Annotated in this window: 108 protein-coding genes, 5 tRNA genes and 1 riboswitch (1 of these 114 only partly in view); of the genes, 79 read left to right on the top strand and 34 right to left on the bottom strand. The window is 67.6% G+C overall.

Annotation, left to right across the window (positions count from 1 at the left end):
* On the bottom strand, positions 1 to 2,005 hold the 5' portion of the coding sequence (gene glgX, locus D6T64_RS21040; RefSeq protein WP_119976639.1) for a glycogen debranching protein GlgX. 44 nt of this gene lie to the left of the window's left edge; the window shows 2,005 of its 2,049 coding nt (coding positions 1-2,005); it begins with the start codon at positions 2,003 to 2,005; its stop codon lies beyond the left edge, outside the window.
* 118 nt (positions 2,006 to 2,123) lie between these two features.
* Here glgX (D6T64_RS21040) and D6T64_RS21035 point away from each other — a divergent pair, with 118 nt between their 5' ends.
* From D6T64_RS21035 to D6T64_RS20970, 14 genes are all read left to right on the top strand, one after another.
* Positions 2,124 to 3,311 carry a cysteine desulfurase family protein gene (locus tag D6T64_RS21035; RefSeq protein ID WP_119976638.1) on the top strand — a complete coding sequence of 396 codons (1,188 nt, stop codon included), beginning with the start codon at positions 2,124 to 2,126 and terminating at the stop codon, positions 3,309 to 3,311.
* A gap of 46 nt (positions 3,312 to 3,357) precedes the next feature.
* Positions 3,358 to 4,560, top strand: coding sequence for a tRNA 2-thiouridine(34) synthase MnmA (gene mnmA, locus D6T64_RS21030; RefSeq protein ID WP_233551478.1), 1,203 nt, complete (start codon positions 3,358 to 3,360; stop codon positions 4,558 to 4,560).
* A complete protein-coding gene (ligA, locus tag D6T64_RS21025; protein WP_119976636.1) occupies positions 4,553 to 6,958 on the top strand; it encodes an NAD-dependent DNA ligase LigA in 2,406 nt (801 codons plus the stop codon). The genes mnmA and ligA overlap by 8 nt, the downstream gene beginning before the upstream one ends.
* 834 nt (positions 6,959 to 7,792) lie before the next feature.
* Entirely contained in the window at positions 7,793 to 8,089 is a 297-nt protein-coding gene (gene gatC, locus D6T64_RS21020; protein ID WP_119976635.1) for an Asp-tRNA(Asn)/Glu-tRNA(Gln) amidotransferase subunit GatC, read from the top strand.
* Positions 8,090 to 8,091: 2 nt separating this feature from the next.
* Complete coding sequence (gene gatA, locus D6T64_RS21015) at positions 8,092 to 9,630, top strand: Asp-tRNA(Asn)/Glu-tRNA(Gln) amidotransferase subunit GatA (RefSeq protein ID WP_119976634.1); 1,539 nt, start codon at positions 8,092 to 8,094, stop codon at positions 9,628 to 9,630.
* Entirely contained in the window at positions 9,630 to 11,150 is a 1,521-nt protein-coding gene (gene gatB / locus D6T64_RS21010; RefSeq protein ID WP_119976633.1) for an Asp-tRNA(Asn)/Glu-tRNA(Gln) amidotransferase subunit GatB, read from the top strand. Before gatA ends, gatB begins: the two co-directional genes overlap by 1 nt.
* Before the next feature lie 9 nt (positions 11,151 to 11,159).
* Entirely contained in the window at positions 11,160 to 11,513 is a 354-nt protein-coding gene (locus D6T64_RS21005; protein WP_119976632.1) for a hypothetical protein, read from the top strand.
* On the top strand, positions 11,510 to 12,610 hold the full coding sequence (locus D6T64_RS21000) for a VIT1/CCC1 transporter family protein (protein ID WP_199719253.1): 1,101 nt from the start codon (positions 11,510 to 11,512) through the stop codon (positions 12,608 to 12,610). Before D6T64_RS21005 ends, D6T64_RS21000 begins: the two co-directional genes overlap by 4 nt.
* A gap of 41 nt (positions 12,611 to 12,651) precedes the next feature.
* Complete coding sequence (gene dinB / locus D6T64_RS20995; RefSeq protein ID WP_119976631.1) at positions 12,652 to 13,902, top strand: DNA polymerase IV; 1,251 nt, start codon at positions 12,652 to 12,654, stop codon at positions 13,900 to 13,902.
* Between the two features lie 9 nt (positions 13,903 to 13,911).
* Positions 13,912 to 14,241 carry a hypothetical protein gene (locus tag D6T64_RS20990; protein ID WP_119976630.1) on the top strand — a complete coding sequence of 110 codons (330 nt, stop codon included), beginning with the start codon at positions 13,912 to 13,914 and terminating at the stop codon, positions 14,239 to 14,241.
* Between the two features lie 86 nt (positions 14,242 to 14,327).
* Positions 14,328 to 14,437, top strand: a riboswitch (TPP riboswitch).
* A 32-nt stretch (positions 14,438 to 14,469) separates the two neighbouring features.
* Entirely contained in the window at positions 14,470 to 15,114 is a 645-nt protein-coding gene (locus tag D6T64_RS20985) for an ECF transporter S component (protein ID WP_119976629.1), read from the top strand.
* A 10-nt stretch (positions 15,115 to 15,124) separates the two neighbouring features.
* Entirely contained in the window at positions 15,125 to 16,663 is a 1,539-nt protein-coding gene (locus D6T64_RS20980; RefSeq protein WP_119976628.1) for an ABC transporter ATP-binding protein, read from the top strand.
* Positions 16,660 to 17,457 (top strand): energy-coupling factor transporter transmembrane component T family protein, encoded by a 798-nt coding sequence (locus D6T64_RS20975; protein WP_119976627.1) that lies wholly within the window; start codon positions 16,660 to 16,662, stop codon positions 17,455 to 17,457. The genes D6T64_RS20980 and D6T64_RS20975 overlap by 4 nt, the downstream gene beginning before the upstream one ends.
* A 73-nt stretch (positions 17,458 to 17,530) precedes the next feature.
* Complete coding sequence (locus D6T64_RS20970; RefSeq protein ID WP_233551477.1) at positions 17,531 to 18,079, top strand: AAA family ATPase; 549 nt, start codon at positions 17,531 to 17,533, stop codon at positions 18,077 to 18,079.
* On the opposite strand, the gene D6T64_RS20965 is transcribed toward D6T64_RS20970, so the two are convergent.
* Positions 18,076 to 19,383: a D-alanyl-D-alanine carboxypeptidase family protein gene (locus tag D6T64_RS20965; RefSeq protein WP_119976626.1), complete on the bottom strand. Its 1,308-nt coding sequence runs from the start codon at positions 19,381 to 19,383 to the stop codon at positions 18,076 to 18,078. The two genes, D6T64_RS20970 and D6T64_RS20965, sit on opposite strands and share 4 nt — an antisense overlap.
* 24 nt (positions 19,384 to 19,407) lie before the next feature.
* On the bottom strand, positions 19,408 to 19,758 hold the full coding sequence (locus D6T64_RS20960; RefSeq protein ID WP_119976625.1) for a metallopeptidase family protein: 351 nt from the start codon (positions 19,756 to 19,758) through the stop codon (positions 19,408 to 19,410).
* Positions 19,759 to 19,933: 175 nt separating this feature from the next.
* Here D6T64_RS20960 and D6T64_RS20955 point away from each other — a divergent pair, with 175 nt between their 5' ends.
* Positions 19,934 to 20,620: a hypothetical protein gene (locus D6T64_RS20955; protein ID WP_119976624.1), complete on the top strand. Its 687-nt coding sequence runs from the start codon at positions 19,934 to 19,936 to the stop codon at positions 20,618 to 20,620.
* A 142-nt stretch (positions 20,621 to 20,762) separates the two neighbouring features.
* On the opposite strand, the gene D6T64_RS20950 is transcribed toward D6T64_RS20955, so the two are convergent.
* Both D6T64_RS20950 and orn read right to left on the bottom strand, forming a co-directional pair.
* A tRNA-His gene (locus D6T64_RS20950) sits at positions 20,763 to 20,838 on the bottom strand.
* 46 nt (positions 20,839 to 20,884) lie between these two features.
* On the bottom strand, positions 20,885 to 21,505 hold the full coding sequence (orn, locus tag D6T64_RS20945; protein WP_119976623.1) for an oligoribonuclease: 621 nt from the start codon (positions 21,503 to 21,505) through the stop codon (positions 20,885 to 20,887).
* A 79-nt stretch (positions 21,506 to 21,584) separates the two neighbouring features.
* Between orn and D6T64_RS20940 the strand changes: the two genes are divergently transcribed.
* From D6T64_RS20940 to nadE, 3 genes are all read left to right on the top strand, one after another.
* Positions 21,585 to 21,845 (top strand): thioredoxin family protein, encoded by a 261-nt coding sequence (locus D6T64_RS20940; protein WP_119976622.1) that lies wholly within the window; start codon positions 21,585 to 21,587, stop codon positions 21,843 to 21,845.
* A gap of 64 nt (positions 21,846 to 21,909) precedes the next feature.
* Positions 21,910 to 21,985: transfer RNA gene (locus tag D6T64_RS20935), tRNA-Arg, on the top strand.
* 21 nt (positions 21,986 to 22,006) lie between these two features.
* Positions 22,007 to 22,846, top strand: coding sequence for an ammonia-dependent NAD(+) synthetase (gene nadE, locus D6T64_RS20930; RefSeq protein ID WP_119976621.1), 840 nt, complete (start codon positions 22,007 to 22,009; stop codon positions 22,844 to 22,846).
* Positions 22,847 to 22,916: 70 nt separating this feature from the next.
* Here the strand turns inward: nadE and D6T64_RS20925 are convergent, their stop codons facing one another.
* The gene (locus D6T64_RS20925; protein ID WP_199719252.1) at positions 22,917 to 23,651 is read right to left on the bottom strand and encodes a hypothetical protein; all 735 of its coding nucleotides are present in this window, start codon (positions 23,649 to 23,651) and stop codon (positions 22,917 to 22,919) included.
* Between the two features lie 118 nt (positions 23,652 to 23,769).
* Entirely contained in the window at positions 23,770 to 24,015 is a 246-nt protein-coding gene (locus D6T64_RS20920; RefSeq protein ID WP_147364634.1) for a hypothetical protein, read from the bottom strand.
* A gap of 147 nt (positions 24,016 to 24,162) precedes the next feature.
* Here D6T64_RS20920 and msrA point away from each other — a divergent pair, with 147 nt between their 5' ends.
* The 5 genes from msrA (at position 24,163) to D6T64_RS20895 (ending at position 28,194) form a co-directional block, all read left to right on the top strand.
* A complete protein-coding gene (gene msrA / locus D6T64_RS20915) occupies positions 24,163 to 24,687 on the top strand; it encodes a peptide-methionine (S)-S-oxide reductase MsrA (RefSeq protein WP_119976619.1) in 525 nt (174 codons plus the stop codon).
* A gap of 176 nt (positions 24,688 to 24,863) precedes the next feature.
* Entirely contained in the window at positions 24,864 to 25,418 is a 555-nt protein-coding gene (locus D6T64_RS20910) for a single-stranded DNA-binding protein (protein WP_119976618.1), read from the top strand.
* 36 nt (positions 25,419 to 25,454) lie between these two features.
* On the top strand, positions 25,455 to 25,994 hold the full coding sequence (locus tag D6T64_RS20905) for a DUF6993 domain-containing protein (RefSeq protein ID WP_119976617.1): 540 nt from the start codon (positions 25,455 to 25,457) through the stop codon (positions 25,992 to 25,994).
* A gap of 5 nt (positions 25,995 to 25,999) precedes the next feature.
* Complete coding sequence (ettA, locus tag D6T64_RS20900; RefSeq protein ID WP_119976616.1) at positions 26,000 to 27,682, top strand: energy-dependent translational throttle protein EttA; 1,683 nt, start codon at positions 26,000 to 26,002, stop codon at positions 27,680 to 27,682.
* 20 nt (positions 27,683 to 27,702) lie between these two features.
* Entirely contained in the window at positions 27,703 to 28,194 is a 492-nt protein-coding gene (locus D6T64_RS20895) for an acyl-CoA thioesterase (RefSeq protein WP_119976615.1), read from the top strand.
* Here D6T64_RS20895 and D6T64_RS20890 read toward each other — a convergent pair.
* Positions 28,191 to 28,628, bottom strand: a complete 438-nt coding sequence (locus D6T64_RS20890; RefSeq protein ID WP_119976614.1) for a QcrA and Rieske domain-containing protein — start codon at positions 28,626 to 28,628, stop codon at positions 28,191 to 28,193. The genes D6T64_RS20895 and D6T64_RS20890 overlap by 4 nt on opposite strands.
* Positions 28,629 to 28,681: 53 nt before the next feature.
* Positions 28,682 to 29,557, bottom strand: a complete 876-nt coding sequence (locus tag D6T64_RS20885; protein ID WP_233551476.1) for an acyl-CoA thioesterase — start codon at positions 29,555 to 29,557, stop codon at positions 28,682 to 28,684.
* Positions 29,558 to 29,629: 72 nt separating this feature from the next.
* Here D6T64_RS20885 and D6T64_RS20880 point away from each other — a divergent pair, with 72 nt between their 5' ends.
* Entirely contained in the window at positions 29,630 to 30,295 is a 666-nt protein-coding gene (locus tag D6T64_RS20880) for a hypothetical protein (RefSeq protein WP_119976613.1), read from the top strand.
* A 27-nt stretch (positions 30,296 to 30,322) separates the two neighbouring features.
* On the opposite strand, the gene D6T64_RS20875 is transcribed toward D6T64_RS20880, so the two are convergent.
* The 3 genes from D6T64_RS20875 to pepN form a co-directional block, all read right to left on the bottom strand.
* A complete protein-coding gene (locus tag D6T64_RS20875) occupies positions 30,323 to 30,730 on the bottom strand; it encodes a globin (protein WP_377010459.1) in 408 nt (135 codons plus the stop codon).
* Positions 30,731 to 30,821: 91 nt separating this feature from the next.
* Positions 30,822 to 31,994: a mechanosensitive ion channel family protein gene (locus D6T64_RS20870; protein WP_119976612.1), complete on the bottom strand. Its 1,173-nt coding sequence runs from the start codon at positions 31,992 to 31,994 to the stop codon at positions 30,822 to 30,824.
* Positions 31,995 to 32,108: 114 nt separating this feature from the next.
* Complete coding sequence (gene pepN, locus D6T64_RS20865) at positions 32,109 to 34,667, bottom strand: aminopeptidase N (protein WP_119976815.1); 2,559 nt, start codon at positions 34,665 to 34,667, stop codon at positions 32,109 to 32,111.
* A gap of 139 nt (positions 34,668 to 34,806) precedes the next feature.
* Here pepN and D6T64_RS20860 point away from each other — a divergent pair, with 139 nt between their 5' ends.
* Positions 34,807 to 35,829 (top strand): DUF2332 domain-containing protein, encoded by a 1,023-nt coding sequence (locus tag D6T64_RS20860; RefSeq protein ID WP_119976611.1) that lies wholly within the window; start codon positions 34,807 to 34,809, stop codon positions 35,827 to 35,829.
* On the opposite strand, the gene D6T64_RS20855 is transcribed toward D6T64_RS20860, so the two are convergent.
* Positions 35,752 to 36,678, bottom strand: coding sequence for a hypothetical protein (locus D6T64_RS20855; protein WP_119976610.1), 927 nt, complete (start codon positions 36,676 to 36,678; stop codon positions 35,752 to 35,754). The two genes, D6T64_RS20860 and D6T64_RS20855, sit on opposite strands and share 78 nt — an antisense overlap.
* Positions 36,679 to 36,890: 212 nt before the next feature.
* Between D6T64_RS20855 and D6T64_RS20850 the strand changes: the two genes are divergently transcribed.
* Positions 36,891 to 37,316, top strand: coding sequence for a nitroreductase family deazaflavin-dependent oxidoreductase (locus tag D6T64_RS20850; RefSeq protein ID WP_119976609.1), 426 nt, complete (start codon positions 36,891 to 36,893; stop codon positions 37,314 to 37,316).
* Positions 37,317 to 37,418: 102 nt separating this feature from the next.
* Here D6T64_RS20850 and D6T64_RS20845 read toward each other — a convergent pair whose 3' ends face one another.
* The 3 genes from D6T64_RS20845 to D6T64_RS20835 form a co-directional block, all read right to left on the bottom strand.
* Positions 37,419 to 38,888: an SDR family oxidoreductase gene (locus D6T64_RS20845; RefSeq protein WP_119976608.1), complete on the bottom strand. Its 1,470-nt coding sequence runs from the start codon at positions 38,886 to 38,888 to the stop codon at positions 37,419 to 37,421.
* Between the two features lie 118 nt (positions 38,889 to 39,006).
* A complete protein-coding gene (locus tag D6T64_RS20840) occupies positions 39,007 to 39,549 on the bottom strand; it encodes a hypothetical protein (protein WP_119976607.1) in 543 nt (180 codons plus the stop codon).
* A 113-nt stretch (positions 39,550 to 39,662) separates the two neighbouring features.
* On the bottom strand, positions 39,663 to 41,267 hold the full coding sequence (locus D6T64_RS20835) for an MFS transporter (RefSeq protein WP_119976606.1): 1,605 nt from the start codon (positions 41,265 to 41,267) through the stop codon (positions 39,663 to 39,665).
* A 135-nt stretch (positions 41,268 to 41,402) separates the two neighbouring features.
* Between D6T64_RS20835 and D6T64_RS20830 the strand changes: the two genes are divergently transcribed.
* From D6T64_RS20830 to D6T64_RS20795, 8 genes are all read left to right on the top strand, one after another.
* The gene (locus D6T64_RS20830; RefSeq protein WP_119976605.1) at positions 41,403 to 42,044 is read left to right on the top strand and encodes a mycothiol-dependent nitroreductase Rv2466c family protein; all 642 of its coding nucleotides are present in this window, start codon (positions 41,403 to 41,405) and stop codon (positions 42,042 to 42,044) included.
* Positions 42,045 to 42,213: 169 nt separating this feature from the next.
* Positions 42,214 to 43,710 carry an SLC13 family permease gene (locus D6T64_RS20825; RefSeq protein WP_119976604.1) on the top strand — a complete coding sequence of 499 codons (1,497 nt, stop codon included), beginning with the start codon at positions 42,214 to 42,216 and terminating at the stop codon, positions 43,708 to 43,710.
* A gap of 66 nt (positions 43,711 to 43,776) precedes the next feature.
* Positions 43,777 to 44,265, top strand: coding sequence for a ribose-5-phosphate isomerase (locus tag D6T64_RS20820; RefSeq protein ID WP_119976603.1), 489 nt, complete (start codon positions 43,777 to 43,779; stop codon positions 44,263 to 44,265).
* Between the two features lie 18 nt (positions 44,266 to 44,283).
* Positions 44,284 to 45,219, top strand: a complete 936-nt coding sequence (locus D6T64_RS20815) for an Fpg/Nei family DNA glycosylase (protein WP_119976602.1) — start codon at positions 44,284 to 44,286, stop codon at positions 45,217 to 45,219.
* 20 nt (positions 45,220 to 45,239) lie between these two features.
* Positions 45,240 to 45,884 carry an FMN-binding negative transcriptional regulator gene (locus D6T64_RS20810; RefSeq protein ID WP_119976601.1) on the top strand — a complete coding sequence of 215 codons (645 nt, stop codon included), beginning with the start codon at positions 45,240 to 45,242 and terminating at the stop codon, positions 45,882 to 45,884.
* Complete coding sequence (locus D6T64_RS20805; RefSeq protein ID WP_119976600.1) at positions 45,881 to 47,464, top strand: amidohydrolase; 1,584 nt, start codon at positions 45,881 to 45,883, stop codon at positions 47,462 to 47,464. Before D6T64_RS20810 ends, D6T64_RS20805 begins: the two co-directional genes overlap by 4 nt.
* Positions 47,465 to 47,529: 65 nt before the next feature.
* Complete coding sequence (locus D6T64_RS20800) at positions 47,530 to 49,134, top strand: multicopper oxidase family protein (RefSeq protein WP_119976599.1); 1,605 nt, start codon at positions 47,530 to 47,532, stop codon at positions 49,132 to 49,134.
* A 99-nt stretch (positions 49,135 to 49,233) separates the two neighbouring features.
* Entirely contained in the window at positions 49,234 to 49,668 is a 435-nt protein-coding gene (locus tag D6T64_RS20795; RefSeq protein WP_233551475.1) for a VOC family protein, read from the top strand.
* Here D6T64_RS20795 and D6T64_RS20790 read toward each other — a convergent pair.
* A complete protein-coding gene (locus D6T64_RS20790) occupies positions 49,665 to 50,453 on the bottom strand; it encodes a putative protein N(5)-glutamine methyltransferase (RefSeq protein ID WP_119976598.1) in 789 nt (262 codons plus the stop codon). The genes D6T64_RS20795 and D6T64_RS20790 overlap by 4 nt on opposite strands.
* A 53-nt stretch (positions 50,454 to 50,506) precedes the next feature.
* On the opposite strand from D6T64_RS20790, the gene D6T64_RS20785 reads away from it, so the two are divergent.
* Positions 50,507 to 51,394, top strand: coding sequence for an SDR family oxidoreductase (locus D6T64_RS20785; RefSeq protein ID WP_119976597.1), 888 nt, complete (start codon positions 50,507 to 50,509; stop codon positions 51,392 to 51,394).
* Positions 51,395 to 51,412: 18 nt separating this feature from the next.
* Here the strand turns inward: D6T64_RS20785 and D6T64_RS20780 are convergent, their stop codons facing one another.
* Entirely contained in the window at positions 51,413 to 52,435 is a 1,023-nt protein-coding gene (locus tag D6T64_RS20780) for a hypothetical protein (RefSeq protein WP_119976596.1), read from the bottom strand.
* Between the two features lie 158 nt (positions 52,436 to 52,593).
* On the opposite strand from D6T64_RS20780, the gene D6T64_RS20775 reads away from it, so the two are divergent.
* Positions 52,594 to 53,166, top strand: a complete 573-nt coding sequence (locus D6T64_RS20775) for a hypothetical protein (protein WP_119976595.1) — start codon at positions 52,594 to 52,596, stop codon at positions 53,164 to 53,166.
* A gap of 149 nt (positions 53,167 to 53,315) precedes the next feature.
* Here D6T64_RS20775 and D6T64_RS20770 read toward each other — a convergent pair whose 3' ends face one another.
* Positions 53,316 to 54,917, bottom strand: a complete 1,602-nt coding sequence (locus D6T64_RS20770; RefSeq protein WP_119976594.1) for an HNH endonuclease signature motif containing protein — start codon at positions 54,915 to 54,917, stop codon at positions 53,316 to 53,318.
* 357 nt (positions 54,918 to 55,274) lie between these two features.
* Positions 55,275 to 55,348: transfer RNA gene (locus D6T64_RS20765), tRNA-Gly, on the bottom strand.
* Positions 55,349 to 55,531: 183 nt separating this feature from the next.
* Between D6T64_RS20765 and D6T64_RS20760 the strand changes: the two genes are divergently transcribed.
* The 5 genes from D6T64_RS20760 to clpX all read left to right on the top strand — a co-directional run bounded on the left by D6T64_RS20760 (position 55,532) and on the right by clpX (position 60,037).
* Positions 55,532 to 55,605: transfer RNA gene (locus D6T64_RS20760), tRNA-Pro, on the top strand.
* A gap of 42 nt (positions 55,606 to 55,647) precedes the next feature.
* Entirely contained in the window at positions 55,648 to 57,114 is a 1,467-nt protein-coding gene (tig, locus tag D6T64_RS20755) for a trigger factor (RefSeq protein ID WP_119976593.1), read from the top strand.
* A 167-nt stretch (positions 57,115 to 57,281) separates the two neighbouring features.
* Positions 57,282 to 57,878, top strand: coding sequence for an ATP-dependent Clp protease proteolytic subunit (locus D6T64_RS20750; RefSeq protein WP_119976592.1), 597 nt, complete (start codon positions 57,282 to 57,284; stop codon positions 57,876 to 57,878).
* Positions 57,879 to 57,905: 27 nt separating this feature from the next.
* Entirely contained in the window at positions 57,906 to 58,589 is a 684-nt protein-coding gene (locus D6T64_RS20745; RefSeq protein ID WP_119976591.1) for an ATP-dependent Clp protease proteolytic subunit, read from the top strand.
* A 167-nt stretch (positions 58,590 to 58,756) separates the two neighbouring features.
* Entirely contained in the window at positions 58,757 to 60,037 is a 1,281-nt protein-coding gene (gene clpX / locus D6T64_RS20740) for an ATP-dependent Clp protease ATP-binding subunit ClpX (protein ID WP_119976590.1), read from the top strand.
* A gap of 352 nt (positions 60,038 to 60,389) precedes the next feature.
* Here the strand turns inward: clpX and D6T64_RS20735 are convergent, their stop codons facing one another.
* The 4 genes from D6T64_RS20735 to valS all read right to left on the bottom strand — a co-directional run bounded on the left by D6T64_RS20735 (position 60,390) and on the right by valS (position 65,867).
* A complete protein-coding gene (locus D6T64_RS20735; RefSeq protein ID WP_119976589.1) occupies positions 60,390 to 62,441 on the bottom strand; it encodes a M3 family metallopeptidase in 2,052 nt (683 codons plus the stop codon).
* 118 nt (positions 62,442 to 62,559) lie between these two features.
* Positions 62,560 to 62,826 (bottom strand): hypothetical protein, encoded by a 267-nt coding sequence (locus D6T64_RS20730; RefSeq protein ID WP_119976588.1) that lies wholly within the window; start codon positions 62,824 to 62,826, stop codon positions 62,560 to 62,562.
* A gap of 1 nt (position 62,827) precedes the next feature.
* Positions 62,828 to 63,274, bottom strand: a complete 447-nt coding sequence (locus tag D6T64_RS20725) for a GNAT family N-acetyltransferase (protein WP_119976587.1) — start codon at positions 63,272 to 63,274, stop codon at positions 62,828 to 62,830.
* Between the two features lie 10 nt (positions 63,275 to 63,284).
* On the bottom strand, positions 63,285 to 65,867 hold the full coding sequence (valS, locus tag D6T64_RS20720; protein WP_119976586.1) for a valine--tRNA ligase: 2,583 nt from the start codon (positions 65,865 to 65,867) through the stop codon (positions 63,285 to 63,287).
* Between the two features lie 381 nt (positions 65,868 to 66,248).
* Here valS and ileS point away from each other — a divergent pair, with 381 nt between their 5' ends.
* The 8 genes from ileS to D6T64_RS20680 all read left to right on the top strand — a co-directional run bounded on the left by ileS (position 66,249) and on the right by D6T64_RS20680 (position 74,328).
* A complete protein-coding gene (ileS, locus tag D6T64_RS20715; RefSeq protein ID WP_119976585.1) occupies positions 66,249 to 69,644 on the top strand; it encodes an isoleucine--tRNA ligase in 3,396 nt (1,131 codons plus the stop codon).
* A complete protein-coding gene (locus D6T64_RS20710; RefSeq protein WP_119976584.1) occupies positions 69,637 to 71,118 on the top strand; it encodes a bifunctional folylpolyglutamate synthase/dihydrofolate synthase in 1,482 nt (493 codons plus the stop codon). Before ileS ends, D6T64_RS20710 begins: the two co-directional genes overlap by 8 nt.
* Positions 71,115 to 71,513, top strand: coding sequence for a DUF4233 domain-containing protein (locus D6T64_RS20705; RefSeq protein WP_119976583.1), 399 nt, complete (start codon positions 71,115 to 71,117; stop codon positions 71,511 to 71,513). The genes D6T64_RS20710 and D6T64_RS20705 overlap by 4 nt, the downstream gene beginning before the upstream one ends.
* A 53-nt stretch (positions 71,514 to 71,566) precedes the next feature.
* Positions 71,567 to 71,989 carry a nucleoside-diphosphate kinase gene (gene ndk / locus D6T64_RS20700; protein ID WP_119976582.1) on the top strand — a complete coding sequence of 141 codons (423 nt, stop codon included), beginning with the start codon at positions 71,567 to 71,569 and terminating at the stop codon, positions 71,987 to 71,989.
* Between the two features lie 201 nt (positions 71,990 to 72,190).
* The gene (locus tag D6T64_RS20695; RefSeq protein WP_119976581.1) at positions 72,191 to 72,517 is read left to right on the top strand and encodes a RidA family protein; all 327 of its coding nucleotides are present in this window, start codon (positions 72,191 to 72,193) and stop codon (positions 72,515 to 72,517) included.
* Between the two features lie 265 nt (positions 72,518 to 72,782).
* A complete protein-coding gene (pcp, locus tag D6T64_RS20690) occupies positions 72,783 to 73,445 on the top strand; it encodes a pyroglutamyl-peptidase I (protein WP_119976580.1) in 663 nt (220 codons plus the stop codon).
* A 5-nt stretch (positions 73,446 to 73,450) separates the two neighbouring features.
* Positions 73,451 to 73,939: a DUF1648 domain-containing protein gene (locus D6T64_RS20685; protein WP_158594931.1), complete on the top strand. Its 489-nt coding sequence runs from the start codon at positions 73,451 to 73,453 to the stop codon at positions 73,937 to 73,939.
* 29 nt (positions 73,940 to 73,968) lie between these two features.
* Positions 73,969 to 74,328, top strand: coding sequence for a hypothetical protein (locus tag D6T64_RS20680; RefSeq protein ID WP_119976814.1), 360 nt, complete (start codon positions 73,969 to 73,971; stop codon positions 74,326 to 74,328).
* Positions 74,329 to 74,433: 105 nt separating this feature from the next.
* Here the strand turns inward: D6T64_RS20680 and D6T64_RS20675 are convergent, their stop codons facing one another.
* Positions 74,434 to 75,033, bottom strand: coding sequence for a vitamin K epoxide reductase family protein (locus D6T64_RS20675; protein ID WP_119976578.1), 600 nt, complete (start codon positions 75,031 to 75,033; stop codon positions 74,434 to 74,436).
* A gap of 291 nt (positions 75,034 to 75,324) precedes the next feature.
* Here D6T64_RS20675 and D6T64_RS20670 point away from each other — a divergent pair, with 291 nt between their 5' ends.
* From D6T64_RS20670 to D6T64_RS20655, 4 genes are all read left to right on the top strand, one after another.
* Entirely contained in the window at positions 75,325 to 78,204 is a 2,880-nt protein-coding gene (locus D6T64_RS20670; RefSeq protein WP_119976577.1) for an Rne/Rng family ribonuclease, read from the top strand.
* A gap of 104 nt (positions 78,205 to 78,308) precedes the next feature.
* The gene (locus tag D6T64_RS20665) at positions 78,309 to 79,340 is read left to right on the top strand and encodes a permease (RefSeq protein ID WP_119976576.1); all 1,032 of its coding nucleotides are present in this window, start codon (positions 78,309 to 78,311) and stop codon (positions 79,338 to 79,340) included.
* Positions 79,333 to 80,124 (top strand): TIGR03943 family putative permease subunit, encoded by a 792-nt coding sequence (locus tag D6T64_RS20660; protein ID WP_233551474.1) that lies wholly within the window; start codon positions 79,333 to 79,335, stop codon positions 80,122 to 80,124. The genes D6T64_RS20665 and D6T64_RS20660 overlap by 8 nt, the downstream gene beginning before the upstream one ends.
* Positions 80,114 to 81,640: an Ig-like domain-containing protein gene (locus tag D6T64_RS20655; protein ID WP_147364633.1), complete on the top strand. Its 1,527-nt coding sequence runs from the start codon at positions 80,114 to 80,116 to the stop codon at positions 81,638 to 81,640. The genes D6T64_RS20660 and D6T64_RS20655 overlap by 11 nt, the downstream gene beginning before the upstream one ends.
* A gap of 86 nt (positions 81,641 to 81,726) precedes the next feature.
* On the opposite strand, the gene D6T64_RS20650 is transcribed toward D6T64_RS20655, so the two are convergent.
* A complete protein-coding gene (locus D6T64_RS20650; RefSeq protein ID WP_119976573.1) occupies positions 81,727 to 81,999 on the bottom strand; it encodes a DUF4031 domain-containing protein in 273 nt (90 codons plus the stop codon).
* Positions 82,000 to 82,247: 248 nt separating this feature from the next.
* Between D6T64_RS20650 and rplU the strand changes: the two genes are divergently transcribed.
* The 13 genes from rplU to D6T64_RS20580 all read left to right on the top strand — a co-directional run bounded on the left by rplU (position 82,248) and on the right by D6T64_RS20580 (position 91,976).
* Complete coding sequence (gene rplU / locus D6T64_RS20645) at positions 82,248 to 82,556, top strand: 50S ribosomal protein L21 (RefSeq protein WP_119976572.1); 309 nt, start codon at positions 82,248 to 82,250, stop codon at positions 82,554 to 82,556.
* Positions 82,557 to 82,573: 17 nt separating this feature from the next.
* Positions 82,574 to 82,831, top strand: coding sequence for a 50S ribosomal protein L27 (gene rpmA / locus D6T64_RS20640; RefSeq protein ID WP_119976571.1), 258 nt, complete (start codon positions 82,574 to 82,576; stop codon positions 82,829 to 82,831).
* A 101-nt stretch (positions 82,832 to 82,932) separates the two neighbouring features.
* Entirely contained in the window at positions 82,933 to 84,609 is a 1,677-nt protein-coding gene (obgE, locus tag D6T64_RS20635; RefSeq protein WP_119976570.1) for a GTPase ObgE, read from the top strand.
* Complete coding sequence (gene proB / locus D6T64_RS20630; RefSeq protein ID WP_119976569.1) at positions 84,609 to 85,415, top strand: glutamate 5-kinase; 807 nt, start codon at positions 84,609 to 84,611, stop codon at positions 85,413 to 85,415. The genes obgE and proB (D6T64_RS20630) overlap by 1 nt, the downstream gene beginning before the upstream one ends.
* Positions 85,416 to 85,535: 120 nt before the next feature.
* On the top strand, positions 85,536 to 86,330 hold the full coding sequence (gene proB, locus D6T64_RS20625; RefSeq protein ID WP_119976813.1) for a glutamate 5-kinase: 795 nt from the start codon (positions 85,536 to 85,538) through the stop codon (positions 86,328 to 86,330).
* Between the two features lie 25 nt (positions 86,331 to 86,355).
* Positions 86,356 to 87,624: a glutamate-5-semialdehyde dehydrogenase gene (locus D6T64_RS20620; RefSeq protein WP_119976568.1), complete on the top strand. Its 1,269-nt coding sequence runs from the start codon at positions 86,356 to 86,358 to the stop codon at positions 87,622 to 87,624.
* Positions 87,625 to 87,683: 59 nt separating this feature from the next.
* Positions 87,684 to 87,908, top strand: coding sequence for a hypothetical protein (locus D6T64_RS20615; RefSeq protein WP_199719250.1), 225 nt, complete (start codon positions 87,684 to 87,686; stop codon positions 87,906 to 87,908).
* Positions 87,909 to 87,977: 69 nt separating this feature from the next.
* Positions 87,978 to 88,580: a nicotinate-nucleotide adenylyltransferase gene (gene nadD / locus D6T64_RS20610; protein ID WP_199719249.1), complete on the top strand. Its 603-nt coding sequence runs from the start codon at positions 87,978 to 87,980 to the stop codon at positions 88,578 to 88,580.
* Positions 88,577 to 89,821: a hypothetical protein gene (locus tag D6T64_RS22745; RefSeq protein ID WP_158594930.1), complete on the top strand. Its 1,245-nt coding sequence runs from the start codon at positions 88,577 to 88,579 to the stop codon at positions 89,819 to 89,821. The genes nadD and D6T64_RS22745 overlap by 4 nt, the downstream gene beginning before the upstream one ends.
* Before the next feature lie 85 nt (positions 89,822 to 89,906).
* Positions 89,907 to 90,284, top strand: a complete 378-nt coding sequence (gene rsfS, locus D6T64_RS20595; protein WP_119976564.1) for a ribosome silencing factor — start codon at positions 89,907 to 89,909, stop codon at positions 90,282 to 90,284.
* A gap of 83 nt (positions 90,285 to 90,367) precedes the next feature.
* Positions 90,368 to 90,441: transfer RNA gene (locus tag D6T64_RS20590), tRNA-Ala, on the top strand.
* 141 nt (positions 90,442 to 90,582) lie between these two features.
* A complete protein-coding gene (locus tag D6T64_RS20585; RefSeq protein WP_119976563.1) occupies positions 90,583 to 90,942 on the top strand; it encodes a TIGR02611 family protein in 360 nt (119 codons plus the stop codon).
* A gap of 134 nt (positions 90,943 to 91,076) precedes the next feature.
* On the top strand, positions 91,077 to 91,976 hold the full coding sequence (locus D6T64_RS20580) for an ACT domain-containing protein (RefSeq protein ID WP_233551473.1): 900 nt from the start codon (positions 91,077 to 91,079) through the stop codon (positions 91,974 to 91,976).
* Here D6T64_RS20580 and D6T64_RS20575 read toward each other — a convergent pair.
* Entirely contained in the window at positions 91,973 to 93,412 is a 1,440-nt protein-coding gene (locus D6T64_RS20575) for a CynX/NimT family MFS transporter (protein ID WP_119976562.1), read from the bottom strand. The genes D6T64_RS20580 and D6T64_RS20575 overlap by 4 nt on opposite strands.
* Positions 93,413 to 93,554: 142 nt before the next feature.
* On the opposite strand from D6T64_RS20575, the gene D6T64_RS20570 reads away from it, so the two are divergent.
* On the top strand, positions 93,555 to 93,974 hold the full coding sequence (locus D6T64_RS20570; protein WP_119976561.1) for a YchJ family protein: 420 nt from the start codon (positions 93,555 to 93,557) through the stop codon (positions 93,972 to 93,974).
* Positions 93,975 to 94,027: 53 nt separating this feature from the next.
* Here the strand turns inward: D6T64_RS20570 and D6T64_RS20565 are convergent, their stop codons facing one another.
* The gene (locus tag D6T64_RS20565) at positions 94,028 to 94,405 is read right to left on the bottom strand and encodes a hypothetical protein (RefSeq protein ID WP_119976560.1); all 378 of its coding nucleotides are present in this window, start codon (positions 94,403 to 94,405) and stop codon (positions 94,028 to 94,030) included.
* A 225-nt stretch (positions 94,406 to 94,630) separates the two neighbouring features.
* Here D6T64_RS20565 and glgX (D6T64_RS20560) point away from each other — a divergent pair, with 225 nt between their 5' ends.
* From glgX (D6T64_RS20560) to treZ, 3 genes are read left to right on the top strand one after another with little or no spacing between them, the layout of a single operon-like run.
* Entirely contained in the window at positions 94,631 to 96,994 is a 2,364-nt protein-coding gene (gene glgX / locus D6T64_RS20560) for a glycogen debranching protein GlgX (protein ID WP_119976559.1), read from the top strand.
* Positions 96,991 to 99,399, top strand: a complete 2,409-nt coding sequence (gene treY / locus D6T64_RS20555; RefSeq protein WP_119976558.1) for a malto-oligosyltrehalose synthase — start codon at positions 96,991 to 96,993, stop codon at positions 99,397 to 99,399. The genes glgX (D6T64_RS20560) and treY overlap by 4 nt, the downstream gene beginning before the upstream one ends.
* Complete coding sequence (gene treZ / locus D6T64_RS20550; RefSeq protein ID WP_119976557.1) at positions 99,399 to 101,180, top strand: malto-oligosyltrehalose trehalohydrolase; 1,782 nt, start codon at positions 99,399 to 99,401, stop codon at positions 101,178 to 101,180. The genes treY and treZ overlap by 1 nt, the downstream gene beginning before the upstream one ends.
* A gap of 49 nt (positions 101,181 to 101,229) precedes the next feature.
* On the opposite strand, the gene D6T64_RS20545 is transcribed toward treZ, so the two are convergent.
* Positions 101,230 to 101,424 (bottom strand): hypothetical protein, encoded by a 195-nt coding sequence (locus tag D6T64_RS20545; RefSeq protein ID WP_119976556.1) that lies wholly within the window; start codon positions 101,422 to 101,424, stop codon positions 101,230 to 101,232.
* Between the two features lie 131 nt (positions 101,425 to 101,555).
* On the opposite strand from D6T64_RS20545, the gene D6T64_RS20540 reads away from it, so the two are divergent.
* The 4 genes from D6T64_RS20540 to D6T64_RS20530 are packed head-to-tail and all read left to right on the top strand — an operon-like array spanning position 101,556 to position 102,759.
* Positions 101,556 to 101,798, top strand: coding sequence for a hypothetical protein (locus tag D6T64_RS20540; RefSeq protein ID WP_119976555.1), 243 nt, complete (start codon positions 101,556 to 101,558; stop codon positions 101,796 to 101,798).
* Positions 101,795 to 102,328: a hypothetical protein gene (locus tag D6T64_RS20535; RefSeq protein WP_119976554.1), complete on the top strand. Its 534-nt coding sequence runs from the start codon at positions 101,795 to 101,797 to the stop codon at positions 102,326 to 102,328. Before D6T64_RS20540 ends, D6T64_RS20535 begins: the two co-directional genes overlap by 4 nt.
* A gap of 39 nt (positions 102,329 to 102,367) precedes the next feature.
* A complete protein-coding gene (locus D6T64_RS23695) occupies positions 102,368 to 102,460 on the top strand; it encodes a VOC family protein (protein WP_377010211.1) in 93 nt (30 codons plus the stop codon).
* A 35-nt stretch (positions 102,461 to 102,495) separates the two neighbouring features.
* Positions 102,496 to 102,759 carry a hypothetical protein gene (locus tag D6T64_RS20530; RefSeq protein ID WP_119976553.1) on the top strand — a complete coding sequence of 88 codons (264 nt, stop codon included), beginning with the start codon at positions 102,496 to 102,498 and terminating at the stop codon, positions 102,757 to 102,759.
* Position 102,760: 1 nt separating this feature from the next.
* Here the strand turns inward: D6T64_RS20530 and D6T64_RS20525 are convergent, their stop codons facing one another.
* Positions 102,761 to 103,387 (bottom strand): dihydrofolate reductase family protein, encoded by a 627-nt coding sequence (locus D6T64_RS20525; protein WP_119976552.1) that lies wholly within the window; start codon positions 103,385 to 103,387, stop codon positions 102,761 to 102,763.
* A 75-nt stretch (positions 103,388 to 103,462) separates the two neighbouring features.
* On the opposite strand from D6T64_RS20525, the gene D6T64_RS20520 reads away from it, so the two are divergent.
* A complete protein-coding gene (locus D6T64_RS20520) occupies positions 103,463 to 103,906 on the top strand; it encodes a DoxX family protein (protein ID WP_119976551.1) in 444 nt (147 codons plus the stop codon).
* Positions 103,907 to 103,924: 18 nt separating this feature from the next.
* Here D6T64_RS20520 and D6T64_RS20515 read toward each other — a convergent pair whose 3' ends face one another.
* Both D6T64_RS20515 and D6T64_RS20510 read right to left on the bottom strand, forming a co-directional pair.
* Positions 103,925 to 106,753 (bottom strand): FAD-binding and (Fe-S)-binding domain-containing protein, encoded by a 2,829-nt coding sequence (locus D6T64_RS20515; protein ID WP_119976550.1) that lies wholly within the window; start codon positions 106,751 to 106,753, stop codon positions 103,925 to 103,927.
* Positions 106,753 to 108,507 (bottom strand): L-lactate permease, encoded by a 1,755-nt coding sequence (locus D6T64_RS20510; RefSeq protein WP_233551471.1) that lies wholly within the window; start codon positions 108,505 to 108,507, stop codon positions 106,753 to 106,755. The genes D6T64_RS20515 and D6T64_RS20510 overlap by 1 nt, the downstream gene beginning before the upstream one ends.
* A gap of 118 nt (positions 108,508 to 108,625) precedes the next feature.
* Between D6T64_RS20510 and D6T64_RS20505 the strand changes: the two genes are divergently transcribed.
* Both D6T64_RS20505 and D6T64_RS20500 read left to right on the top strand, forming a co-directional pair.
* Entirely contained in the window at positions 108,626 to 109,330 is a 705-nt protein-coding gene (locus D6T64_RS20505) for a GntR family transcriptional regulator (protein ID WP_119976549.1), read from the top strand.
* Positions 109,327 to 109,812, top strand: coding sequence for a hypothetical protein (locus D6T64_RS20500; RefSeq protein WP_119976548.1), 486 nt, complete (start codon positions 109,327 to 109,329; stop codon positions 109,810 to 109,812). Before D6T64_RS20505 ends, D6T64_RS20500 begins: the two co-directional genes overlap by 4 nt.
* 193 nt (positions 109,813 to 110,005) lie before the next feature.
* Here D6T64_RS20500 and D6T64_RS20495 read toward each other — a convergent pair whose 3' ends face one another.
* Complete coding sequence (locus D6T64_RS20495; RefSeq protein ID WP_147364631.1) at positions 110,006 to 110,239, bottom strand: hypothetical protein; 234 nt, start codon at positions 110,237 to 110,239, stop codon at positions 110,006 to 110,008.
* Here D6T64_RS20495 and D6T64_RS20490 point away from each other — a divergent pair.
* Both D6T64_RS20490 and D6T64_RS20485 read left to right on the top strand, forming a co-directional pair.
* Positions 110,223 to 110,618: a hypothetical protein gene (locus D6T64_RS20490; RefSeq protein ID WP_147364630.1), complete on the top strand. Its 396-nt coding sequence runs from the start codon at positions 110,223 to 110,225 to the stop codon at positions 110,616 to 110,618. The genes D6T64_RS20495 and D6T64_RS20490 overlap by 17 nt on opposite strands.
* Before the next feature lie 53 nt (positions 110,619 to 110,671).
* Positions 110,672 to 111,421 carry an enoyl-CoA hydratase/isomerase family protein gene (locus D6T64_RS20485; RefSeq protein ID WP_119976545.1) on the top strand — a complete coding sequence of 250 codons (750 nt, stop codon included), beginning with the start codon at positions 110,672 to 110,674 and terminating at the stop codon, positions 111,419 to 111,421.
* Positions 111,422 to 111,551: 130 nt separating this feature from the next.
* Here the strand turns inward: D6T64_RS20485 and D6T64_RS20480 are convergent.
* On the bottom strand, positions 111,552 to 112,071 hold a 520-nt coding region (locus tag D6T64_RS20480), incomplete at its 5' end, for an HNH endonuclease signature motif containing protein (protein WP_147364629.1).

Below are 112,071 nucleotides of genomic sequence, written 5' to 3'. Positions count from 1 at the left end.
GCAGGGGAGTGCCGGGAGCGTGCTCGATGCTCGACTCGTCGAGCTCGTCATGGCTGGAATCCCAGAGCAGGGTATACGACGACACGCCCGGGTGCAGCGGCAGCGTGACCGTGAGGTCCTGCTCGAGGGCGTGCACGACGAGCAGGATGCGGTTGAAGCCCTCGTGCTCGGGGGTGCTCGCCGCCATGTACTGCAGGGTGCGCTCCTTGGGGGAGTTCCAATCCTGCTGGGACATCGACTTGCCCTCGATGTTGTACCACTCCAGGTTGCTCGCGCTCAGGGTGGTCTCCCCGAGCCGGCCGAAGTGCACGGGCCGAAGCGCCGGGTTCTCCCGGCGCAGCTGCAACAGGCGGCGGCTGACGCGATGCAGGTCCTGCTGCCAGTCGTCGAAGTTCCAGTTCAGCCAGGTGAGCTCGCTGTCCTGGCAGTAGGCGTTGTTGTTGCCGCGCTGGCTGCGGCCGAATTCGTCGCCGGCGGTGATCATTGGCACGCCGGCGGAGAGCAGCAGCGTGCCGAGCAGGTTGCGAATGGCCTTGCGGCGGGTCGCGAGCACCTCGAGGTTGCGGGTGGGGCCCTCCACACCGTGGTTGAAGGAGTTGTTGTTGTCGGTTCCGTCGCGGTTGGACTCGCCGTTGCCGAGGTTGTGCTTCTCGTTGTAGGCGGTGAGGTCGGCGAGGGTGAAGCCGTCGTGTGCCGTGATGAAGTTCAGCGAGGCGAGCGGCCCGCGGTCGGTCGCGAAGGTGTTCGACGAGCCGGCCATCCGGGTTGCGAAACGGCCGATTCCCGAGCCGACCGAGCCGCGGGTGCGCATGCTCTGAATGTCCGAGAGCCAGAAGTCGCGCATGCGGTCCCGGTAGCGGTCATTCCACTCCGACCAACCGGGCGCGAAGTTGCCGGTCTGCCATCCGCTCATGCCCATGTCCCACGGTTCCGCGATGAGCTTGACGCCCTGCATGTCGGGGTCGTCCCTAATCGCCGTCAAGAGCGGATGCTCCGGCCGGTATTCGACGTTGCCGTCGCGTCCGAGGGTCACGGCCAGGTCGAAGCGGAACCCGTCGATCTGTACCTCGTTGGCCCAGTATTTGAGCGAATCGAGGACGAGGCGCTGGGGGACCTCGTGGCCGAAGTTGACGGTGTTGCCGCAGCCGGTGACGTCGATGTACGACCCGTCGTCGTTCTGGCGGTAGTAGACGGCCTCGTCGATGCCGCGCAGGCTCGTCACCGGGCCGTTCGGGCCCTCTTCGGCGGTGTGGTTGTAGACCACGTCGAGGATGACTTCGAGGCCGGCCTCGTGCAGCAGCTTGACCATGCCCTTGAACTCGCGCAGCACCGATTCGGGGCCGCTGGCCTGGGCGGCCTGGGTGGCGTAGTCGGCGTGGGGGGTGAAGAAATTGAGGGTGTTGTAGCCCCAGTAATTAATGAGTCCCTGTTTGATCAGGCGCTGCTCGGAGACGAACGACATCACCGGCAGCAGTTCCACCGCCGTCACACCGAGGTCTTTCAGGTAAGCGATCGTCGACTCGTGGGCGAGGCCGGCGTAGGTTCCGCGCAGGTGTGCGGGAACGGCCGGGTTGAGTCGGCTGATGCCGCGCACGTGGGCCTCGTAGACCACGGTGTGATCGAGCGGAACGGCCGGTTTCTCGGCGCCGTTCCAGTCGAAGTACCCGTCGATCACGCTCGACTGCCACTGGTCGGGGCCGACCCGCACCAAGCCCCGCGAATAGGGCTCGATCAGGGTTTTCTCTGGGTGGAATGAGTTGCGCGGGCCCGCCGGGCCGGTCACCCGGATGCCGTAGCGGCGGCCGGGAGTCAGGGTGCGGGACTTGCCCGACCAGACATTCGCCTCGTCCCGTTTCATCGGCACGCTCTTCACGATCCAGTTGGGGTCGGTATCGTCGAAAATGCAGAGATCCATGCCGTCGGCCGTCTCCGACCACACCCGCAGTTCTCCGCCGGTACTGGTCACCCGCACTCCGAGGGAGCGCAGGGAATCGGCGGATGTCATGGGTTCTAGAGTAATCAGTGTGAGCGCGCGCGCCGACCACGGGTGCCACGGGGCGAGAATCGCATCGGCCGAGCGACCACGACGAACGACCCGGACGACCAGACTGAATGAGATGTATATGACTGTGTACTTGGATCATGCGGCGACCACGCCCATGCTCCCCGCGGCAATTCGACGCTACGCCGACGCGATGGCGGTGGTCGGAAACCCGGCCTCGGTGCACAGCGCCGGCCAGAACGCGAAGCGGATGCTCGAGGAGGCCCGCGAGACCGTCGCCGCGAGCCTCGGCTGCGATCCCATCGAAGTCGTGTTCACCGGCAGCGGCACCGAGTCCATCAACCTCGGCATCAAGGGGCTGTTCTGGGCCCGGTCTCCGCGCACCCGCATCCTCGTTCCCGGCGGAGAGCACCATGCGACCCTCGACACCGTGGAATGGCTCGAACGCCACGACGGCGCTGTGATCGAGTGGATTCCCCTCGACGCGGTGGGGCGCATCGACCTCGTCGCGCTCGCCGCCGCGATCGATCGTGATCCCACGGATGTCGCCCTCGTCACCCTGATCATGGCCAACAACGAGGTCGGCACGCTCCAGCCGGTGGCCGAGGTCGCCGCGCTCGCCGCGGCCCACGGCATCCCGGTGCACGTCGACGCGGTCGCGGCCTACGGCTACGTGCCGGTCGACTTCGCGGCGCTGTCCGCCGCGGGCGTCTCGGCGCTGAGCGTCTCGGCGCACAAGGTCGGCGGCCCTGTCGGCATCGGCGCGCTCGTGCTCGGCCGCAGGACCACCGTCGAACCGCTCATCCATGGCGGCGGGCAGCAGCGCAAGGTGCGCAGCGGAACCCAGGACGTGGCGGCATCCGTCGCCTTCGCCGTGGCGGCTGGTGCCCTCGGCACCGGGCAGGCCAGCGAGACCGCGCGCCTCGCAGCGCTGCGCGACCGGGTCATCGCGGGAGTGACCGCCCTCGTTCCGGCCGCCGTGCTGAACGGCGACCCGGTGGCATCCGGTCGCCTGCCGGGCAACGCCCACTTCAGCTTTCCGGGCTGCGAGGGCGACTCGCTGCTCTTTCTGCTCGACGCCGCCGGAGTGTCCGTGTCGACCGGTTCTGCCTGCCAGGCCGGGGTGCCCGAACCCTCGCACGTGCTGCGGGCGATGGGCCGCAGCGAGGTCGAATCCCGCGGCGCCCTGCGCATCACCCTCGGCCACACGTCGACGGATGCCGACGTCGATGCTCTGCTGGCCGCGCTGCCGGCCGCGCACGCGCAGGCTGCCCGCGCCGGCATGGCCGACCGCGCGCCCGGCACCTAGGCCGCCCGTCGGTGGCGCGCCCAGCCTCGCCGAGTACACTCGCACGGTGAAGGTTTTAGCAGCAATGAGTGGCGGTGTCGATTCCGCCGTGGCAGCCGCGCGTGCGGTCGAAGCAGGGCACGAGGTGGTCGGCGTGCATCTGGCGCTGAGCCGAATGCCGGGAACGCTGCGCACCGGCAGCCGCGGCTGCTGCACCGTCGAAGACTCGATGGATGCCCAGCGCGCCGCCAACATCATCGGCATCCCGTACTACGTCTGGGATTTCTCCGAGCGCTTCAAGCTCGACGTCGTGGACAATTTCATCGCCGAATACGCCGCCGGCCGCACCCCGAACCCGTGCATGCGCTGCAACGAGAAGATCAAGTTCGCCGCCCTGCTCGAAAAAGCCGTCGCCCTCGGCTTCGACGCAGTCTGCACCGGCCACTACGCGAGTATTTTGACGGATGCCGCGGGCAACAAGGAGCTGCACCGCGCGAGCGCCGAGGCCAAGGACCAGTCCTATGTGCTGGGCGTGCTCACCGCCGACCAGATCGCACACTCGATGTTCCCGCTCGGCACCACGCCGTCGAAGACGCTCGTGCGGGCCGAAGCGGCCGCCCGCGGCTTCTCGGTCGCCAACAAGCCCGACTCCTACGACATCTGCTTCATCCCCGACGGAGACACTCGCGGCTGGCTCGGCGAACGTGTCGCTCCCGCCACCGGTGACATCCTCGACCGTGAGGGCAACAAGCTCGGCACCCACGAGGGCGCCGTGGCCTTCACCGTCGGCCAGCGCAAGGGCCTCTCGATCGGCACCCCCGCCGCCGATGGCAAGCCCCGTTTCGTGCTCGAGGTGCGTCCGGTCAGCAACACCGTTGTCGTCGGCCCGAAGGAAGCCCTCGCCGTGAAGGAGATCGCCGGCGACAAGTACACCTGGGCCGGTCTCGCACCCGAACACCCCGAGGTCGCCTTCAACTGCCACGTGCAGATTCGCGCGCACTCCGAGCTCGAACCGGCCATCGCGCAGGTCGTCACCCGCGCAGACGGCGGTGTTGAGTTCAAGATCCTGCCCGAGCAGCCGCTCACCGGCGTCGCGCCCGGCCAGACCGCCGTCGTGTACATGGGCACCCGAGTGCTCGGCCAGTGCACCATCGACCGCACCGTCAGTGCTGTTCCGGTCTCGGCTGTTCCTGCTGCCGCCGCCGGCATCGCCACCACCACACTTCTCGCAACGTCCGCGTCGGCCAGCCCCGCCACGGTCAATGCCTGACGCCGCCGAAGAAACACTCCCCGAACCGTCGGTGGCCGCGTCGACGAAAGCGACCACCCCCACCGACCTGGCGGCCGCATCCGCCGAGGCCGCCGACCTCACCACCCACATCCTCGAAGCCCGCGACGCCTACTACGGCCAGGACACCGTCATCATCGACGACTCCGCGTACGACGCCCTGGTTCAGCGCCTCGGCGAACTCGAACGTCTGCACCCCGAGCTGCAGAGCCAGGACAGCCCCACCCAGACCGTCGGCGGCCGCGCCGAAGTCACCCTCTTCGACCCCGTCACCCACGCCGAGCGCATGCTCAGCCTCGACAACGTGTTCTCCCGCGAGGAATTCGAGGCCTGGGCCCACAAAGCCGTCGAGAACTCGGGCCGGGCCGTGCATTTTCTCTGCGAGCTCAAGATCGACGGCCTCGCCATCAACCTGCGCTACGCCGATGGGGTGCTCGTCTCGGCGGCCACCCGCGGTGACGGCGTCGTCGGCGAAGACGTCACCGAGAACATCGACCTTGTGCCGGGGATCCCGGGACGGCTGGCCGATCTGCCGGACGGCGCGGCGCATCCGTCGCTGATGGAGGTGCGCGGCGAGGTGTTCTTTCCCGTCGCCGCGTTCGACGAGCTCAATGCCGCGCAGGCCGCCTCGGGGGAACGGGTTTTCGCCAATGCGCGCAACGCGGCCGCCGGGTCGCTGCGCCAGAAGGCCGCCGGCAAGAACCCCGACCAGCTTGCTCTTATGAAGGCCCGTCTCGGTCGGCTGCGGATGCTCGTACACGGCATCGGTGCGTGGGAGAACCCGCCGGTCGCCACCCAGTCCGAGGTGTACGGGCTGCTGAGTACCTGGGGGCTGCCGACCAGCAGCTACTTCACGGTCACCACCTCGGTCAACGAGGCCGCCGACTACATCGAGTACTACGGCGCCCACCGCGCCAGCGTCGAGCACGAACTCGACGGCATCGTCATCAAGATCGACGAGCTGGCGCTGCACGCCGAACTCGGCGCCACCAACCGGGCGCCGCGCTGGGCGATCGCCTACAAGTACCCGCCCGAACAGGTCAACACGAAGCTCCTTGACATCGTCGTGAGCGTGGGCCGCACCGGCCGCGCCACCCCGTTCGCCGTGATGCAGAAGGTGCTCGTCGCCGGCTCCGAAGTGCGCCAGGCGACCCTGCACAACCAGGACGTGGTCAAGGCCAAGGGCGTGTTGATCGGCGATACGATCGTGCTGCGCAAGGCCGGCGACGTGATCCCCGAGGTGCTCGGCCCGGTCGTCGAACTGCGTGACGGCACCGAACGCGAGTTCGTGATGCCCGTCAACTGCCCCGAGTGCGGCACCCCGCTCGCCCCCGCGAAGGAGGGTGACATCGACCTGCGCTGCCCGAACGCGCGCAGCTGCCCCGCGCAGGTGCGTGGCCGGGTCGAACACATCGGCAGTCGCGGGGGCCTCGACATCGAGGTGCTCGGCGAGGTCGCGGCCTCCGCCCTGACCCAGCCGACCGTGCCGGCTGAGCCGCCGCTCGTGACCGAGGCCGGCCTGTTCGACCTCAGCTTGGAGCACCTGCTGCCGATCCAGGTGATCGTGCGTGACGCCGAGACCGGGCTGCCGAAGGAAGACGACGACGGCGTCGCCAAGATCCGCATGCCGTTCCGCCGCAACCCGACCGCCGCCGAGAAAAAGGCCGGCCTGACCGGTCCGCAGCCGTCGACGAGTGCCCTGAAGCTGCTCGCCGAGATCGAGAAGGCCAAGACCAAGCCGCTCTGGCGCATCCTGGTGTCGCTGAACATCCGTCACGTCGGGCCTGTTGCGGCCCGCGCCCTCGCGAACCACTTCGGCGCCCTCGACGCCATCCGAGCCGCGAGCCGCGACGAACTTGCGCAAGTTGACGGGGTCGGCGGCATCATTGCCGACGCCGTGCTGGCTTGGTTCGAGGTCGACTGGCACGTGGAGATCGTCACGCAGTGGGCCGCGGCGGGTGTGCAGTTCACGACTCCCGGCCACCCCGGCCCGGGCGCGGCCGAGGCCGCCGGGGGAGTGCTCGCCGGGATCACCGTCGTCGCGACGGGGTCGCTCGAAGGCTTCACCCGCGAGGGCGCCCAGGAAGCCATCATCGCCGCCGGCGGTAAAAGCGCGTCGAGCGTGTCGAAGAAGACCCACTTCGTGGCCGCCGGCCCCGGCGCCGGGTCGAAACTCACCAAGGCCGAACAGCTTGGCATCCGCATCCTTGACGCCGACGAGTTTCGCCTGCTGCTCGAGGGCGGCCCCGACGCCCTGCCCCCGGTCGACGCCGACACAGAAGCTGACCCCGCCGACCCCGCCGACCCCGCCGGCCACGCTGACTCCGCCGACCCTGCCGACCCTGCCGACCGCGCCGGCCACGCTGACTCCGCCGAGTAACGTCCGACACTGGCCCCGCCATCACTGTGCACTCCATGCAGGTCATGCGCCCCAAAACTGCACGTGCGCGTGGCAGGCCAGGCACACGTGCAGTTTTGGGGCGCATGGGCGCGCCGGGCTGCAACATTCGCGCGCATCAGCAGCTTTTGGGCGCACGACAGCTCGCCCGTTGTGAGCGCACGTGCAGGTTTGGGCGCTCGATCGAGCCGGGCTGCAACATCCGGTCGCATCAGCGGCTTTGGGCGCAGGACGGCCGGCACGTTTCGGGCGCACGTGCAGCTTTCCGCCGCGTGAGTGGTTCTCCGGCGCCGGGCGGTAGAGGCCAGGCATCCCCCCGGGTGATCTGAGCCAGTTCGTGGCCCTGACGTCGTCCTCAAGGGGCGTTCTGTGACACTTCGTGCGCGAGGTGTCAGAGACGGCCTCATGGAGGCCCCGCGGTGCGCGCGAAGTGTCAGAGATGGCCCCTTCAACTCGATTCAAGGGGCCATCTCCGCCACGTCGCGGCGGTGACATCGACCCCAAGGGGCGCTCTGTGACACTTCGTGCGCGAGGTGTCAGAGATGGCCCCATGGCCTGTATTCGGCCGACGCAAGGTGTCTACGATGCCCGTTCTCCTGAGGAATATTAAGCAGCTTTCCGTCTGTCCCCGCTCAGGGTCCGCTGCGCGGCAGCCCCTGACCCGCAGCGTCCGCTGGCTGGCCGCGCTGCCGCATCCGCCGCCGAACCGACGGATGCCGCACCCACCGCCCGCACGCACCTCGCGCAGGCTACGCGGCCCGCGCCCCCGGCCGCCTCCTTTAGAATTGAGGTTCCCCACCAGTTCATTGGAGCAACATGTCTGCAATCACGGCCGAGCAGGTCGCCCATCTGGCGAACCTCGCCCGGATCGACCTCAGTCCGGAAGAGATCACGAACCTCACCCTCGACCTCGGCCAGATCGTCGACTCCGTCGCCAAGGTGCAAGAAGTCGCCACCAGCGACGTGCCGGCGACTAGCCACCCGATGCCGCTGACCAACGTGTTCCGTGAAGACGTCGTCGTCCCCTCGCTTTCTGTCGAGCAGGCCCTGTCCGGTGCGCCCGCGCGCGCCGGCGACAAATTCCGGGTGCCCGCCATCCTGGACGAGGAGTAACCATGACCGAACTCATCCGCCTCACCGCCGCCGAGCTGAGCTCCCGCCTGCAGGACAAGTCCGTGAGCGCCGTCGAAGCCACCCAGGCCCACCTCGACCAGATCACCGCCGTCGACACCGACCTGCACGCGTTCCTGTACGTCGCCGCCGACGCTGCGCTCGCCACCGCCGCCCGCATCGACGCCCGCCGCGCCGCCGGCGAAGAGCTCGGTCCGCTCGCCGGCGTGCCGATCGCGATCAAAGACGTGCTCACGACCCTCGACATGCCGACCACGGCCGGCTCCAAGATCCTCGAAGGCTGGGTGCCGCCCTACGACGCGACCGTCGTCCGACGCCTGCGCGCCGCCGACCTGATCCCGCTCGGCAAGACCAACATGGACGAGTTCGCGATGGGCTCCTCCACTGAGCACTCCGCTTACGGCGTCACCCGCAACCCCTGGGACCGCGACCGCATCCCCGGCGGGTCCGGCGGTGGCTCGGCCGCGGCCGTCGCCTCCTTCCAGGCGCCGCTCGCCCTCGGCAGCGACACCGGCGGATCGATCCGCCAGCCCGCCGCCGTCACCGGCTCGGTCGGCGTCAAGCCCACCTACGGCGCGGTCTCCCGCTACGGCGCGATCGCCCTCGCCTCGAGCCTCGACCAAGTCGGTCCGGTCTCCCGCACGGTCTTCGACGCCGCCCTGCTGCACGACGTGATCGGCGGCCACGACCCGCTCGACTCGACGTCGCTGACGGATGCCTGGCCCTCCATGGCCGCAGCGGCCACGGCGGGACTCAAAGACGGCGCCCTCAAGGGCGTGCGCGTCGGTGTCATCAAGGAGCTCTCCGGCTCCGGCTTCCAGGCCGGCGTCACCCAGCGTTTCACCGAGACCCTCGCGCTGCTGACCGCCGCCGGCGCCGAGATCACCGAGGTCTCCGCCCCGAACTTCGAGTACGCCGTCGCGGCGTACTACCTGATCCTTCCGGCGGAAGCCTCGAGCAACCTCGCCCGCTTCGACTCCGTGCGCTTCGGCATCCGCGTCGACCCGGCCGAAGGATCGCTCACGAGCGAGCACGTGATGGCCGCCACCCGCGAGGCCGGTTTCGGCCCCGAGGTCAAGCGCCGCATCATACTCGGCACCTACGCCCTCAGCACCGGCTACTACGACGCCTACTACGGCAGCGCCCAGAAGGTACGCACCCTCATCCAGCGCGACTTCGCCGCCGCCTTCGACCAGGTCGACATCCTGGTCTCCCCGAGCGCGCCGACCACCGCGTTCAAGTTCGGCGAGAAGCTCGAAGACCCGATGGCGATGTACCTGAACGACATCACCACCATCCCGGCCAACCTCGCCGGAGTGCCCGGCATGAGCATCCCGATCGGACTCGCCCCCGAAGACGGCCTGCCCGTCGGTCTACAGATCATGGCGCCCGCGCGAGCGGATGCCCGCCTCTACACCTACGGCGCCGCGATCGAGCAGCTGCTCGAAGCGACCTGGGGTCACACCATGCTCGACCAGGCTCCGGCGCTCGCGCTGGCCACAACCGCAAAGGGAGCCATCTGATGGCCAAGCCCGAACTGATGGATTACGACAAGGCCCTCGAGCTGTTCGAGCCGGTTCTCGGCTTCGAGGTGCACGTCGAGCTCAACACCAAGACCAAGATGTTCTGCGGCTGCGCCAACGAATTCGGCTCCGGCGCCAACACGAACACCTGCCCGACCTGCCTCGGCTTGCCCGGTGGCCTCCCGCAGGTGAACCACAAGGCGATCGAGTCCAGCATCCGTCTGGGCCTCGCCCTCGGCTGTGAGATCGCCGAGCACTCCCGCTTCGCCCGCAAGAACTACTTCTACCCCGACACGGCGAAGAACTTCCAGACCAGCCAGTACGACGACCCGATCTGCCACGACGGCTCGCTGACCATCGAACTCGAAAGCGGTCGCCTGGTCACCGTCGAGATCGAACGCGCCCACATGGAGGACGACGCCGGCAAGCTCACCCACATGGGCGGCTCGACGGGCCGCATCCAGGGCGCCGACTACTCCCTCGTCGACTACAACCGCGGCGGCGTGCCGCTCGTCGAGATCGTCACCCAGATGATCGAGGGCGCCGAACACGACGCCCCCGAAATCGGCCGCACCTACGTCGCCGGCATCCGCGAGATCGCCAAGGCCCTCGGCGTCTCCAACGCCCGGATGGAAGAGGGCAACGTGCGCTGCGACGCGAACGTGTCGCTGCGTCCGCGCGGCTCGAAGGTGCTCGGTACCCGCACCGAGACCAAGAACGTCAACTCGCTGCGCAGCGTCGAACGTGCCGTGCGCTACGAAATCCAGCGCCAGGCCGCCGTGCTCCACGCTGGCGGCACCATCACGCAGGAGACCCGGCACTGGCACGAGGACACCGGCATCACGAGCGCCGGCCGCCCCAAGAGCGACGCTGACGACTACCGTTACTTTCCCGAGCCCGACCTGGTGCCCATGGCGCCGTCGCGCGAATGGGTCGAAGAGCTGCGCCTGACCCTGCCCGAACCGCCCGCGGCCCGCCGCAAGCGCCTGCAGGCCGACTGGGGCTTCGCGAACCTCGAGTTCCAGGACGTCGTCAACTCCGACCTGATGGACGCCGTCGAGGCGACCGTCGCCGCTGGGGCCTCCGCCCAGTCCGCCCGCAAATGGTGGACCGGCGAGATCGCCCGCCTCGCCAACGCGGCCGGTGTCGCCGCGGATTCCCTCGTGCAGCCCGCTCAGTTGGCCGCGCTGATCGCGCTCGTCGAGGCCGGCACCCTGACCGACCGCCTGGCCCGCCAGGTGCTCGAGGGCGTCATCGCCGGCGAAGGCACCCCCGCCGAGGTCGTCGCCTCACGCGGCCTCGCGGTAGTTTCCGACGACGGCGCACTCATCGCCGCCATCGACGAAGCCCTCAGCAAGCAGCCCGACGTGCTCGCCAAGATTCGCGACGGCAAGCTGCAGGCCGCCGGCGCCGTGATCGGCGCGGTCATGAAGGCCATGCGTGGTCAAGCGGATGCCGCCCGCGTGCGCGAGCTCGTTCTCGAACGCGCCGGAACGGCCGAGTCCGGATCGGTCGAGTAGCGAATGTGGATGCGGCGTGACCCCGGAACCGGGCCCGACTCGAACGGCGCGCCCTCGGGCGTGCGGTTCGGCGTCGGCGTGCAGGTGATCGTGCGCCTCGACCGTACCCGGTTTCCCGACTCCCTCGCGGAGGACCCGATCGGGGTGATCGTCGCGCCCGGTGAGTTGAGTGGGTCGGCGTTCTACGCGCCCACCACCCGTCGTGAGGCGAGCTGGGAGGTGCAGTTCGAGGAACCGTTCTACGGCCTCGACGGGTCGGGCCCGCATGAGTCTGCCGTTGTCCCGCAAGGCCTGCTGGAAGCGGCGCCGGACTCGGGCCTGCCGGGCTCCGACCGGCCAGGCACCGGGCAGCCCGCGTCGTGAGCGACGTGACGACCCGTACGCCGAGTGGCGCGGACATCCGTCGCTGGCGCCGGTATCTGGCCGATGAGCAGGCCGAGGCGGCGGTGTACCGCGACCTGGCCGCCCGGCGGGCGGGGGAGGAGCGGGAGATTCTGCTGGCCCTCGCCGATGCCGAGGGGCGCCACGAACAGCACTGGCGGGAGCTGCTCGGCGACCGGGTCGGATCTCCCAAACGCGGAGCGCTGCACTCCCGTTTTCTCGGGCTGCTCGCTCGGCGTTTCGGCTCGGTCTTCGTGCTCGCGCTCGCCCAGCGGGCCGAGTCGCGGTCACCCTATGACGGCGATCGCGACGCGACGAGCGCGATGGCCGCCGACGAGACGATTCACGAGGAGGTCGTGCGGGGCCTCGCGGCCCGCGGACGCAAGCGTCTGTCGGGCACGTTTCGCGCGGCCGTCTTCGGCGTGAACGACGGCCTGGTCAGCAACCTCGCCCTGGTGCTCGGCATCGGGGCCACTGGCGTGGCGCCGGCCACAATCCTGTTCACCGGTATCGCCGGCCTGCTGGCCGGCGCCCTGTCGATGGGCGCCGGGGAATACGTGTCGGTGCGGTCCCAGCGGGAGCTGCTCGAGGCCTCCACGCCGAACCCCACCGACCGCACCGTGCTGGCCCACCTCGACCTCGCGGCGAATGAGCTCACCCTCGTCTACCGTGCCCGGGGAATGTCTCCCGAGAAGGCCGAAGCACACGCCCGTGAGGTGCTGCGCACCGTGGCCGTCGCCACGGGCCCGATCGAGGTTCGTGGCCGGGCCACCGTGCCCGTCGTCGACGAGCACGAAGCCATCGGAACCGGCATCGGCGCCGCCACGTCGAGTTTCTGCTTCTTCGCGTCGGGTGCCCTGCTGCCGGTGCTGCCGTATCTGTTCGGGATGACCGGTATTGCCGCGATCGTCCTCGCGACCGTGCTCGTGGGCCTTGCCCTGCTGGCGACCGGCGCCGTCGTGGGCCTGCTCTCGGGCGGCCCGCCGCTCGCCCGGGCGCTGCGCCAGCTGGCGATCGGGCTCGGCGCCGCCGCGGTCACCTACCTCCTCGGCCTCGCGTTCGGCACGACACTGGGCTAATCTGCGGCCACCGGCGGGGATGGGAAGGATGAGGGTCTGGTATGGGCAGACAGGACGGTAGCGGCCGACAGGTCACGACCACACCCGTCGACGACAGCTCGGCGACGGTACTGCACATCGACCTCGACGCGTTCTTCGTGTCCGTCGAACTGCTTGACCACCCCGAATATGCCTCCCAGCCGGTGGTCGTCGGCCACCGGTCGGGCCGGTCGGTGGTGACCGCCGCGAACTACATCGCCCGCGGCTACGGGGTCAACTCGGCCATGCCGATGGCCCTCGCGCTGCGGCGCTGCCCGAACGCCGTCGTGCTCGAACCGCACATGGGGGCCTACCAGCACTACTCGGCGAAGGTCATGGCGATCTTCGACGACTTCACGCCCCTCGTCGAGCGTCTCGGCATCGACGAGGCCTTTCTCGATGTGGCCGGCGCCCGCCGCCTGCACGGGTCGCCCGCGGTGATCGGTGAGCTCATTCGCGCCCGGGTGTTCGCCGAGACCGGCCTGGTCTGTTCGGTCGGGGCCGCGGCGACCAAGTTCGTGGCCAAGCTGGCTTCGGGACTCTCCAAGCCGAACGGCCTGCTCGTGATTCCGGCCGAAGACACCATCGGTTTTTTGCATCCGCTGCCCGTGACCGCGCTCTGGGGGGTGGGAGCCGCGACCGAAGAGGCCCTCACCCGGCTCGGCCTCCGCACCATCGGCGACATCGCGAAGACGCCGCTGGCCACCCTGCAGAGCCGCATCGGTGAGGCGGCCGGCCGCAAGCTGCACGACCTCGCCTGGGGCCAGGACCCCCGCACGGTCACGGTGGAACGCGAGGAAAAAAGCGTCGGCCGCGAGGTGACTTTCGAACACGACGTGACGGATGTCGCCCGGTTGCGCAGCGAACTGCTGCGCCAGTGCGACGACGTGGCCGTTCGCCTGCGGCGGGCCGGTCTCGTGGGCCGTGCCGTGTCGCTCAAACTGCGGTACACCGACTTCAGCACGGTGACCCGGTCCCGCACCCTCGCGGAGCCCACCAATGTGGGCCGCCGGATCTATGAGGAAGCGGTCGTGAGCTTTGAGACCCTGGCGGCCCACGGCATCCGGGTGCGCCTGATCGGCGTGCGGGTGGAGCAGCTCAGCGACAGCGACGGGCAGGGGCTGGCACTCTGGGACCCGGACGACGACTGGCGTGCGGCAGAGAAAGCGGTCGATTCGGTGTCGGATCGGTTCGGCCGCGGGGCCGTGCAGCCCGCGTCCCTGTTGAAACCTCGCCAGAGTTCGCCGGGTCCGAATCCGGAAGCCGGGGGGTAACCTGTGGGCATGACGAATCTTGCCCTCAAACTTGCCGAAAATGCCCGTTCCGCCGGTGTGAAGACCGCTTACGGTGATCCCGTCGAGATCGACGGCACCACCATCGTTCCGGTCGCGGTCAGCTACTACGGCTTCGGCGGTGGCGGCGACGCCGAGTCGCCCGACGGAATGGGCGGCGGCGGCGGCGGCGGAATGTCTGCCCCGATCGGCGCCTACCTCAAGTCCGGCGGACGGGTGCACTTCGAACCGAACGTGATTGCACTGCTCGCCGTGGGCATCCCGTTCGTGTCGGCGGTCGGCTGGGCGATCGCGCGCATCGTGCGGGCCCTCAAGAAGTAGGTCCGCGCGACGCGCTCACGCACGAATGACGCCGTCCGTGCGGGCGGCGTCACATTCGCGCGGGTGCCGCCGGGTGGGGTTAGACTCCAAGAGAACACGGGAGTCCGGTGAACCGGGCTGAGAGGAAGCTTCTTTGGCTTCGACCGTCGAACCTGATCTGGATCATGCCAGCGCAGGGAGACTTCTCTAACCCGTGCCCCGACTCCACCTACGGAAAGGGCACGCACAGTGCACGCCACACCCACCCTCCTCACCAGCTCCTCCCTGTCGAATCCGGTCAAGGCCGCGCGTAATTTTCGCTGGCGTGTCGTGGACATCGTCGTCGCCAGTATTATCGGTGTCGCCAGCGGACTCATCTTCGTTGTCTGGAACCAGGCCTCCAACCCGCTCGGCGGTCTGCTGACCCCCCTCCTGCCGGGACTGCAGGGCCTGCTCGGCGGCGGGTGGTTGTTTGCCGGCGTGCTCGGCGGTCTCATCATTCGCAAACCCGGGGCTGCGCTCTACACCGAGCTGCTCGCCGCGTTCGTGGCGACGCTCATCGGCGGCAACGCCTGGGGCAGCCTCGTGCTGGTCTCCGGGCTGACGCAGGGGCTCGGTGCCGAGCTCGTCTTCGCCCTGTTCCTCTACGGCAACTACCGCGCCTACGTCGCTCTGCTCGCCGGAGCCGGCGCGGGCATCGCGCTCACCATCACCGACCTCCTCCTCTGGTACCCCGGTTCTGCTGCCCTGTTCATGGGCACCTACATGGCGACATCCATCATCTCCGGCGTCGTGGTTGCGGGCGGCTTGTCCTGGCTGGCGCTCAGGGGGCTGGCCCGCACGGGAGCGCTCAGCCGATTCGCATCCGGACGAGACGGCACGGCGGCCGTGTAGGCCGGCGGACATGACCGTCGATTCCTCGAAAGCCCGCCGCGCGGCATCCGGTTCCGCTGCGGGCGCGTCGATCGACGCCCGCGGGTGGGGCTGGCGGCACGCCGGACGTCGCGCCTGGGCCGTCTCCAACCTCGACCTGCGCATCGAACCGGGCGAACGCGTGCTGCTGCTCGGGGCCTCCGGCTCGGGCAAGTCGACGTTCGTGCACGCTCTCGCCGGGGTGCTCGGCGGTGACGACGAGGGCGAACACAGCGGCCAGCTGCTCCTCAACGGGAGCGACCCGATGCATGCCCGCGGCCGCGTCGGCCTGCTCCTGCAGGACCCCGATTCGCAGGTCATCCTGGCGCGGGTCGGCGACGACGTCGCCTTCGGTTGCGAAAACCTCGGTGTTCCGCGCGACGAAATCTGGCGCCGGGTTGAGGCCGCCCTGCGCATGGTGGGTCTGAACCTGCCCCTGAACCACCCCACCTCGGCCCTGTCCGGAGGCCAGAAGCAGCGGCTCGCCCTCGCCGGAGTGCTCGCCATGCGCCCGGGCCTGCTGCTGCTCGACGAACCGACCGCGAACCTCGATCCCGCCGGAGTGCAAGAAGTGCGCGACTCGGTGGCGCGGGTTCTCGACCAGTCTGACGCGACTTTTCTCGTCATCGAACACCGGGTGTCGATCTGGCAGGACCTCGTCAACCGCGTCATCGTGCTCGACCGCGACGGGGGAGTGCTCGCCGACGGGGCCCCCGGCGACGTCCTGGCGCGACAGCGGGAACATCTCGCCGAGTCGGGGGTCTGGGTGCCCGGGGTTGCCCACCAGCTGCCCGCCCGCGCCCGCGCGACGGCCCCGGGCGCATCACCCTCGAGCCCCGAGCCGCTGCTTCAGGCCCGATCCCTGTCGATTGCGCGATCGGCGAATCAGGTGGTCGCCTCCGGAATCGACGTGCAGATCGTTGCCGGCCGGGCGCTGGCCATCACCGGGCCAAACGGCGCCGGAAAGTCGACCCTCGCGCTGACCCTGGCCGGGCTGCTCACGCCGACGGCGGGACGCGTGGTCGCGAGCCGTGAGTTCGCTCGCGGTGCGGCCGGGGATCCCATCCGCTGGAAATCGCGGGACTTGCTGACCCGAATCGGGACCGTCTTCCAGGACCCGGAGCATCAACTCATCGCCGCGACCGTGCGGGCCGAACTGGCCGTGGGCCCGCGGGCGCTCGGGCTGACGGATGCCGTCATCACCTCCCGTATCGACGAACTGCTTCAGCGCCTCCGCCTCGACCACCTGGCCGAGGCCAACCCGTTCACGCTCTCCGGCGGGGAGAAACGACGGCTGTCGGTCGGCACGGTGCTGGCCACCCAGCCCGGACTGCTGGTGCTCGATGAACCGACCTTCGGTCAGGACTTTCGCACCTGGCGGGAGATCGTGCGGTTCCTCGGGGAATTGATCGACGGTGGCACCGCTGTCGTCGCGGTCTCGCACGACGCGGACTTCGTGGCCGCCCTCGCCGATGTCGAATACCGCCTGCCGGAAACCGAACGCTCTGCTGCCCCGGTAGTGCGCCGATGACGACGCTCGCGCCCGGGCGCGGCGATTCCACCGGAACTCGCTCCGCGCTGGCAGGGCTGAACCCGGTCGCCAAGCTCGGGGCGTCGCTGGTTCTTGCCCTCGTTCTGGTGCTGACCATCGACTGGGTGTCAGCGGGTGTCGCGCTCGCCTGCGAACTGGTGCTTTTCCTGTGGGCCGGGCTCACGTTGAGAGTCTTCCTCGTGCGCACCGCACTGGTCTGGATCGCGGCCCCGGCTGCCGGTCTGACCACGCTGCTCTACGGCCAGGCGGCGGGCGTCGTGCACTGGTCCTTCGGGCTCGTCCTGGTGACCGACGGGTCCATCGAGCTCGCCGTCGCGACCGTGCTGCGCGTGCTCGCGATCGGGCTGCCCGCAGTGGTGCTCTTCATCACCATCGACCCGACGGACCTCGCCGACGGCCTCGGACAGGTCGTGAAATTGCCGGCCCGGTTCGTGCTCGGCGGGCTTGCCGGGCTGCGGATGGTCGGCCTGTTCCTCGATGACTGGCGTGCGCTGGAACTGGCTCGTCGGGCCCGGGGCATCGGTGATTCGGGAGCGATTCGACGGTTCTTCAACCAGGCCTTCGCGCTGCTCGTGCTCTCCATCCGCCGCGGCAGCAAACTCGCGACCGCCATGGAAGCTCGTGGCTTCGGGGCGCCGATCCAGCGCACCTGGGCCCGGGAATCGACGTTCGGAGCGCGCGAATACGGGTTGATGGCCATCGGACTGGCCATCGCCCTGCTCGCCGTGACGGTCTCCGTCATGACGGGCCACTGGAACTTTGTCCTCGCCTGACCTGGCGATCCCGGACGCACCGCGGTCGGCCGCAGGGTCGGCTGCGACACGGGCAGCGACACGGGCAGCGACCGTGCTCACCGCACCGGTGTTGGCGGCGCTACAGGGAACCCGGCCAGACTGCGTCGTGCTCATCGACGGGCCCAGCGGCGCGGGCAAAAGCACCCTCGCCGACGTGCTCGTCGCCCAGTGGCCCGGCGTTGCCGGAACCACGGCACGCCCCACACTGGTGCGCCTCGACGACATCTACCCCGGCTGGGCCGGACTCGACGCGGCGATCGAACAGCTCACCGAACGGGTGCTCATTCCGCGCAGCCTGGGCCGGCCGGCGGCCTGGCAACGCTTCGACTGGGAGCGCGGGGAGCCGGCGGAGTGGCACCCCGTCGAGCCGGGGCATCCGCTCATTGTGGAAGGCTGCGGCGCCCTCGCGGCCGCGCACGCCCGGTTGAGCGACGTGCGGGTGTGGATGAGAGCCGATGATGCGCTGCGCAAACGGCGCGCCCTCGATCGGGATGGGGACGCGTTTCGCTCGCACTGGGACCAATGGCAGACCGACTGGGAGGCCTATCGAGTGCGCGAAAACCCGGAAGGGTCGGCGACGATCACCCTGACCGTCGGCTAACTCCGACTCGCGATCAGGGCGCCGATGACCGGCCCCGGGTTCAGCAGGCGCCAGCCGGCTCCCGGGTCACGGATCGTTCGGTCAAGTTCGAGGGGCGATGAGACGGTGCTGCCGTCCCCGGTCTCGACCTGCACGCGGCCGATGGTCTCGCCCTTGCGCCCGGTCGCGAAGGCGTCGACGGTGACATCCGCGGCTCCCGTCGCCACGGCCTGCCAGCCCACCTGGGTCTTCGGCACGCCGACCACGGCCGACGCGGTCTCACCCCATTCGGTGTCGAACGACGCGTAGGCGGCGCCTGACGCGAGCAACGGCAGCTCGGCGACTCCCGCCTGCGCGCTGGCCAGCAGGGCTGCCATGTCGGCGTCGAGCGTGTCCTGATCGGGCTCGCCGACGATGGCGCCGGCGAAGACGAAGGTCGAGTCGCCGCTCACCACCTGGGCCGTGAAGAGCAGGCAGAGCCCGGCTGCGTCGGTGTAGCTGTTCGACAGGCCGGTGACGCCCTCGTCCGACATGAACTCGGTGCGGTTGTCGATGCCGCGTCCGGCCAGAGCGGATGCGGGATGGGCGATGATGTCGGACACGACCGGGTCGGTCGCGGCGAGGGCGGCAATGCGGGCGAGGTCGGTTCCGGTGCCGACGCTGTCGGCGTCGAGCCCGGTCGCATCGACCACTCGGGTGCCGCTGAGTCCGTTCGCGGCCAGCCAGTCAGTGGCGGCCTCGGCATAGGCATCCACCGACCCGAAGGCCCAGCGGGCGAGGGAATCGGCGTGGTTGTTGCTCGAGCCGAGGAGCATGGCCTGCAACATCTCCTGTTCCGTCCAGGTCTCGCCCGTGAAGACGGGCAGGCTGCGCGAGAACTGATTCGAGTAGTCGAGGTAGGACTGGTAGTCGGCCGCGGTGAGGGTGATCGTGGGGCCGACGCCATCGGTGATGGGCTTGGCGTCCAGAACGACCAGGGCGGTGATGACCTTCGCGATCGAGGCCATGGGCAGGGCTTCGCTGGTGCCGCCCACCGCGATGGGCGTGACCGCTTCGACGGCCGGGGTCGTGGCATCCGCTTCGACAGACGTGCTGGCGGCGTCGCTGGCCGGGCGCGCCAGTCCGAGGGTCACAACCGCGCTGGCGCCGGCGGCCGGGAGTACCGGCGGGGACAGGGTCGAAACCACGGCATCGGGTGTGACCACGGTCATGGTCGCTGCGGGAAGCGGCCCGAGCAGGGTGGCCGGACCGTACACGCCGACGCCGAGAATCACGACGGTTCCGGTCAGGATCCCGACGAACCGGCCGGGGCGAAATCTGCTCATGCAATCAGGCTAGCCCGTGTGGGGTTAGCCCCAGCCGAGCTCGTGCAGCCTGTCGTCATCAATTCCGTAGAAGTGCGCGATTTCGTGCACGAGGGTGATGTGCACCTCGTCGCGCAATTCGTCCAGGGTCTCGCAGGCGGCCAGCAGGGGCTCGCGGTAGAGAATGATGCGGTCCGGCATCTCACCGAAGCCGTACTGGTCGCGCTCGGTGAGGGCGATGCCGTCATAGAGGCCGAGCGTGTCCAGGGTGCCGTTTTCCGGGCGGTCCTCGACGACGAAGATGATGTTGTCGAGCCCGTCGACCATGTCGTCGGGGAGCAAATCGAGCTCGTCCACGACCAGTCGTTCGAATTCGGTGGTGTCGAGCTGCAGCATTGACCCAGCATGTCATGAGCGGCTGGGCGACGTTGGCGCCCCGACGGCGGATATTTCGTGTCAGGATACATCTAGTGCACCGCGCGTCGACTACCAGCGTGTTGATGAGGGCCGTAGTTGATGAGGGCCGTGCCGCTCGACCTTCCCGCTGCGCGAACGTGAAAGACCAGGACACATGCCCCAACGAGTTGCCCGCGCCAGTCGAACGTCCAACGCAGCGGTTCTGGTCCTCGGGCTCGGGCTCCTCGGTCTCGCTCTCACGGGGTGCGCGGGTCTGTCCTCGGTCATCGGCATCGACCCGGTGACGTCGACCACCGTTCCCGACGACGGCGCCCTGGCCTTCAACTCCGAGTTCACGGACATGGGGTCGGTGCACCCCACGATCGTCTTGGCCGACCAACTCGAACTCGAACTCGACATGTGGACGGAGCAGAAGACGCGGGATTGGTCTCCCGACAGCGAGAAGCTGTTCTCGTTCGTCATCAGCGTGTACGACCGGTCGGTGTCCGCCGATGCGAGCTTCGAATCGAAGCGGCACGTCTACATGTCCAACATTGCGGTGACGTCGACGATCGAATCGGCGACCGCAGCGTCATCGTCGGCCTATGACCTCAATGCCGACCCGGTGATGCTCACGCTCGATCCCGAGGCGCTGCAATCCGACCAGGGGCTGCTGATCACCTCGCCCAAGGGCGGCTTCCAGCTGGAATCGGAGCGCATCGGCTCGTTACCGGCCGATGCGACCGGAATCACTCTCGATTTCGCCATGACGATCGCGACCGAATCTGTCGCCGGGTCGGCCGCGTACAGCAGCGAGACCGTTCACCAGCTCATCCCGGTGGCGATCTTTCCGCGGGAATAGGCGGGACACAAAAAGCCCCGACAGAGTCTGTCGGGGCTTTCGTCGTGCACACTGTGGTGAAAAATATTCTTGACTAACAATGTTCTTGACCAACAATGTCTTGACTAACATTTTCTTGACTTACGTGGTTTCTTGACTTGCATGGGGTGAGTAACGGGGATTGAACCCGCGACCTCCTGGACCACAACCAGGCGCTCTGCCAACTGAGCTATACCCACCATGTGTCACCTCGCTCTTACGAACGAGGGCAACTCATAGAGTCTATTACACCTGAGCGGTGAAGTTTGACACGACCGAGGCTGAGAGCGATTTTGCCTGATCGCTCGTGGGGCCCGGGTCGGCGACGAACACGGTCTGGCGGTAGTAGGCGAGCTCCCGAATGGACTCGAGGATGTCGGCGAGGGCGCGGTGGCCGCCGTCCTTCGATGGGGCGTTGAAGTAGACGCGCGGGTACCAGCGGCGGGCGAGTTCCTTGATCGAGGAGACGTCGACGTTGCGGTAGTGCAGCCGGGTGTCCAGGCGCGGCATATAGCGAGCCAGGAATCCGCGGTCCGTGCCGATGGAGTTGCCGGCGAGCGGCGCCTTGTGCTCCGCGGGGATGAACCGCAGCAGGTATTCGAGCACCTGGAACTCGGCCTCGGCGGTGCTGACACCGTTCGGAAGCTCGTCGAGGAGTCCCGAGGTGGTGTGCATCTTGCGCACGAAGTCGTTCATATTGTCTAGAGCGGATGCGCTGGGCTTGATGATGATGTCGAGCCCGGGGTCGATGATGTTCAGGTCAAAGTCCGTCACCACGACGGCAATCTCGACCAATTCATCGGCTTCCACGTTCAACCCGGTCATCTCGCAGTCAATCCACACCAACCGGTCAGTGCTATTTATCATGCTCCGAGTCTAACGGCGGGCACTGACAGCGGCGTCAGTGCCGACCCCGGCGTGCGGGCACAACCGTAGACTTGGGCGCATGGAATTCTTGTTCTTTTCGTCCGCTTTCTGTGAGCCGTGCATGCAAACCCGCGCTGTCCTGGCCGAAATGAGCGCCCTGGTGCCACAGGCAACGGTGCGAGAGCTTGACGTGGCGAACGACACCGAAGAGGCCGAGCGCAACGGCATCCGCAATACGCCCACGGTCATCGTGAAGAACGCCGACGGCGTCGAGGTCTTCCGTGCTGCCGGTGTGCCGTCCGTCGCCCAGGTTCTCGTCGCGGCAGCGAAGGCGCTCTAGCAGCCGAGAAGCCGGCCTGCCTTCGTGGCTGGCGCAGATTTGCTATCCTTGACGAGCGCCGCGAGCCCCCGTAGCTCAGTGGATAGAGCAGCGGCCTTCTAATCCGCTTGTCGTAGGTTCGATTCCTACCGGGGGCACCAGCGTGATTGCTAGGCTGGAGTATGCGAGAACTACAGGCGCGAATCATCGCGGAACTCAATGTCTCACCGTCCATCGACCCGGCCGCCGAGATTCGCCGCCGTGTGCAGTTTCTGAAGGATTACCTGATCCGCACCGGGTCCGCCGGTCTGGTACTCGGTATCAGCGGTGGCCAGGACTCGTCTCTCGCCGGCCGGCTGTGCCAGCTGGCGATGGAGGAACTCGCGGCCGAGGGGCGGGATCTGACCTTCATCGCCGTGCGCTTGCCGTACGCGGTTCAGCGTGACGAAGAGGATGCCCAGCTCGCGCTGGGCTTCATCGCCCCGCAGTTCTCGGTCGTGTTCAACATCGAGCGTGCGGTGCTCGGCTTCGAGGCCGAATACGCGGACAGCGCGCAGGAGCCGATGAGTGATTTCACGAAGGGGAATGTCAAGGCCCGGTCACGCATGATCGCCCAGTACGCGCTGGCGGGCCAGAAGAATCTGCTCGTGGTCGGCACCGACCACGCCGCGGAAGCGGTGACCGGGTTCTTCACGAAGTACGGAGACGGCGGAACCGACATTCTTCCCCTGACCGGACTCACCAAGCGCCAGGGCCGGGCACTGCTGGTGGAGCTCGGCGCTCCGGAACGCCTCTACCTCAAGCAGCCCACGGCTGACCTGCTCGACAACGACCCCGGTCAGACCGACGAGACGAATCTTGGGCTGTTCTACCAGCACATCGACGACTACCTCGAGGGCCTGGCCGTTGACGAGTCCATCGCCGAGTCAATCGAAACCCGTTACTTGAACACCGAACACAAGCGCCGCGTTCCGGCCTCACTCTTCGATGACTGGTGGCAGTCGGCATCCGTCACGGTCTGACGGGTCTCAGGCCCAAAAAAGGGGCGGCACCCGGCATCAGCCGAGTGCCGCCCCTGAGCGGGTGCAGGTTTTAGGGGCGAGTGAGAGGCTCGGAGCCGCGAACCTCGAGGGCATTCACGTCGTCGAGCAGTCGCTGGGTCTCCGTCGACGGGTTCGACGGGTTGGCCGGGTAGGTCGACGGCAGCTGGCGGGCCGGAGTCGGCGCGAGGGGCGTGAACTCGGAAGCGGCGACCGGAGTGCTGTACTTCTCGTGGTGCTGCTGGGCAACCCAGGCGTCTTGTTCGGCGAGAACGGCCTTGTCGGAACTGGAACTCTGCAGTTTCCACCGATCGAGGTCGGCCTGGAAGACCTTGCGGGCACGGTTGGGCTTGTTCTGCCAGTCGATGAGGCGGTCGCGAAACTCGACGAGGGCCGGCTCCAGCTGGTAGCCGAACGTGGCCGAGGTGCGCTTCAGTTCAGCGAGCTGGTTGGCCGCCCAGTTTGCGGCGATCCCCGAGCTCTTGACCGGCAGCAGGCGCAGCTGGATGTCCGCCTGGCCGACGGCGCGGTCGCTGAGTACCTGCTCCGCGGGGGTGAGCGAATTCCAGACGGATGCCTCGGTCGCCGCATCGATCAGGGTGCCGATCGCAGCAGCCTTGGTCTCGTGGTCGCGCTGGGCGAGCATGCTGCGAACCGCTGCGCGGGAGATCCACGCGGCCAGCACGCTGCCCACGATGAGGGCAAAGATGAATACGAGCGCGCTAAAGATCACGGGCTGGGCGTCGGCTCCAAAGAGCCAGTCTACGAAGTTCGTCAACGACTGCATGAGCGGCACATTACCGGCCCGCTCGGCGATTCGGGGTACATTCGCGGCGTGCCACGACTTGGTGTCGTGAATTACGCGACGTGAGCGGCGCGAATGACGATTTCAGCGCGGGGTTGGGTCAGCGAAAGCAGTCCGCCGCGTCGGCGAGGTGCCAGAACTCGCCCACCTCCCGTGTCAGGGTGGCGAAGACGAGACGGCGCGCGCTGTATCGGTCACCGTCGGGCGTCGGTCGACGCTCGATGTGGCCGAGAACCGTGCCGTTGCGGGCCGAGACCCGCCACAGCCCGTCACGCACGGGATGGAGAATCAGGGTGCCCATCGGAGTGGTGCTTTCCGAGGCGCTTCTGGTGAGTTGCGTGGTCATGATTCCTCCGTCGATGGTGCGGGAGTGGTTGTCGGTGTTGTCTGCACGCTAGCGGCACCCTCCGACACTCAACTCGACCGGCGGCATCCGCCGTGCTTTCTCCGCGACTTTCAGCCTCGATCCGGCTGGGGCGGTTACGCTGAAACAATGCAAACTTTTGTGATCGCAGGTGGATGTTTCTGGTGTCTCGACGCCGTCTATCGCGTGTTGCGGGGGGTGAGCGATGTCGTCTCGGGCTATACCGGCGGTGCGACGCCGAATCCCGACTATGAGTCGGTCTGTACCGGCCGCACGGGGCACGCCGAAGCCGTCGCCGTCACGTTCGACCCCGAAGTCATCCCGGCGAGCGTGATTCTGGACGTGTTCTTCACCCTGCACGACCCGACTCAGCTCAACCGCCAGGGCGCGGACGTCGGCACCCAGTATCGCTCCGCCATGTTCTATACGGACGACGAGCAGAAGCAACTCTTCGAAACCGCTCGCACCCGGGCAACGGAATGGTGGGGCGCGGGAATCGTCACCACGATCGAACCTCTCAACGTTTATCACGACGCCGAGGACTATCACCAGGACTTTTTCGCGAAGAACCCCGGCCAGGGCTACTGCATGGCCGTCGCGCTGCCCAAGGTGAACAAGATTCGCAAGTCCTACTCGGAGTACCTGGTCAGTTAGTCGAACGCCCACCGAGTCGAACGCCCGGCCGCGTGCCTGCGGAGGTCGTTCCTCCACAGGCGCGGCGCACAGGCAAGATCGCACAAAACGGATGTTTCCCGCCCACCGGTCCGGTGGGACGCCGACACTCGAGGTACGCAGCGAATCGCCTGCGCACCTCGAGTGGGGAGAGAACGATGATTGACAGCATCACCCTGACCGGAATTGTCGCCACTGATCCGCGCCACATCGTCACGACCGACGGGGTGGCGATCACCACCTTCCGGCTGGCGTCCGGACAACGACGCTTCGACCGCTCGACCAATTCCTGGGTCGACGCCGACACCAACTGGTACACCGTGTCCACCTTCCGGCTGCTCGCCCGCAACGTGGCGCGCTCGGTGCAGAAGGGGCAGCACGTGATGCTCACGGGCAAGTTGCGACTGCGCGAGTGGAAAAGCGGCGACCGATCCGGCACCTCCATCGAGGTGACCGCGGATTCTCTCGGTCATGACCTCAACTGGTATATGACCACGGCGATCCGCACGGGCATGACGGCGCAGATCGCGCCGGGCTCCGCGCCAAGCTCCACCCCGGGCACTGCACCGGGTATCGCCGCGGACCTCGACGCCGAACGCGACGCCGGGCTGGACAACCGGCCGAGCCGCGCGGGCGAGGCTTCTGCCACCGAAACGGAGACGGCGCCCGCCCGCCCCAGCGGCGCTCCGGCCCTGGCCCCCGTAGACTTCTAACGTCGGCACGACTGTGCCCACGGGGAGGAACTACGCGTGCGTCACAACGTATCCAGCCAGCGATCGGTCGTGGCCGGCAGCCACCTCGGGAGGTCCGCTCCGTCCCGGGCCGTCGCCTCCGCCACCCGTGTCGGAGTGGCCGTAGGACTGGTCCTGATCCTGGCCGCGTGCACCAACCCGGCGCCGGCGCCGAGCTCGTCACCGTCGGAGACCGATTCAGTCGCGCCGACGACCACCGAGACCCCGGCCCCGGCGCTCGCGCTCCAGCCTGCGGCCAGCGCCGCCGACAACCAGGCCTACTTCGATTCGGTGGCGTCCACGGTCACCACGATCGATGGCCGCTCCTTTGTCGACGCGTTGACCGCAGCCGGTTTCGACAAAACCCAGATGGAAGTCACCTTCGACCGTACCGACGCCGATCTGGCCGCCGACACCATCCAGTTCGCGATTCGGTTCAACGGGGAGTGCCTGCTGGGGCAGAACGGGCCCGCCAGCGGCGGCTACCACAGCGCCGTCTCGGCACTGCTCGGCTCCGGCACGTGTCTTCTCGGTACCACCCGTTCAATAGACTGGTAAACACTATGGCCGAATTTATTTACTCAATGGTCCGTGCCCGCAAGGCAATCGGCGAAAAACTCATCCTCGACGACGTCACGATGTCGTTCTTCCCCGGCGCCAAGATCGGCGTTGTCGGTCCGAACGGCGCGGGAAAGTCCACGATCCTCAAGATCATGGCGGGTCTTGACACCCCGAGCAACGGTGAAGCCCGGCTGTCGCCCGGCTACACCGTCGGCATCCTGATGCAGGAGCCGCAGCTCGATGAGAGCAAGACGGTGCTCGAAAACGTGCAGGAGGGCGTCGGTCCGATCAAGGCCAAGGTCGACCGGTTCAACGAGATCAGCCTCGCCCTCGCCGAACCCGACGCCGACTTCGACGCGCTGCTCGAAGAGATGGGCGTGCTGCAGGAAGCCATCGACGCCGCCGATGCCTGGGACCTCGACTCCCAGCTGGAGCAGGCGATGGACGCGTTGCGGACGCCGCCGGGGGACTACTCCGTCGCCAACCTGTCCGGTGGTGAGAAGCGCCGCGTGGCGCTGACGAAGCTGCTGCTGCAGAAGCCCGACCTGTTGCTGCTGGATGAGCCCACTAACCACCTCGACGCCGAGAGCGTGCTCTGGCTCGAGCAGCACCTCGCCAAGTATCCCGGCGCCGTGCTCGCCGTGACCCACGACCGGTATTTCCTCGACCACGTCGCCGAGTGGATCGCCGAGATCGACCGCGGCCACCTCTACCCGTACGAGGGCAACTACTCGACGTACCTCGAGAAGAAGCAGGAACGCCTGCTGGTGCAGGGCAAGAAAGACGCCAAGCTCAGCCGTCGCCTCGCCGACGAGCTCGAGTGGGTGCGCTCCAACGCCAAGGGCCGCCAGGTCAAGTCGAAGGCGCGCCTGGCCCGCTACGAAGAGATGGTCACCGCCGCGGAGAGCACCCGTAAGCTCGACTTCGAAGAGATCCAGATTCCGGTCGGCCCGCGCCTCGGCGCCCAGGTCATCGACGCGTCCAAGCTCGAGAAGGGCTTCGACGGCCGCCTGCTCATCAACAACCTCAGCTTCACCCTGCCCCGCAACGGCATCGTCGGCATCATCGGCCCGAACGGTGTCGGTAAGACGACCCTGTTCAAGACCATCGTGGGCAAGGAGCCGCTCGACGGCGGCGAGCTGCGCATTGGTGAGACGGTCGATATCAGCTATGTCGACCAGGATCGTGGCGGCATCGACCCCAACAAGACCCTGTGGGAGGTCGTCTCCGACGGCCAGGACTACATCCAGGTCGGGCGCACCGAGATCCCGTCGCGCGCCTACGTGTCGACCTTCGGTTTCAAGGGCCCCGACCAGCAGAAGAAGGCCGGGGTGCTCTCCGGTGGAGAGCGCAACCGCCTGAACCTCGCGCTGACCCTGAAGCAGGGCGGCAACCTGTTGCTGCTCGACGAGCCCACAAACGACCTCGACGTCGAAACCCTGGGCTCGCTCGAAAACGCCCTGCTCGAGTTCCCGGGCTGCGCCGTGGTCATCACTCACGACCGGTGGTTCCTCGACCGCGTCGCCACGCACATCCTCTCCTATGAGGGAACGGATGCCGACCCGGCCAATTGGTACTGGTTCGAGGGCAACTTCGAGTCCTACGAGCAGAACAAGATCGAGCGCCTCGGCCCCGACGCGGCGAAGCCGCACCGGTCCGCGTACCGCAAGCTCACCCGCGACTAGGCCGGCATGAATCGATCAGCGTGAAGCTGCACGTTCCGATCAGCCTGCGCTGGTCCGACCTCGATGCCTACGGCCACGTCAACAATGCCGAGATGCTGCGCCTGCTCGAAGAGGCGCGCATCCAGGCATTCTGGGCGACCGATGAAGCCGATGCCCCGGCTGTAGGCGCGGACACCACGGTGGCGAGCATGGCCGTGCTCGACGGACGACCGGGAGCGGCGACGCTTACCCTCATCGCGCGCCAGGAGATCGAATACCTGGCGCCGGTGCCGTACCTGCGCCAACCGATCGACGTGCGGCTGTGGCTCGGCAAGCTCGGCGGCGCCAGCCTCGACGTCTGCTACGAGGTGTGGAGCCCGGCCGGAGTGCTCCCCGAGGTGCTGTTCGCCCGAGCGAACACGACGATCGTGCTCGTGGACGCCCAGAGCGAACGCCCCCGCCGGATCAACGATGTGGAACGCGACGCCTGGACGCCCTACCTCGACGAGCCGATGGTCTTCGCCCGCCGTTAGCCGACGAGAACGGACTCACCGTCGACCGTGGCGGTGAGCGGGTCGAGTGCGCGCGGCGACGGGCCGTCGAGCACCTCTCCGGTGGCGCCGTCGAACTTGGACTGGTGGCACGGGCACTCGAATCCGGAGCTGGCGGGAGCGACGGTGCAGCCCTGGTGCGGGCAGACGGCGCTGAACGCGACGACCTCGCCGGCGGTCGGCTGGGATAGCAGCACCGGCTGCCCCGCAACCATGACGGCAATGCCGCCGCCGACGGGGATGTCCGCGAGCGTGGCGACCTGCTCGGGAGCGCTGGAGGCGGTGGCGTCGGGTGAGGCGGCATCCGTCTCGGCGGTGACCTCCCCCGCGGGAGCACAGGCGGCCAGGGCGAGGGCGGACCCGACCCCACCGAGTACGAGCAGGGAACGGCGGGACAGGTCAGAAGTGTTCGTCATGAGGCTCCTCGAGTAAGTCAACAGGTCAGGTCAGGCGCAACACGGTCTTCACGCTATTCAAGAATGATGGGAAGACGCAACATGCCCTCCTGGGCCACTGTGGCCAACAGCACGCCCTCGCGGGTGAAGATGCTGCCCGTGGCCAGGCCCCGGCCGCCCTGTGCGGACGGGGAGTCCTGCACGTAGAGCAGCCACTCATCGACGCGGCCGAAGCGGTGCCACCACATGGCGTGGTCGAGGCTCGCGACCTTGAGGCCGGGGGAGGACCAGGCGATGCCGTGCCGACGCATGATCGGCTCCATGATCGAGTAGTCGCTCGCATAGGCGAGCGCGGCGCGGTGCAGGTCCGGATCGTCGGGCATCGGCAGGAAGGTCTTCATCCACACCGCCTGCCGCGAGGTGTGCTCCCCGTCGACCTTGAGGTAGATCGGCGACGGCACATGCCGCATGTCGAACGGTCGCTCGGTCGACCAGTACCGCGCGACACTGTGGTCGATGTGCTTCAGGGCGTCCTGCGCGGTCGGCAGCGATTCGGGGTCGGGAATGTCGCTCGGCATCTCAATGTGGTGCTCGAGACCCTCGTCGGGGTCCTGGAACGACGCGATCATCGAGAGGATCGGCAGGCCGTTCTGGTAGCACTGGGTGCGCCGGGTCGAGAATGAACGGCCGTCGTGGATGCGCTCCACCGAGAAGGTGATCGGGTGGTTGACGTCACCGGGCCGCAGAAAATACCCGTGCATCGAGTGCACGTGACGCTCGTCGGGCACGGTGCGCATCGCGGCCACGAGGGACTGCGCGAGCACCTGTCCGCCGAAAACGCGGCCGAGGGGCATCCACTGGGACGGCCCGGTGAAGATGTCCTCATCGGTGCGTGCGCCGGTGTCGGTCAGGTCGAGGGCGGTCAGAAAACCTTGCATCGGAATGTGCATGGGGCCTCCTCAGGCGGGAAACGAGCGCGGCCGACAGGAACGGTCACCGTACCTTGGTAGTTTAGATTGCAGATGAGCACCACAATTTCTCTCACCGATTCCCATGCCCTCAGCGACCTGCAGGTGTACCTCGCCCGCGCCGCCCGCGTCGAGGACGGGTCGGTGCGCCTGATCGCCGCCGACACGGTGCTGCTCGTGTACAGCGCCGTGCTCTACCGGCGTGGGCTGCTCGATTCCAGCCCGACCGTGCTGGGACTGCGCACCTTCGCGCTCACCGAACCGGTCACCCTCGACACCGTCGTCACCGTGCGTTCGGTGCTCGATCGCATCGCGCACCTGCCCGTCTCCGACCGGGTGACGGATGCCCCGGTGTCGGTTCCCGTGCCGTTTGAGACCACCACGGTCAGTTGGGCCGGCATTTCGCCGCCCCGGTCGGGCTGGGAGCCCCGCGGGCAGGCGGATGCCGCCGCTCTTGAAGCGGCCGCCCGGGCCGGAATCGACGAGGTCGCCGCCGTGATCCCCGCCGGCACCGGAGAACAGATCGTGCAGCGGGTCCGCTCCGAAATCTGGGGCCGACCGGTCGACGGCCTCGGCGACCTGGCCGGTGTGCCGGCCGGGGCCGCCTTCGCCGCCTACAGCCTCGGCTTTCTCACCGCGGATGAGCCGGTGCGGCTCTTCCAGGCCGGCTCCTGGCTGCGTCTGAGCACCTCTCGCGGGCACGTGCTCGTCAAAAACTAGGTCGACGGCCTGCGTGCCTGCGATGGGTCAGTCGTCGAAGGTGTTGAGCAGCGACTGCGCGGCGCGGTCAAGGTAGTCCCACAGGGTCTCGCGCTGAAGCGGCGGCAGGTCGCAGGCATCCACGGCGGCGCGCATGTGGCCGAGCCAGGCGTCACGTGCCTTCGGGCTGACCTTGAACCCCTGGTGGCGCTGGCGCAGGCGGGGGTGTCCGCGTTGTTCGCTGTAGGTTCCGGGGCCGCCCCAGTATTGCTCGAGGAACATCACGAGCCGGTTCTCGGCCGGTCCGAGGTCTTCTTCGGGGTACATCGGCCGCAGCAGCTCGTCGGTCGCGACGCCCGTGTAGAACTCGTGCACGAGCTTCTCGAAGAACACGCGTCCGCCGACCTGCTCGTAGAACGTGGTGCCGAGCACGGCGCCGTTCTTGCCGTCGCGGATGCGGATCTCGGCCGGTCCGACCGGCGATGCCGGGCTGGTGCTGGGTTCAGAGTTTACGGAAGTCACTCCTCAAGTCTGTCACGCGGGGCGCCTAATCGCCGTCGTCGCCGCGGGTCTGTGGGTCGGGAGCGGACTTGACGACGGGCAGGGGCTTGGCGGGAGTCTTCGGCGCCGGTGTCGCGGCCGGCGTGTTCTTCGACTTGCGCGGCGCGCGCGGCTGGCGGCGCACGGGCACCGGCGCGGTACGCACGTGCGACACTGCGTCGGGCACGGCAGCGGCGGCCTCCTCGGCCGCGTCGATCACATCCGCTGCCGGATCGAACTCTGCGGCAGACTCGATGGCGCCGTCGGAACCGGTCATGATCACGCTGTTCAGCGGGGTCAGCGATACACCCACGCCGTCGAGGGCCTTCTTCATGTGCAGGCGCAGGTCGCGGGCGAAGTCCCACTTGGCGGAGACCCGGGTCTTCACGACCAGCCGGGTAACGAGCGCTTCGGCGCTGATCGACTCGAGACCCCAGATCTCGGGCTTCTCGAGGATCACCGAACGCCACTTGCGGCTCGAGGCGAGCGCCGTCGCGACCCTCAGGAGTTCGGTCTGTACCGCTTCGACGTCGGAACTGTAGGGGATGGCCAGGTCGATGATGACCCGGGCCCAGCCCTGCGACATGTTGCCCACGCGAAGGATCTCACCGTTGCGCACGAACCACAGGGTTCCGTCGACGTCGCGCACCTGGGTGATGCGAATACCGACGGTCTCCACCACACCGGATGCGAATCCCACGTCGACGATGTCGCCCACGCCGATCTGGTCTTCCACGACCATGAAGAGGCCGTTGAGGATGTCCTTGACGATGTTCTGGGCGCCGAAACCGAGGCCGGCACCGATCGCGGCGGTCAGCAAGGCGAAGGAGCCGAGGATATCCGGGCTGATCCGCTGCACGATCAGCAGGATCGCCGTGATGAGGATGAAGACGTTGACGATGTTGGCCAGCACCGACCCCAGGGTGCGGGATCGCTGCACGACCCGCACGGCGGCGAGCGGCGACACGTTGAGCGCCTGGGTATCGTCGACCTTCTGGTTCTTCTTGACCCCGGAGACGATCTGCTGCACGACGCGCCGAATCACGAACTGCAGGATCCAGCGCAGCGAGAAGGCGAGCACGATGATGACCACGATCGAGAAGAGCGTCTCCCAGATGCCGGTCCAGTCAATCTTGGCGAGGTAGGCGCCGAAGTCGGTCCACACGGTATCCCAGTTCATAGTGCTGCCAGTCTAGGCAGACGATTTTGGGGAAGTCTGGGACGCGACACAGCCGAGGCCCCGCATCCGTTATGGATACAGGGCCTCGTTTGTCAGGAACGGGGAGTGTCGGTCCTATTGTGCGTCGCGCGCCTGCACGGCGAGCGAACGCTCCACACCGGCCAGGTTCTCGATCACGAGGCGGCGGAGCGCGACCGGCTGCGCGTTCGCGGCGAGCCAGGCCCGGGTCGCGTCGACGAGTGCCTGGTTCGACAGTGGCGACGGGTACAGGCCGATGACGAGGGCTTCGGCGATCGAGAAGCTGCGGGCCTCCCACACGGTCTGCAGGGCGTCGAAGTACTGCGCGACGAACGGCTCGAGCAGCGTCTTGTCGTGCGCCCGCAGGAACCCGGCGGCGGTCGTGCGCACGATCGTGTTCGGCGCGGTGTCGACGACGACGAGCGAATCCCAGGCGGCCTGCTTGCCGGCCGCCGTGGGCAGCGATGCCCGGGCGTTGGCGGCCGACTGGGCACCGGTTGCCGTGTTGTCCGCGGCGAGGGCGGCATCGATCTCCGGTGTGCCGGCCTTTCCGCCGGCGACGAGGGCGATGAGCAGCTCCCAGGCCAGGTCGGTGTCGATCTCGAGGCCGGGAAGCGGCGCCGACCCGTCACGCAGCGCTGCGACCGCGGCGAGGTGAGCGTCGGTCGAGGCGACGGAGGCGAAGAACTTCACGAACTGGAACTGGGCGTCACTGCCGGCTTCAGCCGAGGACGCGAGGGCCCAGAGGGCATCCGCTACCTGCTCGAGTGTGCCGGCGCTGCGCTCGGGCGCCACGTAGTAGCTGGCCGTGAGCACGACCTGGCCGAGCACCGTGCGGAGGATCGTCGACTCGGTCTCGGTGCCGATGTTGCCGAGAACGAGCGTCACGAAGTCGCGCGCCGGGGTCTCGGCGTCGCGGGTGGCGTCCCAGACCGAGCCCCAGACGAGGGCGCGGGTGAGCGGGCTCTCGATGGCGGCGAGGTGGGCGATCGCGGTCGCCTGGGAGACCTCGTCGAGGCGGATCTTCGCGTAGGCGAGGTCGTCATCGTTGAGCAGCACGAGGGCAGGGCGCGCTCGGCCGACGAGCTCGGGGACATCCGTCGCCACGCCGTCGACATCGAGCTCGACGCGGTGGGTGCGCACGAGCTTGGCGCCGTCGAAGTCGTAGAAGCCGATCGCGAGGCGGTGCGGGCGAATCGTGGGGTAGTCAGCCGCGGCGGTCTGCAGCACGGTGAACGCGGTGATGTCACCGAGGTCGTCGACGGTGATCGAGGGGCGCAGCGTGTTGACGCCGGCCGTCTCGAGCCAGAGCGCGGCCCAGCCGCCGAGCTCGCGGCCGCTGGCGATTTCGAGCTCCGCGAGAAGGTCCCGCAGTTCGGTGTTTCCCCACTGGTGCTTCTGGAAGTAGGAGCCGACGCCGGTGAAGAAGGCGTCGATGCCGACCCAGGCGACGAGCTGCTTGAGCACCGAACCGCCCTTGGCGTACGTGATGCCGTCGAAGTTGACGAGCACGTCGTCGAGGTCGGTGATCGTGGCGACGACGGGGTGGGTCGAGGGCAGCTGGTCCTGCTTGTAGGCCCAGCTCTTCTCCATCACGGCGAAGGTGGTCCAGGCCTCGTGCCACTCGGTGGCCTCGGCGGTCGCGATCGTCGACGCCCACTCGGCGAACGACTCGTTCAGCCACAGGTCGTTCCACCACTTCATGGTGACCAGGTCGCCGAACCACATGTGGGCCAGCTCGTGCAGGATCGTGACGACGCGGCGCTCACGCACGGCGTCGGTGACCTTGGAGCGGAAGATGTAGCTCTCGGTGAAGGTCACCGCGCCGGCGTTCTCCATCGCGCCCGCGTTGAACTCGGGCACGAACATCTGGTCGTACTTGTCGAAGGGGTACGCGTACTGGAACTTCTCCTCGTAGTACGCGAAGCCCTGGCGGGTCTTCTCGAGGATGTAGTCGGCGTCGAGGTACTCCGACAGGCTCTTGCGGCTGAACACGCCGAGCGGAATGGTGCGGCCGTCGCTCGAGGTGAGTTCGCTGCGCACGACGGCATAGGGACCGGCGACGAGGGCGGTGATGTAGCTCGAGATGGTGTGGGTGGGGGCGAAGGCCCAGGTGCCGCGGGCGGCGCCGTCGCGGCCGGCCGGAGCATCCGTCGGTTCGGGGGTGACCGAGTTGGAGATGACTTCCCAGGCGCGCGGGGCGGTCACCGTGAACTGGAACGTGGCCTTCAGGTCGGGCTGCTCGAAGACCGCGAAGACGCGGCGGGAATCGGGCACCTCGAACTGGCTGTAGAGGTAGACCTCGTTGTCGACCGGGTCGACGAAACGGTGCAGGCCTTCGCCGGTGTTCGTGTAGACGGCATCGGCGACGACGGTCAGCTCGTTCTCGGCACTGAGATTCTCGAGCTGAATGCGGATGCCGTCGCTCACGACGGCGGGGTCAAGGTCGACTCCGTTGAGGGTCACGCTGTGCACCGTGCGGGTGATGGCGTCGATGAAGGTGGAGGAGCCGGGCGTCGCGGCGAACTTCACGGCGGTGGTGCTGGCGAAGAGCTCGGGTCCCGTGGTGAGATCAAGGTTCACGGCGTAGGAGTGAACGGTGACGAGCGCAGCGCGCTCCTGGGCTTCGATCCGGGTGAGGTTTTCTCCTGGCAACAGGTTCTCCATTTCGGTTTCAGTGGTGGGGCGCCACGAGGCGCTTGTGGCGTCTTTGCCCGCTGACCAGACTAACCGGCAATCAGCGCCCACAGGATTGGGGGCATGACAGCGCGCCGAATCTGCCTACGCTGGCCGCATGAGAACGAGTACGGATCCGAGCGCCGCCACCGCGGAACGGTACCGCCAGTTCGCCGCGGTTGAAGCCACGGGGCTGAGCGCCTGTTATGAGGAGTGGGCGCGTGGTGTTGCTGGTGACCCGGCTGCCGTGGCTCTCATCGACCATCTGCCGCCGGCCAAACGCCAGCCGAACCTCGTGTTCACGTCGGCACGGTTTCTCGGGGCGCCCGTGTCACCGTATCCCGCCTTCGCCGATTGGCTGGGGGAGCACTGGCACGAGGTGGAGGGCGTCGCCCTGACCCACGCGACGCAGACGAACGAGGCCGGGCGGTGCGCGGTGCTGCTTCCGGCGCTCGCCGCGCTCGCCGGTCAGGTCCGGGCTGGTGGCGCACCGCTCGCTCTCATCGAAGTGGGGGCATCCGCCGGTCTGTGCCTGCACCCGGACCGCTACAGCTACCGATATGCGACGCCCACGGGCGAGCGGATGCTCCATCCGGTGGGCGGTCCCAGCCCGGTCGTGCTCGACTGCATGGTGACCGGCCCAGCCCCGATTCCGGAGCGCATGCCCGCGGTCATCTGGCGGGCCGGGATCGACCTCAATCCGCTCTCCGTCACCCGGCAAGCGGATGTCGACTGGCTCGACGCCCTGATCTGGCCCGAACACGATGACCGGCGAGCCCGGCTGCGGGCCGCGGTCGCGGTGGCGCGGCGGCATCCGGCCGAGATCGTGCAGGGCGACCTGAACGAGCAGGTCGGGGCTCTCGTGGGCCGTGCTCGGGCGGAAACCCCTGCCGGGACCATGATCGTGGTGTTCCACACCGCGGTGCTCCTCTACCTTGACCCGGAGGCCCAGGCGCGCTTCGCCGCCCACATGCGGCGTCTGCCGGTGCGCTGGCTGTCGAACGAGGCGCAGGGCGTGGTGCCCGGGGTACTCGAAAAACTGGTGCGCGTGCCGGCTGTCAGTTCAGATTTTGTCCTCGCCCTCGACGGCGACCCCATCGCCTTCACCCAGCCGCACGGTCGCAGCATCCGCTGGTTCTGACTTACCGGTCACCGTCGCGAGCAGCCAGAGAACGCTGCCGAGCATCACGAGGGCCAGGGCGCCGATCGGCCCGAGTAGGCTCCAGGCCGGGGTCTGGCCGATCGCGGCCTGCACGAACGGAGTCACCACGATCGGCACACACGTGAAGATCATGAAGACCAGAAATGCGGCGGTGGCCGGGTAGGCGAACGGGCGGCGGTGCAGGAGGCCGGTACCCACGAGGAAGGCCGAGGGCAGAAAGAAGATGTAGTCCAGGGTGTGCACCGGGTTCGTCGGAAGGTCGAGGTCGACCGAGCTCCCTTGCGGAGTTCCGGCCAGCAGGGCAGGAACGTCCTCCCGGAGCCAGATCAGCGCGAACAGGCCCGCCACGACGAGAAGCACCCAGGCAGCGACGCGGGCCGCACGTTCGCTGCGAAAACGAGCGGCGATCGACGCGGCGGGCAGCGAGCGCAGGCCGCCGATCACCGCGAACAGACTCAGTCCGAGCACGGCCGTCCAGAGCGGATACAACGGGCCGAACGGGATCGAAAACACGTAGATCACGTAGTTGTAGACGGTATAGCCCAGGACACCGAGCAAAACCAGCAGCCCCCGCACGGAACCGCGCCGGGCGAGGATCGCACAGACCACGAGGGTCGGGGCCGCCACGACGAGATTCACCAGGTCCTGGGCGAGCGCCTGCGGCAGGAACGCCGGCGTCACGGTGTCGTAGGTGCCGGCCGCGGCGAGGGCCCAGATGCTGCCGGCCCACGCGAGCGCACCGGCCACGATCGCCAGGCGCAGCCACCGGCGGTCAGGAGTGCGGTGGACCGCAGGGCCTGGGCTCGTCACCATCGAATACGCGGACATGACTCTCCTTCGGACCGGCCTTTGGACCTCGATCACGGGGTTGAGCGGTCATTACCTTCATCCTTGCGGGGGCGGGGTGGCCCGAGCAGGGCCGTTCGACCCATCCTGTGCGAATTCGCTGAGAGCGTGATCGCATCCGCGGAGCCCCGGGCACCGCACCGATGCCGGCGCGTAGGCTCGAAGGTCCAGAGTCCGATCGAAGGAGTGTGTTCATGTCGGCGACGAACAACTGGAACGACAAGATCATCGAGGAGTTCCGCGCCAACGAGGGCCGCGTCGGCGGTAACTTCGCCGGGGCACCACTGCTTTTGCTGCATTCGACCGGGGCCAAGACAGGCGCCGAGCGCGTCAGTCCCATGATGTACCGCGACGTCGACGGCGCGTTCGCGGTGTTCGCCTCCAAGGCGGGCGCGCCGACGAACCCGGCCTGGTTCCACAACCTGGTCGCCAATCCGCACGCGAGGGTGGAGGTCGGTACCCAGACGCTCGCGGTCACGGCCCGGGTCGCGACCGGCGACGAGCGATCCACAATCTGGGAGCAGCAGAGGGCCGACTATCCCGGTTTCGCCGACTACGAGGGCCGCACCACCCGCGAGATCCCGGTCGTCATCCTCGAACCCGCCGTATCGGCCGCCTGATCCGCTGAAGCACGGACTTCGTGCCCTCCTCCGCGACAGGAAGGCACGAAGTCCGTACCTGACCGATCCACGAGTGAGGCCCGCCGCGCGGGGCGCCGCGAGCTACCAGGAACCCGGAACGTAGTCCTTGAGGAACACGCCACAGAGGTCTTCGCCGGCCTCGCCGCGCACGATCGGGTCATAGACCCGCGCCGCGCCGTCGACCAGGTCGAGCGGGGCGTGAAAGCCCTCCTCGGCGAGTCGTACCTTGGTGGGGTGCGGGCGCTCGTCGGTGATCCAGCCGGTGTCGACGCTCGTCATGAGGATGCCGTCGCCGAGCATCTCCTTCGCGCTCGTGCGGGTGAGCATGTTGAGCGCAGCCTTGGCCATATTGGTGTGCGGGTGGCCGGGGCCCTTGTAGCCGCGACCGAAGACACCCTCCATCGCCGAGACGTTCACAATATAGGTGCGCCGGGCAGCGGATGCCGCGAGCGACTCCCGCAGGCGGCTCACGAGGAGAAACGGCGCGGTCGTGTTGCAGAGCTGCACCTCGAGCATCTCGAGCGGGTCGACGTCTTCGACGTTGGCGGTCCAGCTGTTGACATCGTGGAGGTCGGGCACGAGCCCGCCGGCGTCGATCGCCGTGCCCGCGGCGAGCTTCTCGAGCGACGAGGAGCCGGCGGCCAGGGCCAGGCGGGTGAGGTCACCCGCGGTCAGGCTGCCCGCGCCGGCAGCCGAGGCGAGCAGCGGGTGCCCCGAGACCGACGCGGCGAGCGCGAGCGGATGCGCGTCATTGGTGTGTCCAAACGAGACGATCTCGGGCAGCGGTCCGTCGGGCAGGGGAGAGTCCTCGGCTTCGACGAGGGGCGAGTATGAGCCGCGGGAGCGCCGCACGGTCTGTGCCGCGTTGTTGATCAGAATGTCGAGCGGCCCCTGGGCGGCGACGGAGTCGGCAAGCGCGATGACCTGCGCGGGGTCGCGCAGGTCGATGCCGACGATGCGCAGGCGGTGCAGCCAGTCCTTCGAGTCAGGCATCGCGGCGAAGCGGCGCACCGCGTCGCGGGGAAACCGGGTGGTGACGGTCGTGTGAGCGCCGTCGCGCAGCAGCCGCAGCGCGATGTACATGCCGATCTTCGCCCGGCCGCCGGTCAGCAGCGCGCGCTTTCCGGTGAGGTCGGTGCGGGCGTCGCGCTTGGCGTGGCTCATCAGCGCGCAGCTCGGGCAGAGCTGGTGGTAGAACGCGTCGACCACGGTGTATTTCTGCTTGCAGATGTAGCAGGCGCGCGGCACGAGCAGCTCGCCAGCGCTCGCCGCGGTGGTTCCGATCGACAGCTGGGCGCCCCGGGTTTCATCGTCGATCCGGGTGGGCGCGCCGGTCGCGGTCGCGGCGATCACCGTGCGGTCGGCCTCGGCGATGATCTGGCGCTTCTCGGTGCGCCGCACCATCTTCACCGACTTGAACATCTTGGCCGTCGCCTGGCGCACGGTGACGAAGTTGGGGTCGTCGGGGTCGATGTCGCTGAGGGAAGCGAGCACGCGGAGTGTGACCTCGAGATCGTGCGGGTCAATGCTCGGTGTGGGCGCGGTAGTCATCCGTAAATTCTACGCGGGCCAGATGCCGCTACCATTCGGGTACCGGCACTCCCCGTGCCAGGGGGCACCCGAGATAAGGAGCGCCGCGTGACCGGATGAGTGCCGCGGCACCGTGCGGTCAGCGACCGGGGTTACCGGTGCAGTCGACGGTGAGCGGCACGAGCGCACCCTCGTTGTAGCCGGTGTCCTGCGACACGGTCTTGCCGCCGAACCCGAGGAGGCAGCTCAGTGCGCCCTGCGTCGTGCTCGTCGCCGTGAGCGTCCACAACTCACCGCTCGAATCGGCATCGCAGCTGTAGGACACCCGGCTGACGATCGGCCCGTACACCGTTTCGGTCTGCACCGGTGCGCTGCCGTCTTGGTTGAAGGCGGTGTACTCGATCACGACCGGGGTGGTCGAATCGTCGGTGATCACCGTGTACGTCGTGGCGAGGGTGCTCCCGGCGGGGCAGTCGCCCTCCGGCGCGGCGGCGCCCGCCGTGGTCTCGGGATTGGGCGACGCCGCGCCGGTCGGGGACGCCGAGGCGCTCGAACTCGGGGCGGCGGATGCGGTGCCCCCGCCGGCCGGATCGGTCGCCGTGGGGGAGCATCCGCTCACGAGAAAGGTCAGCAGGACCGCCCCGACGGCGGTGATCAGCGTGGACTGTGTCAACCGAGACATCGGGACCCCCTCGTTATGTGGCGCTACGTCAGTCTGGCAGGACTTGAGCCCGAAGCGGACGTGTGCCGCCGGGAATTCGGCCGCACACGTCCGTGAGGGTGATGCAGGTGCTGCTAGATCTTCGCGGGCTCCGGCGCGCGGTCGTCCTCAGCGGCGACCTGGATCGGGATCGACGACGTCGGCGGCTCGTACGAGCTGTCGAAGGGCATCTCGTCGTGGTCGAGCAGGGGGTTGTCGTCCTGCGTCTTGACCAGTTCGTGCGCCTCGTCGTCGGTGTTCACGCTCGGCATCGACCCGGGGAGGGGGCGGTTGGCCGACTCCTTGAGGAAGTAGATGGCGATGGCACCGATGAGCGAGGTTGCGATCAGGTACAACGCCGGCATCATGTCGTTGCCGGTGCCCACGATGAGCGCGGCGATGATGAACGGTGTGGTGCCGCCGAAGATGGCAACGGCGAAGTTGTACGAGATGCCCATGGCACCGTAGCGGCTCGCCGTCGGGAACAGTGCCGGCAGCGCGGAGGCGAGGTTGGACACGTAGAACGTGACCGGGAAGGCGATGAAGGCCAGGCCGAGCAGGGTCGACCAGATCTCGCCGATGTCGATCAACAGGAACGCCGGGTAGGCCAGCACCACGGTGCTGATCGCGCCGATCCACAACACCGGACGTCGTCCGATGCGGTCGGACAGGCGACCGGCCAGCGGGATGCACAGGGCCATGACGACAAGGATCGGAATCGTCAGCGCCGTGCCGTGCAATTCGTCGTAACCCTTGTTCTCGGTGAGATAGGTCGGCATGTAGGAGGTGAGGGCGTAACCCACCGTGTTGGCCGCCGCGACCAGGATCATCGCGATGATGATGTTGCGCCAGTACGCCTGGAAGATCGCGATCGGGCCCTTGGGGGTGTCGGCGGTGGCGCCGACCGGGTTCTTCTGGGCTTCCTCCTGCGCGTCGAGTGTGGCCTGGAAGGCCGGCGACTCGTCGATCTTCATGCGGAAGTAGATGGCGATCAGGCCCAACGGTCCGGCGATGAGGAACGGGAGGCGCCAGCCCCAGTCCTCCATGACCTCCTGGCCGAGGGTGAGCTGCAGCACCGAGACGAGCGATGCGCCGATCGCGAAACCGAGGTAGCTGCCCATGTCGAGGAAGCTGGCGAAATAGCCGCGCTGTTTGTCGGGGGCGTGCTCACTGACGAAGGTTGTCGCGCCGGCGTATTCGCCGCCGGTCGAGAAACCCTGCACAAGCTTGACGAACACGAGCAGCACCGCGGCCCACACGCCGATCTGGGCGTAGCCGGGCAGGAGGCCGACCGCAAAGGTGGAGGCGGCCATCAGGATCAGCGTGGTGGCGAGCACCTTCTGACGTCCGATGCGGTCGCCGAGCCAGCCGAAGAACACCCCGCCGAGGGGGCGGGCGAAGAAGGTTGCGGCGAAGGTACCGAGCAGAAAAAGCGTTTGAACGGAGTCATCCGCTTCCGGCAGGAACACCGGCCCCATGGTCGTGATGAGGTATCCGAAGATACCCACGTCGTACCATTCCATGGTGTTTCCGACGATGGTGCCGCCGAGCGCACGCTTCATGATGGGCTTGTCGACCACATTGACGTCGGAAACCTTCAAGCGCCGCTTCAGCAACGGTTTTACCCGCAGCTTCGGGGTTCTGCGAGCGGTGCCGGGTGCACCCGATTGGGACAGGGACGTGCTTCGATCAGTGGGCATTTGGGTTTCTCCTGGGAGATCATTTGCTACGACGACAGTGCCGCCCTACATAAAGCAGATTTTTCAACTTGACTACACTACCCGAATGGGGGGTCTACCCCCAAAATCACAGACCGATGTTCTACTCTGTGGAGCATGCCTGCTCCCACTGATTCCGTCGCATCCACTGCCGTTGATTTCTGGTTCGACCCGTCGTGCCCGTGGGCCTGGATGGCCAGCCGCTGGGTCGATGAGGTCGCCCGCCTGCGCGACCTCGAAGTGACCTGGCACGTCATGAGCCTCGCCGTGCTGAACGAAGACACGGATGTGTCCGACGAGTACCGCGCGTTCTTCCCCCGAGCCCTGCGGTACACCCGCCTGGTCGCGGCGGCGCAGGAGCTGCACGGCCAGGCCATGGTCAAGGCGCTCTACGACGCCCTCGGGGAGCGCATCCACCCGGGCGGCAACAGCGATGCCGACGAGGTCATCCCTGCGGCGCTCGCCGCAATCGGCCTGCCCGCCGCGTTCGCCGCGCACGCCGACAGCGCCGCCTTCGACGTGCAGATGCGGGCGAGCCACTTCGATGGCATCAACCGGGTCGGCCAGGACGTGGGCACCCCGGTGATCGCCGTCAACGGCGTGGCTTTCTTCGGGCCCGTCATCTCGCCCGCCCCGATGGGTGACCAGGCACTCGCCCTCTGGGACGGCGTGCTCGCCGTCGCGGCCTTCGACGGCTTCTTCGAGCTCAAGCGCAGCCGCACCCGGGAGCCCATTTTTGCGCAGGGCGCCGTCGTCTGACCCGCATGCAGCGACCGGTATCGAGGCCGTGCCCCATACGGGGCACGGCCCGCATGTGCAAATTCGAGTCTGTCCGCCGGTCAACCTAGTCTCAGGGGAGAAACGCCACCAACCTAGGAGACTCAAGACGATGACGTCTGTCCATCCACCGACCCGGCCGCCCACACGGATGTCTGCCACCTCAGACGATACGACCGCTCCCGGCATGCTCGACAGTCCGGAACCGCCCCGGGTCGTGACGCGCAAACGCCTCGGACTGCTCGCCGGCCTCGTCATGGGCGGCATCGTCTACGCGATCATGCCGACCGACCTCGACCAGGCCGCACGCCTCACCGCTGCCATCGCCGTTCTCATGGCGCTGTGGTGGATGACGGAAGCGATTCCGCTCGCGGCCACCGCCCTCGTGCCGCTCGTCGCGTTCCCCATGTTGAATGTCGCGCCGATCGGCGAGGTCGCCCCGCCGTATGCGAACCCGATCATCTTTCTCTTCATGGGCGGATTCCTGCTCGCCCTCGCCCTGCAGCGCTGGAACCTGCACCGCCGCATCGCGCTGCTCACCGTTCTGCTGATCGGCACCAAACCCCGTCAGCTCATCGGCGGGTTCATGATCACCACCGGATTCCTCAGTATGTGGGTCTCCAACACCGCCACCGCGGTGATGATGCTGCCGATCGGCGTGTCGGTGCTCGTGCTCGTGGCGCGGATGGATCCCGCGGGCAAGCCGCCGAAGAAGTTCGGCATTGCCCTGATGCTCGGCATCGCCTACTCCGCCTCGATCGGCTCGCTCGGCACCATCATCGGCACCCCGCCGAACGCCCTGCTCGTGGGCTATATGGCCGAAACGCACGGGGTCACCATCGGCTTCGGGCAGTGGATGCTCGTCGGTGTGCCCCTCGCGGTCATTTTCATAGCCATCGCCTGGTTCCTGCTCACCTTCGTGTTCTTCAAACCGGAAATCACCGAGATTCCCGGCGGCAGGGCCATGATCCAGGACGAGTACACGAAACTCGGCAAAGCCAACACCGGCGAGAAGCTCGTGCTCGCGGTCTTCGTGCTGGCGGCCGCGGCATGGATCACCGTTCCGCTGGTCTGGCCCGGCTCGAATGTAGCGGATGCCGTCATCGCCATGGCGGTCGCCCTCATCCTGTTCCTCACCCCCGCGAACCTGCGCACCGGTGTTCCGCTGCTGACCTGGGGCAGCGCCCGCGCGCTGCCGTGGGACATCCTCATCCTCTTCGGCGGTGGCCTCTCGCTGTCGGCACAGTTCACCGCGACGGGCCTCAGTGCCTGGGTCGGCGAACAGGTCACGTCACTGCAGGTGCTGCCGCTCGTGCTGATCATCGCCGCCATCGCCGCCATCGTGCTGCTGCTCACGGAACTGACCAGCAACACCGCCACGGCCGCCGCGTTCCTGCCGTTGATCGGCGGCGTCGCCATCGGACTCGGGCTCGACCCGATGCTGCTCGTGATCCCCGTCGCGATCGCCGCGACGTGTGCGTTCATGCTGCCGGTGGCCACACCGCCCAACGCCATCGCGTTCTCGTCGGGGTACATCGAAATCGCCGACATGATCAAGGCCGGCATCTGGCTGAACCTGATCGCCCTGGTGCTGACCACGATCACCACGATGACGCTCGCGGCGTGGGTCTTCGGCCTCGTCTATTAGCCGAACACTCGCCGCTCCGCCGAACGCGGTGACGTGGATCAAATGGGAATTAAATAGGATGGGACCATGCGCATCCACATCGCCACCGACCATGCCGGTCTGGACCTCAGCCACCACCTCATCAAGCACCTGCGGGCGGGCGGCCACGAAGTGATCGACCACGGGCCGCAGAGCTACGACCCGCTCGACGACTACCCCGCGTTCTGCATCAATGCCGCGCAGGCCACCGTTGACGACCGCGACGCCGGTATCGAGGCGCTCGGGGTCGTTTTCGGCGGATCCGGCAACGGCGAGCAGATGGCGGCCAACAAGGTCGTCGGCGCCCGCGCGGCCCTGGTCTGGAACCTCAGCACCGCCCGCCTCGCCCGTGAACACAACGACGCCAACGTCATCTCCATCGGTGCCCGCGAGCACACCATTGCCGAAGCGACCGAATTCATCGACGCCTTCATTGCCGAACCGTTCAGCGCTGAGGAACGCCACGTACGCCGCATTGCCCAGCTGGCCGAGTACGAGACGACCCGTACGATCGCCGGCCGAAACGTCAACCAGTAGCACCGGCAACGACTAACCGTGCCCGAGGGTCATTCCGTTCACCGCATCGCACGACAGTTTCAGCGCAACTTCGTCGGCAGCCGGGTCACTGTGTCGAGCCCGCAGGGCCGCTTCGCCGAGGGAGCCGCGCAGCTCGACGGCCGGGTCGTGACCGCCGCGCACGCGGTGGGCAAGCAGATGTTCCTCGAGTTTGACGACGGACTCTGGCTGCGCATCCACCTGGGCCTGTACGGGGCGTGGGACTTCGCCGGTGAGATCCTGATGGACCTGCCGGAGGCATCCGTCGTCGATTCGGCCGGGGAGAATTCGCTGCACAGCATCGGGGCGCCCCGGCGGGCCCGGCTGCGCATGTCCGAAGACGAAAAGGTGACGGATGCCCCGGTCGTCTTTCCGGCGGAACCCGTCGGCCAGGTGCGGGTGCGGTTGCTGAGCGAGACGGTCGTGGCGGACCTGCGCGGCCCGACCGCGTGCGAGGTGCTCGACCCGCAGCAGGTCGAAACGGTCATCATGCGCCTGGGGCCCGACCCGGAACTCGACAACAGCGAAGCCGCCCGCGACCGGTTCACGAGCGTGGTGCGGCGCAAGCCCACCCCGATCGGCCGGTTGCTGATGGACCAGAGCGTGGTCAGCGGCATCGGCAACGTCTACCGCGCGGAAATGCTGTTTCGGGCCCGCCTCAACCCGCACACTCCCGGCAAGGCGATCAGCCTGTCGGCCGTTCACGCCCTGTGGGCTGACTGGGGTTTTCTCCTGCACATCGGCATTGAGACCGGGCAGATGATGACCCGCGACGACCTCGCCGGCCCTGAGCTGGCCCGCGCGATGAAAAACCGGGCCGACCGGCACTGGGTGTACAAGCGCGAGGGGCTGCCGTGTCGGGTCTGTGGCACCCACATCGTGCTCGAGGAGATGGCCGCCCGCAAGCTGTACTGGTGCCCCTCGTGCCAGGCGTAGTTCTGAGCTAAGGAATCCTGATGCGACACACACCGAGTTTTGCGCTGACCGAGGTCGCCGAGATCACACGGCTCATTCGTGAGAACCCCTGGGCCACGCTCGTCAGCCACACCGACGCGGGCGAACTCGTCGCGTCGCACTACCCGGTGATCCTCGACGAGACGACCGGCGGCACCGACGAGATCGTGCTGGTCAGCCACGTCGGCCGACCCGACGAACGGCTGCACGAACTCGGACGGCACGAGCTGCTCCTGATCATTCGGGGCCCGCACGGGTACATTTCGCCCGGCTGGTACGATGCCAACCCCGCCGTTCCCACCTGGAATTTTGTGACCGCGCACCTCACCGGGACCCCCGAACTGCTCAGCGACGACGAGAACCTGCGGGTGCTCGACCGGCTCGTCGACCACTTCGAAGACCTGCTGCCCGAACCCCGTCGGCTGAACGGAACGGTCGCCAACAGCGAATACGCGGCCCGGATCGTGCAGGGCACCGTCGGTTTTCGCCTGCGCGTGACGAGGTTCACGGCCAAGAACAAGATGAGCCAGAACCGACCGCTCGAGACCGTGGAGCGCATCATCGGCGAACTCGACGGCGACGGGCCCTACGCGAGCCCGACCCTCGCCGCCGAAATGCGCCGCACCCACGGGGTAACCGGCGCATGACCCTGGACGCGCGGAGTCCCGCGCCGGTGGCCCTTCCCGCCGGTGGCTCGCTCGTGCTGCGCAACGCCCGGCTGCCGGGCAGCGACGACCTCGTCGACGTGCGCATCGACGACGGCGCCGTCACGCACCTCGGCTATATCGACCCCGCCGCATCCGCTGGCCGGTCGGGTGCCGCGGTCGAGGTCGTCGACCTGGGTGAACGCTGGCTGATCCCGGGGCTCTGGGACAACCACGTGCACTTCACCCAGTGGGCGCAGACGGCGCGCCGTCTGGACGTGTCCGGGGCCGCATCCGCCGCTCACGCGGCGGCCTTCGTCGCGGCGCGCATCGCGGCCAGGGCCACGTTCACGCCGTCCGGCGACACCCTCATCGGCTTCGGTTTTCGCGACGCGATGTGGGCGGATGCCCCCTCCCGCGCCGTGCTCGACGCCGCGTCCGCGTCGGCGCTCGGCCCGATCCCCGTCGCCCTGGTCAGCGGTGACCTGCACAGCTGCTGGCTGAATTCCGCCGCCCTGGCCCGTTACGGCCTGCCGGATCATGCCACCGGGCTGCTGCGGGAGGCCGACGCGTTCCGCGTCGCCCAGATGCTCGACACCGTCTCGGACGGGGTCGTCGACGGCTGGGTGGATGACGCTGCCCGCGCCGCCGCCGCGCGCGGCGTCGTCGGCGTCGTCGACATGGAGATGACCTGGAACCTCGATGCCTGGCAGCGGCGCATCGCGGCCGGCACGACGGCCCTGCGGGTGGAATTCGGCGTCTACAGCCAGCACCTGCAGCACGCGGCGGACCTCGGGCTGCGCGGTGGCGCACTCATCGACGGCACCGAGGGGTTGCTCAGCGTCGGCCCGTTCAAGGTCATCACCGATGGATCTCTCAACACCCGAACGGCCTACTGTGTTGATGCCTACCCGGGGCTGACCGGGCCCGACGCGCACGGCCTCCTGAACGTCACGCCCGACGAATTGCTGCCGCTGCTGCGCCAGTCCGCCGGCCTCGGCCTGCGCGCTGCCGTGCACGCCATCGGCGACCAGGCCAACCGACTCGCCCTCGACGCTCTCGAACAGCTCGCGGCCGAAGCTCCCACGCCCCACTTCTCGGGCCTTGGCCACAGCATCGAGCACGCGCAGCTGCTCAGCGATGATGACGTGCAGCGGTTCGCCCGGCTCGGTATTGTGGCGAGCGTGCAGCCGGAGCACGCCCTCGACGACCGCGAGGTTGCCGACCGGTTCTGGGCCGGCCGCACCCAGCGCGCGTTCCCGCTCGCGAGCCTGCTCGCTGCCGGAGTGGAGCTCGCCTTCGGCTCCGACGCTCCCGTCGCACCCCTCGATCCCTGGGTCGCCATCGCCGCCGCGGTCGGGCGCGGCCGCGACGGTGACGACCCGTGGCATCCCGAACAGTCCGTCTCCCGGCAGGACGCCCTCGCCGCATCGGCACGCGGCCGCCACCGAGTGAGCGTGGGGGATGTCGCCGACCTCGCGGTGTGCGAGATCGACCCGCTCGTCGCATCCGTCGCCGACCTGCGACGGATGCCCGTGGCCGCCACCCTGCTCGCCGGCCGGTTCACCCACCGCACGCTCTGAACGGCACCCTCTGAGCCTGTGAACGGCGGCGCTGGGCGTACAGCTGGACCTGCGAAACTGGGGGTATGCACCCCGCTCGCACCACCCGTTCCCGCCGACCCGTCGCCACGCTCGTGAGCGCCGGACTGGCCGGGGCGGTGGCTCTTGCACTGGGCCTGTCCGCCTGCGCGAGCGACCAGGGCGGCGGCATCATCAACACCGTCGGCGCGGTGGACTTTTCGACGCCGCTGGCGATTCCGCCGCTGGCCGAGTCGACGATCGCCGCCAACGGCGACCGGGTCTTCGACCTGACGGCAGACGAATCGACCACCGAGTTCATGCCCGGCGTCGACACCGACACCTGGGGCTACAACGGCAGCTTCCTCGGCCCGACCCTCGTCGCCAAGCAGGGCGAGAACGTGCAGGTCAACGTCACCAACGACCTCGACGCGGTCACCACCGTGCACTGGCACGGCATGCACCTGCCCGCCGAGATGGACGGCGGCCCGCACTCCGTCATCGAACCCGGCGCACTCTGGCAGCCCGAGTGGACCATCGACCAGCCCGCCGCGACCCTCTGGTACCACCCGCACCCCCACCAGGAGTCCGAAGGCCAGGTCGAGAAGGGCCTTGCCGGCATGTTCATCCTGCAGGACGACGAGGAGGCGGCCCTCAACCTGCCGCGCACCTACGGCGTCGACGATATCCCCGTCATCGTGCAGGACCGCCGCTTCGACAGCGACGGCCAGTTCGACATCGGCACGCGCGGCTACATCGGCGCGATCGGCGACGAGGTGCTGGTCAACGGCACGCTCGGGCCGTATGTGGACGTGACGACGGATGTCGTGCGCCTGCGCCTGCTGAACGGTTCGACCGCCCGCACCTACGATTTCGGCTTCGATGACGGGCGCGAGTTCGACCTGATCGGTACCGACGGCGGACTGTTGGACGCCCCGGCGACGATGGACGGCATCCGTCTTTCTGCCGGAGAACGCGCCGAGGTGCTCGTGCGGGTCACGCCCGGCGAGACCGTCACCCTGCGCTCCAATCCGCCGGACCTCGGCACCTCGGCCTCGGCCGCCGAGCGCAACGCCGGTGCCGACACCCTCGACGTGCTCGAACTTCGGGTCGCCGACACGCTGACCTCGATCGGCGACACCCCGACCGCGCTCGTCGACCTCGAACGTCTCGACGCCGACGATGCGACCGTCGACCGCAGCTTCACCCTCAACGGCACGTCGATCAACAACCGGCAAATGGAGCTGTCCCGCATCGACGAGACCGTCGAGGCGGGCGCGACGGAAATCTGGACCGTCGACAATGCGATGCCCCTGCCGCACAACTTCCACGTGCACGGCGTGCAGTTCCAGGTGCTGCGGATCGGCACCGACCAGCCGCCGGCGGAACTGCTCGGGTGGAAGGACACGATCTACCTCGAACCGGGCAAACGGTACGAGCTGATCATGCGTTTCAACGCGTACACCGACGCCGACTTTCCGTACATGTACCACTGCCACATGCTCGCCCACGAAGACGACGGCATGATGGGCCAGTTCGTGGTTGTCGAGCCCGGGGAGCGGGCGGGAACACCGCCGACGGCGCACCAGGCGAAGGAGCCCGAGGACACGACCGCCGCCGGGAGCGGACCGCGGGTGCTGTCGTCCGGGCACTCTTCCCACGGGACGGATTAGCGACGAACTTCACCCGGGCTTTTTCCCCCCGGTTGTCGCCCACGAGCGTACGATCCCCTGTGCAAAATGCCTCTGTGCAGTTTGCAGAAGGGACAACTGATGACAAGCCAGATGGAATCCTATGCGGTGTTGCCCGCCACGGACCTCGACCGAGCGCGCCGGTTCTACAGCGACGCTTTAGGGCTGGAGCCCGAGCAGGAGATGCCGGAGGGCCTGATCTATCGCACCGGTACCGGCGCGAGAATCCTGCTCTATGAGACCCCGTTTGCCGGCTCCAATCAGGCCACCGCGATCGGATTCATCACGGATCAGTTTGATCGCGATGCGGCGGACCTGCGCGCGAAGGGCGTCACGTTCGAGGAGTATGACCTGCCGGGATTGAAGACCGAAAACGGCGTCGTCGAGATGGAGGGCGCAAAGGGCGCCTGGTTCAAGGACAGTGAGGGCAACATCGTCTCGCTGTCGGAGGATCTCTTCGCCCTTCGTGAGCGGTCCCAGGGGCGCCGGGAGGCGGGCACGTCGGACATCGACTAGCGCACGCGGGTTCCCCTGACGATCGTCGTCTCGAGGTCGTCACTGTGCACGACGCTTGCCGCCAGCCCGGTGCGGGTGAAAAAATCGGCGGCGATCCCCGCCTGCTGCTCGCTCGTCTCGATGAGCAGGGTGCCGCCCGGCGCGAGCCAGTCCCGCGCCTCGGCGGCCACCCGGCGGTGCAGGTCGAGGCCGTCAGCCCCGCCGTCCAGGGCGACTCGGGGTTCGTAGAGGCGAGCTTCCGCCGGCAGCAGGTGCAGGGCATCCGTCGGCACGTAGGGCGCATTCGCGAGCAGCACGTCGATGGTGCCGCGCAGTTCGACGGGAAGCGGCGCGTACAGGTCACCCTCGAAAACCTCTCCCTGGCCGCCGAGATTGCGACGCGCGAAGCTCACGGCGACGGGGTCGATGTCGGCCGCGTAGAGGTCGATCGTGGGCACCGCGGAGATGAGGGCAGCGCCGACCGCGCCCGACCCGCAGCAGAGGTCGAGGGCGCGGCCTGGGTGGGCCTGCGCCACCGCGATGGCCTGCTCAACGAGAAACTCGGTGCGGCGGCGTGGCACGAAAACGCCTGGTCCGACCAGGATGTGCAGGCCGTGGAACTCGGCCCAGCCCAGCACGTATTCGAGCGGATGCCCCGCCACCCGCCGCGCGACCAGTGCGTCGAGCGCGTCCCGGCTGGGAACGGTCTCGATGAGCAGGCGCGCTTCCTCCTCTGCGAGCACACAGCCCGCCGCGCGCAGGCGCGCTGTCACGACGGACGTGAGCTCCTCGTCGACGTTCTGCACGGGACCTCCTCGCGGGGCGCGTCCCCTGCAGGATAGTGCGGTTGACTGGGGGCATGACGACGACGCCGCACCCCGAGTTGCCCCTGCTCGGCAAGACCGCCCTGGTGACGGGGGTCTCGCGCCGGGCCGGCATCGGGTTCGCGGTCGCCGTGCGGCTCGCGGAGCTGGGTGCCGACGTGTTCATCCACCATTTCGCCCCGCATGATGTCGAGCAGCCGTGGGGCGGTGACGACCTCGCTGAGGTGCGTGCGGGCATCCGTCGCGCCCTGCACGAGGGAGCCCGGCTCGGGGATATCAGCCTGGACCTGGCCGCCGACGACGCCGCCGAGACACTGATCGCGGCGGCCGCGGGGCTGACCGGCCGGATCGACATCCTCGTCTGCAATCATGCCCGCAGCGGCGGCGACGGCTCGATCCTCGATATGACGGCCGAGGTTCTCGACGGCCACTGGCACGTCAACGCTCGGTCGACGTTGTTGCTGACCCGTGCGTTCGCCCTGCAGTTCGCGGGGCTCGCGGTCGGGGGTCCGCCGCGGCGGCCGGGGGAGAGCGCAGCCGCTGCGCTGCCGCTGGATGAATTCGTGACCGGCCGGGTGATCTGGATGACCTCGGGCCAGATTCACGGCGCCATGGCCGGCGAGGTTGCCTACGCGGCCAGCAAGGCTGCTCTCGCTGGGGCCACCCCGACCGTCGCGAAGGAACTGCTCGCGCACGGCATCATCCTGAACACGGTCGATCCGGGTCCCGTCAACACCGGGTACCTCGACCCCGAGACCACGGACCGGCCGCTCGACGACATTCTGGCGATGGTTCGCGACACTCCGTTCGGCCGGTTCGGCCGGCCAGGCGACCCTGCCCGCCTGATCGGCTGGCTCGCGACCGACGACGGCCGGTGGATGGTCGGCCAGGTGCTCAGCTCCGATGGCGGCTTCGCGCTCTGATGGCCGTGGTGTGGTCAGTCAGCGGCGCTGGCGGAGCGACTCGAGAAGCGCTGCCGGAATCTCTGGATCGGTCATCGATACCGCGAAGAGCTTGCCGTTCCGCCGGGTCACGACCAAGCCCGGCCCGGCCCGCAGGATGACCGCTGACCGCCCGCGGGTGATCCGGTAGCCCCAGCCGCCCCAGCGGAGCGGCTCCAGGTAGTCCGTGTGGGCTTCGATGATGTCGGTGAGGGGAATGATCTTCAGAGGTGCGCCCAGGATCATAGACCGCACGCTCAGTCCTCGACCGTCGATCCGAATGCGGATCCGAGCAAACATCACGATGAAAACCAGCGCGAAGGCGATGATCGCCATGACGACCACATTGGCCGACGTGACTGCGTCACGCAGCGCCGGCAGCGTTATGATGCCGATGGCCCCCACCGCGGCCACGCTTGCGAGGCCGGTGAACAGCGGCGACGAGGTGCTCGCCGTCCACTCCGTTCTACCGAAGACGGATGCGGCCAGTCGCGCTCTCGCGGCATCCGCCGTTTCGTCAACGCCGCTCCCACCGTACGAAGCCGTGTAGTCCTGCACCGGCATCATCGACGGGTGGGCGAGAAAATAGGCGATGGCCCCGTAGCCGGCAAACGGCACGGCCAGCAGGGGCCAGCCGCGCGGATCGGACTGGTCGGCACCGGGCAGGACTGAGATGCCGGCGCTGAGTAGCCAAATGGCGCCGGCGAGGCCGGCGATGAACCCGGCGGCGAGATAGATGGTGCGGCGGTTGGGGGCGGCACCGGCCGGCAGGGCGAGCGCCGCGCCGAGCGCCGCCACCAGCGTCAGGCCGCCCAGTACGCCCAGCATCACCTCGGTGGGTGACGTCGACGCGATGCCGTCTGCGTTCCACTGGCGCGGGAGTGCCTCGGGCAGCTCAGGCCACCAGAGCACCGCGGATATCAAGACGACCAGAAACGGCAGCCAGAGCGTCGCCAGCGCCAGATAGTCCCGCGGTCGGGCTCGGCCATGCTCCGCGGGCGAGTCACCGGTCGTCGACAGCATACTGTTCCCCCCGTTTATGGTCCCTCCACCCTACGCCACGGTCGAATCGGGCCGCGGTGAGCATCCGTTGTGAGGAATGCAGCTGTTCGACGTAGACTCGGATAGGCCTTTACGGGGGAGTGACTGTGGTGTGGGACTGGATCCGCCGAGTGCGTGGCATGGGTGCCGAATCCACCGATGACGCGTCGGGAACGGGCGTGCTCTCCGAAGACCGCATCGTCGATGAGGGCCTGCTGATCTCGCTCTCCGCGGTGCGGATGGCGGTCAAGAATCACATTCTGGTTGGCGCTTTGCGTGAACACCTCGACTTCGAGGGCGCCGACTATTCCGCGACCGTGCGGCACGAACTCGACGTGCTGGCTCGCCAGAACGAGGACTACGGCACACGCGTCACCGAGATGCGCGACGAGCTCGTCAAGGCGCGCTGGAGGCTCGAGCTCACCCGCGACCAGCGGGCCGACGTGAAGCAGTTCGCCCTGCGCCGCCGAGTGCACGACCGTCTCACTGCCGAGCTCGACGCCGTGGCGGAGGATGACGTGCAGGTCGCTACGATCGTCGACAAGGCCAAGGACGATGCGAGTCACGAATTCGCCCAGGCCCTCGCCGCCAAGCTCATTCGTCAGAACGTGGATGGCAGCGAACCCGACTACGACCGCAAGCTCGCCGAGCGGCGTTCAGCCTTCGTGCGCATCGACCTCGCAAAACTGCTCGCCTACGACAACGAGTACTAGCCCAATCGAGTCGCAATCTCACGGTCTCGGGGTCTCACGGAGCGCGGTCCCCCTCGGCGTGCAGACTGAGCTTGTGGAGACCGACCATGTCTCGCAGTAAGGAGTCCTTCCTATGACTTCTCGATCCAGCCCTCCGTGCACGGCCATTCTCAAACGATGCTTGCCGGCATCCACTTCTCAAAGGTGAAGGGTGAGCCGAGTGTGAGTGGGCTCTTGCTCGTCAATCGGATGGGGGTTCGGGCGGGGTCGGCGGTGCCCGGCGGGATCATGAAGAACACGTCGTCTTTCAGGATCACTTTCCACTTGTCGTTGTGGATGCGGAGGTGGCAGGACGCGCCGAACAGGATGCCCACCGCAATGTCGGTCTGGCCGTTTTCGGTAGAAAACAGGTCGATGTGGTGCACCTCACACCACGAGGGTGGCAGCAGGCAGCCCGGGGCCATGCAGCCCCCGTCGCGCACGGCGAGGGCCTGCCGTTGAGTCCGGGTGAACAGGCGCTGTTCCCGGCCGACATCCAGCGGTTTCCCGTCGAAGCTGAACAGCACCGGCGTGTAGCCGCTGTCGCAGACCATCGTTTCGATCACTGCGGCCGGTGCCGGGTTGCTGCTGCCCTCCACGAATCCGTTCCCCACGACCAGCCGGCCCGGCACCGCGGCCGTTCCGGCGTGTCCAAACGGCCCGACCTGTCCGACCTGCTCGACCTGCTCGACCTGTCCGGCCTGTCCGGCTTGCTCGGTCTCCTTGGTCTGTTCGGTCCGCTCGGTGCCGCCGGGTTGGTCGGCCGGGTGCGAGAGTGCGACGATGTTCAGGCTCGGTGGGCGCATGAACATCTCGTTCGGGTTCGCCGACGCGGCCACCTTCAAAGCCTCAATGAGGAACTCCGCCCGAATCCGGCCCGTGGAGCGCGGGTCCTTCATCAACGCTTCTGCCCGGGCCTTGTCCTCCTCGGTCGTGAACCGCGGCCCGCCAGTGCGCGGCCCGGTCACTTGCAACAGAAACGAATTGAAGAACGCGCCGTTGACCGGGTCGAGTTCGAAGTCGCCGTGCAGCATGCCGTCGGTCTTCGTGTAGGTGCGCACGTACTGCCGGTCGCGCATCGCTTCGGCCCGGCTGGCGATGCCCGCCCCGTCAATGCTGTTGCGGGCGTGCCGGGCGAGAACGGCGGCCTGGTCCGCGTTGACCGTGCGGCACTCTGTGATCAGGCCGGCGAGGGCCTCGCGCAGCATGTCCTCCGTCACGCCCACGGCCGGTTCGCCGAGACCGGTCCGAATCAGGTACGCCGCATTCGTGCCGAGCGTTCCGTCAGCGACGGCATCGCCGAGAGCGGCGAACCACGGCACCTCCACCACCACCGGTGGCAGGTCCGGGTGCTCGGCCGCGGTGAGATCGGCTTCGAGCTGCCGCAGGCGAGCCGTTTCGGCCTCTGCGGCCGTCAGCCCCGCACTGATCAGGTGGCGCTGCTCCGACCGGGTGCCCGACCCGCCGCCGTCCAATGATTGCAACAACTCTTCTGTTGCCTTGAAACCCTTGCGGCGGGCGAGGCCGGTGCGCCCCAGCTCCCGCTCGGAACGTGTCTGAATATTCGCCGCCGACAACGCCTGATACGTCGTCGCCTCTCGGACAAAACGGGAAATAGCGGTGTGGGTGCGCTCCGATTCCTCGTCGGAGAGCTCCGCGAACAGGGCCGCGGACGGCTGACACCGGTGTAAAACCCCGGTTACTTCCTCAAATACAGCTCCAATGCTGGTCATGAAAACAGTGTCTCAGTCACCTCTGACAGTGAACGCGGAGCATCCCTCAGCCCTCAACACCTCGCTACCACCCACCTCCAGCGGGACCACGTCAAAAGTGGAGCGCGGGTGCGCATTATCCGCGGAGTGCGAGTTGTGGCTCGTGAGGACCGACCCGGAGCGCCCCATTCCGGGTTGGTCCTCACGAGCCACTGTTTGAGCGGAGGAGCGGATGATGCGTTCCCGCGCGGTGGTGAGCCGAAGTGTGGATGATGTGCTCGCGGTCCCATCGGGCCCGCAAGAACTCTCGGAGGTGCCAAATAGGGTGCCACGCACGAAAAAGGACCGGAGCGTGTAGCTCCGGTCCTGCTGTTTCACTGGAGGGGACGACGGGAATCGAACCCGCGTCATAGGTTTGGAAAACCCAGGCTCTGCCATTAAGCTACGTCCCCATAGCCCGCGAAATCCGGGCACTTGAATACCTTAGTACAGGAAACCGAGGGCTGCGGACAGCGGTCACGACGCGCCCAGATTCGGTGCACTAGACTTGACGAGGTCAATCCGCCTGTCGCGAGCTTTCGCCCGCGCCTGCACTTTGATTCCCCAGTAATTCAGTACCAGCGGATCGTACGATCCGGGGCGTAGCTCAGCTTGGTAGAGCGCTCGTTTTGGGGGCGAGAAGTCGCAGGTTCAATTCCTGTCGCCCCGACATTACCCGCAGCACAACGTTCAAACCACAGGAGAGTCCCGAGTGAAGTCCACGGTCGAAAAACTGAGCCCCACCCGCGCCAAGCTCACCATCTCGGTGAGCCCGGACGAGTTGAAGCCAGCCATCACCCACGCCTACGGCCACATTGCCGAAGACATCAACATCCCCGGCTTCCGTAAGGGCAAAGTCCCGCCGGCGATCATCGACCAGCGCGTCGGCAAGTCCGCCGTGCTCGAGCACGCCGTGAACGAGGGCCTCGACGGTTTCTACCGCGCCGCCGTCGAAGAGAACAAGCTGCGCCCGCTCGGCCGCCCCGAAGCCGACATCGTCGAGTGGCCCAGCGACCAGGACTTCTCCGGAGACCTGCTGCTCGCGATCGAGGTGGACGTTCGTCCCGAGATCGACCTGCCGACCTACGAGGGCCTCAGCGTCACCGTTGACGCCGTGGATGTCACCGACGACGAGGTCGTCGAAGAACTCGACAAGCTGCGCAGCCGTTTCGGCACGCTCATCACCGTCGACCGCCCGGCCAAGACGGGCGACTTCGCCCAGATCGACCTGCGCGCGACCATCGAAGGCGACGAGGTCGACAGTGCGACCGGCATCTCCTACGAGGTTGGCTCCGGCGACCTGATCGCGGGTATCGACGAGGCCCTCGACGCGCTCAGCGCCGGCGAGACCACCACGTTCAACTCCGACCTGCTCGGTGGCGACCACGAGGGTGAGACCGCCGAGATCACGATCACGGTCATCGCCATCAAGGAGCGCGAGCTTCCCGCCGCCGATGACGACTTCGCCCAGATCTCGAGCGAATTCGACACCATTGTCGAGCTGACCGAGAGCCTCAAGGTTCAGGTCGAGCGTTCGAAGGCTGCCGGCCAGGGCACGCAGGCCCGTGAACGTCTCGTTGAGACCCTCCTCGGCACCGTCGAGGTGCCGATCCCCGACGCGATCATCCTCGACGAGGTCAACCGTCACCTCGAGGGCGAAAAGCGCATGGACGACGACACGCACCGCGCCGAGGTCACCGAAGCGAGCGAGAAGACGTTCCGTCAGCAGATCCTGCTCGACACGATCGCCGAAGCCGAAAAGGTGCAGGTCAGCCAGGACGAGCTCACCCAGTACCTGATCCAGGGTGCGAGCCAGTACGGCATGGACCCGAGCGAGTTCGTTCAGGCCCTAAACACCAATGGCCAGATCCCGTCGATGGTCGCCGAGGTTGCCCGCAACAAGGCCCTCGCGATCGCCCTCGGCAAGGCCACTGTCGTTGACTCCAACGGTAAGGCTGTCGACCTCGCCGAGTTCACGGCTCCGTCCGCCACGGACGAGATCGCCGACCTGATCGCCGCCGCAGATGCTGCCGGGGCCGACGACGCCGCTGTTGACAACACCGCTGTTGACAACACCGAGGCGACGGATGCTGCCACCGACTCCGACGCATCCGTCGAAGACGATGTCGTCGTCGTCGAAGAGAAGCCGAAGAAGAAGAAAGCCGCAGCCAAGAAGTAGCCGCAGCCCGCAGTAACCCGTGAGGGCCGGATGTCGTGGACATCCGGCCCTTTCGTGTCGATAGGGGCGCGGCGGGGCCCGCTAAATCTGCCGAGGGCGAACAGAGCCGTTTTGGGGCGCGGCCTCCGATAGATTCATTGAGAACGACAACTGAAACGGAGCACGACATGGCCGACCCGACACCCACTAATGGTGTATTTGACCGACTGCTGAAGGACCGCATCATCTGGCTCGGATCAGAGGTCCGTGACGACAATGCCAACGAGATCTGCGCGAAGATCCTGTTGCTGGCAGCCGAAGACTCAAACCGCGACATCTACCTCTACATCAACTCTCCCGGCGGCTCGATCACGGCCGGCATGGCGATCTACGACACGATGCAGTTCGTACCCAACGACATCGTCACCGTCGGCATCGGCATGGCCGCCTCGATGGGCCAGTTCCTGCTCACCTCGGGCACCAAGGGCAAGCGCTACATCACGCCGAACGCGCGCGTGCTGCTGCACCAGCCGTCCGGCGGCTTCGGTGGCACGGCCGCCGACATCCAGACCCAGGCCCGCCTCATCCTCGACATGAAGAAGCGCCTGTCCGAGATCACCGCCGCCCAGACCGGCAAGACCCCCGAGCAGATCAACGCTGACGGTGACCGTGACAACTGGTTCAGTGCTCAGGAAGCCCTGGAGTACGGCTTCGTCGACCACCTTCGCGCATCCGCTTCGGACGTCGTCGGTGGCGGCGGCACCGAACCCGTCGCCAGCAACTAGTCCGCCGATACTGAACAGGAAGAAATCATGACTATCCCCACATTCGGTGGAACGGCCTACAGCTCCATGGGCGTCTCGACCAAGAATGCGCCTGAATCGCGCTACATTCTCCCCACGTTCGAAGAACGCACCGCCTACGGCTACAAGCGTCAGGACCCCTACGCCAAGCTCTTCGAGGACCGCATCATCTTCCTCGGCGTGCAGGTCGACGACGCCTCCGCCGACGACGTCATGGCGCAGCTCCTCGTTCTGGAGAGCCAGGACCCCGACCGCGACATCGTCATGTACATCAACTCGCCCGGTGGCTCCTTCACCGCCATGACGGCGATCTACGACACCATGCAGTACATTCGTCCGCACGTGATGACCGTCTGCCTCGGCCAGGCGGCCTCCGCCGCGGCCGTGCTGCTGGCCGGCGGAACCGCCGGTAAGCGTCTCGCCCTGCCGAACGCACGCATCCTCATTCACCAGCCCTCCGCCGGCGGACAGGGCGGCGGCCAGGCCTCGGACATCGAGATCCAGGCGGCCGAAATCCTGCGCATGCGGGTCTGGCTCGAAGAGACGCTGTCGCACCACTCCAACCGGAGCGTTGAGCAGGTCAACAAGGACATCGACCGCGACAAGATCATGAGCGCAGCGGATGCCCTCGAGTACGGTCTCATCGACCAGGTGCTCACGAGCCGCAAGAACCTTCCCACGCTCGTCAAGTAGGCCTCTCGTTCCACCCCGCACTGTCGGCGCGTCGTCCCCGGGCGACGCGCCGTTGGCCTGTCCCGCCGTCCGCTTCGGACGGCACCGGTATTTCGGCGACACCTGCGCGCATCTGTCGCAGGCACAGGATAGGCTCGTTTCAGCACAACCGATGGAGGAGGCTGGTTATGGCCCGAATAGGCGAAAGCGCCGACCTGCTCAAATGCTCTTTCTGCGGAAAGAGCCAGAAGCAGGTACAGCAGCTCATTGCGGGCCCTGGCGTGTACATCTGCGACGAATGCGTCGAGTTGTGCAACGAGATCATCGAAGAACGCCTCGCCGAAGCCGGTACCGAAGAGGGCGTCAGCGAGTTCGACCTCCCCAAGCCCAAGGAGATCTTCGGCTTTCTCGAGGAATACGTGATCGGCCAGGAGGCCGCCAAGCGTGCCCTCGCCGTCGCCGTCTACAACCACTACAAGCGCGTGCGGTCCCGCGCCACGATCACGGCCGCCGAAGCGATCCACGATGACGTCGAGATCGCCAAGTCGAACATCCTGCTGATCGGTCCAACCGGGTGCGGCAAGACCTATCTGGCCCAGACGCTCGCCAAACGCCTCAACGTGCCCTTCGCCGTCGCCGACGCCACGGCATTGACCGAAGCCGGTTACGTCGGTGAAGACGTCGAGAACATCCTGCTCAAGCTGATCCAGGCCGCCGACTACGACGTGAAGCGCGCCGAAACCGGCATCATCTACATCGACGAGATCGACAAGATCGCCCGCAAGGCCGAGAACCCCTCCATCACCCGCGACGTCTCGGGCGAGGGCGTGCAGCAGGCACTGCTGAAGATCCTCGAAGGCACCGTCGCCTCGGTTCCGCCGCAGGGCGGGCGCAAGCATCCGCACCAGGAATTCATACAGATCGACACGACCAACGTGTTGTTCATCGTTGCGGGAGCATTTGCCGGGCTCGACGACATCATCTCGAACCGCGCCGGCAAGAAGGGCATCGGCTTCGGAGCCCCCCTGCACAGCAAGGGCGACGACGTGAACCTGTTCAGCGAGGTTTTGCCCGAAGACCTGCACAAGTTTGGCCTGATCCCCGAGTTCATCGGGCGTCTGCCCGTCGTGGCGACGGTCACGCAGCTCGACCAGTCTGCGCTCATGCAGATTCTCACCGTGCCCAAGAACGCTCTCGTGCGCCAGTACCAGCGCATGTTCGAGATCGACAACGTCGACCTCGAGTTCGAGCAGGAGGCCCTCGAAGCCATCGCCGACCTCGCCGTGCTGCGCAAGATCGGTGCTCGCGGCCTGCGTTCGATCATCGAGGAGGTGCTCGGCCCGATCATGTTCGAGGTGCCCTCGGCGACGGATGTCGCACGCGTCATCATCACGAAGGCCTGCGTGCTCGAGAACGCACCGCCCACGATGGTCCTGCACAAGCCTCGCCGTCAGGTCAAGTCGGCCTAGGCTCACGGCGCCTCCCCGGGGGGTGCAACCGGAGTCGCCGCCTTCGGCAGGCTCCTGACGCGTGGCCCGGGCGCACCTCTTATGCCGGCCTTCCAGGTTGATGCGCCCGAAAGCTGCACTTGCGCCGGCGATCTGCAGCACGATCGATCCATGCGCCCCAAAACTGCTCGTGCGCCTGGTCTGCCAAGCGCACGAGCAGTTTTGGGGCGCATGAGCGCGTGCAAGTCCAGTCTGCGGTCGCACGTGCAGGTTTCGGGCGCACGGCAGAGTGCACGTTGCGGGCGCGTCTGCAGCCACAGGGCGCTCGTGCACGTTGCCGGCGCGGGAGGACTGGCGCGTTGGCGCGTGGCCGCTAGTTCAGGCCGCGTCGGTCGAGCAGCGGCTGGATCAGCGCGTCCCGACCGCGAAAGTCGCGGTAAGCCTCGAGCGGATCCTTGCTTCCACCAACGCCGAGCAGGCGCTGGCGAAAGCGGTCGCCGTTGGCGCGGGTCAGGCCGCCGTTGTCGGTGAACCACTGCACGGTGTCGGCATCGAGCACCTCGCTCCAGATGTAGGAGTAGTACCCGGCGTCGTAGCCACCGGAGAAGGTGTGCGCGAAGTAGGTGCTCGCGTAGCGGGTCGGCACGGCCGGGTTGTCGAGGCCCACCGCGGCGAGGGCCGCGGACTCGAAGGCGGCGACATCCGTCACCGTGGTGTCGGCGTCGATGCGGTGCCAGGCCTGGTCGAGCAGCGCGGCGGCAAGGTATTCGCTGGTCAGGAAGCCCTCGTTGAAAGCCGCGGAGGCCTGGATGCGTGCCACGATCTCGGGCGGCAGGGCCTCTCCGGTCTCGTAGTGGCGGGCGAAGTTGGTGAGCACCTCGGGCCAGAGCATCCACATCTCGTTCACCTGGCTGGGAAACTCGACGAAGTCGCGGTACACGTTCGTGCCGGCGAACTTCGGGTAGGTGACCCGGGCGAACAACCCGTGCAGGGCGTGCCCGAACTCGTGGAACAGGGTGGTGACCTGGTCGAAGGTCAGCAGGGTCGCCTCTCCGGCGGCCGGCTTGGCGACGTTGAGGTTGTTGCAGACCACCGTGGGCGAGCCGAGCAGCGTCGACTGCGAGGTGAGCGGGTTCATCCACGCACCACCACGTTTGGAGTCGCGGGTGTAGTAGTCGCCGATGAACAGGCCGACGGGGGAGCCGTCGGCGTTGGCGACCTCGAAGACCCGTGCCTCCGGGTGCCAGCCGGCAAGGTCGGCACGTTCGGTGAAGGTCACCCCGTACAGCGCGTTCGCGGCAAAGAAGACGCCATCGTGCAGAACCCGCTCCAGCTCGAAATAGGGGCGCAGCGCGGCCGTGTCCACGTCGTAGGTCGCCGCACGCACCTTCTCGGTGTAGTACGCCCAGTCCCACGCCTCGAGGGCGAACGGGTTCGGCTCGGCATCCACGATCTTCTGCAGCTCGGCCTGCTCGGACAGCGCGTTGCGGGCGGCGGCCGGGGCCAGCCGGGCAAGCAGTTCGGCGACGGCCTCCGGGCTCTTCGCGGTCTCGTCGGCGGTCACCGCGGCCGCGTGGTTCGCAAAGCCGAGCAAGCGTGCCCGCCCGGCGCGCAGGGCGGTGATCTGCAGCACGAGCTCGCGGTTGTCGTTCTCTCCGCCGCGGATGCCCCGGGCCCGGGACGCGGTCAGCAAACGTTCCCGCACCCCGCGGTCGGTGAGACTGGCGAGGTAGGGGTGTGATGTCGGCAGCACGAGGGTGATCAGGAATTTACCGTCGAGGCCGCGTTCCTTCGCGGCCTCCGCCGCTGCGGAGATCTCGCCGGCGCCGAGACCGTCGAGCTCGGCGACGTCGTCGATGACGAGGGCGAGGTCGTTCGTGTCGGCGAGCAGGTTCTTCTCGAACCGGGTGGTGAGGGTGGAGAGCTGTGTGTTGAAGTCCCGCAGGGTGGCCTTGTCGGCGTCGCTCAGCCCGGCACCGGCGAGCGTGAACTCGGTGAAGTACCGCTCAACGAGATAGATCGACTCTGCATCGAGTGCGAGAGCGACGTCGTGTCGGGTGGCGTGCACCGCAGCGATCCGCTGGTAGAGCAGGGGATCGAGTCGCATCGCATCGGAATGCGCGGCCAGCAGCGGCGCGAGCTCTTCTTCGAGTTCGGTCGTGAATTCGTTCGCATCCGACGAGCTGCGGTTGAAGAACACCGCTGCGACCCGGCTGAGCGTTTGTCCGCTGCGTTCAAGCGGGATGAAGGTGTTCGCGAAGGTTGGCACGTCGGCGTTGCCGGTGATCACCTCGATCTCGACAAGCTGCTCGGCGAGGCCACGCGCGAAGGCGGGCCGGTAGTGTTCGTCCCGAATCTCGCCGAACGGCGGCAACTGGTACGGGAGGGTGCTCGGAGCGAAGAAGGGAGTCACGGAATCGGCCATGGCTCCACCCTAGCTGTGTGATGAGACACCGAAAAAGCACGGTGCCGGAGTGCCGGAACCGTGCTTTTTGGGGGTCTGACCCGGATCAACCGGGACGCCGGGACAGCGTGGGCTGGGCCTAGATCCAGTCCTCGTCGTCTTCAACCTCGGTCGCCGGCTGCGTGATCGTCGCGCTGTCGTCGGTCGGGTTGAAGCGGATGACCGTGCCGTCGTCGAGTTCGATGACCGGCTTGCTCTCGAGCCAGGTCAGCGTCCAGCGCCAGGTGCTCGTGTCGGTGTCGAGACCAGCCAGGTCCTCTTCGACGGCCTTGACCGCGATCTCCACGACCTGCGGCAGGCCGGTCGGCGGCGTGGCGCCGAGCGCCCAGCGGGTTCCGAGCTGCATGTCAGGCGTCGATTTCGTAGGTGACCCAGTCGGTGCGGGTTCCGACCGTGTTGTAGAGAGCCTGGGCGGTCTCGTTGTCGGCCGCGGTGATCAGCCGAATCTGGCTGAGTCCCCGAGCGACGGCGTAGGCCTTCGTGAACACGATCAGGGCGTGTCCGACGCCGGCGCCGCGGGCATCCGGTGTCACGAACAGGTCGTCGAGGTACAGCCCCATCGATCCGCTCAGGGTACGCGGCACCGTACGGTAGTGGGCGAGCCCGACAAAGTCACCGGCATCGTTGACCGCGACGGCACCGTCGAGGCTGTTGTTCTTGTCGATGATCCAGCTCCAGACCTGCAGGGCCTTCTGGTCGGTGAGTTCGCTCTCGTAGAAGTCGCTATAACCCTCGAAGAGGCCGAGCCACGCGAAAAAGTCCTTGTCGCCAAGCGGTCGTACTTTTACAGACATCTGGTTTCTCCTAACTTGCCGACACTACGGTCAGAACGATATCGGAGACAGCGAGTTCGCTGCCCTCGACGAACGTCAATTCATGGATTCGGCCAACGGCCTTCAAATCTTCGGCGGCCTGCGCGAGCAGGGCGATCTCCGGAGCCGTTCCGCTTATTACAGCAGACGTGACCGGGGATTTCTGGGAGGCCTTGGCATCGGTTTTGGCGCGCCGGATGCCGGTGAGGGCTCGGCTCGACAAATCGAGCAGCGCGCTGTTGCCGGCAGAACCGGCCGAGAGTTCGCTCGCGATCGGCCAGGAGGCCACGTGCACCGAACCCTCGTTCGACCAGGACCAGGCCTCTTCGGTGGCGAACGGCACGAACGGGGCGAACAGGCGCAGCAGGGTGGCGAGGGCGGTGCGCAGGGCGGCGACGGCGGATGCCTGACCGGTTCCGGCCTCGCCGTAGGCGCGCTCCTTGACCAGTTCGAGGTAGTCGTCGCAGAACGTCCAGAAGAAGCTCTCGGTGACTTCGAGCGCGCGGGCGTGGTCGTAGTTCTCGAACGCCGTGGTGGCCTGGCCGACCACGGTGCTGAGCGCGGCGAGCATGCTCTGGTCGAGCTTCTCGGTGACGGCCGCATCGGCGCCGCCCTCGAACCCGAGGATGAACTTCGACGCGTTCAGAATCTTGATCGCCAGGCGACGGCCGATCTTGATCTGGGTCGGGTTCTGCGGGTCGAAGGCCGCGTCGGTGCCGAGGCGCGAGGAGGCCGCCCAGTAGCGCACCGCGTCGGAGCCGTGCTGCTCGAGCATTCCGGCGGGGGTGACCACGTTGCCCTTGGACTTGCTCATCTTCTTGCGGTCGGGGTCCACGATGAAGCCCGAGAGCGCGGCGTGCGCCCAGGGCGCCTTGCCGTGCTGCTGCTCGGAGCGCAGCATCGTGGAGAACAGCCAGGTGCGGATGATGTCCTGGCCCTGCGGGCGCAGCGAGTATGGGTAGACGAGGTCGAAGAGTTCCGGGTCGCGCTCCCAGCCGCCGGCGAGCTGCGGGGTGAGCGACGACGTGGCCCACGTGTCCATCACGTCGACCTCGCCGACGAAGCCGCCGGCCTGCCCACGCTGGTCTTCCGTGTAGCCGGGGGCGGCATCCGATGACGGGTCGACCGGCAGCAGGTTGCGGGTGGCGACGATCGGTTCGCTGTGCACGGCGTTGCCGTCGGCGTCGAGCGGGTACCAGATGGGCAGCGGCACGCCGAAGAAGCGCTGGCGGCTGATGAGCCAGTCACCGGTGAGGCCGTTCACCCAATTCTCGTAGCGCACCTTCATGAACTCCGGGTGCCACTGCAGCTCGTTGCCGTGCTGGATGAGGCGGGCGCGCAGGGTCTCGTCGCGGGCGCCGTTCTGGATGTACCACTGGCGGGTCGAGACGATCTCGAGCGGGCGGTCGCCCTTTTCGAAGAACTTCACCGCGTGGGTGATCGGGCGGATGTCGCCGATCAGGTCGCCGCTGGCACGCAGCAGCTCGACGATGGTCTGCTTGGCCGAGAAGACGGTCTTGCCGGCGAGCTGCGCGTAGGCGGCCTGTCCGGCGGCCGACGTGATCACGTCGGGGGCGTCGTCGATGAGGCGGCCGTCGAAGCCCATGATGGCGCGGTTGGGCAGGTCGAGTTCACGCCACCAGACCACGTCGGTCACGTCACCGAAGGTGCAGATCATGGCGATGCCTGAACCCTTGTCCTTCTGGGCCAGGTGGTGGGCCAGCACGGGCACTTCCACGTCGAACAGCGGGGTGCGCACCGTGGTGCCGAACAGGTGCTGGTAGCGCTCGTCGTCGGGGTGCGCGACGAGGGCGACACACGCAGCCATCAACTCGGGGCGGGTGGTCTCGATTTCGATGGTGGAGCCGTCGGGCTTGTGGAAGGACACCCGGTGGTAGGCGGCGGCAACCTCTTTGTCCTCGAGCTCGGCCTGGGCCACGGCGGTACGGAACGTGACGTCCCAGAGCGTCGGCGCCATCGCCTGATAGGCCTCGCCGCGTTCGATGTTGCCGAGGAACGCGAGCTGCGAGGTGAAGAGCGCCTCGCTGCCGATCGTGCGGTAGGTCTGGGTCCAGTCGACGCTGAGGCCGAGGGTGCGCCAGAGGGCTTCGAACTGCTTCTCGTCTTCCTTCGTCAGCACCTCACACAGCTCGATGAAGTTGCGGCGGCTGATCGGCAGCTGGTCGGCCGCCTTGGTGCTCTTGCCGTCGCCGCCCTCGAAGGGGGGCACGAAGTCGTCGGTGTACGGCAGCGACGGGTCGCACCGCACCCCGTAGTAGTTCTGCACGCGACGTTCGGTGGGCAGGCCGTTGTCGTCCCAGCCCATCGGGTAGAAGACGCTCTTACCGCGCATCCGCTGAAAACGGGCGACGACGTCGGTGTGCGTGTACGAAAAGACGTGGCCGATGTGCAGCGAACCGGATGCGGTCGGCGGGGGAGTATCGATCGAATAGATCGACTCACGGGTCGCGGATTCACGGTCGAAACGGTAGGTACCGTCGGTGTTCCACCGGGTCTCCCACTTGGCTTCAAGCCCTTCGAGGGCGGGCTTTTCGGGGACGCGGTCGGCGCTCATAGTTCTCCGGTTAGTGTGTGCGGCAGCGTGTCGTTGGTGAGCTGCCTGAATGTTCGGTCACCCCAATCTACCAAGGCGGGCCCTTTCGCCCGTAATTCGGGTGAGCTTCGCTACACCACGTGCAGCGGATGCACCCCTCTAATCGGCTAGAATTGGCTGCGAATGACAGTGATCCGGCCATCACCGGTGAGTCTTCGGCAGAACAGCGTCGCCAGCCAGGCGGCCGCCCAGTAGAGCCGAACGGGTCGGGCCCGTCACAGCCTCTGAACAAGCGGTCGGCCCCCGGGCCGGCAAGCGAGGTGGTACCGCGGCGATTCCACCAGAATCGTTCGTCCTCGTGGAGCAGGGTTGTCTGCAACCCGTCCCGTCCAGGAGAAGCATTTGTACCCCAAGGATCACACCACGCCGGCCGGCCAGCCGCTGGTTCCCTCGCCAAACTTTCCGCAGCTCGAAACCGAGGTGCTCGAGTTCTGGAAGAACGATGACACCTTCCAGGCCTCCATCGACAATCGAGACGGCGCCGAAGAGTGGACCTTCTACGACGGCCCGCCGTTCGCGAACGGCCTGCCGCACTACGGCCACCTGCTGACCGGGTACGCCAAAGACCTCTTCCCGCGTTTCCAGACCATGCGCGGCAAGCAGGTGCACCGCCGTTTCGGTTGGGACACCCACGGCCTGCCGGCCGAGCTCGAGGCCGAGCGCCGCCTCGGCATCACGGACAAGAGCCAGATCGAAGAGATGGGCCTGGCCGCCTTCAACGCCGTCGCCCGCGAGTCGGTGCTCGAGTACACCAAGGACTGGGAAGAGTACGTCACCCGCCAGGCCCGCTGGGTCGACTTCGAGAACGACTACAAGACCCTCGACATCACCTTCATGGAATCGGTGATCTGGGCGTTCAAGCAGCTGCACACCAAAGGCCTCGCTTACGAGGGCTACCGGGTGCTGCCCTACTGCTGGCGTGACCAGACGCCGCTGTCGAACCACGAGCTGCGCATGGACGACGACGTCTACAAGATGCGCCAGGACCAGACCGTCACGGTCACCTTCCCGCTCATCGGCACCAAGGCCGAGGCCCTCGGCCTGACCGCCGTGCGCGCGCTGGCCTGGACCACGACCCCGTGGACCCTGCCGACCAACATGGCCCTCGCTGTCGGCCCCGAGATCGTCTACGCCGTCGTTCCGGCCGGCCCGAACGGCACCCCCGACGCTGAGGTCGCCCGCGAAGGCTCCGTTGACGCGCCCGTGGTGCTCGGCGCCGAATACCTGATCGCGATCGACCTCGTCGGCAACTACGCGAAGGACCTCGGCTACGACAGCGCGGAGGAGGCCGTCGCATCCGTCTCACGCACCGTCACCGGCACCGAGCTCGAGGGCGTGTCGTACGATCGCCTGTTCGACCACTATGCCGACACCGCCGTCTGGGGCACCGAGAAGGCCTGGCGCTTTCTCGTCGCCGACTACGTCACCACGAGCGACGGAACCGGAATCGTGCATCAGGCGCCCGCCTACGGCGAGGAAGACCAGAAGGTCTGTGAGGCCGCGGGCATCCCGGTCATCATCTCCCTCGACGACGGCGGCAAGTTTCTCGCCGACATCCCCGAGGTCGCCGGCCAGCTCTGGAGTGACGCCAACAAGCCCCTCACCCAGCTGCTCAAGGACCAGGGCCGCCTCATGCGCCAGGCCAGCTACGAGCACTCCTACCCGCACTGCTGGCGCTGCCGCAATCCCCTCATCTACAAGGCCGTCTCGAGCTGGTTCGTGCGCGTCACCGACTTCCGCCCGCGCATGGTCGAGCTCAACCAGGAGGTGAACTGGGTTCCCGAGAACGTGAAGGACGGCCAGTTCGGCAAGTGGATCGGCAACGCCCGCGACTGGTCGATCAGCCGCAACCGCTACTGGGGCTCCCCGATCCCGGTCTGGAAGAGCGACAACGCGAATTTCCCCAGAACGGATGTCTACGGCTCGCTCGACGAGATCGAGGCCGACTTCGGCGTGCGCCCGACCGACCTGCACCGCCCCTACATCGACGAGCTGACCCGACCGAACCCCGATGACCCGAGCGGGCAGTCGACTATGCGGCGCATCACCGACGTGCTCGATGTCTGGTTCGATTCCGGCTCGATGCCCTTCGCCCAGGTTCACTACCCCTTCGAAAACCGCGAATGGTTCGAGGCCCACAACCCCGCCGACTTCATCGTGGAGTACATCGGGCAGACCCGCGGCTGGTTCTACCTGCTGCACGTGCTGTCCACCGCGCTCTTCGACCGGCCCGCGTTCAAGAACGTCGTCAGCCACGGCATCGTGCTCGGCAACGACGGCCAGAAAATGTCGAAGTCACTGCGCAACTACCCCGACGTCAACGAGGTCTTCGACCGCGACGGCGCCGACGCGATGCGCTGGTTCCTGATGAGCTCCTCCGTGCTGCGCGGCGGCAACCTCATCGTCACCGAGGAGGGCATCCGCGAGGGCACCCGCCAGGTGATGCTGCCGCTCTGGAGCACCTGGTACTTCTTCTCGCTCTATGCCAACGCCTCGGGTGCGGACGGGTACGACGCCATCTGGCGCACCGACTCGACCGACGTGCTCGACCGCTACCTGCTCGCCAAGACCCGCGACCTGATCGTCGACGTCACGGCCGACCTCGAAGCCCTCGACAGCACCCTCGCCACCACCCGGCTGCGTGACTTCGCCGACGTGCTCACCAACTGGTACGTGCGCCGTTCGCGTGACCGCTTCTGGACCGGTGCCGCCGAGACCGAGACCACAGAGGCCTTCGACACCCTCTACACCGTGCTCGAGACCGTCTCCCGCGTCGCCGCCCCGCTGCTGCCGCTCGTCACCGAGCGCATCTGGCAGGGCCTGACCGGCGGCCGCAGCGTGCACCTCGAGGACTGGCCAGACCCCGAGTTGTTCCCGGCCGACGACACCCTCGTCGCCACCATGGACCAGGTGCGCCGCATCAGCTCCACCGTGCTGTCGCTTCGCAAGCAGGCCGGCCTGCGCGTGCGCCTGCCGCTTGCGACCCTCACGGTCGTCACGGCGAACACCGCCGCCCTTGCCGAGTTCGAGGGCATCCTGCGCGACGAGCTCAACGTGAAGGCGGTCGTGCTCGTCGAGCTCGCCGACGACAGCGCCGAGAGCTACGGCATCACCTCCAAGCTCAGCATCAACGCCCGCGCCGCAGGCCCCCGCCTCGGCAAGCAGGTGCAGCAGGTCATCAAGGCCGCCCGCGCTGGCGACTGGAGCGAGACCGACGGCGTCGTCACCGCCGGCGGCATCGCCCTCGAAGCCGGGGAGTACGACCTCTCCCTTGAGGTGGACAACAGCTCGGGCGAGAACGACTCCGCCCTCGCGCTTCTGGCCGGCGGCGGATTCGTGCTGCTCGACACCCGCACCACCCCGGTGCTCGAGGCCGAGGGTTTCGCGCGCGACGTCATCCGTGCCGTGCAGGACACCCGCAAGTCCGCCGGCTTCGAGGTCAGCGACCGCATCGGCCTCGACCTGGTCTTCTTCGACGAAGACGATGCGACCTCGTTCGACCTCGCGCAGACCGTCAACGTGGCGGGGGACACCCTCGCCACCCGGTTTGCGACCTATCGGCCGTCGACGGATGCCGCGCTCGGCACCCCCGTGCAGACCGGCACCCCCGCCGAGTGGCTCCCGGGCCTCATCGGCTCCGAGGTCGAGCACTACGTGCGGTTCGAAGCGGAACACTATGTCAACCACGGCGCCTTCATCGTCGCCGTCGCCCGAGTGAATGGACTCGTCAATGTCTGATACGAACGAGCCGTCTTCGAGTGAGCCGAACGACCCCATCGAGCCCACCTTCGACGCGGCCGACGACACCGACGCCGCCGAAGAGGCAGAGCTGAACGCCCTCTCCGATCCCCTTGAGCCGAGCAACACCACCCGGGAGGCCGGCGACGCCGTCTTCGCCGCGCTGCTCGAACGGGTCGGCGAGTCCGCCCCGCGGCCGCGCCTCGAGCCGACCCGCCGGGTCATGGACCTGCTCGGTGACCCGCAGAACTCCTACCCGATCATCCACATCGCCGGCACCAACGGCAAGACCAGCACGAGCCGCATGGTCGAGAGCATCCTGCGCGCCTACGGACTCCGCACCGGGCTGCTCACGAGCCCGCACCTCGTGCGCCTCAACGAGCGCATCGTCATCGACGGCGAGCCGATCACCGACGAGTTCCTCGCCGCGAGCTGGGCCGACATCCAGCCGTACCTGCTCATGGTCGACGCCGAACTGATCGCCGCCGGCGACGAACGACTGACCTTCTTCGAGGCGCTGACCGTGCTCGCGTTCGCGTGCTTCGCGGATGCCCCGGTCGACGTCGCCGTGATCGAGGTCGGCATGGGCGGCGAGTGGGACTCCACCAACGTCGCCGACGGCCAGGTCGCGGTGTTCACCCCGATCGCGCTCGACCATACCCTGCGGCTTGGAACGACCGTGGCGCAGATCGCCCGCACCAAGTCGGGAATCATCAAGCCCACGGCATCCGTCGTCTCGGCCCTGCAGGGTGGCGACGCCCAGGCCGAGCTCGAACGGGCCGTGCAGCTGACCGAGTCGACGCTCGCGATGGAGGGCGACGGCTTCGCGCTGCTCAGCAGCGCCGTGGCCGTCGGCGGGCAGCTCATCACCGTGCGCGGACTCGCCGGCACCTATTCCGACCTGTTCCTGCCGCTCTACGGCACCCACCAGGCGCAAAACGCGATGCTCGCCATCGCGGCGGTCGAGTCGTTCCTCGGCTCCGGTTCGCAGATGCTCGTTGGCGACCTGCTCGCGGAGGGACTCGGCTCGGTCACCTCGCCCGGGCGCCTGCAGCTGGTCGGCATCGAGCCGACGGTGCTCGTCGACGCAGCGCACAACCCACACGGCGCCCTCGCCCTCGCCGCCGCCCTCGAGAGCTACTTCGACTTCGACGAGATCGTCGCCGTGATCGGAATCCTCGCCGACAAGGACGCGCACGGCATCATCGAGGCCCTCTCGCCTCGGGTGACCCGCTTCCACGTCACCCAGCCCCTGTCCGAGCGGGCCGTGCCCGTCGACGACCTGGCCGACCAGATCGCCGGCTGGGTCGGCGATGAGCGCACCTTCCGGTTCGACGAGCTCTCCGACGCCCTTGACAGCGCCCGGGAGTGGGCGGCCGAGGGCACCAAGCGCGCCGTCATCGTGACCGGCTCGATCACCCTCGTCGGGGAAGCCCTCGTGCTCGCCGACGCCGGTGAGTGGATGGCGTCGTGACCGTCACCCCCGACACTCCCGAACCCGCGGGTCGCCGTTCCGGCGGGCCGCGTTCGGTGCGACGCTCGCTCGCGTCGATCGTGCTGGGCTTCGAGGTCATCGTCGTCTTTCTCGGGGCGCTCGTGGCCTTCGGCCTCGACGCGGCCCCGCCGGCGATCGCCCTCGGCGGGGGAGCGGTGCTGTGTGTGCTCTTCGTCGCGACGATCGGCCTGCTGCGCTACCCCTGGTCTTACCCGGTCGGCTGGGCGCTGCAGGCGATCGTCGTCGCGAGCGGATTCCTGGTTCCGGCCATGTTCTTCGTCGGCGCACTCTTCGCCGGCATGTGGGCCTACGCCATGATCACCGGCACCCGGCTCGACCAACACAACTCCGACCAACACAACTCCGGCCAATAACGACCGCTGGCCCTTCCAGACTCACCGAACTCGAATCAACACAAGGAGAACCCATGAGCACCACCGTTGAAGAGACCCTCGTCCTCGTCAAGCCCGACGGCGTCGCCCGCAACCTGACCGGCGAAATTCTGCGCCGCATCGAGGCCAAGGGATACTCCCTGGTCGACGTCAAGCTCGTGCAGGCCGATCGCACCTTGCTCACCCAGCACTACGCCGAGCACGAGGGCAAACCGTTCTTCGGCCCGCTCGTCGAGTTCATGGAGAGCGGCCCCATCGTCGCGTTCCGCGTCGCCGGCAACCGCGTCATCGAGGGCTTCCGATCCCTCGCCGGCACGACCGACCCGTCCAAGGCGGCCCCCGGAACCATCCGCGGCGACCTCGGCCGCGACTGGGGCGTCGCCGTGCAGCAGAACCTCGTGCACGGCTCCGACTCGCCCGAGTCCGCCGCGCGCGAGCTCGCGCTCTGGTTCGACTAGACCACATCTGCTCGAAACAGCGGCGACGAAAACCTCGGTTTTCGTCGCCGCTGTTGTTCTCCCGGTCGCGCCCGATGCGTATGCTGCCGATACCCTGCGCCATCCGAGAGAGCGCCACCCGACAGAATGGACCACCATGACTGCTCAACCGATTGCGATCGATCCACCCGAACTCTTCCACAGCCCGCCTTCGCCCAGGGCATGATCGCCGGCGCCGGGCGCACGCTCTACGTCGGCGGGCAGAACGGCACCGACCGGGCGGGCGCCCTGCTCGACGGGCTCGGCGCCCAGACCGAACAGGCCCTGCGTAACGTGCTCGCCGTGCTGGCCGCGGCCGGCACCGGCCCCGAATACGTCGCCAAGCTCACCATCTACCTCGCCGCCGGAGTCGATCCGAGCGCCGCGTACGGCGCCACGGCATCCGTCTGGGGCAACCGCCGCACCGCCGTGACCGTGCTGGCCATCACCCCCGCACGCGAGGGCGCCCTCGTCGAGATCGAGGCGATCGCCACGATTCCTGAGCCCTGATCCTCGGCACACCGAGCGGACCCCTGCAGTCCCCGCCGACGGATGCCCGGGCCCCCGATCCTGACCGTCGCCACCCCAGGCTCTGAGCCCAAGGGGCCATTTTTGGCTTCTCGTGAGCGAGATACCAAAATATGCCCCGTGAGTCAGCCATCCACCTCGCGGCGGGTCGCCGTCAGCCGCTGCGGGGCCATCCGTTCGCAGGCGGGGCATCCGTTCGCGGGTAGGCAGTCGCGTAGCGTGGAGGCAGACCCACGCAAGGAGCGCCATGCCCAGCACCCGTCCGACCGTTCTGCTCACCGGCTTCGAGCCCTTCGACGGCGAGAGCAGCAACCCCTCGTGGACGACCGTGCAGGCGGTTCAGGCAGGCTGGACCGGCGACGCCGTGGTGCACGCCCGGGAACTCCCCGTTAGTTTCGCCCTGGTCGGCCAGGCCCTTGCCGCCGCGATCAGCGACACGAACCCCGACATCGTCATCTGCGTCGGCCAGGCCGGAGGCGCCGCCGAGATTCGTGTCGAGCGCATCGCGATCAACGTCGACGATGCTCGGATCCCCGACAACACGGGATTGCAGCCCATCGACGAGGCCATCGTCGCTGGTGCACCCGCCGGCCATTTCAGCACCCTGCCGATCAAGGCATCCGTCGCGGCGATCTCAGCCCTGGGCATTCCTGCGGTCGTCTCGCAGACCGCGGGCACCTACACCTGCAACCACGTCTTCTACCTGCTGATGCACCAGCTCGCCCCCGGCATGCGCGGGGGATTCGTGCACGTTCCGTACAGCGCCGAGCAGGCGGCCGGCACCGAACGGCCGTCGCTCCCGATTGCCAGCATGACTGCCGCGATCGCCGCCGTCGTCACGGCGACGCTCGCGAACCGTGACGATGCCCGCATCACCGGCGGCGCCCTGGCGAACGAGATCTCACGCTGATGGGGATGACCTTCGCTTCCCGCCCGCCCGCGAACTTCCACACGTCCGGCCTGGTCCGGCGGCTGCGCTGGTCGGGCCTCGCCGCGGCGGCAATCGCCACGGTGATCGTCGCTGCCGTCTACGGCGGCCTCCCGGAGCAGATTCCCACCCACTTCGGTGCGTCCGGTCAGGCGGATGCCTGGGGGCCCCGATCCAGTGTCTGGCCCCTGTTGGGCGTGTGGCTGCTCGTGCAGGCGCTGCTCGCCTTCCTCTCCACCTGGCCGCGCATGTTCAACTACCCCGTACCGGTGACCGAAGCCAATGCACAACGGCTCTATCGCGACGGCGAAGGCCTCATGGTGTTCATGGGCGTGTCTGTTGCCATCATCTTCACCGGGCTCGTGCTGCTCTCCGTCGGAGCCCCCGGATTTCCGCTCGTCGGCGTGGGCCTGGCCTTCTTGCTGGCCGTGCTCGTGGTCGGGGTGGGCCGGCTGATGCGCAGTCCCTGGGCGTGAGCCACGCTCGCCCGCCTAAGCTAATGCTCATGAATCGTCGTCTCATTGCCCTCGTCGCCGTCCCGTTCCTGTTCCTGCTGGTCGGCTGCAGCCAAGTTCAGGATGCCGCCACCGAGGCTGCGAGTGACGCCGCCTCCCAGGCCGCCGCGGCGGCAGCGGATGCCGTGCAGCAGGAAGTCTGCAGGGTCGCGGCCGACGGCCAGATCAGTGAGCAGGACCAGCAGACGCTGGCCGGCCTGCTCGTGGGCGCCGAGGCCGCCGGGGTGCCAGCGGAGTTCGTCGCTCCGCTGAAAGACATCGCCGAAGCCGGGGACCAACTGCCCGTCGATGCCCTCACGGCGTTGAGCGCCGAGTGCGACGCCGCCGGGACGGCGACGCCCGCCGGCTAGGCCGTCGCGAGCGGAGGACCGGGCGTCAAAACCCGCCACATCGACCTCCCTACGACGACGGAGGCGCAATTCGTCCTCCCGTCGCCGCGCGGGGTGGATCCAGGGCTAGATGCGGCTGAGCACGTCCATGTTCACCTGCGCGACGATCGCGAAGATGATGTAGCAGGCGATCGTCAGCACGAACAGCCAGGAATAGCCCACGCCCGCGACCCGGCGCACCGCGTCCGGCGCCGGAATATTGCCGGTCTTGAGGTTGTAGAGCGTCACCGCGAGAAAGCTCGGAATGGTCACCGACCAGGTGACCATGCACCAGGGGCACAGCACGTCGAGCACGAAGATGCTCTGGTAGATCAGCCAGACCACGAAGGTGATCGCGCCGAGGAGCCCCACGTTCAGGCCGACCCAGAACCACGTCGCGAAACGCGCTCCGGCGAGGATCGCCATGCCGATGGTGATCACGACGCTCCAGGCGGCGAGCCCGATCACCGGGTTCGGAAACCCGAAGATTGCACCCTGCCAGGACGCCAGGTTCGTACTGCAGGAGACCAGGATGCTGAAGTTGCACGACAACTGCGCCGCGGGATTTTCCAGCATCAGGAACTTGTCGATGGTCAGGGCGAACGCAGCCGCGAAGCCGATCACCCCGGCAACGATGAGAAAAATGGCGAGTCCGGTGGGGCGGGTATAGCGGGTGGTATCGGTCACACTCGGATTATGTCAGACCGCAGGGCACGCGCTTCGGCGATTGCATGCGATAATCAAAGCTGTCGTTGAGCCGCGCTCAAGCAGACGCAGAAAAACTTATGGGCAGCAGACGCCCAGATTTTTTTGGTCCCACGACCAAGAGCCAAGATCATCAGCACCGTGCAGCCAGAGCCCAGAGCCGGTTGCAGTAGTAAAAAATTCGCGTTGGATTTGCGCAAGTTTTTCCCTCGCACGAGAGAGTAACCGGTTGGGTGGCGCGGTCGCCTGATCCGGTCAAGGAGCACACCAGTAATGGTGGAAGACAACGAAATCAAAAAACGCAAGAGCCTGTTCGGTTCTCGCAAGAACACGCGACGGGCGCCAGCGACGGCACCCGTCGCCACCCCCGCGGAGGTTGACGGCGCCTCCGCGCGCGCCATCGACCCCACGCATGACCTGGCGTCTACGGGCGCCTCCGAAGGGAACGCTGCCACCGTGAGCGCACCGATCGATACCCCCCAATCTTCTGAAACCCCCAGCTCGTCCGACACGCCGAGCGAGCAGCGGGTGCAGATCGAAGAGGTCATGCCCTACGAGACGGATGCCCCCGCTCCCGTCGCGCCCGTGCGCCGAACCTCCACCTCGCTCCTGTTCCAGGCGCCCGACATCAGTTCGCTGCCTCCGCGGGCGGCGCCTCGTCGGGACAGCTCCGAGATGGACGGCCTTGACCGTGACGACGATGACGACGAGGAAGAGTCGACCCCGACCATCCGTCGCCGGGCTCGTCGCCGCAGCGGCGACGAGGGCCGCGCCGGCCAGGACGACCCCGCGAACACCGTCGTCAAGGTGCGCACCCCGCGCGAACCGGAACTGATCACCGAACCGCAGCGCATCAAGGGCTCCACCCGCCTCGAAGCGAAGAAGCAGCGTCGTCGCGACGGCCGCGACGCCGGACGTCGTCGCCCGGTCATCACCGAGGCCGAGTTTCTCGCCCGCCGTGAATCCGTCGACCGCGTCATGGTCGTGCGCGCTGCGCAGAACAAGATCCAGATCGGCGTGCTCGAAGACGGCGTGCTCGTGGAGCACTACGTCGCCAAGAACCAAGACGCCTCCCTCATCGGCAACGTCTACCTCGGCCGCGTGCAGAACGTGCTGCCGAGCATGGAAGCCGCCTTCGTGGACATCGGCCGCGGCCGCAACGCCGTGCTGTACTCCGGTGAGGTCGACTGGGATGCCGCCGCCGAGAACTCCTCGAACGGCAACACCGCCCGTCGCATCGAACTGGCCCTGAAGCCCGGTGACAAGGTGCTCGTGCAGGTCACCAAGGACCCGATCGGCCACAAGGGTGCCCGCCTCACCAGCCAGGTCTCGCTGCCCGGCCGCTACCTCGTCTACGTGCCCAACGGTTCGATGAACGGCATCAGCCGCAAGCTTCCCGACACCGAGCGGGCCCGCCTGAAGAAGATCCTCAAGGAGGTCCTGCCCGAGAACGTGGGCGTCATCGTGCGCACCGCCGCCGAGGGCGCGACCGACGAGCAGCTCACCCTCGACGTGAACCGGCTGACCGCGCAGTGGGCCGACATCGCCCGCCAGGTCGAGACCGTCACGGCACCCGCGCAGCTGCACAGCGAGCCCGACCTGCTGATCAAGATCGTGCGCGACGTCTTCAACGAGGACTTCCAGAAGATGGTCGTCTCGGGAGATGAGTCTCGCCAGACCATCGAAACCTACCTCGGCCAGATCGCGCCCGACCTCGTCGAGCGCGTGCAGAACCACGTCAGCGAGCAGGACGCCTTCGACGAATACCGCATCACCGAGCAGATCGAAAAGGCCCTCGACCGCAAGGTCTGGCTGCCCTCGGGCGGTTCGCTCGTCATCGACCGCACCGAGGCGATGACCGTCGTCGACGTCAACACCGGCAAGTTCGTCGGTTCGGGCGGAAACCTCGAAGAGACCGTCACGAAGAACAACCTCGAAGCGGCCGACGAGATCGTGCGCCAGCTGCGCCTGCGCGACATCGGCGGCATCATCGTCGTCGACTTCATCGACATGGTGCTCGAGACCAACCGCGACCTCGTGCTGCGCCGCCTCATCGAATGCCTCAGCCGCGACCGCACCAAGCACCAGGTCGCCGAGGTCACCTCGCTCGGCCTCGTGCAGATGACCCGCAAGAAGCTGGGCCTGGGCCTGCTGGAGTCCTTCAGCGAAAACTGTGAGGCCTGCGCCGGTCGCGGAATCGTCATCCACCACGACCCCGCCGTCGCACACCGCCAGACCGCCCAGCCGCCGATGGAACGCCGCCCGCGTACCAAGAGCGGAAACACGAACAACAACGGCAGCAACAACTCGGGCAACGGCAACGGCAACGGCAACGGCAACGGCAACGGCAACGGCAACGGCAACGGGCGCGGCAACGGCAACGATGTCGCGAACAACGGCGCACACTCCGACACGGCCAAGACCAACGGCGGCACCCACGGAATCACCGAGGACGCCAAGAACGCCCTCGCGCTGATCGCCGCCCGCACCATCGTTCGCCCGATCACCGAGAGCATCGCGGTCATCGAGACCGTCATCGAATTGCCGACGGCCTCCGACACCGCGCCCGACACCGCCGAGACCGTGACGACCGAGACCGTGACGACCGAGACGTTCGAGACCGCGACCGCTGAGACCGACACGGCGACGGATGCCCCGGCTCGCTCCGGTCGTTCTCGCGGCGATCGCGCACGCGGCTCCGACCGGGGCCGTAACCGGCGCGGCAACGCCGACCGCAACCAGGACGACCGCAACCAGGGCGACGGTTCCAGCGTCGACGTGGCCGCGGCATCCGTTGAGCGGGCACCGGAACCGGTGGCCACAGAGGCGCCGGTGAAGCAGGCGCCATCCCGCCGCGCGTCGAGCCAGGACGTTCCGGAACGTCAGCACGCACCCGAGGTCGCGCCCAGCCAGCACGCCGAACCGGTCGAGCAGATGGCGATTCTCGACATCCCGGTCAAGAAGTCGCAGCGCACCCGCCGTCCGGTCAGCAAGCAGCTGACCGACCAGCTGCTCGATTCGGTGCTCGACGCCCTGCCCGAGCCCAAGCAGCCCGGCCAGGGACGTGCCCGCAGCCGCCGCGTGACGACCGCCGGCGGATCGACGGCCACGGCGCAGCCGATCGTCTTCCCGTCCCGCGACGCGCAGAGCTAACGAGCACCTATCAGGATGCACCGGGGAACGCCCGGCACGGTCACCGTGCCGGGCGTTGCTGACGCCGCCGGCCGGTCGAGCCCGTTCCCGACGACGGGCCGAGGATGCTGAACCCGCGGTCGCCGCTTCGCCGCGTGCCGACCGGGGTCTGGATCGGCCTCGCCGTCGTCGCCCTCGTCTTCGCGGTGCGGGCCATTTCGCCAGCACTCTCAGGCTGGGGCCAGGAGGGCAGCCCCTGGGCCCTGCCTGACCGGGTGCAGGACACCCTCACGCTCGCCCTCAGCGTCATCATCGAGTCGGTCCCGTTCGTGCTGCTCGGAATCCTGCTCTCCTCGGTCGTTCAGGTCTGGCTGCCGCACGGCCTGCTCGTGCGCTACCTGCCCCGAAACCCGGCGCTTCGCCGTATGTGCATCTCCCTGCTCGGCATGTTCTTCCCGGTCTGCGAGTGCGGCAACGTGCCGCTGGCCCGCGGCTTCATGGTCGGCGGCTTCACCGTGCCCGAGTCGATCACCTTTCTGCTCGCCGCGCCGATCCTCAACCCGATCACCATCATCACCACCCACCAGGCCTTCGGCTGGGACAGCGGAATCCTGATCGGCCGCCTCGCCGGTGGGTTTCTCATCGCCAACCTCGTCGGCTGGCTGTACAGCCGCCATCCCGACCCGCAGAGCCTGCTCACCCCCGCGTTCGCGGCGGCCTGCGAGCGCCCGGTCGGCGGCCACGACCACGCCCACAGTCGACTCAACCGCACGACCGAGATCTTCGTGCGCGAGACATCCGTCATCATGCCCGCGCTCTTCATCGGCTCCTTCATCGCCGCGATCACGCAGGTCTTCGTGCCGCGCTCGGTTCTGCTCGCTCTCGGGGCCAACCCGGTCTGGTCCGTCCTGGCGATGATGGGGCTGGCCTTCATCGTGGCCGTTTGCTCGAACGTGGACGCCTTCTTCGTGCTGTCCTTCGGCAGCACGTTCATGCCCGGCGGTATCGTCGCGTTCCTCGTTTTCGGAGCCATGGTCGACGTCAAGATGCTCGCCCTCATGCGCACGACCTTCACGACCAGGACGCTCATCCAGATCACAACGATCGTGGGGCTCATGAGTGCCGCGATCGGATTGCTGGTGAATTACATTGCCTAAGCTCCGCCCTCGAACTCGCTCGGCCGGCCCTCGTTTCAGCTTCGGCTATTTCGCTACCCGCTGGCAGGGCGTGATGCTCTGCCTCGTCGCCGTCGTGGCGACGATCTGGCTGGGGCTCAGCGGGCAGCTCGGCCTCTACATTCATCCGCGCTACTTCGGGTTCACCCTGGTCATGGCCGTGATCGGGCTCGGCCTGGTGATCGCCGGCTTCGGCCTGCGGGAAAAGTTCGAGACCCCGAAGACCGGCCGCGCCGAGGCCGGGCTCACCGTCGTCGGGGTGGTGCTGCTCGCCGTGATCGGCGTCGCCACCATCGTCGTCCCGCCGACTACCCTGACCAGCGCGACTGCGTCCCAGCGGGAGATGAACTCGGGCGGTGTCGCCGCGGAGGCCGATGCCGACGAAGCCGCCGCCCTCATCGGCACCGGCGACTTCGAATCCCTGACGGTCAAGGAGTGGGTGTCGCTGCTCAAACAGTCGTCCGACCCGCACTTCTACGCCGACAAGACCGCCCAGATCACCGGCTTCGTCAGCCCCGACGCGAACGACCCCGAGAACGTCTTCTACGTGGCCCGATTCGTGGTCACCTGCTGCGCCGTCGACGCGACACCGATCGGCGTGCCCGTGTACCTGCCGGACTGGCAGTCGACCTATGAGCCCGACCAGTGGGTGCAGGTGACCGGCCGTCTCGCGATCAACCCCAGCGCCCGCGTGACCGAGCCACTCGCGATCGATCCCGTCGAAATCCTCGAGGTCGACCAGCCCGATGACCCCTATGTCTACTGACCACCGGTCTACTGACCACCTGTCTCCTGACCACCCGTCTGCGCACGCCGAGCCGGTGCCGACCGCGCTGACGGATGCCCCCACTCCCGGTTCCGCGCGCGGCTTCCGGCTCGCGCTCTGGTCGATCGTCACCGTGTTGACGCTGGTCTGCGCCGGGCTCGTGGCCGTGAACCTGCTCAACGGTCCTCGCCTGCTCGGCTTCGACGTCGACCCGGCGGGAGTCGTCGCGAGCGCGAACCAACGCCTGGTGCTCGAAACCAACCAGCAGCTCGACGCCGTGACGGCGGAGCAGGTCACGCTGCTGCCGGCGGTGCCGATCAGCGTGGACACCAGCACGGATTCGATCATCATCTCGTTCCCGCAGCCGCTCGCCTACAACACCGACTACACCGTGACCGTTACCGGGGCCACTGGGTCGGCGACCGGGCAGTCCTCCGACTTCGAGGTCGCGTTCGCGACCGAGGAACCAGCCCTCTTCTACCTGAGCCGCGGGGCTGCCCCCGATGCTGCCACGGGCGCCGCCAAGCAGCCCGATCGCATCCTGCGCACGCTGATCGGCTCGAACGAGACCGAACCGGTGTTCGAGGCACCGTATATTCAGGAGTTCGTGCCGATCGGCGCCGAACTGGCCGTCGTGACCCTGAACGCCGACCTCAGCAGCACCCTCACCCGCGTGGACAGCGAGGGGGTCGCATCCGCTCTGACGCTGCCCGGCGGCGGCGGCGTTCAGGACCTCGAGGCCGCGCCGGGGGAGTCGCTGCTCGGCTTCAGATTCACCAGCACGACGGATGCCTCCGGCCCCGTCTACGAGAACAGCCTCTTTCTGTTCGACCTCGCCACCGGCGTCGCCGACCCGGTGCTCGGCCTCGACGCCGAACCGGTGCAGGCCATCGACTGGGGGTTCATGCCCGGCCGGGCAGAACTCGTCGCCCAGCTGTACGACACCACCGTGCTCCTCATCGATCCGCTGGTCGAATCGATCGAGGCCGACGGCCAGCTGCCCGAACCGATCCCGCTCGGCCAGTTCTCCGCGCTCACGGCCTTCGCCCCCGACGGCCTGCGCATCGCCGTCTCCACCGCGAACGCGCAGTTTGTGCTCGACCTCTCCCAGGGCACCGAAGACGCCCTCGCTGCCGAAAGCGTCGTCGGCACCACCCGGTACACCGCCGGCCTGCAGTTTCTCGCCGGGGGAGACGGCTTCGTGCAGCGCCTCGCCGAGTTCGATCCGGACACCGGGCAGGTGCGGCAGAGCCTGACCCTCGTCAGTGGCGGAGAACAGCCGGGCGGCGAGGAGCGTGTCGTCTACGCCCCCACTTCGGGAGCGGAATCGATCGTGGCTTTCAGCGTCTCGCCCAACGACCAGTACCTGGCCGTGCAGATCGAGCCCAACCGCGACACCGCTGAAAGCGACGGCTACCCCTTTGAGGCGCAGGCGACGGATGCTACGACACTGTTCGTGAACATCGCGACCGGCCAGATCACCCGCAGCGTCGTCGGCTTCGCTGCGACCTGGTAGACCGAATCCGCTGGTTGAACCGCTGGTTGAGCGTGAGCTCGCGAGCGTCGCAACCTGGTGAGTCGACCTGCAGAGCCGGGTGATGTCTAGCGTCCGCGCCGCTCCCGGGCGGTGATCCGCAGGCCACTACCCACCAGGCGGGTGACGAGCTGCCGGTATGTCACCGGCAGGGCTCCTGCGGCCACCAGCTCGGCGTAACGGTCCTGCGGCACGTCGTAGTGGTCCCGATCGAAGCTGCGCCCGGGCAGGCCCGCAGCGGCGGCGAAGGCGTGCAGTTCCGACAAAGATTCGTCACTCACGACGTGTCCCCACACGGTTCCGTGCGCGGGCCAGCTAGGCTGATCGATGAGTATGGTCATGGTGAGAGTGTAATTCGCTCCCGATCACGACTCACCGCGCCCCAGTTTGACCGGGCGGGGTTGTTCAGGTAAAGTCGACCCTTGGTGTGCGTTGGGCTTAAAGTCCGCGAGATTACGCCAACGGTTTTCTGATTCAACGATTTTCTGATTGTTATGTGCCTTCCGGCCCGTTCCACGCAGGAACTCACATAGAACAGTGACTTCCATAAAATCGAGGCCTCGCGGCCTCCCAGAGATTGGTACGTAAAGTGGTTTACGCAGTTGTGCGCGCCGGTGGGCGGCAGGAGAAGGTAGAGGTCGGCACCATCGTAACGATGGACCGAATCAAAGCCGACAAGGATAGCATCGTCGAGCTGGCCGCTGTGCTCCTCGTCGACGGCGACAAGATCACCTCCGACGCGGCCTCGCTGGCCAAGGTCAAGGTCACCGCAGAGGTTTTGAACAACCTTCGCGGCCCGAAGATCGTCATCCAGAAGTTCAAGAACAAGACCGGTTACAAGAAGCGTCAGGGGCACCGCCAGGAGCTCACTCGCGTTCAGATCACCGGCATCGTCTAGGCCTAGGAGAAGAACAGATGGCTCATAAAAAAGGTGCGAGTTCCAGCCGTAACGGCCGCGACTCCAATGCACAGCGTCTCGGTGTCAAGCGCTTCGGCGGCCAGGTTGTCGGTGCGGGCGAGATCATCGTTCGCCAGCGCGGCACTCACTTCCACCCCGGCGTGAACGTCGGACGTGGCGGCGACGACACCCTCTTCGCTCTCGCCCCGGGTTCGGTTGAATTCGGAGCAAAGGGTGGCCGCAAGGTCATCAACATTGTGGTGGCTGCCGCGTAGGCATCCACTTTTGTACGAACGTGAGGGCGGGCTTCGGTCCGCCCTTACGTGTTTCTCCGTGTTTCTGCAGAAAGTTTTTCGCCACCTGAAAGGGGCCACCAATGGCCACGTTTGTTGACCACGTGACGCTGCACTTGCGAGCGGGTAACGGAGGCAACGGCTGTGTCTCGGTAAAGCGGGAGAAGTTCAAGCCTCTCGCCGGCCCCGACGGCGGCAACGGCGGTGACGGCGGCGACCTCGTTCTCGTCGCCGACCAGAGCACCACGACGCTGCTCGGTTACCACCGTTCACCCCACCGCAGCTCCGAAAACGGCGGCCCCGGAATGGGTGACCATCGCAACGGCGGCAACGCCGACATTCGCGAACTCCTCGTTCCGATCGGCACCGTCGTCAAGGACATGGAGGGCAACGAGCTCCTCGACATGGACGAGCACGGCCTGCGCCTCGTCGTGGCCCCGGGTGGCCAGGGCGGGCTCGGCAACGCCGCGCTGTCCTCCACCAAGCGCAAGGCCCCCGGCTTCGCGCTGCTCGGCACCCTCGGCTTCGAGGGCGATGTCTACCTCGAGCTCAAGACTGTCGCCGACGTCGCCCTCGTCGGCTACCCCTCGGCCGGTAAATCCAGCCTGATCGCGGCGATGTCCGCGGCCAAGCCGAAGATCGCCGACTACCCCTTCACGACCCTGCACCCGAACCTCGGTGTCGTCGACGCCGGTGAGACGCGCTACACCGTCGCCGACGTTCCCGGCCTGATCGAGGGCGCGAGCGAGGGCAAGGGCCTCGGCCTCGAGTTCCTCCGCCACGTCGAACGCTGCACCGCCCTGCTGCACGTGCTCGACTGCGCCACCCTCGAACCCGGCCGCGACCCGCTCAGCGACCTCGACGTGATCCTCGGCGAACTCGGCGCCTACCCGGTGCCCGAAGGCCAGAAGCCGCTCCTGGAGCGCGCCCAGCTCGTCGCCCTGAACAAGATCGACGTTCCTGAAGGCCGTGACCTGGCGAACTTCGTGCGCGCCGACCTCGAAGCCCGCGGCTACCGCGTCTTCGAAATCTCCACGGTGACCCACGAGGGGCTCAAGGGCCTCAACTACGCCCTCGCCGAGGTTGTCGCCGCCGGCCGCGTCGAAACGGCCGCAGCCGAAGCGAAGAAGCCGCGCATCGTCATCCGCCCCCGCCCGATCGACGACGGCGGTTTCACCGTGCGCGTCGAGGGCGGCTCGTTCGGCAACATCTACCGCATCCTGGGCACCAAGCCGGAACGCTGGATCCAGCAGACCGACTTCACCAACGACGAAGCCGTGGGCTTCCTGGCCGACCGTCTCGCCAAGCTCGGCATCGAGAACGAGCTCTACAAGGCCGGCGCCATCAGCGGCTCGACCGTCATCATCGGACCGGGCCACGGCGTGGTCTTCGACTGGGAGCCCACGCTCACCTCCACGGCGGAGCTCATCACCGCTCCGCGTGGAACGGATGCCCGCCTCGATGAGCCCAAGCGCCGCACCAGCAACGAACGCCGCACCGAGTACTTCGGCCGCATGGATGCCAAGGCGTCCGCACGTGCCGAGCTCATCCGTGAGCGCGAAGCGGGCATGTGGCAGACCGGCGAAGAAGAGCAGAACGAAGACGTGCGCTTGGGGGCGACGGATGCCGCGGACACGCCTGACGGCGTCACCGACGTCCCCGAGTCTGTCGACGCGGAGAGCACGCCGGAAGCGGAAGCGGAAGCGGAAGCTGACACCGAGGCCGCAGAGACGGTCGACGCCACAACGGAGGACAAGTAATGCCCGGTTTACTGCGCGAAAACGTGGCCATCGCCAAACGGATCGTCGTTAAAGTCGGCTCGTCTTCGATCAGTGGTGACAACGCCGACCAGATCACCCCGTTGGTCGACGCCCTCGCCGAGGCCTACGGTCGCGGCACCGAGGTGGTGCTGATCTCCTCCGGCGCCGTTGCGACCGGGATGCCGTTCCTGAACCTCGACGAGCGCCCCGTCGACGTGGCCACCCAGCAGGCCGCTGCGGCGGTGGGCCAGAACGTGCTCATCTTCCGTTACCAGGACAGCCTCGACCGCTACGGCATCGCCGCGGGCACCGTGCTGCTGACTGAGGGCGACATTCTCAAGGAACCGCACCGCAGCAACACCCGGCGCGCCCTCAACCGGCTGCTCGACCTGCGCATTCTGCCGGTCGTCAACGAGAACGACACCGTGGCCGTCTACGGCCTGCGCTTCGGCAGTAATGACCGGCTCGCCGCTCTCGCGTCGACCCTCATCGACGCCGACCTGCTGATCATGCTGAGTGACGTCGATGCGCTGTACTCCAAGCCGCCGCACCTGCCGGGAGCGGTGAAGCTCGATTTCATCGCCCACGACGACCCGCTCGACAGCTTCGAGTTCAGCTCGAGCGGAGCGACCGGGGTCGGCACCGGGGGAGCGAGCACCAAGGTCGTCGCCGCGCGTCTCGCGACGGCGGCCGGCACCGCGGTGCTCGTCACGAGCACCGACCTCGCCGCCGAAGCCATTCGCGGCGAGCACGTGGGCACCTGGTTCGAGCCCACCCCGACCGCAGTCAGGCGTGCGCTGCTCTAACCGTTCGGTCGACACGTGCCGCAGTCGCGGCACGCGTTCGAGCGGGCGGGCTCAGCGATTCGGATTCATCCTGCACGGCTCGGGTGTGCCCACGGGCGGGGGCGCACCGTGGGCGGCCTGATGCGCGACCAAATCTCCGGCGCTGCGCGCATCGTGGTCAAGGTCGGGTCGTCGTCGATCTCCGGCGAGAATGCCGGCCAGATCGCCGCGCTCGTTGATGCCCTCGCGGAGACGCACCTCCGCGGCGCCGAGGTTGTGCTGGTGTCCTCAGGCGCCATCGCCATCGGCATGCCGTACCTCAACCTGCAGACCCGACCGACCGACCTGGCGACGCAACAGGCCGCGGCATCCGTCGGCCAGAACCTGCTTGTCTTTCGGTACCAGGACAGCCTCGACCGCTACGACATCGTCGCCGGCCAGGTTCTGCTCACCGCGCACGACCTGGAGAATTCCGCACACCGCGGCAACGCGCAGCGGGCCATGGAGCGCCTGCTCGGCCTGCGGATCATGCCGATCGTCAACGAGAATGACACCGTTGCGACCCACGAAATCCGTTTCGGCGACAACGACCGGCTCGCCGCACTCGTGGCCACGCTGATTCAGGCAGACCTGCTCGTGCTGCTCAGCGACGTGGACGCCCTCTACACCAAGCCCCCGCACCTGCCCGGTGCCGAGCGCATCGTGCACGTCGATGCCGGTGATCCGCTGCCCGGCATGGTCTTCTCCGCCGCCGGCCCCTCGGGCGTGGGCACTGGGGGAGCGAGCACCAAGGTGACCGCGGCCCGCATCGCGGCCGCCGCGGGCACCGCCGTGCTCGTGACCTCGACCGGCCTCGTGGCCGAGGCGCTGCGCGGCGACCACGTCGGAACCTGGTTCGAGCCGTCTCCCACAGCCTGGGGCCGCCAGCGTCCCTGAAGGGGGGCCGTGTAAACTCGGGTGCATGTTGCAGCCGCTGACCGAAATCGCACCGCTCACACCGACTCTCGAGGCCGCCCGCCGTGCCTCACTGAAACTCGCTTCCGCTCCGACCGAAGTGAAGAACCAGGCCCTGGCCGCCATCGCCGCCGGGCTCCGCACGAACTCCGCCGAGATTATCGCCGCGAATGAGATCGACCTCGCTACCGGCGTCGCGAAGGGCATCTCCGCCGGCCTGCTCGACCGACTCACCCTCGACGCGCCGCGCGTCGCCGACCTCGCCGACGCCGTCGAGGCCATCATCGGCCTCACCGACCCGATCGGCACGGTCGTGCGCGGCAGCAGCCTGCCCAACGGCATCAAGATCAGCCAGGTGCGGGTGCCGTTCGGCGTCGTCGGCGTGATCTACGAGGCCCGCCCGAACGTGACCGTGGACATCGCCGCGATCGCCCTGAAGAGTGGCAACGCTGCCGTGCTCCGCGGCGGATCGGCCGCCGAGAACACCAACCGGGTACTCGTCGCCGTCGTACAGGCCGCGATCGAAAGCGCCGGCCTGCCCGCGGAAAGCGTGCAGACCATCGATCCCTTCGGTCGTGCCGGAGCCACCGAGCTCATGAAGTCCCGTGGCTACGTCGACGTGCTGATTCCGCGCGGCAGCGCGAACCTCATCAACACCGTCGTGACCGAGTCCACGGTGCCCGTCATCGAAACCGGCGCCGGCGTCGTGCACGTCTACCTCGACGAGAGCGCACCCGAGCAGTGGGCGATCGACATCGTGCACAACTCCAAGACCCACCGCCCGAGCGTCTGCAACGCCCTCGAAACCCTGCTCGTGCACCGCCACGCGGCCGCGCGCCTGCTACCGGCCGTGCTCGACAAGCTCACCGCATCGGGTGTCACCATCCACGCGGATGCCCGCGCCCGCGCCCTCTACCCGGCGGCGGTTCCCGCAACCGAGGAAGACTGGTCCACCGAATATATGAGCCTCGACATCTCGGTGAAGATCGTGGATTCCCTCGACGAGGCGATCGCGCACATCCGTCGGTATTCGACCGGTCACACCGAATCCATCATCACCAACGACCTGTCGAACGCTGAGCGTTTTCTGAACGAGGTGGATTCGGCATCCGTCATGGTGAACACCTCGACCCGCTTCACCGATGGCGGCGAATTCGGCTTCGGTGCCGAGGTGGGCATCTCGACGCAGAAGCTCCACGCCCGTGGCCCGATGGGGCTGCCCGAGCTCACGAGCACCAAGTGGGTTGTGCGCGGCTCGGGACAGGTGCGCGCGTAGCCGCCACTAGGATGGGCTTGACGGCTTATGCCTCATAATTTTTGTCTGAAGGAGATCCCATGTCGTTTGTGACCGCTGCGTTTGTGACCAGCCTGCTGGCCGAAGCCGAGCACACTGTCGTTGAGCTGCCCCTGCCGCTGCTGACCTACCCGGCGGTCGCGCTCGTGCTGTTCGTGGCCCTGGCCGGCGTGCTGTGGAGCTACCGCGACGTCGCGAACCGCCACAGCGCCAAGGCCGAGGCCTACGCCAAGGCACATGGCGGCGGCGCGGCGGGCGGGCACTGAGCCTCTCGTTGCTCGGCACCCCATGCTGAACCCCTGCTCGCTTGACCTCTCCCTGCCCACTACGGCGTGGTGACCTCACTGACGACCCGTCGCCCGCGAATCGGCGTGATGGGCGGCACCTTCGACCCCATCCACCACGGTCACCTGGTGGCTGCGAGCGAGGTCGCTCAGAGTTTCGACCTCGACGAGGTCATCTTCGTGCCGACCGGTCAGCCGTGGCAGAAGCACGGCGTGACCCAGGGGGAGCACCGCTACCTGATGACGGTCATCGCGACCGCGTCGAACCCGCGGTTCACCGTCAGTCGGGTCGACATTAGCCGCACCGGACCGACCTACACGATCGACACCCTGCGCGACCTGCACGCCGAGCGCCCCACCGCCGAGCTGTTCTTCATCACCGGTGCCGACGCCATCACCCAGATCCTCGGCTGGAAAGACGTGCAGGAACTGTGGGAACTCGCGCATTTCGTCGCTGTGAGTCGTCCGGGTCATGAGTTGAGCGTTTCGGGTTTACCCAACCAAGACGTAAGCTTGCTGGAGGTTCCGGCTCTGGCCATTTCGTCCACTGACTGCCGGGCACGTGTGAACCGGGGCTTCCCGGTCTGGTATCTGGTCCCCGACGGGGTTGTCCAGTACATCTCAAAGCATCACCTGTATCGGAGTGTGGCATGACGTTGGGCAATGACCCGCAGCCACTGACACGACGCCAAGCTCGCGAGCTGGCCGACAGTCAGGCGAAGGCGTCGACCGACCACCACGGCCGTCATCCCGCTGACACCGGCACGCCCGAAGCGACGAAGACGGCAGCGGATGCCGCCCCCGCTGCCCCGAAATCGGCCAAGGCCGCGCGCCGCGCACGCAGCCTTGACGCTGCGGCGGCGAAAAAGCCCGACGCGGTCGTTCCGTCTCCTGCTGCAGCACAGCCTGCTGCCGCCCCGCCCGTCACCCCCGCGAAACCTGCCCCCGCGAAGCCTGCTGCGGCGACGCTGCCCAGCGCGGCAGAAGCGCCGGTCACAACGGAACGCACCTACACGCGCCGGGAAGCGCGCGCACGCGATGCCGCCGCGCACTCCGGCGCTGACACCGAGGAGGCGCCACCGAGCCCGGCCTCCGCTCCGGAGCCGATTCCGGCGGCCACGCCCGCTCCCATTGTTCGGACTCCCGTTGTTCAGGCTCCCGTTGTTCAGACTCCCGTTGTTCAGACTCCCATTGTTCAGGCCGCGACGCCCGTGCGTCCGCCGATGACGCGCCCCTCCGCTCTGCGGCCGTCGCCGGTGCGTCCTCCCACGCCCGTCGCAGTCGATGACAGCGTGCCGATCCCGCCGGTGCCGGCCAGTCACGGCCGTGCCGCGGCAACGCGGGAGGCCAGCCCGACGCCAGCGCCCTTCGACGCCAGCCGCCTCCCCGGCCTGCACCCGCCCGTCGGGCACTGGTCCGTCGACCGTGACGACGACGACCTGCCGAGCGACGGGCGACTCGAACCCTTCGACCAGCTCATGGCCCGCGGCCTCGGTGCCGGCGGAATCCCGACGACGACGAACGCCCTGATTCTTCCCTCCATTCCCAACCAGGGGTCCACGTCAGGACCGCTCACCGATTCCGGTGAGATTCTGATCACCGGTTCGTTTGATCTTCCCCGCAGCCTGGGGTCGACGGGGCAGCTGCCCAACCACTTCGACTCGTCGGAGATGGACCACATGCTCGACCAGTTCGACGACGACGGCGCCCCGGGTGCTGCTGCACCGGTCAGCGCCAGTCGTGCCGTGAGCACTCACGCCTCCACACGCAATGTGATGGCGGCTCCCAAGCGGCGTATGCCTTCGCTTCCGGCGGTGCTGGCCATCACGGCTGCGGTGCTCGCGCTCGGGGTGCTGGCGTTGTTCGTCGGCGGCTACCTGCTCAATATTTTCTAGGCAACCACTACTTTCCGGCATCCGCTCGCGGCTGCCACGTTCGACTTCACTCGTTTCGCTCTTCAAGACTCAAGGATTTAACTTTATGACCGCTACGCCCCACGCACACGAGCTCCTCCAGGTGGCCGTTCTCGCCGCTGACGACAAGGGTGGCGAAAACCTCGTCGCCCTGGACGTGTCGAACCCGCTTCCGCTGGCCGACATCTTCTTCATGGTCACGGGACGCTCCGAGCGCAACGTGATCGCCATCGCCGGTGAAATCGAGGACAAGCTCATCGAGGCCGGCCACAAGCCGCTGCGTCGCGAGGGGCGCACGGCGGGCCGCTGGGTTCTGATAGACTTTGGGGACTTGGTGGTGCACGTTTTCCACGAGGAAGAGCGCGAGTACTACGGTCTCGAGCGCTTGTGGAAGGATTGCCCGGTCATCCCGATCGAGCTTCCGGTTCACGGAGTTCAGGACTAATCCTTCGGATTGGCTCGAATTCGCTTTTCGTAGAAAATGTAGTAGTCTAAACAAGTTGTTTCGGAGAGATTCGAAACAAGTTTGGGTCCATGGCGCAGCCCGGTAGCGCACCTGCATGGCATGCAGGGGGTCAGGGGTTCGAATCCCCTTGGATCCACACCCAAGAAATATGCACGACAGATCATCAACTAAGCCCCGACTTCGGTCGGGGCTTTTTTGTACCCGATCCACGGTTCTTCCCAGCACGGTTCTTTCCAGCCTGGTTCGTCTTCCCAGCCTCGTCGCCTAAATTAGACGGATGTCCCCGAACCTCAACGCGTCGGTCACGCGTGCCGCAGACCCGCAGCGGGGATTCCGCCGCGCACTGCACCGGGCACGGGCCCGGGTTGAACGTCATCCGCACCTGCGCTGGCTCTATCGCGCGGCGGTCGCTGTGCTCGGCGTGGTCATCGTCGTGGTCGGTATCGTTCTCATTCCGCTACCCGGACCCGGCTGGCTCATCGTCTTTGTCGGCCTGGCCACCCTTGGGACCGAGTTCCCGGCGGCACATCGCCTCGCGGCGGGGCTCACGCGCATCCTGACCCGCGCCCTCGCCTGGTGGCGCGAGCGCCGTGCCGCCCGGGCGGCGTCCCAGCGCCGGGATACCGTCGACACCTAGTCGTCCGCAGTGCCAGGCCCCCGTCGCGACACCGTGACACGGCCGCAACGCGGGTGTAACAGTGGCCACGCAGGATGAATGCATGACCCGGGGGAGCGCGTCGCGCAGCGACACAGACGACCAGAGCAGAATCCGTGGATCGGGCACGCCCGGGCACGGCCGACCTGCACTGCCACGAGTGCGGCCAACTGCCCGAGGTCTCCAAGACCCGGCTGACCGTGGCGAATGTGCTCACGGTGCTGCCGATCGAGATTCTCGTGCACGCCCTCGTCGTGGGCACGAGCATGCCGTACCTGGCCAAGGTGCTCACCCTGGCCGTGACGGCGACGGCGGTCGTGATCTGGGTCGCTGAGCCCTCCGCGCGGCGCCTGCTGCGACGCTGGCTGCACGCACCGGCGCTGCGCAGCCGCCGACGGGTGCACGCATCCGCTGCCCTCTGGCGGGTGCGCACCGTGCTGCCCGACGGCACCGGCACCCTGGAGCGCATCACGCACGGCTTCACCCGGCTCGACGCGAACATTCTGAGCATCCACGTGCACCGGGTCAGCGGCGGAGTTCTCGACGAGTTCATCCTGAGCGCGCCGGGAACCCTCACCGACGATGAGCTCGTCGCCGAGGTCGAGGCGTGGGGCGGCCGGGACACCCGGGTCTGGCCGACCTCGGCGGTGGCCCTCACCGATGGCCAGAGTCGTGCCCTGTCGCTGGCCACCCGGATCGCCCATGATCCCGACGATCTGGCCGCCACGGTCGCGGAACTGCTCTCGGCCGAACACCTCGACGAGGCCGCCGAGCGGATGCTGACCCCGGGCATCCGCCAGGACGGCACGTTGATCAAGATTCCGACCAGCTGGCACGGCCCGCTCTACTTTCTGCGGCCCGGCGACCCGTTCACGCCGGCCGAGGCCGGCCGGGCACACCGCCTCGCTGAACTGGCCGAGGTCGTCACACTCGGGCAGGCGCGCCGGCCGGCACCGCGACGAAAAGCGGATGAATTGACCAGAGTCGCCGAACAGCGGACGAATCGACCGGGTTAGGGCGCGCGCTTCGCTTTTCGCACCGGGTGCTCCTCGACGGTGTTCTCCTCGACAGTGTGCTCCTCGACCGTGTGCTCCTCGCCGACGAAGCGGTCGCGGCCGGCCCGGTAGCCGAAGAACGCCGCGAGCACCCCGATCACCAGGAACATCACGCCGGCCGCGGTGAAGGTGCCCGTCACCGCGTGCAGCTGCCCGACGAGCAGCGTGCCCGACGACCCCAGGCCGTAGCCCACGCCCTGCATCATGCCCGACAGGTGAGCGGCAGCGTGCGCGTCGCGCGTGCGCAGGATGATCATCGTCAAAGCGACCGCGGTCAGGCCGCCCTGCCCGAGGCCGAGCAGCCCGGTCCACACCCAGATCAGCTGCACCGACCCAGCGCTGCCCGACCCAGCGCCGCCCACCTCAATGCTGAGCGGCCCGAAAATGCTCAAGGCGAACCCGCCGCTGGCCATGAGCGCAAGCACGAGGTTGATGACCCGCTGGTCCGGCATTCGCACGGCCAGGGCGGGAGCGGCGAGCGACCCGGCCATCTGCAGCACGATCGACACCGACACGATCAGCCCGGCCGTTCCGCCGTCGATGCCGCGCTCGCGCAGAATCGGTGCGAGCCAGGCGAAGACGCTGAACGACATCATGGCCTGCAGCACCATGAAGATGGTGATCTGCCAGGCCGTCGAGGATTTCCAGACGCTCGGCCCATCGGCGACGGTCGCGCGCCGCACGTGCTTCTGCCGCACCGCGATCGGAGTCCACAGCAGCACCATCGCGCCGGCCGGAATCGTCCAGGCCAGCAGCGCGAACTGCCACGATCCGGTCGCATCGAACAGCGGATGCGTCAGCCCGGCCCCGAGCGCCGCCGAGGCACAGATCGACATCGTGTAGAGGCCGCTCATGAGTCCGAGCCGGTGGTGGAAGTTGCGCTTGACGAGTCCCGGCAGCAACACGTTGACGATCGCGATCGACGCGCCGCTCACCGCCGTGCCGATCAGCATCGCCGGCAGCAGGCCCAGACCTCGGGTCGCCAGTCCCAGCGTCAGCAACACCATCGCACCCAGAATCACACGCTCGGCACCGAACCGGCGAGCCAGCAGCGGAGCGACGGGCGCGAACAGGCCGAGCAACAGCACCGGCACCGAGGTCAGCAGCGTCACAACGAGTACCGACATGCCCGTATCGGCGCGAATCTCGGTGAGCACCGCGGCGAAGCTCGAGAACAGGGTGCGCAGGTTGAGGCCGATCAGCACGAGCAGCAGTCCGAGCACGAACAGGCCGCGCGCGCTGGCGATCAGGGTCGGGTCCGCCGCCGGCACCTCGTCGATCTCCGGATCGAGAATCTCGGGATCCACGAAAGCGTGGTGCTCGGGCGGGGGCGAGCCGGCGGGCCGAGGCGCGGAACGGGCGTGCGGCCCGGAAGCATCCGTGGAGTGGTCAGTCATGGTGTGCCTCGATTGTTGGGCGGCCCCGGAACGGCGTCGTCCGATTCCCTGAGGTTAGTGGACGGCCGCGACGCGCCGGAAACCGACCGTGTTCTGCTCGAGCTTGACGGCAATCGTGTTTTCGGCGCGTCGGCGACCGATAATGGATGCTGTGAGTGTTCTTGAATCTGCGGCCGCACGGCCGGTGCGGTGCCCCTGCCTGAGTGGCGAAACGTATGGCGGCTGCTGCGGTCGGCTGCACGCCGGCGAGCTCCGAGCCCCGACCGCTGAGACCCTGATGCGGGCCCGGTACTCGGCGTTCGCGAGGGGGGAGCCGCACTACCTGCTGAGCACGTGGCATCCGTCGACCCGGCCGGCGACCCTCGACCTGGATCGTGAGCTGCAGTGGGTGCGCCTCGACGTGCACCGCACCGTGCGGGGCGGGCTGCTCGACACGATGGGCGTGGTCGAGTTCACCGCGCACTTTCGCCTGCATGGCCGTCGGCATGAGCAGCACGAGGCCAGCCGTTTCGTGAAGGAGAACCGGCACTGGTTCTACGTGGGCGAGCTCGACGAGCTGTGATAGCCGCGCAGGGCTGTGCCGCTCGATAGCCGGGCTGCGTTAGCCGGGCTGCGTTAGCCGGGCAGGAAGGTCGCGCTGAGCAGCGCCAGGTAGACCACGACGAAGACCGCCGGGGTGCCGACCCGCACGACATTGATCCAGGGAGCGGATGCCACGATGCGGCGGCTGATCGCGCTGGGCGCGCCGATCATGCGCAGGTCGTCGATGACGGCGAGTGCCTCGTTGGCGGCGGAAATCTGCACGATCGCACCGAGCACGCCCGAGGCGAGCAGGATGCCGGCGGCGCCGATTTTCACGCCGAGGTCGGCGGAATCCAGCCCGAGGGCCAGAAAACCGACCAGGGCCGTGAGCAGGAACGTCGGGGCGATCTGCGACACGATGACGTGCCAGCGGGCCTTGATCCAGAGGGTGATCAGGTCGGTTTCAGTCATCGGGGCTCCCGCCGGTCGTGCCGCGTCGTACGCGCGTCGTTCCATTGTGGCCGATACCGGGGTCAGACCGAAGCCTGAGGGTGCACTGGGTGCGCGACATGCTCGCCTGACCGGCACCCGGATGTGGCCGGGGACAAGGTAGCGTGAACCAGTGGGTGCGGCGGCCAGTGGTCGCGGGCACCTGCGTCCCGATCTCTCTGATGTCCGCTTCCCCCGAGGAGTCTCATGGAAACCTGGCCCGGAACCGCCTACCCGCTCGGAGCAACCTACGACGGCAGTGGCACCAACTTCGCTCTCTTCAGTGAGGCGGCGGAGCGTGTTGAGCTCTGCCTGTTCGATGACGACGGGGTCGAAACCCGGGTCGAGGTGCGGGAATCCGCGGCCTTCATCTGGCACTGCTACCTGCCGCTCGTGCAGCCCGGGCAGCGGTACGGCTATCGAGTGCACGCGGAGTATGCCCCCGGAGCGGGCCAGCGGGCGAACTCCAACAAGCTGCTGCTCGACCCGTATGCCAAGGCGACCTGCGGCACCATCGACTGGGACCCGTCGCTGTTCTCGTACAACTTCGGCGACCCCGAGTCCCGAAACGACGACGACTCCGCCCCGCACATGATGCTCGGCGTCGTCGTTAACCCGTTCTTCGACTGGGCCGGTGACCGGCCGCTGCGCACCCCCTACAGCGAGTCCCTCATCTACGAGGCCCACGTCAAGGGGCTCACCCAGCTGCAGACCGAGGTGCCGGAATCCCAGCGGGGTACGTATGCCGGGGTAGCGCATCCGTCGGTCATCGACCACCTGCAGAAGCTCGGTGTCACCGCGATCGAGCTGATGCCGGTGCACCAGTTCGTGAACGAGGGCACCCTGCAGGACCAGGGCCTGAACAACTACTGGGGTTACAACACCATCGGGTTCTTCGCCCCGCACAACGCCTACTCCTCGACCGGCGACCTCGGCCAGCAGGTGCAGGAGTTCAAGGGCATGGTGCGCAGCATGCACGACGCCGGCATCGAAGTGATCCTCGACGTGGTCTACAACCACACCGCGGAGGGCAACCACCTCGGCCCCACCATTTCGTTCAAGGGCATCGACAACGAGGCGTACTACCGCCTGATGGACGATGACAAGCGCTATTACATGGACTACACCGGCACCGGCAACACCCTCAACGTGCGGCACCCGCACGTGCTGCAGCTGATCATGGACTCGCTGCGCTACTGGGTGCTCGAGATGCACGTCGACGGGTTCCGCTTCGACCTGGCGAGCGCCCTCGCCCGTGACCTGTACGACGTCGACAAGCTCTCCACCTTCTTCGAACTCGTGCAGCAGGACCCGATCGTCAGCCAGGTCAAGCTCATCGCCGAGCCCTGGGACGTGGGCCCCGGCGGCTACCAGGTGGGCAACTTTCCCTCGCAGTGGTCGGAGTGGAACGGCAAATACCGCGACACCGTGCGCGATTTCTGGCGCGGCGAACCCTCGACCCTCGGCGAATTCGCCTCCCGCGTCGCCGGGTCGGCCGACCTCTACGAACACTCCGGCCGCCGCCCGATGGCGTCGATCAACTTCATCACCGCGCACGACGGCTTCACGATCGCCGACCTCGTCTCGTACAACGAGAAGCACAACGACGCCAACGGAGAGAACAACCAGGACGGCGAATCCAACAACAGGTCCTGGAACTCCGGAGCCGAAGGGCCCACCGACGATGCCGCCGTGCGCAGCCTGCGTGCCCGCCAGCAACGCAACTTCATCGCGACCCTGCTGCTCAGCCAGGGCGTGCCGATGCTGCTGCACGGCGACGAACTCGGACGCACCCAGCAGGGCAACAACAACACCTATGCGCAGGACAGCGAGCTGAGCTGGATCCATTGGGATGAAGCGGATGTCCCGCTCATCGAATTCACGGCGGCCGTGTCACGCCTGCGCAAGGAACACCCCACGTTTCGGCGCAGCCGCTTCTTCGACGGCCACCCCGGCCGCCGGGTGGAGGGCGCGTCGCTGCCCGACATCGTCTGGCTGAGCCCCGACGGCGACGAGATGAAGAGCGAGGACTGGGACGAGAGCCTCGCCCGCACGGTCGCCAAGTTCCTCAACGGCCAGGGGATCCGCGAACGCGACTCACGCGGCAAGAACGTCACCGACGTCAACTTTCTGCTCTGCTTCAACGCTGACCCGGAAGACGTCGAATTCACCCTGCCACCCCGGCAGTACGCCCTCGCCTGGGAGATCGTCGTCGACACCGCCGGCGAGGGTGCGGACTCCATTCCCCGCCCCGCGGGGGCGATCCACACCGTCTCGGCGCGCTCGCTCGTCGTGCTGCGGGCCTACCAGCCGCCGGAGACACTGCCCGACCACTCCGTGGCCGCGTCGCTCGCCGGGCTGTCGGGCCCGGTCGTTCCGCTGACGCCCGATATCGAGCTGGAACCCGACCTGCTCGGCGAGACCACCCCCGCTCCCGAAAAGTCGACGGATGCCGTACCTGCCGCGTCGCCGGAGGAGGAGGGCAAGCCGAAGTCGAAGCCGCGGTCCAGGGCCAAGGCCAAGCCGAAGACGGATCCGGCGAAGCCGCAGGCCGAGGGCGCCGGCGAATGAGGATACCGGCCTCGACCTATCGACTGCAGATCACCGCGGACTTCGATCTGGATGCCGCGGCCGGGGTGCTCGACTACGTCACCGACCTCGGCGCGGACTGGATCTACCTGTCCCCGCTGCTCATGGCCGAACCGGGGTCGCAGCACGGCTACGACGTCGTCGACCACGGCAGCGTCGACCCGGCCCGCGGCGGACCGGACGCCTTGGTGCGGCTCGCGGAGGCGGCGACGGCGGCCGGCCGCGGAATCCTGATCGACATCGTGCCCAACCATATGGGCGTCGCCACTCCGCGGGCGAACGCGTGGTGGTGGGACCTGTTGGCCCACGGTGAGGGGTCCCGCTACGCCGAGGCCTTCGACGTGGACTGGGCTGCCGGCGACGGCAAGGTCCTGATTCCCGTGCTCGGCGACGATTCGGACGGCGCCACCGAGCTCGACCGGCTCGAGGTCGTTGGCGACGAGCTGCGCTACTACGACAACGCGTATCCGCTGGCGCCGGGCAGCGCCGATGACGGGGCATCCGCTCGCGTCGTGCACGACCGGCAGCACTACCGGCTGATGGGCTGGCGCCTCGCCGACACCGATCTGAATTACCGCCGATTCTTCGGCGTCAACGGCCTCGCCGGGATTCGGGTGGAGGTGCCGTGGGTCTTCGCCGAATCGCACGCCGAGATCGTGCGCTGGATGCAGGACGGGCTCGCCCAGGGGCTGCGCGTCGACCACCCCGATGGCCTCGCCGATCCCGGCGGGTACCTCGACCTGCTGCGCGACGCGGCGAGCACCGTCGACCCGGACGGAGATCTCGTCGAGCCGTGGGTCCTGGTCGAGAAGATCCTTGACGGTCGGGAGCAACTGCCCACGCACTGGTCGACGGCCGGCACGAGCGGCTACGACGCCCTCGGTGACGTCGACCGGGTGCTCGTCGACCCGGCCGGCCAGGGCCCGCTCGATTCCCTCGAGGCCCGCCTGCACGATCCGGCCGCGGCGACGCCGACGCCGGTGTCCTGGACGGTGATGGTGCACGAGCGCAAACGTGCGATCACCGACGGCATCCTGCGTTCCGAGGTGCTGCGACTGGCCCGTCTCGTGGCCGAGTCCGATGCCGACGCCGACCCGGCCGCCGACGAGCTCGACGCCGACGCGATCGCCGAACTGCTCGCCTGTTTTCCGGTCTACCGGTCGTACCTGCCGCTCGGCGCCGAGCAACTTGAGCTCGCCGCGACGCGCGCCCGCACCCACCGCCCCGACCTGTCGGAGCAGATCGACCGGCTGCTGCCCGTGCTGAGCGACCCGGGGCATCCGGCCGCCGTGCGCTTTCAGCAGACCTCGGGCATGGTCATGGCCAAGGGCGTCGAAGACAACGCCTACTACCGGTTCAGTCGGCTGACCTCGCTCAACGAGGTCGGCGCGGACCCGGACGAGTTCGCCGTCGACGTGGCCGAGTTCCACCGCCGGCAACAGCTGCGCCAGGCCGCGCTGCCCGCCTCGATGACGACCCTGTCGACCCACGACACCAAGCGCGGCGAAGACGTGCGCGCCCGCATCTCGGTGCTCGCCGAGATTCCTGAGGAGTGGCAGGCGACCCTGGGCCGGCTGCGCGCCGCAGCGCCGCTCGGTGATGGCCCCTTCGAAAACCTGCTCTGGCAGGCGATCGTGGGATCCTGGCCGGCCAGCCCCGAACGGCTGCGCGATTACGCCCTCAAAGCCGCCCGCGAGGCCGGCACCTCCACGCACTGGACCGACACCAACGAGCCCTTCGAGCAGGCACTGCGGGATCTCGTGGCCGGCCTCGACGACGGCGTCACCGGCGCGCACGTCGAGGCCTTCGTCGACCGGGTGAAGCAGGCCGGCTGGTCGAACTCGCTCTCGGCCAAGCTGCTGCAGCTCACCGCCCCGGGCGTGCCCGACGTCTACCAGGGCAGCGAACTCTGGGAGACCTCCCTGGTCGACCCCGACAACCGTCGCCCGGTCGACTACGCCGCACGCCGCGCCCTGCTCGACAACATCGACGACGGATGGCTCCCCCCGATCGATCCGACCGGTGCCGCCAAGCTGCTGGTCACCTCTGAAGCACTGCGCCTGCGCCGGGACGAACCCGAACGTTTCACTCGCTACGCCCCGGTCGCCGCGTTCGGCGCGGCCGCCGCCCACGTGATCGCCTTCGAACGCGGCGCCGCGATCACCGTCGCGACCCGGCTGCCGCTCGGGCTCGCGGCCGCCGGCGGCTGGGGCGACACGACCCTGCTGCTGGCCGGCCGCGAGTACCTCGATGTGCTGACCGGCTCGCACGTGACCGGGGGAGCGACCTCGGTCGCCGACCTGCTCGAGCGGTACCCGGTGGCGCTTCTGATTCCGAACGACCTGCCCGCCGACGAAACCGTGCTGCCCAATGAGAGTGAGTCCTGATGAGCCGAGCCCCTGAAATCTGGGCGCCCACCGCGTCGACCGTCGAACTGGTGCTCGTGGGTGGGTCGCAGGCGATGGTGCGGCGAGCGGATGGCTGGTGGGAGGCATCCGTCGACAGCACCGATCACGGCGCCGAACCGGGCGCCGCGATCGACTACGGCTTTCGGATCGATGGCAACGGCCCGTTCCCTGACCCGCGGTCGCGCTGGCAGCCGCAGGGCGTGCACGAGTTCAGCCGCACCTTCAACCCGGCCGAGTATGCCTGGGGCGACGGAGCCTGGGAGGGCCGCCCGCTCGCCGGCGGCATCATTTACGAGCTGCACCTCGGCACCTTCACGCCCGAAGGCACCCTCGACGCCGCCACCGGCCGCCTCGAGCACCTCAAGTCCATCGGCGTCGACTTCGTCGAACTGCTGCCGGTGAACGCGTTCAACGGCACGCACAACTGGGGCTACGACGGGGTGCTCTGGTACGCCGTGCACGAGGGCTACGGCGGCCCCGCCGCCTACCAGCGCTTCGTCGACGCCTGCCACCAGGCCGGGCTCGGCGTCATCCAGGACGTCGTCTACAACCACCTCGGGCCGAGCGGCAACTACCTGCCGCAGTACGGGCCGTACCTCAGCGAACAGGCCGGAAATACCTGGGGCTCCTCCCTCAACCTCGACGGTCCCGACTCCGACCCGGTGCGCCGGTACATCATCGACAACGCGCTGATGTGGCTCGGCGACTACCACGTCGACGGTCTGCGCCTCGATGCCGTTCACGCCCTGCGCGACAGCCGCGCGCTGCACCTGCTCGAAGAACTCGCCGCCGAGGTCGATGTTCTGAGTGAGTCTCTCGCCCGGCCGCTGACCCTGATCGCCGAGTCCGACCTGAACGACCCGCGCCTGATCACCCCGCGCGATGCCAACGGCTACGGGCTCGCCGCCCAGTGGAGCGACGACTTCCACCACGCCGTACACGTCGCCCTGACCGGGGAAGTGAGCGGCTACTACGCCGACTTCGAACCGCTCAGCGCGCTCGTGAAGGTGCTCGACCAGGGCTTCTTCCACGACGGCAGCTATTCCAGCTTTCGGCGTCGCAGCCACGGCCGCCCGCTCGACAGCGATACCGTGCCTACCTGGCGGCTCGTCGTCGCCTCACAGAACCATGACCAGATTGGCAACAGGGCGATCGGCGACCGGCTCACGGCGCAGCTGGATGCCGGCCAGCTCGGCATCGCCGCCGCCCTTACCCTGCTCGGCCCCTACACGCCGATGCTGTTCATGGGGGAGGAGTGGGGAGCGACCACGCCCTGGCAGTTCTTCACCTCGCATCCCGAGCCCGAGCTCGGACAGGCCACCGCCGAGGGCCGCATGAGGGAATTCGCCGAGATGGGCTGGGACCCGGCCGTGGTGCCCGACCCGCAGGACCCCGAGACGTTCACGAGGTCGAAGCTCGACTGGACCGAGCTCGGCCAGCCCGAGCACGAACGACTGCTGATGTTGTATCGCGACCTGGCCCGCCTACGCCGCGACCACCCCGACCTCACGAGCCCCTACTTCGACGACATCGACGTGGAGTTCGATGCGGATGCCCGCTGGCTGTGCCTCAAGCGCGGCGACACCGAGGTGCTGGTCAACTTCTCGGCGACCCCGAAGGCGCTGCCGGCCGGGGACGGTGCGGTGCTGCTGGCGTTCGCGACCGTGCCGGCCGCGATCATCCGTCGTCAGCCCGGATCGATCGTGCTCGCGCCGCACGCCTTCGCGGTGCTCGCCGCCCCGCTCGTCGACCCGAAGTAGCCCCCGCGGGCCCGCCGAGGCGTCAGCTCGGTTGCCCACGCCCCCGAATTCAGCGGGTCGGGCGGCGGTTGTAGGCGGTCAGGCCGCCCATGGGAACGACGATGAGGCCGACCGCGATCAGCAGGGGCAGCCAGTCCCCGAGGACCACGCTCACCCAGATACCGAGGCCGAGCAGGAAAGCGCTGTAGAAGATCGCGAAGCGAAAGATGATGCGGTTGGACTTGTCGATCGGGGGCGTGGCCATGCTTCCACGGTAGAGGATGCCGCGCCCCTGCGGTAATTCCGAGACTTTCGGAATGGCGCCGTAGACCCTACAGCGGGCATGAGCGTCAAGGTTGCCTTGACGGTTTCCAAATGTCAATGTAGCCTTGACACATGAATACAGTCACAAAAATTCGTACCGTCCGCCGTGTGCTTCTCATCCTTGTCGCCGGTGGCATCTGCCTTCTGGTCTACGCGTTGTTCATCGGCTGGGGGCTGGCCAGCGTGATCGCGGGCGTTGCCGGTTCGATCGCACTGGTTGTCGGCCTGATTGGTCTCATCGTGTTCGCGATCCAGAAGTTCACGGCCGCCTCGCGCGGGGGCTCGTGGCGCCCGGCGGACGACGACGAACGATGATCGGGCAAGCGGATGTTCTGCTGTCGGTGCAGTTGTCGCAGCTGGCGGCCGAGAGGGGGGTGACGACCGCGGAGGCGACCCCATCGCCCGAGGTACTGTTGCACTCCGTTACCGTTTTCGGCGACCTGGCGCGGGTTGCGGGCGATCTGCAATCGCAGGCCGTCGCCGCCGCCCAGGAGTCGGGACTGAGCTGGGCAAAGATCGGCAGTGCCTTGGGCACTTCCCGTCAGGCCGCCCAGCAACGCTTCGACAGCCGTCGCAGCACCCCGGTTGCCGAGACCGAAGCGACGCGCATCCTGGGCCCCGTGTCGCGCGCCGAGGAAATCGACCAGATCAATGCCGCCGGGCGTCAGGGCTGGAAATTGGCGCGGTCGCTGCACGGCGAGCATGTTCTCGAACGCAGCGAGGGATGCTGGGAGGCGCTGCGGGTCTCCGTGCTGTCGCCACGCGCGTTGCCGTCGGCCGCCGAAGGGTGGGAAGCGGCCTCCACTCGCTTCCCGGACTGCTTCTATGTGCGCCGACTCAGCTAAAATCGCAGAATCCCGTCGTCACGGAAAGCGGGTGCGACCATGGCGTGTCGTATCAGCGAACTCGTACTCGAGTGCCGCGATCCCGAGGGCAACGAGTTCTGCCTGCTCAGCCCGCGCCTGGGACTGCTCTGACCGCTCCGCAGCCCGGGCCGCAATAGTATTGCTACATGAATGCATCCGAAGACCAGACCAGTGTCGAAAACTCGAGTGTCGACGACATGCCCGAGTCAGGCATTCACGTGAAACGTGACGGCATATTCAAAATCGCCGGAGCGATCGCATTGATCGCCTATAACGTGTTCTTCCTGGGCTGGCCGACGGAGTGGTGGGAATACATCACCAGCATGGTCCTGCTTGTTCTCGTCGTCATGTTGACGGTTCAGGGAATTCGCCAGCTCACCAGGGCAGGCGCCGAAGCCCGGACTGTGTAGGTCAGAGCAGGTCGGAGACGCCCGTGTAGGTGGCGCTCTCGGGCAGCCCGACATAGTCGTAGAGCTGGATCACCATCCCACCGGGAGTCGTGTCGGCGCTGACCAGGCGCAGCCCCGCCGGCGCGCCACCGACGGGAAAGAGGCGGCGTCCCTGCCCGACGACGACCGGGGCGACGACGAGCCGGACCTGGTCGATGAGGCCCGCCGCGAGCAGGGATTGCGCCAGCCGGGAGCTGCCGTGAATCTGAAGTTCCCGACCGGGGCGCTGCTTGAGCGCGGCGACCTGGGCTTCGATGTGGCCGGACAGTACCGTGGTCGGCTTCCAGGAACCGTCCGTGAGGGTGTGCGTGGCGACGTACTTGGGCAGGCTGTTCATCAGCACGGTGAAGGGATCGTTCGGGTCCGTGATCTCGGGCCAGTCCCGCGCGAAGGCCTCGTAGGTGCGCCGTCCGAACAGCAGGGCGTCGGCCTGGCCCAGCCACTTCGCGGTCAGGCCGATCAGCACGTCGTCCATGTGGGGCACGAACCAGCCGCCCTGGGTGAATCCGTCGCTGGTGTCTTCCTCGGGCGATCCCGGTCCCTGCGACACGCCATCGAGGGTGACGAACTCGGTCAGTACTAGTTTCATGACTTCTCCTGCGCTCGCGACGGCTCTGGGGCGGTCAGGCAAGCTTATGCAGCCGGCACACTGCAGACTGGTCTCATGGCACAAAACACCGCTTCGACCCGGCCGCGCCGGGCATCCGTCGTTCAACACCTTGGGCGGATGCTGCTGGGCGCGTTCCTGCTGGCGGCCGGCGTCAGCCACCTGACCGTGAACCGCACGGCATTTCTCGCTCAGGTTCCCGAGTGGCTGCCGCTGCCGGGCGATTTCGTGGTCGTCGCCTCGGGAATCGTGGAGATCGTGCTGGGCCTCGCGCTGCTGGTGCTGTGGCGCTATCGGGTGCCGGTCGGCTGGCTCGTGGCCGCGTTCTTCGTGGCGATCTTTCCGGGCAACGTGTCGCAGTTCGTGACCGAAACGGATTCGTTCGGGCTTGATTCACAGCTGACCCGGGGCATCCGCCTGCTGTTCCAGCCGCTGCTCGTGCTGTGGGCGCTGTGGTCGACCGGCGCCTGGACGGCCTGGCGCGCTCGCCGACGCACCTGACCGGGCCCTCAGCGGACCCTAACGAGTGGGCCGGGTCACGTCGGCGAGCAGCTCGAGCACGTGCCGGTACGGCTCCTCGGTCGCGCGGGTCATGCCGAGTTCGCAGGTGCGGTTGCACGAGGCGTGGGCGGATGCCCCCAGCGCCACGACCTCCGCCGCCTGTGCCCGGGTGGCCGATTCCGTGAGTTCCGGGTGCAGCATGCCCCGATCCCCGGCGAAGCCGCAGCATCCCCAGTTCTCGGGCACGTCGACACGGTCGGCGACCGCGGCGGCGACACTGTCGAGCGCGCCGTTGATGCCCATCCGGGTCGACGAACAGGTTGGGTGCAGCGCGAGCGACTCGAGCTTCGTGTACTGGGGGAGAGAGGGCAGGATGTGCGTCGCAGCGAACTCCACGGCGTCCATCACCGTCAGCCGCACGTCACTCTGATCGCTCTCGATGGTCTGGCGCAGCCCCTCGGTGCACGAGGAGGCGTCGCAGATGATCGTGAGCCGGCCGCCATCCGTCGCCTCGTGCAGCGCCGCGAGGGTGCGGGCCCGCATCATGGCCTGGCCTTTCGCCATGCCCTTGGACGCCCACGGCGTGCCGCAGCACAGGCTGTCGATCGTCGGCGGCACGAGCAGGGTCACGCCGGCGCGCGTGCAGAGCTCCTCGAAGCTGACCTGCACGCCAGGCGTCGCCTGATCCGCCGCCCCGAACATGGTGCTCACGCAGGCCGGGAAATAGACGACGGATGCCGCTCCCACCGGCTCGGGCCGCGTGCGGGACACGCCTCCCGCCGGCAGCTCACCCGAGTAGAGGGGAACCGTGTCGGCGCCGAGCACGGCCCGGGCGAGCACGTTCGGAGCGTGCACCACGGGCGTCGGAACCTTCTGCACCACCGTGAGGGCGAGGCCGGCGCCGCGCGTGACGGTGCTCCAGTTCTTTGCGGCCACGTTCCAGACCGCGTTCGCGACCGGGCCCGCATCTTTTTTGCGCAGGCTCTTCACGAGCAGGCCGGTGTCGATCTGCACTGGGCAGGCCGTCTGGCACATGCCGTCGACGGCGCAGGTCTGCACGGCGTTGTAGTCGTAATCCTTGGTGAGCTCGGCGGCGAGGCCGGTGTCGCCGTCGAGGCGGGCCTGCTCGATCGCCCGCAGGGTGACGATGCGCTGCCGTGGGGTCAGGGTGATCTCTCGGCTCGGGCAGACCGGTTCGCAGTAGCCACACGACACACAGCGGTCGACCTCGTCGGCCACGGCCGGTGTGGACTTGATGTCGCGCAGGTGAACCTCGGCGTCGTCGTTCATCAGCACGCCGGGGTTGAGCATGCCGACCGGGTCACAGAGCAGTTTGATCTGGCGCATCACGTCGTAGAGCTCGTCGCCGTACTGGCGGCGCACGTAGGGGGCCATCACGCGACCGGTGCCGTGTTCGGCTTTGAGCGAGCCGCCCTCGCCGAGCACGAGCTCGACCATGTCCTCGGTGAAGTCGCGGTAGCGGTCGAGGGACTCCGCGCCGGCGAAGCCGTCGGTGAGCATGAAGTGGATGTTGCCGTCTTTCGCGTGCCCGAAGATCACGCTGTCGCGGTACTGGTATCGGTCGAACAGGCTGATCAGCTCGATGCAGGTGCGGCCGAGCGCCGGCACCGGCACGACGACGTCTTCGAGCAGCGCGGTCGTGCCCTGCGGCCGAGCACCGGCGACGGCCGCGTAGAGGCCCTTGCGCAGGTGCCACATCTGCGCGCGCGCCGCGGCGTCGCTGCTGAACGCGGCCGGGCTTGACAGCCCGAGGCCGGCGGCGAGGGTCACGCCCGTGCCCTGCAGTTCGGCGAGGCGCTCGGCGCTGTCGGCGTGGTATTCCACGAGCAGCGTGGCGTGGTCGACCACGGCGAGGTCGCGAATGATCGGCGGCGCGTCGGGCAGGCTCTGCCCGACCTTGAGCGAGAGGGCGTCCATCAGCTCGAGGGTCGCTGCACCCGTCTCGACAAGCGCGGGCAGGGCCGCGTTGGCCGCCTCGAGGTCGTCGAAGACCATCAGGCTCGTCGTCACGTGGGCAAGCTTGGGGATGGTGCGGAACACGGCCTCGGCGACGAAGCCGAGGGTGCCCTCGCTGCCGACGATCAGGTGCGCGAGAATATCGACCGGTCGGTCGTAGTCGAGCAGCGCGTTAACGCCGTAACCCATGGTGTTCTTCATCGAGAATTGGCGCTCGATGGTGGCGACGGATGCCGCATTGCCGCGCACCCGCCTGGCCAGGCGCAACAGGCCCTCGTGCAGGGCCGGTTCGAGCGCGCGCAGCCGGGCATCGGCATCCGCTTCACCGGTGTTGATGACCGTGCCGCTCGGCAGCACGAGCGTCAATGATTCGAGGGTGCGGTAGGTGTTGTCGGTGGTGCCGCAGGCCATGCCCGAGGAGTTGTTGGCGATGACGCCGCCGATGGTGCAGGCTGATTCGCTCGCCGGGTCGGGCCCGAACTTGCGGCCGTAGCGGGCGAGCCGGTTGTTGAGGGCGCGCACGGTGACGCCGGGCTGCACTCGCACCCGGGCGCCGCCGTCGAGCACCTCGATCTTCGTGAAGTTGCGGCGGGTGTCGACGAGCACGCCGTCCGTCAGCGCCTGCCCGCTGAGGCTCGTGCCGCCGGAGCGGAAGGTGAGGGGGACACCCTGCGCGGCGCTCGAGCGCAGCAGCCGGCCGACCTCGCTCGCGTCCTGCGCCACGACGACCGCCTGCGGAATCAGCAGGAAGTGCGAGGCGTCGTGCGCGTTCGCGTACCGGTCGATTGCCCGGGTCTTGACCTGGGTCGGGTCGGCGACGGCCGTGCGCAGCGAGTCGAGCAATGCGGGCCGCGTCAGGGTGTCGGTCATTACGGAACCATCCAGCCCAGCACGGGAGTGGACTGCAGCACGATCAGCACGGTGATCAGCACCAGCAGGCTGAGACTCCAGCCGATCAGTTTGCGGAACAGGGTGCTCTCTTCGCCGGCCATGCCGACCGCCGCAGCGGCCACGGCCAGGTTTTGCACGCTGAGCATCTTGCCGAGCACGCCGGCGGAGGAGTTCGCGGCGGCCATCAGCGTCGGCGACAGGCCGGTCTCGGTCGCGGCCGAGACCTGCAGCTGGCCGAACAGCGAGTTCGACGAGGTATCGGAGCCGGTCAGCGCGACGCCGAGCCAGCCGATGACGGGGGAGAGCACGGCGAAGAACACGCCGGTCGTCGCGAGGGCAACACCGAGCGAGTTGGTCTGGCCGGAGAGGTTCATGACGAACGAGAGGCTGAGCACGCTCGTGACGGTGACGATCGTCCAGCGCAGCTGCACGAGCGTCTGCCAGTAGGTGGCGAGGCCCTGGCGAATCGACATCCGGTACAGGGCCATGGTGACGATTCCGGAGAGCATCAACAGGGTGCCGGTGGCCTTGATGTGGTCCAGCTTGAAGGTCTGCGCAGGAACCGGGTCGCCGGCGGAGTTGACAACGTCGAGCCCCGGCCACGGGAAGGTGACGCTGCCGACCGTGCTGAGCCAGGCCTTGATCGCCGGAATCTGCGCCACCGAGAAGATGGCCATGATGATCAGGTACGGGGCGACGGACATGAAGACCTGGCCCGCCGGCGGGCGGGCGGTCTTCTCGAGCACGGCGGTCGTGCCGGTCTCAGGTGCCGGAGCGGCGGGCGCGGTGCCGGTGTGCCCCGCCAGAACGGGCGCGGAGCCGCCCGTTCCGGGAGCGCCGGCCGACAGGTCGTCGCTGGATTCGACATCCGTCACGCCGATGATTTCGCGGGGCTGCCAGAACTTGAGCATGATCAGCACGGCGGCGACGGTGGCGACCGCGGCGACCACGTCGGTGAGCTCGACGGCGAAGAAGTTGGCGGTGACGAACTGGGAAAGGCCGAAGACGAAGCCGGCGACGAGGGCGACGGGCCAGGTCTGCTTCAGGCCGCGCTTGCCATCGACCATGAAGACGAGAATCAGGGGCACGAGAATGGCGATGAACGGCGTCTGGCGGCCGGCCATCTGCGAGAGCTCCTGCACCGGGATGCCCGTCACGCCGTTGAGGGCGATGATCGGGGCGGCCATGGCGCCGAAAGCGACCGGGGCCGTGTTGGCCAGTAGCGAGACGAGCGCGGATTTCAGCGGCTTCATTCCCGCCGCCATCAGCATCGCCGCCGAAATGGCGACCGGGGCACCGAAGCCGGCGAGCGACTCGAGCAGCGCGCCGAAGCAGAACGCGATGAGAATCGCGAGAATACGCAGGTCGTTTGTGATCGAGCGGATGGTGCGGCCCAGCACCTCGAACCACGGCGTCGCCACCGTGAGCTTGTAGATCCACAGCGCGTTGACCAGGATCCAGAGGATCGGAAACAGGCCGTAGAACGCGCCGGCCGCCGCGGCGCTGAGAGCCTGGCCGACGGGCATCTGCCAGCCGACGATCGCGAGCACGATCGAGAGCAGGAGGCTGGCGAGGGCGGCCTTGTGGGCCTTGACGCGGAAGACGCCGAGCAGCACGAACAGCAGCACGAGGGGGAGGGCGGCGCAGATGGCCGAGAGGATCAGATTCCCGAAGATGGGATCCGTGACTTGCGGAAAGAGTTCCGTGACGGGCTGAACGATGATGGTCTCCACACTGAGAACGCGTCACCGTGCGTGACGTCCTGAATATTGTCTAACAAGTGTGCAGGTAAGTCAACAAACCCGGCTTCTCAACAACACAAGATGTCTGGTCTGGCAAGATGGTCGTACTATGACTCCTTCGAGCATCCCCGTCACGGCCACCTCGATCGTGGACGCGATCGCGGCCGACCTGCGCACGCGGATGTTCTCGGGCGAGCTCACCGCCGACATGCCGCTCACTGAGACCGACATGGCCACGGCATACAACGTCGCGCGGCCAACGGTGAAGGCCGCCATCGAACGCCTCGTCGCCGAGGGCCTGCTCGTGCGTGGCCTGCATAAGACCGCTCGGGTGGCCGCCCTCGGCCCGGCCGCCGTCAGCGACATCTATCACTCGCGCGCCTATCTCGAGAGTGAAATTCTGCGCCGGCTGGCGCTTATGCGCCTCGTGCCCGCGGAAGCCGTCGCCGCCAATGCCGAGATCGGCCGCCTGTCCGAGGGCACGCCGACCGACCTGATCGAGCCGGACATCCGTTTTCACCTCAGCCTGATCGACGCGGTCGGCAGCGACCGTATGAGCAAGATGTACCGCTCCCTGATGAGCGAGGTGCGCCTCTGCATGAACCGGGTGCAGTCGTTGGGCCTGCTCGCCCCCGGGCTGATCCATGCCGAGCACGAGCAGATTCTCAGGCTCATCGCTGCAGGCAAGGGCGATGCCGCCGCCGCGCTGCTCGACGACCATCTCGGCCGCGCCCGGGAACGCCTGATCAAGGCCCTCGGCGGCGAGGCCGGCCCGCAGGCCGATGCTCCGACCGATCTGCTGGCCCGCCCGTGACACACCTCAGCTCCGACACCACCGCAGCCCTGCAACGCTTGCTGGCTCTCAGCGACGACGACGCGGCCCAGCCGCTCGAGGTGTTGCGTAGCATCCGCCTGGTGCAGAGCGCTCTCGAGACGGATGCCGCCACCCTCGCGAGCGTGCGGGCCGCGGTCGCCGCCGGGGCCAGCTGGGAGGAGGTGGCCGACGCGGCCGGCCTCAAAGCCGCCGCAGCCCGTTGGCGCTGGCTCGGCACCGACGCGGAGATTGCCGCGAGACTCGCCGCGGGTCGCAAGCGCAGCGCCCGGCCCAGCTCGGTGCCTACCGACCTGCCCGGCCTATCGGTCGCCGAAGCTGCGGTGCAACTCGGCGTCACCGCATCGGCCATCTACCTGCAGGTGAGCCGCGGCACCCTGGAAAGCCGCGAGGTCACGCTGCCCGACGGGCGCACCTACAAGCGGGTGTTCCCCCGGTCGACGGGGGCGGATGATCCTTCCTGAGACAGATCCTCAGGTCGCCGCCCTAAAATGGGGCTCACCACGGCTGGCGCGGTCAGCGTGACCCCAGCGTGACCCCAGCGCATACACTGGATGCCCGCAACACACAGAGGACGACGGAGCGAGACATGACTGAGAATCCCCCCACCACCCCCCTGCGCACCCCCGACGAGTCCCCGTCCTGGGCGGCGGACAGTCAGCTGACCGAGGTCATCCAGCCCGTGACCGCGCGGACGACAAGCAGCACGGCACCTTCGAGCGCGGCACCTTCGAGCAAGGCACCTTCGAACACGGTGGCATCCAGCCCGTCGGCTTCCAGCGTCTCGGCCCCGAGTACGCCGGCGTCACCCGCCGCGAGCGCCCCCGCCTCGACCTTCGCGCCGGCTCCGTTGCCCGCCCCGGAACCGCACCCCGTGGCATCTGCGGTCAAGGACGCCCCACCGCAGCGCATCGCGCTCGTGGTCGTGGTGGGCATGTCGTTGCTCGCGATCGCCTTCATCATTCTGATTTTGGTGAATCCGACGAGTGAGGCCATCAACGCCCTCGCCGTGATCGCTGCACCGATCGCGGCCATGGTCGCCGCCTACTACGGCATCACGCTCAGCATCCAGCAGGTCAAGAACGAGCGCGCCGAGAAGGAGAAGGCCCTTGCCCGCGCCGAGGTCGCCGAGGCGACCAGCCGTGAGACCGAGGTCTGGAGCGCTCAGATGGAGTCCGGCCTGCGCGTCGCGATGGCCAAGCTGAACGCCGCCGGGGTCAGCACCTCCGAGGTCACCAAGGCCGCCGGCACCCCGGCCGACTTCTTCTAAGCGCTCGCCTTCGACAGCGACTTCTTCCACACCGACTGCCCCGGGCGCGACGGATGCCGGACTCCTTGTCAACCCTGATCGTCACCCGGCAGGGTGACCGGCTTCACGTGCAGCTGAACCGCCCGGCGGTGCGCAACGCGATCGACCAGGCCATGGTCGACGAGCTGCATCGGGTGTGCGCCGAGCTCGAGGCCATGCCGCGCATCCTGGTTCTCTCGGGCAGCCACGGCGTGTTCGCCTCGGGCGCCGACATCGCCGAACTGCGTGAGCGGCACGGAGCGGACGCCCTCGCGGGCATCAATTCCGGCCTCTTCGCCCGCATCGCGGCACTGCCGATGCCGGTGATCGCAGCGATCGACGGCTGGGCCCTCGGCGGAGGCGCCGAACTGGCCTACGCGGCCGACTTTCGCATCGCCTCCGAGACCGCGCGCATCGGAAACCCCGAAACCTCGCTCGGCATCATCCCGGCAGCTGGCGCCCTATGGCGCCTCGCCCAACTCGTCGGCGAACCGGTCGCCAAGGAGATCATCTTCGCCGGACGCATCCTGACGGCGGCGGAAGCACTCGCGGTGCACCTCGTCACCGAAGTCCACGGCGCCGCGCAGTTGCTCGACGCGGCGAACGCCCTCGCTGACCGTATCGCCGCGCAGGACCCCCTGGCCACCCAGCTGGCCAAGAAGGTCTTTCACTCTCCACTCGCCGCGCATCCCCAGATCGACAACGAAGCCCAAGCCGTGCTCTTCGAATCCCCGGCCAAATTCGAGCGCATGGCCGCTTTTCTCAGCCGCGCCAAATCGACCTAGGCCAAGGTCCAGCTATCCGGCCAGGGGGCCCTCACGCAGGGTGTGGGCCTTCACGCACGGCCTTCACACAGGGCAGGGCCTTCACACAGGGGGGCCTTCACGCCGGTAGCGCCTTCACGTTCGGGTCGGGCTAGAACGGAATGACCTCGTCTTTCGCGAGGGGTGGTTGGGTCCAGAGTTCGGCGGGGGTGAGGTGTCGTGGTTCGAGGGCTTTCAACTCGGCCTTGATCTGTTTTTTGGTTTTTTTGATCGGTCTGAGGTCGGGTGGGCTCATGCGGGGTTCGGGGAAGGTGGGGTAGTGGCGGCCGGCGGGGCTGGTCCAGTGCAGGATGCCTTTCTGGTCTTGGCTGACTTCCCATCCGGTCTCGTGCTTGAGTCGGTGCGAGTAGCGGCAGAGCAGCGCGAGGTTTTGCAGGTTGGTTTCGCCGCCGAGGGCCCAGTCGTGGGTGTGGTCGACGTCGTCGTGCCCGGCCGGGCGGGTGCAGCCCGGGGCGCGGCAGCCCTGGTCACGAATCTCCACCGCCTTGCGTAATCCGGCAGGTACTTTGTAACGGTCGCGGCCCACCGACAGCACGACGCCGGTTTCGGGGTGCACGAGCAGCCGGGTGAACCCGGTCGCCGTGCCCGCCAAACGCCGCGCGGTCTCCGGG

Source organism: Cryobacterium melibiosiphilum, assembly GCF_003602235.1.
Classification (GTDB): Bacteria; Actinomycetota; Actinomycetes; order Actinomycetales; family Microbacteriaceae; genus Cryobacterium; species Cryobacterium melibiosiphilum.
The sequence above is the reverse complement of the archived record's forward strand: the minus strand, read 5'-3'. Positions and strand labels throughout refer to the sequence as shown.

What these genes read in the sequence shown, in the direction of transcription:
- D6T64_RS20745 (WP_119976591.1), top strand. Translation starts at nt 57,906, where the DNA reads ATGACTATCCCCACATTCGGTGGAACGGCCTACAGCTCCATGGGCGTC.
- D6T64_RS20920 (WP_147364634.1), bottom strand. Translation starts at nt 24,015, where the DNA reads ATGACCACGCAACTCACCAGAAGCGCCTCGGAAAGCACCACTCCGATG.
- D6T64_RS20545 (WP_119976556.1), bottom strand. Translation starts at nt 101,424, where the DNA reads ATGGCCACGCCCCCGATCGACAAGTCCAACCGCATCATCTTTCGCTTC.
- D6T64_RS20535 (WP_119976554.1), top strand. Translation starts at nt 101,795, where the DNA reads ATGATCGGGCAAGCGGATGTTCTGCTGTCGGTGCAGTTGTCGCAGCTG.
- D6T64_RS20775 (WP_119976595.1), top strand. Translation starts at nt 52,594, where the DNA reads ATGGGTGCCGAATCCACCGATGACGCGTCGGGAACGGGCGTGCTCTCC.
- D6T64_RS20885 (WP_233551476.1), bottom strand. Translation starts at nt 29,557, where the DNA reads ATGCACATTCCGATGCAAGGTTTTCTGACCGCCCTCGACCTGACCGAC.
- gatB (WP_119976633.1), top strand. Translation starts at nt 9,630, where the DNA reads ATGGCCAAGCCCGAACTGATGGATTACGACAAGGCCCTCGAGCTGTTC.
- D6T64_RS20655 (WP_147364633.1), top strand. Translation starts at nt 80,114, where the DNA reads ATGTCTACTGACCACCGGTCTACTGACCACCTGTCTCCTGACCACCCG.
- D6T64_RS20825 (WP_119976604.1), top strand. Translation starts at nt 42,214, where the DNA reads ATGTCTGCCACCTCAGACGATACGACCGCTCCCGGCATGCTCGACAGT.
- D6T64_RS21035 (WP_119976638.1), top strand. Translation starts at nt 2,124, where the DNA reads ATGACTGTGTACTTGGATCATGCGGCGACCACGCCCATGCTCCCCGCG.
- D6T64_RS20565 (WP_119976560.1), bottom strand. Translation starts at nt 94,405, where the DNA reads ATGACTGAAACCGACCTGATCACCCTCTGGATCAAGGCCCGCTGGCAC.
- rpmA (WP_119976571.1), top strand. Translation starts at nt 82,574, where the DNA reads ATGGCTCATAAAAAAGGTGCGAGTTCCAGCCGTAACGGCCGCGACTCC.
- D6T64_RS20620 (WP_119976568.1), top strand. Translation starts at nt 86,356, where the DNA reads ATGTTGCAGCCGCTGACCGAAATCGCACCGCTCACACCGACTCTCGAG.
- rsfS (WP_119976564.1), top strand. Translation starts at nt 89,907, where the DNA reads ATGACCGCTACGCCCCACGCACACGAGCTCCTCCAGGTGGCCGTTCTC.
- D6T64_RS20955 (WP_119976624.1), top strand. Translation starts at nt 19,934, where the DNA reads ATGCCCCAACGAGTTGCCCGCGCCAGTCGAACGTCCAACGCAGCGGTT.
- D6T64_RS20860 (WP_119976611.1), top strand. Translation starts at nt 34,807, where the DNA reads ATGAGAACGAGTACGGATCCGAGCGCCGCCACCGCGGAACGGTACCGC.
- D6T64_RS20925 (WP_199719252.1), bottom strand. Translation starts at nt 23,651, where the DNA reads ATGCAGTCGTTGACGAACTTCGTAGACTGGCTCTTTGGAGCCGACGCC.
- D6T64_RS20520 (WP_119976551.1), top strand. Translation starts at nt 103,463, where the DNA reads ATGGCACAAAACACCGCTTCGACCCGGCCGCGCCGGGCATCCGTCGTT.
- D6T64_RS20850 (WP_119976609.1), top strand. Translation starts at nt 36,891, where the DNA reads ATGTCGGCGACGAACAACTGGAACGACAAGATCATCGAGGAGTTCCGC.
- D6T64_RS20685 (WP_158594931.1), top strand. Translation starts at nt 73,451, where the DNA reads ATGACCTTCGCTTCCCGCCCGCCCGCGAACTTCCACACGTCCGGCCTG.
- dinB (WP_119976631.1), top strand. Translation starts at nt 12,652, where the DNA reads ATGGGCAGACAGGACGGTAGCGGCCGACAGGTCACGACCACACCCGTC.
- obgE (WP_119976570.1), top strand. Translation starts at nt 82,933, where the DNA reads ATGGCCACGTTTGTTGACCACGTGACGCTGCACTTGCGAGCGGGTAAC.
- D6T64_RS20810 (WP_119976601.1), top strand. Translation starts at nt 45,240, where the DNA reads ATGCGACACACACCGAGTTTTGCGCTGACCGAGGTCGCCGAGATCACA.
- D6T64_RS20965 (WP_119976626.1), bottom strand. Translation starts at nt 19,383, where the DNA reads ATGAGCAGATTTCGCCCCGGCCGGTTCGTCGGGATCCTGACCGGAACC.
- D6T64_RS22745 (WP_158594930.1), top strand. Translation starts at nt 88,577, where the DNA reads ATGACGTTGGGCAATGACCCGCAGCCACTGACACGACGCCAAGCTCGC.
- D6T64_RS20670 (WP_119976577.1), top strand. Translation starts at nt 75,325, where the DNA reads ATGGTGGAAGACAACGAAATCAAAAAACGCAAGAGCCTGTTCGGTTCT.
- orn (WP_119976623.1), bottom strand. Translation starts at nt 21,505, where the DNA reads ATGATAAATAGCACTGACCGGTTGGTGTGGATTGACTGCGAGATGACC.
- D6T64_RS20990 (WP_119976630.1), top strand. Translation starts at nt 13,912, where the DNA reads ATGACGAATCTTGCCCTCAAACTTGCCGAAAATGCCCGTTCCGCCGGT.
- D6T64_RS20735 (WP_119976589.1), bottom strand. Translation starts at nt 62,441, where the DNA reads ATGGCCGATTCCGTGACTCCCTTCTTCGCTCCGAGCACCCTCCCGTAC.
- D6T64_RS20695 (WP_119976581.1), top strand. Translation starts at nt 72,191, where the DNA reads ATGATCGCCGGCGCCGGGCGCACGCTCTACGTCGGCGGGCAGAACGGC.
- D6T64_RS20910 (WP_119976618.1), top strand. Translation starts at nt 24,864, where the DNA reads ATGATTGACAGCATCACCCTGACCGGAATTGTCGCCACTGATCCGCGC.
- D6T64_RS20570 (WP_119976561.1), top strand. Translation starts at nt 93,555, where the DNA reads ATGGATGCTGTGAGTGTTCTTGAATCTGCGGCCGCACGGCCGGTGCGG.
- pcp (WP_119976580.1), top strand. Translation starts at nt 72,783, where the DNA reads ATGCCCAGCACCCGTCCGACCGTTCTGCTCACCGGCTTCGAGCCCTTC.
- clpX (WP_119976590.1), top strand. Translation starts at nt 58,757, where the DNA reads ATGGCCCGAATAGGCGAAAGCGCCGACCTGCTCAAATGCTCTTTCTGC.
- D6T64_RS20830 (WP_119976605.1), top strand. Translation starts at nt 41,403, where the DNA reads ATGCCTGCTCCCACTGATTCCGTCGCATCCACTGCCGTTGATTTCTGG.
- D6T64_RS20505 (WP_119976549.1), top strand. Translation starts at nt 108,626, where the DNA reads ATGACTCCTTCGAGCATCCCCGTCACGGCCACCTCGATCGTGGACGCG.
- D6T64_RS20940 (WP_119976622.1), top strand. Translation starts at nt 21,585, where the DNA reads ATGGAATTCTTGTTCTTTTCGTCCGCTTTCTGTGAGCCGTGCATGCAA.
- D6T64_RS20785 (WP_119976597.1), top strand. Translation starts at nt 50,507, where the DNA reads ATGACGACGACGCCGCACCCCGAGTTGCCCCTGCTCGGCAAGACCGCC.
- ndk (WP_119976582.1), top strand. Translation starts at nt 71,567, where the DNA reads ATGAGCACCACCGTTGAAGAGACCCTCGTCCTCGTCAAGCCCGACGGC.
- treY (WP_119976558.1), top strand. Translation starts at nt 96,991, where the DNA reads ATGAGGATACCGGCCTCGACCTATCGACTGCAGATCACCGCGGACTTC.
- D6T64_RS20615 (WP_199719250.1), top strand. Translation starts at nt 87,684, where the DNA reads ATGTCGTTTGTGACCGCTGCGTTTGTGACCAGCCTGCTGGCCGAAGCC.
- ettA (WP_119976616.1), top strand. Translation starts at nt 26,000, where the DNA reads ATGGCCGAATTTATTTACTCAATGGTCCGTGCCCGCAAGGCAATCGGC.
- D6T64_RS20980 (WP_119976628.1), top strand. Translation starts at nt 15,125, where the DNA reads ATGACCGTCGATTCCTCGAAAGCCCGCCGCGCGGCATCCGGTTCCGCT.
- D6T64_RS20585 (WP_119976563.1), top strand. Translation starts at nt 90,583, where the DNA reads ATGTCCCCGAACCTCAACGCGTCGGTCACGCGTGCCGCAGACCCGCAG.
- proB (WP_119976813.1), top strand. Translation starts at nt 85,536, where the DNA reads ATGCGCGACCAAATCTCCGGCGCTGCGCGCATCGTGGTCAAGGTCGGG.
- D6T64_RS20840 (WP_119976607.1), bottom strand. Translation starts at nt 39,549, where the DNA reads ATGTCTCGGTTGACACAGTCCACGCTGATCACCGCCGTCGGGGCGGTC.
- ligA (WP_119976636.1), top strand. Translation starts at nt 4,553, where the DNA reads ATGCCTGACGCCGCCGAAGAAACACTCCCCGAACCGTCGGTGGCCGCG.
- D6T64_RS20680 (WP_119976814.1), top strand. Translation starts at nt 73,969, where the DNA reads ATGAATCGTCGTCTCATTGCCCTCGTCGCCGTCCCGTTCCTGTTCCTG.
- D6T64_RS20525 (WP_119976552.1), bottom strand. Translation starts at nt 103,387, where the DNA reads ATGAAACTAGTACTGACCGAGTTCGTCACCCTCGATGGCGTGTCGCAG.
- D6T64_RS20540 (WP_119976555.1), top strand. Translation starts at nt 101,556, where the DNA reads ATGAATACAGTCACAAAAATTCGTACCGTCCGCCGTGTGCTTCTCATC.
- D6T64_RS20960 (WP_119976625.1), bottom strand. Translation starts at nt 19,758, where the DNA reads ATGCTGCAGCTCGACACCACCGAATTCGAACGACTGGTCGTGGACGAG.
- D6T64_RS20485 (WP_119976545.1), top strand. Translation starts at nt 110,672, where the DNA reads ATGCCGGACTCCTTGTCAACCCTGATCGTCACCCGGCAGGGTGACCGG.
- D6T64_RS20880 (WP_119976613.1), top strand. Translation starts at nt 29,630, where the DNA reads ATGAGCACCACAATTTCTCTCACCGATTCCCATGCCCTCAGCGACCTG.
- gatA (WP_119976634.1), top strand. Translation starts at nt 8,092, where the DNA reads ATGACCGAACTCATCCGCCTCACCGCCGCCGAGCTGAGCTCCCGCCTG.
- D6T64_RS20725 (WP_119976587.1), bottom strand. Translation starts at nt 63,274, where the DNA reads ATGTCTGTAAAAGTACGACCGCTTGGCGACAAGGACTTTTTCGCGTGG.
- D6T64_RS20530 (WP_119976553.1), top strand. Translation starts at nt 102,496, where the DNA reads ATGAATGCATCCGAAGACCAGACCAGTGTCGAAAACTCGAGTGTCGAC.
- D6T64_RS20750 (WP_119976592.1), top strand. Translation starts at nt 57,282, where the DNA reads ATGGCCGACCCGACACCCACTAATGGTGTATTTGACCGACTGCTGAAG.
- D6T64_RS20835 (WP_119976606.1), bottom strand. Translation starts at nt 41,267, where the DNA reads ATGCCCACTGATCGAAGCACGTCCCTGTCCCAATCGGGTGCACCCGGC.
- gatC (WP_119976635.1), top strand. Translation starts at nt 7,793, where the DNA reads ATGTCTGCAATCACGGCCGAGCAGGTCGCCCATCTGGCGAACCTCGCC.
- D6T64_RS20855 (WP_119976610.1), bottom strand. Translation starts at nt 36,678, where the DNA reads ATGTCCGCGTATTCGATGGTGACGAGCCCAGGCCCTGCGGTCCACCGC.
- proB (WP_119976569.1), top strand. Translation starts at nt 84,609, where the DNA reads ATGCCCGGTTTACTGCGCGAAAACGTGGCCATCGCCAAACGGATCGTC.
- D6T64_RS20820 (WP_119976603.1), top strand. Translation starts at nt 43,777, where the DNA reads ATGCGCATCCACATCGCCACCGACCATGCCGGTCTGGACCTCAGCCAC.
- D6T64_RS20795 (WP_233551475.1), top strand. Translation starts at nt 49,234, where the DNA reads ATGACAAGCCAGATGGAATCCTATGCGGTGTTGCCCGCCACGGACCTC.
- D6T64_RS20665 (WP_119976576.1), top strand. Translation starts at nt 78,309, where the DNA reads ATGCTGAACCCGCGGTCGCCGCTTCGCCGCGTGCCGACCGGGGTCTGG.
- valS (WP_119976586.1), bottom strand. Translation starts at nt 65,867, where the DNA reads ATGAGCGCCGACCGCGTCCCCGAAAAGCCCGCCCTCGAAGGGCTTGAA.
- D6T64_RS20710 (WP_119976584.1), top strand. Translation starts at nt 69,637, where the DNA reads ATGTCTGATACGAACGAGCCGTCTTCGAGTGAGCCGAACGACCCCATC.
- D6T64_RS20800 (WP_119976599.1), top strand. Translation starts at nt 47,530, where the DNA reads ATGCACCCCGCTCGCACCACCCGTTCCCGCCGACCCGTCGCCACGCTC.
- D6T64_RS20890 (WP_119976614.1), bottom strand. Translation starts at nt 28,628, where the DNA reads ATGACGAACACTTCTGACCTGTCCCGCCGTTCCCTGCTCGTACTCGGT.
- D6T64_RS20730 (WP_119976588.1), bottom strand. Translation starts at nt 62,826, where the DNA reads ATGCAGCTCGGAACCCGCTGGGCGCTCGGCGCCACGCCGCCGACCGGC.
- D6T64_RS20770 (WP_119976594.1), bottom strand. Translation starts at nt 54,917, where the DNA reads ATGACCAGCATTGGAGCTGTATTTGAGGAAGTAACCGGGGTTTTACAC.
- glgX (WP_119976559.1), top strand. Translation starts at nt 94,631, where the DNA reads ATGGAAACCTGGCCCGGAACCGCCTACCCGCTCGGAGCAACCTACGAC.
- D6T64_RS20575 (WP_119976562.1), bottom strand. Translation starts at nt 93,412, where the DNA reads ATGACTGACCACTCCACGGATGCTTCCGGGCCGCACGCCCGTTCCGCG.
- D6T64_RS20975 (WP_119976627.1), top strand. Translation starts at nt 16,660, where the DNA reads ATGACGACGCTCGCGCCCGGGCGCGGCGATTCCACCGGAACTCGCTCC.
- nadE (WP_119976621.1), top strand. Translation starts at nt 22,007, where the DNA reads ATGCGAGAACTACAGGCGCGAATCATCGCGGAACTCAATGTCTCACCG.
- D6T64_RS20805 (WP_119976600.1), top strand. Translation starts at nt 45,881, where the DNA reads ATGACCCTGGACGCGCGGAGTCCCGCGCCGGTGGCCCTTCCCGCCGGT.
- D6T64_RS20845 (WP_119976608.1), bottom strand. Translation starts at nt 38,888, where the DNA reads ATGACTACCGCGCCCACACCGAGCATTGACCCGCACGATCTCGAGGTC.
- D6T64_RS23695 (WP_377010211.1), top strand. Translation starts at nt 102,368, where the DNA reads ATGGCGTGTCGTATCAGCGAACTCGTACTCGAGTGCCGCGATCCCGAG.
- D6T64_RS20515 (WP_119976550.1), bottom strand. Translation starts at nt 106,753, where the DNA reads ATGACCGACACCCTGACGCGGCCCGCATTGCTCGACTCGCTGCGCACG.
- msrA (WP_119976619.1), top strand. Translation starts at nt 24,163, where the DNA reads ATGCAAACTTTTGTGATCGCAGGTGGATGTTTCTGGTGTCTCGACGCC.
- treZ (WP_119976557.1), top strand. Translation starts at nt 99,399, where the DNA reads ATGAGCCGAGCCCCTGAAATCTGGGCGCCCACCGCGTCGACCGTCGAA.
- D6T64_RS20870 (WP_119976612.1), bottom strand. Translation starts at nt 31,994, where the DNA reads ATGAACTGGGATACCGTGTGGACCGACTTCGGCGCCTACCTCGCCAAG.
- D6T64_RS21005 (WP_119976632.1), top strand. Translation starts at nt 11,160, where the DNA reads ATGCGGCGTGACCCCGGAACCGGGCCCGACTCGAACGGCGCGCCCTCG.
- D6T64_RS20650 (WP_119976573.1), bottom strand. Translation starts at nt 81,999, where the DNA reads ATGACCATACTCATCGATCAGCCTAGCTGGCCCGCGCACGGAACCGTG.
- D6T64_RS20780 (WP_119976596.1), bottom strand. Translation starts at nt 52,435, where the DNA reads ATGCTGTCGACGACCGGTGACTCGCCCGCGGAGCATGGCCGAGCCCGA.